The organism is Sphingobacterium sp. UBA1498, assembly GCF_002325125.1.
GTDB lineage: Bacteria > Bacteroidota > Bacteroidia > Sphingobacteriales > Sphingobacteriaceae > Sphingobacterium.
Window position 1 is genome coordinate 1 of record NZ_DCRG01000003.1, and the last position, 115,343, is coordinate 115,343.

Annotated in this window: 91 protein-coding genes and 4 tRNA genes (1 of these 95 running past the window's edge); 40 read left to right on the forward strand and 55 right to left on the reverse strand. The window is 40.8% G+C overall.

Annotated elements, in window-relative coordinates; all coding sequences use genetic code 11:
• Nucleotides 1-613: 613 nt before the first annotated feature.
• Entirely contained in the window at nucleotides 614-2,020 is a 1,407-nt protein-coding gene (locus B3139_RS01570; RefSeq protein ID WP_293879474.1) for a Gfo/Idh/MocA family protein, read from the forward strand.
• A 67-nt stretch (nucleotides 2,021-2,087) separates the two neighbouring features.
• The gene (locus B3139_RS01575; RefSeq protein ID WP_293879475.1) at nucleotides 2,088-3,125 is read left to right on the forward strand and encodes a formylglycine-generating enzyme family protein; all 1,038 of its coding nucleotides are present in this window, start codon (nucleotides 2,088-2,090) and stop codon (nucleotides 3,123-3,125) included.
• Nucleotides 3,126-3,169: 44 nt separating this feature from the next.
• Here the strand turns inward: B3139_RS01575 and carB are convergent, their stop codons facing one another.
• Both carB and B3139_RS01585 read right to left on the reverse strand, forming a co-directional pair.
• On the reverse strand, nucleotides 3,170-5,989 hold the full coding sequence (gene carB / locus B3139_RS01580; RefSeq protein WP_209578755.1) for a carbamoyl-phosphate synthase large subunit: 2,820 nt from the start codon (nucleotides 5,987-5,989) through the stop codon (nucleotides 3,170-3,172).
• A gap of 262 nt (nucleotides 5,990-6,251) precedes the next feature.
• Nucleotides 6,252-8,510: a beta-N-acetylhexosaminidase gene (locus B3139_RS01585; RefSeq protein ID WP_293879476.1), complete on the reverse strand. Its 2,259-nt coding sequence runs from the start codon at nucleotides 8,508-8,510 to the stop codon at nucleotides 6,252-6,254.
• Nucleotides 8,511-8,659: 149 nt separating this feature from the next.
• Here B3139_RS01585 and lipA point away from each other — a divergent pair, with 149 nt between their 5' ends.
• Nucleotides 8,660-9,541: a lipoyl synthase gene (gene lipA / locus B3139_RS01590; protein ID WP_293879477.1), complete on the forward strand. Its 882-nt coding sequence runs from the start codon at nucleotides 8,660-8,662 to the stop codon at nucleotides 9,539-9,541.
• A gap of 284 nt (nucleotides 9,542-9,825) precedes the next feature.
• Here the strand turns inward: lipA and B3139_RS01595 are convergent, their stop codons facing one another.
• From B3139_RS01595 to upp, 8 genes are all read right to left on the reverse strand, one after another.
• Nucleotides 9,826-12,486 carry an outer membrane beta-barrel protein gene (locus tag B3139_RS01595; RefSeq protein WP_293879478.1) on the reverse strand — a complete coding sequence of 887 codons (2,661 nt, stop codon included), beginning with the start codon at nucleotides 12,484-12,486 and terminating at the stop codon, nucleotides 9,826-9,828.
• Nucleotides 12,486-13,391 (reverse strand): GLPGLI family protein, encoded by a 906-nt coding sequence (locus tag B3139_RS01600; RefSeq protein WP_293879479.1) that lies wholly within the window; start codon nucleotides 13,389-13,391, stop codon nucleotides 12,486-12,488. Before B3139_RS01600 ends, B3139_RS01595 begins: the two co-directional genes overlap by 1 nt.
• Before the next feature lie 123 nt (nucleotides 13,392-13,514).
• Nucleotides 13,515-15,170 (reverse strand): amidohydrolase, encoded by a 1,656-nt coding sequence (locus B3139_RS01605; protein WP_293879480.1) that lies wholly within the window; start codon nucleotides 15,168-15,170, stop codon nucleotides 13,515-13,517.
• 292 nt (nucleotides 15,171-15,462) lie between these two features.
• Nucleotides 15,463-15,873 (reverse strand): BrxA/BrxB family bacilliredoxin, encoded by a 411-nt coding sequence (locus tag B3139_RS01610; RefSeq protein WP_209578750.1) that lies wholly within the window; start codon nucleotides 15,871-15,873, stop codon nucleotides 15,463-15,465.
• A gap of 146 nt (nucleotides 15,874-16,019) precedes the next feature.
• Nucleotides 16,020-16,553, reverse strand: coding sequence for an AAA family ATPase (locus B3139_RS01615; RefSeq protein WP_209578749.1), 534 nt, complete (start codon nucleotides 16,551-16,553; stop codon nucleotides 16,020-16,022).
• A 23-nt stretch (nucleotides 16,554-16,576) separates the two neighbouring features.
• The gene (pnuC, locus tag B3139_RS01620; RefSeq protein ID WP_209578748.1) at nucleotides 16,577-17,179 is read right to left on the reverse strand and encodes a nicotinamide riboside transporter PnuC; all 603 of its coding nucleotides are present in this window, start codon (nucleotides 17,177-17,179) and stop codon (nucleotides 16,577-16,579) included.
• Nucleotides 17,180-17,253: 74 nt separating this feature from the next.
• Complete coding sequence (locus tag B3139_RS01625; protein ID WP_209578747.1) at nucleotides 17,254-17,727, reverse strand: ribonuclease H-like YkuK family protein; 474 nt, start codon at nucleotides 17,725-17,727, stop codon at nucleotides 17,254-17,256.
• Nucleotides 17,728-17,831: 104 nt separating this feature from the next.
• Nucleotides 17,832-18,479: a uracil phosphoribosyltransferase gene (gene upp / locus B3139_RS01630; protein WP_209578746.1), complete on the reverse strand. Its 648-nt coding sequence runs from the start codon at nucleotides 18,477-18,479 to the stop codon at nucleotides 17,832-17,834.
• 284 nt (nucleotides 18,480-18,763) lie between these two features.
• Between upp and uvrB the strand changes: the two genes are divergently transcribed.
• The 4 genes from uvrB (at nucleotide 18,764) to B3139_RS01650 (ending at nucleotide 23,644) form a co-directional block, all read left to right on the forward strand.
• Complete coding sequence (gene uvrB / locus B3139_RS01635; protein ID WP_293879481.1) at nucleotides 18,764-20,797, forward strand: excinuclease ABC subunit UvrB; 2,034 nt, start codon at nucleotides 18,764-18,766, stop codon at nucleotides 20,795-20,797.
• Nucleotides 20,798-20,945: 148 nt separating this feature from the next.
• Nucleotides 20,946-21,977: a glutamate 5-kinase gene (gene proB / locus B3139_RS01640; RefSeq protein ID WP_209578744.1), complete on the forward strand. Its 1,032-nt coding sequence runs from the start codon at nucleotides 20,946-20,948 to the stop codon at nucleotides 21,975-21,977.
• Nucleotides 21,974-23,224, forward strand: coding sequence for a glutamate-5-semialdehyde dehydrogenase (locus tag B3139_RS01645; protein ID WP_209578743.1), 1,251 nt, complete (start codon nucleotides 21,974-21,976; stop codon nucleotides 23,222-23,224). The genes proB and B3139_RS01645 overlap by 4 nt, the downstream gene beginning before the upstream one ends.
• 12 nt (nucleotides 23,225-23,236) lie before the next feature.
• The gene (locus tag B3139_RS01650; protein WP_209578742.1) at nucleotides 23,237-23,644 is read left to right on the forward strand and encodes a hypothetical protein; all 408 of its coding nucleotides are present in this window, start codon (nucleotides 23,237-23,239) and stop codon (nucleotides 23,642-23,644) included.
• 156 nt (nucleotides 23,645-23,800) lie between these two features.
• Here B3139_RS01650 and B3139_RS01655 read toward each other — a convergent pair whose 3' ends face one another.
• A complete protein-coding gene (locus tag B3139_RS01655; RefSeq protein WP_293879482.1) occupies nucleotides 23,801-24,937 on the reverse strand; it encodes an acyl-CoA dehydrogenase in 1,137 nt (378 codons plus the stop codon).
• 316 nt (nucleotides 24,938-25,253) lie between these two features.
• Between B3139_RS01655 and B3139_RS01660 the strand changes: the two genes are divergently transcribed.
• Nucleotides 25,254-25,889 (forward strand): peroxiredoxin, encoded by a 636-nt coding sequence (locus B3139_RS01660; RefSeq protein ID WP_209578740.1) that lies wholly within the window; start codon nucleotides 25,254-25,256, stop codon nucleotides 25,887-25,889.
• A 163-nt stretch (nucleotides 25,890-26,052) separates the two neighbouring features.
• Here B3139_RS01660 and B3139_RS01665 read toward each other — a convergent pair whose 3' ends face one another.
• Both B3139_RS01665 and B3139_RS01670 read right to left on the reverse strand, forming a co-directional pair.
• Nucleotides 26,053-27,159, reverse strand: a complete 1,107-nt coding sequence (locus B3139_RS01665; RefSeq protein WP_293879483.1) for a S1 family peptidase — start codon at nucleotides 27,157-27,159, stop codon at nucleotides 26,053-26,055.
• Nucleotides 27,160-27,183: 24 nt separating this feature from the next.
• Complete coding sequence (locus tag B3139_RS01670; protein ID WP_293879484.1) at nucleotides 27,184-27,756, reverse strand: RNA polymerase sigma factor; 573 nt, start codon at nucleotides 27,754-27,756, stop codon at nucleotides 27,184-27,186.
• A gap of 392 nt (nucleotides 27,757-28,148) precedes the next feature.
• On the opposite strand from B3139_RS01670, the gene B3139_RS01675 reads away from it, so the two are divergent.
• On the forward strand, nucleotides 28,149-32,195 hold the full coding sequence (locus B3139_RS01675) for a glycoside hydrolase family 2 TIM barrel-domain containing protein (RefSeq protein WP_293879485.1): 4,047 nt from the start codon (nucleotides 28,149-28,151) through the stop codon (nucleotides 32,193-32,195).
• A 103-nt stretch (nucleotides 32,196-32,298) separates the two neighbouring features.
• Here the strand turns inward: B3139_RS01675 and B3139_RS01680 are convergent.
• The 9 genes from B3139_RS01680 to B3139_RS01720 form a co-directional block, all read right to left on the reverse strand.
• A tRNA-Asp gene (locus tag B3139_RS01680) sits at nucleotides 32,299-32,375 on the reverse strand.
• 24 nt (nucleotides 32,376-32,399) lie between these two features.
• Nucleotides 32,400-32,473, reverse strand: a tRNA-Asp gene (locus B3139_RS01685).
• Nucleotides 32,474-32,504: 31 nt separating this feature from the next.
• A tRNA-Asp gene (locus B3139_RS01690) sits at nucleotides 32,505-32,581 on the reverse strand.
• Between the two features lie 59 nt (nucleotides 32,582-32,640).
• Nucleotides 32,641-32,714 (reverse strand) — tRNA-Asp (locus tag B3139_RS01695).
• Between the two features lie 73 nt (nucleotides 32,715-32,787).
• A complete protein-coding gene (gene prfA / locus B3139_RS01700; RefSeq protein ID WP_209578736.1) occupies nucleotides 32,788-33,861 on the reverse strand; it encodes a peptide chain release factor 1 in 1,074 nt (357 codons plus the stop codon).
• Nucleotides 33,862-33,959: 98 nt separating this feature from the next.
• On the reverse strand, nucleotides 33,960-34,289 hold the full coding sequence (locus tag B3139_RS01705) for a DMT family transporter (protein WP_209578735.1): 330 nt from the start codon (nucleotides 34,287-34,289) through the stop codon (nucleotides 33,960-33,962).
• A gap of 61 nt (nucleotides 34,290-34,350) precedes the next feature.
• Nucleotides 34,351-34,941, reverse strand: coding sequence for a Crp/Fnr family transcriptional regulator (locus B3139_RS01710; RefSeq protein ID WP_293879486.1), 591 nt, complete (start codon nucleotides 34,939-34,941; stop codon nucleotides 34,351-34,353).
• The gene (locus B3139_RS01715; protein WP_293879487.1) at nucleotides 34,923-35,678 is read right to left on the reverse strand and encodes a UDP-2,3-diacylglucosamine diphosphatase; all 756 of its coding nucleotides are present in this window, start codon (nucleotides 35,676-35,678) and stop codon (nucleotides 34,923-34,925) included. Before B3139_RS01715 ends, B3139_RS01710 begins: the two co-directional genes overlap by 19 nt.
• Before the next feature lie 59 nt (nucleotides 35,679-35,737).
• Entirely contained in the window at nucleotides 35,738-37,906 is a 2,169-nt protein-coding gene (locus B3139_RS01720; RefSeq protein WP_293879488.1) for a M1 family aminopeptidase, read from the reverse strand.
• Nucleotides 37,907-38,226: 320 nt separating this feature from the next.
• On the opposite strand from B3139_RS01720, the gene B3139_RS01725 reads away from it, so the two are divergent.
• Entirely contained in the window at nucleotides 38,227-40,350 is a 2,124-nt protein-coding gene (locus tag B3139_RS01725) for a prolyl oligopeptidase family serine peptidase (protein ID WP_293879489.1), read from the forward strand.
• Between the two features lie 116 nt (nucleotides 40,351-40,466).
• Here B3139_RS01725 and B3139_RS01730 read toward each other — a convergent pair whose 3' ends face one another.
• The 18 genes from B3139_RS01730 to B3139_RS01815 all read right to left on the reverse strand — a co-directional run bounded on the left by B3139_RS01730 (nucleotide 40,467) and on the right by B3139_RS01815 (nucleotide 58,843).
• Nucleotides 40,467-41,705, reverse strand: coding sequence for a thioredoxin family protein (locus tag B3139_RS01730; protein ID WP_293879490.1), 1,239 nt, complete (start codon nucleotides 41,703-41,705; stop codon nucleotides 40,467-40,469).
• Between the two features lie 111 nt (nucleotides 41,706-41,816).
• Nucleotides 41,817-43,004, reverse strand: coding sequence for an aminopeptidase C (locus B3139_RS01735; protein ID WP_293879491.1), 1,188 nt, complete (start codon nucleotides 43,002-43,004; stop codon nucleotides 41,817-41,819).
• A gap of 266 nt (nucleotides 43,005-43,270) precedes the next feature.
• A complete protein-coding gene (locus tag B3139_RS01740; protein ID WP_293879492.1) occupies nucleotides 43,271-44,323 on the reverse strand; it encodes a TerC family protein in 1,053 nt (350 codons plus the stop codon).
• Between the two features lies 1 nt (nucleotide 44,324).
• Complete coding sequence (locus B3139_RS01745) at nucleotides 44,325-45,296, reverse strand: polyprenyl synthetase family protein (protein ID WP_293879493.1); 972 nt, start codon at nucleotides 45,294-45,296, stop codon at nucleotides 44,325-44,327.
• 47 nt (nucleotides 45,297-45,343) lie between these two features.
• Nucleotides 45,344-45,910, reverse strand: a complete 567-nt coding sequence (locus tag B3139_RS01750) for a DUF3109 family protein (RefSeq protein ID WP_293879494.1) — start codon at nucleotides 45,908-45,910, stop codon at nucleotides 45,344-45,346.
• 5 nt (nucleotides 45,911-45,915) lie between these two features.
• On the reverse strand, nucleotides 45,916-46,701 hold the full coding sequence (locus tag B3139_RS01755; protein WP_209578725.1) for a DUF3108 domain-containing protein: 786 nt from the start codon (nucleotides 46,699-46,701) through the stop codon (nucleotides 45,916-45,918).
• Between the two features lie 118 nt (nucleotides 46,702-46,819).
• Nucleotides 46,820-47,341: a DUF2480 family protein gene (locus B3139_RS01760; RefSeq protein ID WP_293879495.1), complete on the reverse strand. Its 522-nt coding sequence runs from the start codon at nucleotides 47,339-47,341 to the stop codon at nucleotides 46,820-46,822.
• A 61-nt stretch (nucleotides 47,342-47,402) separates the two neighbouring features.
• Nucleotides 47,403-49,502, reverse strand: coding sequence for a peptidylprolyl isomerase (locus tag B3139_RS01765; protein ID WP_293879496.1), 2,100 nt, complete (start codon nucleotides 49,500-49,502; stop codon nucleotides 47,403-47,405).
• A 293-nt stretch (nucleotides 49,503-49,795) separates the two neighbouring features.
• Nucleotides 49,796-50,464, reverse strand: coding sequence for an LPS export ABC transporter periplasmic protein LptC (gene lptC / locus B3139_RS01770; protein WP_293879497.1), 669 nt, complete (start codon nucleotides 50,462-50,464; stop codon nucleotides 49,796-49,798).
• Nucleotides 50,430-51,755 (reverse strand): hypothetical protein, encoded by a 1,326-nt coding sequence (locus B3139_RS01775; RefSeq protein ID WP_293879498.1) that lies wholly within the window; start codon nucleotides 51,753-51,755, stop codon nucleotides 50,430-50,432. Before B3139_RS01775 ends, lptC begins: the two co-directional genes overlap by 35 nt.
• Before the next feature lie 175 nt (nucleotides 51,756-51,930).
• Entirely contained in the window at nucleotides 51,931-52,914 is a 984-nt protein-coding gene (locus B3139_RS01780) for a DUF6427 family protein (RefSeq protein ID WP_293879499.1), read from the reverse strand.
• An 18-nt stretch (nucleotides 52,915-52,932) separates the two neighbouring features.
• Entirely contained in the window at nucleotides 52,933-53,142 is a 210-nt protein-coding gene (locus B3139_RS01785; protein WP_293879500.1) for a CcmD family protein, read from the reverse strand.
• 86 nt (nucleotides 53,143-53,228) lie between these two features.
• The gene (gene ccsA, locus B3139_RS01790) at nucleotides 53,229-53,894 is read right to left on the reverse strand and encodes a cytochrome c biogenesis protein CcsA (RefSeq protein WP_209578719.1); all 666 of its coding nucleotides are present in this window, start codon (nucleotides 53,892-53,894) and stop codon (nucleotides 53,229-53,231) included.
• A gap of 37 nt (nucleotides 53,895-53,931) precedes the next feature.
• Nucleotides 53,932-54,591, reverse strand: a complete 660-nt coding sequence (locus B3139_RS01795) for a heme exporter protein CcmB (protein ID WP_293879501.1) — start codon at nucleotides 54,589-54,591, stop codon at nucleotides 53,932-53,934.
• Nucleotides 54,592-54,669: 78 nt separating this feature from the next.
• Complete coding sequence (locus B3139_RS01800) at nucleotides 54,670-55,068, reverse strand: hypothetical protein (RefSeq protein WP_293879502.1); 399 nt, start codon at nucleotides 55,066-55,068, stop codon at nucleotides 54,670-54,672.
• A 103-nt stretch (nucleotides 55,069-55,171) separates the two neighbouring features.
• Nucleotides 55,172-57,007: an ABC transporter ATP-binding protein gene (locus tag B3139_RS01805; protein ID WP_293879503.1), complete on the reverse strand. Its 1,836-nt coding sequence runs from the start codon at nucleotides 57,005-57,007 to the stop codon at nucleotides 55,172-55,174.
• 158 nt (nucleotides 57,008-57,165) lie between these two features.
• Nucleotides 57,166-57,717: a hypothetical protein gene (locus B3139_RS01810; RefSeq protein ID WP_293879504.1), complete on the reverse strand. Its 552-nt coding sequence runs from the start codon at nucleotides 57,715-57,717 to the stop codon at nucleotides 57,166-57,168.
• Nucleotides 57,718-58,045: 328 nt separating this feature from the next.
• Nucleotides 58,046-58,843: an SAM hydrolase/SAM-dependent halogenase family protein gene (locus B3139_RS01815; protein ID WP_209578714.1), complete on the reverse strand. Its 798-nt coding sequence runs from the start codon at nucleotides 58,841-58,843 to the stop codon at nucleotides 58,046-58,048.
• Nucleotides 58,844-59,194: 351 nt separating this feature from the next.
• Here B3139_RS01815 and B3139_RS01820 point away from each other — a divergent pair, with 351 nt between their 5' ends.
• From B3139_RS01820 to B3139_RS01885, 14 genes are all read left to right on the forward strand, one after another.
• The gene (locus B3139_RS01820) at nucleotides 59,195-60,160 is read left to right on the forward strand and encodes a PhoH family protein (RefSeq protein ID WP_293879505.1); all 966 of its coding nucleotides are present in this window, start codon (nucleotides 59,195-59,197) and stop codon (nucleotides 60,158-60,160) included.
• Nucleotides 60,161-60,307: 147 nt separating this feature from the next.
• On the forward strand, nucleotides 60,308-61,258 hold the full coding sequence (locus tag B3139_RS01825) for a phosphoribosylaminoimidazolesuccinocarboxamide synthase (RefSeq protein WP_293879658.1): 951 nt from the start codon (nucleotides 60,308-60,310) through the stop codon (nucleotides 61,256-61,258).
• A 33-nt stretch (nucleotides 61,259-61,291) separates the two neighbouring features.
• Nucleotides 61,292-61,672, forward strand: a complete 381-nt coding sequence (locus B3139_RS01830) for an STAS domain-containing protein (RefSeq protein WP_209578711.1) — start codon at nucleotides 61,292-61,294, stop codon at nucleotides 61,670-61,672.
• A 1-nt stretch (nucleotide 61,673) separates the two neighbouring features.
• Nucleotides 61,674-62,585, forward strand: coding sequence for a ribonuclease Z (locus tag B3139_RS01835; RefSeq protein ID WP_293879659.1), 912 nt, complete (start codon nucleotides 61,674-61,676; stop codon nucleotides 62,583-62,585).
• A gap of 82 nt (nucleotides 62,586-62,667) precedes the next feature.
• Complete coding sequence (hisC, locus tag B3139_RS01840) at nucleotides 62,668-63,726, forward strand: histidinol-phosphate transaminase (protein WP_293879506.1); 1,059 nt, start codon at nucleotides 62,668-62,670, stop codon at nucleotides 63,724-63,726.
• Between the two features lie 4 nt (nucleotides 63,727-63,730).
• Entirely contained in the window at nucleotides 63,731-64,870 is a 1,140-nt protein-coding gene (gene hisB, locus B3139_RS01845; RefSeq protein WP_293879507.1) for a bifunctional histidinol-phosphatase/imidazoleglycerol-phosphate dehydratase HisB, read from the forward strand.
• Between the two features lies 1 nt (nucleotide 64,871).
• On the forward strand, nucleotides 64,872-65,462 hold the full coding sequence (hisH, locus tag B3139_RS01850; protein ID WP_293879508.1) for an imidazole glycerol phosphate synthase subunit HisH: 591 nt from the start codon (nucleotides 64,872-64,874) through the stop codon (nucleotides 65,460-65,462).
• A gap of 21 nt (nucleotides 65,463-65,483) precedes the next feature.
• On the forward strand, nucleotides 65,484-66,236 hold the full coding sequence (locus tag B3139_RS01855; RefSeq protein WP_293879509.1) for a HisA/HisF-related TIM barrel protein: 753 nt from the start codon (nucleotides 65,484-65,486) through the stop codon (nucleotides 66,234-66,236).
• Nucleotide 66,237: 1 nt separating this feature from the next.
• Nucleotides 66,238-66,990 (forward strand): imidazole glycerol phosphate synthase subunit HisF, encoded by a 753-nt coding sequence (gene hisF / locus B3139_RS01860; protein WP_293879510.1) that lies wholly within the window; start codon nucleotides 66,238-66,240, stop codon nucleotides 66,988-66,990.
• A gap of 124 nt (nucleotides 66,991-67,114) precedes the next feature.
• Nucleotides 67,115-67,699: a bifunctional phosphoribosyl-AMP cyclohydrolase/phosphoribosyl-ATP diphosphatase HisIE gene (gene hisIE, locus B3139_RS01865; protein WP_293879511.1), complete on the forward strand. Its 585-nt coding sequence runs from the start codon at nucleotides 67,115-67,117 to the stop codon at nucleotides 67,697-67,699.
• A gap of 63 nt (nucleotides 67,700-67,762) precedes the next feature.
• Nucleotides 67,763-67,948, forward strand: a complete 186-nt coding sequence (locus tag B3139_RS01870) for a hypothetical protein (protein WP_293879512.1) — start codon at nucleotides 67,763-67,765, stop codon at nucleotides 67,946-67,948.
• A 10-nt stretch (nucleotides 67,949-67,958) separates the two neighbouring features.
• Nucleotides 67,959-68,861 carry a WD40 repeat domain-containing protein gene (locus tag B3139_RS01875; protein WP_293879513.1) on the forward strand — a complete coding sequence of 301 codons (903 nt, stop codon included), beginning with the start codon at nucleotides 67,959-67,961 and terminating at the stop codon, nucleotides 68,859-68,861.
• Between the two features lie 123 nt (nucleotides 68,862-68,984).
• The gene (locus B3139_RS01880; RefSeq protein ID WP_293879514.1) at nucleotides 68,985-70,205 is read left to right on the forward strand and encodes an LVIVD repeat-containing protein; all 1,221 of its coding nucleotides are present in this window, start codon (nucleotides 68,985-68,987) and stop codon (nucleotides 70,203-70,205) included.
• A 31-nt stretch (nucleotides 70,206-70,236) separates the two neighbouring features.
• Complete coding sequence (locus B3139_RS01885; protein WP_293879515.1) at nucleotides 70,237-70,839, forward strand: hypothetical protein; 603 nt, start codon at nucleotides 70,237-70,239, stop codon at nucleotides 70,837-70,839.
• Between the two features lie 134 nt (nucleotides 70,840-70,973).
• On the opposite strand, the gene B3139_RS01890 is transcribed toward B3139_RS01885, so the two are convergent.
• The 7 genes from B3139_RS01890 to dacB form a co-directional block, all read right to left on the reverse strand.
• Complete coding sequence (locus tag B3139_RS01890; protein ID WP_293879516.1) at nucleotides 70,974-71,450, reverse strand: GAF domain-containing protein; 477 nt, start codon at nucleotides 71,448-71,450, stop codon at nucleotides 70,974-70,976.
• A gap of 256 nt (nucleotides 71,451-71,706) precedes the next feature.
• A complete protein-coding gene (locus B3139_RS01895) occupies nucleotides 71,707-71,829 on the reverse strand; it encodes a hypothetical protein (protein WP_293879517.1) in 123 nt (40 codons plus the stop codon).
• A gap of 177 nt (nucleotides 71,830-72,006) precedes the next feature.
• Nucleotides 72,007-72,990, reverse strand: coding sequence for a hypothetical protein (locus B3139_RS01900; protein WP_293879518.1), 984 nt, complete (start codon nucleotides 72,988-72,990; stop codon nucleotides 72,007-72,009).
• Between the two features lie 45 nt (nucleotides 72,991-73,035).
• A complete protein-coding gene (locus tag B3139_RS01905; protein WP_293879519.1) occupies nucleotides 73,036-73,332 on the reverse strand; it encodes a hypothetical protein in 297 nt (98 codons plus the stop codon).
• A 544-nt stretch (nucleotides 73,333-73,876) separates the two neighbouring features.
• Complete coding sequence (ruvA, locus tag B3139_RS01910) at nucleotides 73,877-74,458, reverse strand: Holliday junction branch migration protein RuvA (RefSeq protein ID WP_209578702.1); 582 nt, start codon at nucleotides 74,456-74,458, stop codon at nucleotides 73,877-73,879.
• A gap of 32 nt (nucleotides 74,459-74,490) precedes the next feature.
• Nucleotides 74,491-76,773 carry an NADP-dependent malic enzyme gene (locus B3139_RS01915; protein WP_293879520.1) on the reverse strand — a complete coding sequence of 761 codons (2,283 nt, stop codon included), beginning with the start codon at nucleotides 76,771-76,773 and terminating at the stop codon, nucleotides 74,491-74,493.
• A gap of 93 nt (nucleotides 76,774-76,866) precedes the next feature.
• The gene (gene dacB / locus B3139_RS01920) at nucleotides 76,867-78,291 is read right to left on the reverse strand and encodes a D-alanyl-D-alanine carboxypeptidase/D-alanyl-D-alanine endopeptidase (protein WP_293879521.1); all 1,425 of its coding nucleotides are present in this window, start codon (nucleotides 78,289-78,291) and stop codon (nucleotides 76,867-76,869) included.
• Between the two features lie 237 nt (nucleotides 78,292-78,528).
• Between dacB and B3139_RS01925 the strand changes: the two genes are divergently transcribed.
• Nucleotides 78,529-80,304: an aminopeptidase P family protein gene (locus tag B3139_RS01925; RefSeq protein WP_293879522.1), complete on the forward strand. Its 1,776-nt coding sequence runs from the start codon at nucleotides 78,529-78,531 to the stop codon at nucleotides 80,302-80,304.
• Between the two features lie 159 nt (nucleotides 80,305-80,463).
• Here the strand turns inward: B3139_RS01925 and B3139_RS01930 are convergent, their stop codons facing one another.
• From B3139_RS01930 to B3139_RS01950, 5 genes are all read right to left on the reverse strand, one after another.
• A complete protein-coding gene (locus B3139_RS01930) occupies nucleotides 80,464-82,317 on the reverse strand; it encodes an alkaline phosphatase (RefSeq protein ID WP_293879523.1) in 1,854 nt (617 codons plus the stop codon).
• On the reverse strand, nucleotides 82,311-83,831 hold the full coding sequence (locus tag B3139_RS01935) for a RagB/SusD family nutrient uptake outer membrane protein (RefSeq protein WP_209578698.1): 1,521 nt from the start codon (nucleotides 83,829-83,831) through the stop codon (nucleotides 82,311-82,313). Before B3139_RS01935 ends, B3139_RS01930 begins: the two co-directional genes overlap by 7 nt.
• Before the next feature lie 53 nt (nucleotides 83,832-83,884).
• On the reverse strand, nucleotides 83,885-87,229 hold the full coding sequence (locus tag B3139_RS01940) for a SusC/RagA family TonB-linked outer membrane protein (RefSeq protein WP_293879524.1): 3,345 nt from the start codon (nucleotides 87,227-87,229) through the stop codon (nucleotides 83,885-83,887).
• A gap of 67 nt (nucleotides 87,230-87,296) precedes the next feature.
• Nucleotides 87,297-88,244, reverse strand: a complete 948-nt coding sequence (locus B3139_RS01945) for a FecR family protein (RefSeq protein ID WP_209578697.1) — start codon at nucleotides 88,242-88,244, stop codon at nucleotides 87,297-87,299.
• 98 nt (nucleotides 88,245-88,342) lie between these two features.
• Complete coding sequence (locus B3139_RS01950) at nucleotides 88,343-88,870, reverse strand: RNA polymerase sigma factor (RefSeq protein ID WP_293879525.1); 528 nt, start codon at nucleotides 88,868-88,870, stop codon at nucleotides 88,343-88,345.
• A gap of 624 nt (nucleotides 88,871-89,494) precedes the next feature.
• On the opposite strand from B3139_RS01950, the gene B3139_RS01955 reads away from it, so the two are divergent.
• The 11 genes from B3139_RS01955 to B3139_RS02005 all read left to right on the forward strand — a co-directional run bounded on the left by B3139_RS01955 (nucleotide 89,495) and on the right by B3139_RS02005 (nucleotide 104,060).
• Nucleotides 89,495-90,595, forward strand: coding sequence for a Fic family protein (locus tag B3139_RS01955; RefSeq protein WP_293879526.1), 1,101 nt, complete (start codon nucleotides 89,495-89,497; stop codon nucleotides 90,593-90,595).
• 663 nt (nucleotides 90,596-91,258) lie between these two features.
• Nucleotides 91,259-92,974 (forward strand): hypothetical protein, encoded by a 1,716-nt coding sequence (locus B3139_RS01960; RefSeq protein ID WP_293879527.1) that lies wholly within the window; start codon nucleotides 91,259-91,261, stop codon nucleotides 92,972-92,974.
• A gap of 10 nt (nucleotides 92,975-92,984) precedes the next feature.
• Nucleotides 92,985-96,482, forward strand: a complete 3,498-nt coding sequence (locus tag B3139_RS01965) for a DEAD/DEAH box helicase (RefSeq protein WP_293879528.1) — start codon at nucleotides 92,985-92,987, stop codon at nucleotides 96,480-96,482.
• Nucleotides 96,483-96,495: 13 nt separating this feature from the next.
• Nucleotides 96,496-96,681 carry a hypothetical protein gene (locus B3139_RS01970; RefSeq protein WP_293879529.1) on the forward strand — a complete coding sequence of 62 codons (186 nt, stop codon included), beginning with the start codon at nucleotides 96,496-96,498 and terminating at the stop codon, nucleotides 96,679-96,681.
• On the forward strand, nucleotides 96,669-96,965 hold the full coding sequence (locus tag B3139_RS01975) for a hypothetical protein (RefSeq protein ID WP_293879530.1): 297 nt from the start codon (nucleotides 96,669-96,671) through the stop codon (nucleotides 96,963-96,965). Before B3139_RS01970 ends, B3139_RS01975 begins: the two co-directional genes overlap by 13 nt.
• A gap of 27 nt (nucleotides 96,966-96,992) precedes the next feature.
• Nucleotides 96,993-97,322 (forward strand): hypothetical protein, encoded by a 330-nt coding sequence (locus tag B3139_RS01980; RefSeq protein WP_293879531.1) that lies wholly within the window; start codon nucleotides 96,993-96,995, stop codon nucleotides 97,320-97,322.
• A 7-nt stretch (nucleotides 97,323-97,329) separates the two neighbouring features.
• Entirely contained in the window at nucleotides 97,330-98,091 is a 762-nt protein-coding gene (locus tag B3139_RS01985) for a hypothetical protein (protein WP_293879532.1), read from the forward strand.
• 108 nt (nucleotides 98,092-98,199) lie between these two features.
• Nucleotides 98,200-98,574 carry a hypothetical protein gene (locus B3139_RS01990; protein WP_293879533.1) on the forward strand — a complete coding sequence of 125 codons (375 nt, stop codon included), beginning with the start codon at nucleotides 98,200-98,202 and terminating at the stop codon, nucleotides 98,572-98,574.
• Between the two features lie 124 nt (nucleotides 98,575-98,698).
• Entirely contained in the window at nucleotides 98,699-99,022 is a 324-nt protein-coding gene (locus tag B3139_RS01995) for a hypothetical protein (protein WP_293879534.1), read from the forward strand.
• A gap of 131 nt (nucleotides 99,023-99,153) precedes the next feature.
• Nucleotides 99,154-102,405: a SusC/RagA family TonB-linked outer membrane protein gene (locus B3139_RS02000; protein WP_293879535.1), complete on the forward strand. Its 3,252-nt coding sequence runs from the start codon at nucleotides 99,154-99,156 to the stop codon at nucleotides 102,403-102,405.
• Nucleotides 102,406-102,539: 134 nt separating this feature from the next.
• Nucleotides 102,540-104,060, forward strand: a complete 1,521-nt coding sequence (locus B3139_RS02005; protein WP_293879536.1) for a RagB/SusD family nutrient uptake outer membrane protein — start codon at nucleotides 102,540-102,542, stop codon at nucleotides 104,058-104,060.
• Nucleotides 104,061-104,108: 48 nt separating this feature from the next.
• Here B3139_RS02005 and B3139_RS02010 read toward each other — a convergent pair whose 3' ends face one another.
• The 3 genes from B3139_RS02010 to B3139_RS02020 all read right to left on the reverse strand — a co-directional run bounded on the left by B3139_RS02010 (nucleotide 104,109) and on the right by B3139_RS02020 (nucleotide 107,935).
• Entirely contained in the window at nucleotides 104,109-105,197 is a 1,089-nt protein-coding gene (locus B3139_RS02010; protein ID WP_293879537.1) for a Gfo/Idh/MocA family protein, read from the reverse strand.
• Between the two features lie 14 nt (nucleotides 105,198-105,211).
• Nucleotides 105,212-105,859: a hypothetical protein gene (locus B3139_RS02015; RefSeq protein WP_293879538.1), complete on the reverse strand. Its 648-nt coding sequence runs from the start codon at nucleotides 105,857-105,859 to the stop codon at nucleotides 105,212-105,214.
• A gap of 150 nt (nucleotides 105,860-106,009) precedes the next feature.
• The gene (locus B3139_RS02020) at nucleotides 106,010-107,935 is read right to left on the reverse strand and encodes a heparinase II/III domain-containing protein (RefSeq protein WP_293879539.1); all 1,926 of its coding nucleotides are present in this window, start codon (nucleotides 107,933-107,935) and stop codon (nucleotides 106,010-106,012) included.
• 574 nt (nucleotides 107,936-108,509) lie between these two features.
• Between B3139_RS02020 and B3139_RS02025 the strand changes: the two genes are divergently transcribed.
• From B3139_RS02025 to B3139_RS02040, 4 genes are all read left to right on the forward strand, one after another.
• A complete protein-coding gene (locus B3139_RS02025; RefSeq protein ID WP_293879540.1) occupies nucleotides 108,510-109,130 on the forward strand; it encodes an RNA polymerase sigma factor in 621 nt (206 codons plus the stop codon).
• Between the two features lie 62 nt (nucleotides 109,131-109,192).
• Complete coding sequence (locus tag B3139_RS02030) at nucleotides 109,193-110,173, forward strand: FecR family protein (RefSeq protein WP_293879541.1); 981 nt, start codon at nucleotides 109,193-109,195, stop codon at nucleotides 110,171-110,173.
• 116 nt (nucleotides 110,174-110,289) lie between these two features.
• Nucleotides 110,290-113,943 (forward strand): SusC/RagA family TonB-linked outer membrane protein, encoded by a 3,654-nt coding sequence (locus tag B3139_RS02035; protein WP_293879542.1) that lies wholly within the window; start codon nucleotides 110,290-110,292, stop codon nucleotides 113,941-113,943.
• Between the two features lie 12 nt (nucleotides 113,944-113,955).
• Nucleotides 113,956-115,343 carry the 5' portion of a SusD/RagB family nutrient-binding outer membrane lipoprotein gene (locus tag B3139_RS02040; RefSeq protein WP_293879543.1) on the forward strand. It continues 265 nt past the right edge of the window, so only the first 1,388 of its 1,653 coding nucleotides appear in the window; its start codon is at nucleotides 113,956-113,958; its stop codon lies beyond the right edge, outside the window.

The following is a 115,343-nucleotide window of genomic DNA, read 5'->3' on the forward strand; positions in this document are numbered from 1 at the left end:
CTTCTTTCGTTTAACTACCTCAGTGGCCATAGATGCGGCTGGTCCATCGGTCATGTTCCGCAACCGGCACTGTCCTCAGTGACGGTCCACTTTCTATGTGCTATCATTCGTATTTCCAGTAGTTGCTACACGAATCTTCTATAACTGTATCCGGTTAAAAGATGTAAATAGTTTATTCGTTCCGGAATATAGTTTCATGATCGCCATAACGGTAAGCAACATTTTTCATCGACAGGAACTCGCTCTTCTGTGAGGTATATCAGCATAGTATCCATCTAGACAATCTAGCTTCAAGGGACAACATGGCTATAATCGTAATTTGGGAATACAGATTTTATGGCGAAATAATTCGTCATGGCCAATAGCAGAAAGCAATAAATATAACAAATTAAGCAATCGTTTGTGTAAATTGAGCAAACGATTGCTTTCATATTTCATTTTTTATTTCGAAAAAAGTGCCCTATTATTGTCACAGAGATTAAGTTCTTTAAATAGAACCGAATAAAATCCACCCCAAAATGGATTTTTCTATTGACTGTTTAGTTTGTTTTAAAATAGGTGATTTTTTTAAAGGGACCAATTGGTCCCTTTAATTTTATATGAACTTTAAATTATGGATTCTAGAAGAGATTTTCTAAAAAAGGCCGGAATTTTGTCAACACTGGCTGTTTCACTTCCTACCTTGGTGAATGCCAATGGATCAGGAGAGTCGTTTAATATGTGCGGTTATGCAGCTCCTAAAATTGATAAGGTCAGGGTAGCAGTAATTGGACTTGGTATGCGTGGACCTGGAGCTGTTGAACGACTGTCTTATATTGAAGGTTGCGAAATTGTCGCACTTTGCGACAAGCATCTAGACCGGGTCGAACGTGCAACAAAGATCGTCACATCAAAAGGTTTGAAGGCTCCCAGAGCTTATTCTGGCGAAGATGGATGGAAATCGTTGTTAAAAGAGGAAAAGCTTGACCTCGTCTACATTTGTACTCCTTGGGACTATCATACTCCTATGAGCATTGCTGCAATGAAAGCGGGTAATCACGTGGCTTGTGAAGTGCCAATCGCATTGACGATAAAAGATTGTTGGGAGGTAGTAAAGACTTCGGAAGCGACTAAGAAACATTGTATGATGTTGGAAAACTGCTGTTATGATTTCTTCGAAATGCTCACGTTGAACATGGTACGTCAAGACTTGCTTGGTGAACTTATCCATGCCGAGGGTGCTTATATCCATGATTTGCTGGATCTGAATTTTGCAAAGAATGGTTATGATAACATGTGGCGCTTGAGAGAGAATATAAAACTGAATGGGAACTTATATCCTACGCATGGACTCGGACCTGTAGCGCAATGCCTGAATATCAATAGAGGGGATAAAATGAATCATCTTGTCGCCATGTCTTCGAATGATTTCATGATGGGTGAAAAGGCAAAAGAATTAGCCACCAAGGATTCTTTTTTTCAGGAATTTGTCGGAAAGAACTACCGCGGAAATATGAATACAACACTTATCCGTACCGCAAAAGGAAAAACGATTATGCTGCAGCATGATGTTACTTCTCCTAGACCTTACTCCAGATTACATACACTGAGCGGTACGAAAGGTTTTGCTCAAAAATACCCGACAGAAAATATAGCATTTGGCCATGAATTCATTTCAGAGCAAAAGTTAAAAGAGCTGTATGATAAATATACGCCCGAATTGGTGAAGTATATTGGAGAGCAGGCAAAACAGGTGGGTGGACATGGTGGAATGGATTTTATGATGGATTGGCGTCTGATTGACTGTTTGCGTAATGGATTACCGCTGGATCAAGATGTCTATGATGCTGCTTCGTGGAGCTGTGTCGTACCATTGAGCTTTGAATCTGTAGCGAAGAACTGCAAGACCGTTGATATACCGGATTTTACGAAAGGAGCGTGGAAAGATAACAATCCTGTCGACATTACGCTGAAAGGTGGTGGTAATACACCTATTCGTTCAAGAACTGCAAAAAAAGAAAATATACAATTGGGTGTATAGCTCGGTATGTTAGTAATTAATAAAAGGGGAACTTTTTAATGTTCCCCTTTTATGTTTATCTTTAATTATGTTATTCAATCTAACCCTAATGACCTGTTTATCGTTGTTTTCCGCAAATGATACACTTTCTTGTTGTGTTGGGGAAAATATACCAACGCGGGCGGGCATAATTAAATCCCAAATCAATAAGTTAAATAGAAATACCGCTGACAAGATGATATTGGTCGAGGGCGGAACATTTCTAATGGGGAGTTCGAATTTTGAAGATAGTAAGCCATTACATCGGGTTGAATTACATTCATTTTATATGGATGAGCACGAGGTGACAAATGCGCAGTTTGCAGCGTTCGTAAAGGAAACAGGTTATGTGACAGTGGCGGAAAGGGAACTGGATCCTCAGGATTTTCCGGAAGTTGATCCCAAAATGTTGGTCGCGGGGTCAGCCGTATTCTCCAAGCCCAAAGAACTGAATTCATTAAATAATTATCTGATGTGGTGGGAATACGTTCCTGGTGCAAATTGGCAGCATCCAGAAGGACCCAATAGCTCGATAAAAAACAAAATGAATCATCCGGTTGTCCAGGTTGCCTATGAGGATGCTGCAGCTTACGCGAAATGGGCAGGCAAACGATTACCTACGGAAGCAGAATGGGAGTATGCAGCAAGAGCACGGAACGATGCAAACGACGATCTATATTACTGGGGCAAAGATTTGAAACCTCATGGACAATGGATAGCAAATATCTACCAGGGACAATTTCCTATTCAGGATTCTAAAGAAGATGGATTCGAAGGAACAGCACCCGTTAAATCATTTCAGGCAAATGCGCTAGGGCTATATGACATGGAAGGAAATGTGTGGGAATGGTGCGCTGATTTATATAGACCCGATTATTATCAGCATAGTACAATTGCTAACCCCAAAGGACCACAAGATTCTTATGATCCGCAGGAACCAAATCTGGAGAAACGCGTTCAGCGCGGTGGATCATTTCTTTGCAATGATCAATATTGTGAAAGGTATAAAGCCGGAAGTAGGGGAAAGGGCGAAGTCAACAGCCCCACCAATAATGTTGGGTTTCGTTGTGTAAAAGATATCAACTAAAAAAGGCTTGCAATCGCAAGCCTTTTTTAGTTGATTAATATGCCTTATTGGGCATTCAAAAACATTGATTTTTTATTGTACAATTCTCTGAAATATGGATCTTGAAGATCTTTAATAAAGCGAATTGCTTCACCAGTTGATTTCATTTCAGGACCTAATTGTTTGTCCACCTCCGGGAATTTGTTGAAAGAGAATACCGGTTCTTTAATTGCAAATCCTTTCAGCTTACGTTCGATTGTGAAGTCTTTTAATTTATTAGCGCCCAACATGACTTTAGTAGCAATATTGATGTATGGAACATCATAAGCTTTTGCGATGAAAGGAACTGTGCGGGATGCACGTGGGTTAGCCTCGATAACATATACATTTTCACCTTTGACAGCAAACTGGATGTTTAGGAGACCACGGACATTTAACGCTTTTGCTAATTTGATCGAGTATTCTTCCATTTTGTCCTGAACAGCTTGTGACAAGCCAAATGGAGGCAATACCGCCGATGAGTCACCAGAGTGGATACCTGCAGGTTCGATGTGTTCCATCATACCAATGATGTGTACCTCTTCACCATCACAGATTGAATCTGATTCAGCTTCTTCGGCACGATCCAGGAAGTGATCGATCAGAATATGGTTTCCAGGAAGGTTTTTCAACAAGTTGACAACCGCTTTTTCTAAGTCTTCGTCGTTGATAACGATGCTCATTCCTTGTCCACCCAACACGTAAGAAGGACGGACCAATACTGGGTATCCCACTTCGTTTGCTACTTGTAATGCTTCTTCTGCCGATGTCGCGACACCGTATCTTGGATATGGAATTTCCAATTCTTTTAAAAGATCGGAGAAACGGCCACGATCTTCTGCCAAGTCCATGTTTTCGAACGAAGTACCGATAATTTTTACACCTAACTGCTCTAGACGTTCAGCCATTTTAAGCGCTGTTTGTCCACCCAGCTGTACGATAACACCTTCTGGTTTTTCTAATTCAATGATCTCACGTACGTGTTCCCAGAATACGGGCTCGAAGTATAATTTGTCAGCCATATTGAAGTCTGTCGAAACAGTCTCTGGGTTACAGTTAACCATAATCGCTTCGTAACCACATTCTTTAGCCGCCAATAAGCCGTGTACACACGAGTAATCGAACTCGATACCTTGACCGATACGGTTTGGACCGGAACCTAAAACGATGATTTTCTTTCTATCTGAAGAGATGGATTCGTTCTCTTCTTCGAAAGTCGAATAGTAGTATGGTGTTTGTGCAGGGAATTCTGCGGCACAAGTATCTACCATTTTGTAAACGCGGTTGATGCCTAGTTCCTTACGACGGTCATATACTTGATCTTCTGTTACATTGCCCAATAACCAAGCTATTTGTACATCTGAATAACCTTTTTGTTTTAAGGTCATGAAGAAATCGCGTGGAATATTATTCAATTGGTAACGACGCAATTCTTGTTCAAGGTGTACCAGCTCTTGGATCTGTACAAGGAACCATTTGTCTATACGGGTTGCTTTACGGATAGATTCCAAAGGAACACCTAATTCGAAAGCATCTTTAATATGGAACAAGCGGTCACCACTTGGATGCTCCAGACTATCCATGATCTCGTCTAAGTTTCTCCATTGACGACCGTCGGCACCTAAACCAGCGCGGCCAGTCTCCAAGGATTGACAGGCTTTTTGTAAAGCTTCGATAAATGTACGGCCGATTGCCATAACTTCACCTACCGCTTTCATCTGTAGACCTAATTCCTTGTTTGCTCCTTTGAATTTATCGAAATTGAAACGCGGGATCTTTACGATCACATAGTCTAACGTTGGTTCAAAATATGCAGATGTTGTTTTTGTGATCTGATTTTGCAATTCATCCAAGTTGTAACCGATTGCTAATTTAGCTGCAATCTTTGCAATTGGATAACCTGTTGCTTTGGATGCCAAAGCGGAAGAGCGTGATACACGTGGATTGATTTCGATGGCAATGATTTCTTCGTTTTCTGGATTTACAGAGAACTGAACATTACAACCACCGGCAAATGTGCCAATGGAACGCATCATCAGAATAGCCTGATTACGCATATCTTGGTAACATTTGTCTGATAATGTCATGCCCGGAGCAACCGTGATCGAGTCTCCAGTGTGAATACCCATTGGATCGAAGTTTTCAATGGTACAGATGATGATGACATTGTCGTTGGTATCACGAAGCAGTTCGAGCTCAAATTCTTTCCAACCCAATACAGCTTGTTCAACCAAAACTTCATGTGTTGGTGAAGCATGTAAACCTCTATTTAAGGCTGCATCAAAATCTTCTTTTCTGTGAACAAATCCGCCACCAGTACCAGCAAGGGTATACGAAGGGCGAATAACAAGCGGATAGCCAATTTCTTGTGCAGCTTCTTTACCTTCTAGGAATGAGTTTGCAATTTTGGATGTTGCAACGCCCACGCCAATATCAACCATTAATTGACGGAATTCTTCACGGTTTTCAGTTTTTTCAATGGCAGCAACATCAACACCGATAACTTTTACGTTGTATTTTTCCCAAAGACCTAGGTTGGAAGCTTCGATACATAAGTTCAAAGCGGTCTGTCCACCCATGGTAGGAAGTACAGCGTCAATGTTGTGTTTTTGCAAAATCTCTTCAATACTTTCGCAGGTTAATGGAAGTAAGTAGACATTGTCCGCAACAACTTTATCCGTCATGATTGTTGCAGGGTTTGAGTTGATGATGGATACTTCAATACCTTCTTCTTTCAATGAAAGGGATGCTTGAGATCCAGAATAATCAAATTCACAAGCTTGACCGATAACGATGGGACCTGATCCGATGATTAAAACCGACTTAATGGAAGTGTTTCTTGGCATTATATCTAGTTCAAAAAATTAAATTTCCTATTGTAAATCTGAGCAAAGACAATCAAAAATAGCTCATGGGGAAGGGTCATTCCGACTGCTTTGTCGGAGTGCAAAGTTACATTTTAAAATTTGAAAATTAAGTATTTATTTTAAGAATATTTAAAAAAAACATTTGGTTTGTTGGAAAGGTGCGCCTTAAAATGCAAAAACGAGTTGAAAAACATAAGTAAAATGTTCTCCAACTCGTATTGGATAAGGGTGTTCGATTTTATTAATAGACGATTATTTCGTCCGTAAATAGGAAGCCCTTTTTAGGGTTGCTCGCTTTGATTTTGATATAACGCGCTTGCTGTGCTTTGTCCAGCTTAAGTTCAAACCTTTTAAAAGTCAATTTTGATTCTTTATCGGAGATGTCATTTTTAATCGTTCCGACGGATCTAAAAGTACGGCCATTATCCGAAAGCAGCACTTCCATTTCTCCGGGCATATACACACCAGGTCCAATAAGCTGCATGAAATTCATGGCTACCAAATGTATTTCTTCTCTTCTCTCCATATCGACAACAACATCAATAGGGCTCGTGAATCCTTGCCATTGCCCATCATGATAGGAGAGCCCGCCCATGATTCCGTTTGTTAAGGTCGAATCTTTTTGTGCCGGATACCCCGACCATGGTGAATTGTAGGTTACCTTTTTTCCAATGGCGCGGTGGATATCAATAGCAAAGGATAGCGTAGGGCCTATTTTGATCGAATCTTGAAAATAAGCGGCATTGATATGTCCTGTTGAGCTCAATTCAAATGGCCCCGTATACGGTGTTGACTGGATGGTAGGCTCACTGCCATCTATCGTATATCGAATCTGATCTGTTTTAAGTTGTTCTGTTGTTAACGTGATTTTATTGTTGTTTTTTGCTGGATTGTATGTTGCCGTATAAGCGACATTATAGGAAGGACGATAATAGTTAACGTTCAGATCCTGTAATAGCTTGTAATGAGATTGTAGTCGTCGCTGAAAGTCTGTCCAGTTCTTCGCATCTTTGTTGGTCCAGTTGACCTCAGCCAATGCTAGCGCCCGTGGAAATACCATATATTCGAGATGTTCGGTGGTAGGGACATATTCTGTCCATATATTGGCCTGCGCACCGAGAATATGCTTGGCTTTATCTCCTTGTATGGCTGATGGAATTGGATCATAGGAATAGACCTTATCCAGAGTCAGATAGCCGCCGATGGCTTCAGGCTGTGTACGAGGGTCTGTCTGATAAGAATCAAAATAGAGGTGTGACACTGGAGTCATGATGACATCGTGACCGGCATTAGCAGCCTTTATGCCGCCATCTTCACCGCGCCAGCTCATGACCGTCGCCCCTTCAGTGAGGCCGCCTTCCAGAATTTCGTCCCAACCGATCAGTTTCCTCCCTTTGGATTGCAAGTATACGTCCATTTGCTTGATCGCATAACTTTGCAGTTCATCGACAGATTTTAATTCTTCTTTTTGCATGAGTGCCTGATCTTTTGGGCAGGTTTCCCAATGCTTTTTCTCGGCTTCATCACCGCCGATATGGATGTACGGAGAAGGGAATATCGTAAGGACTTCATCCAAGACATTTTTTAAGAACTCAAAGGTTTTTTCATTTCCGATACAGAATTCGCCTTGACTATAAGGTTTTCCTGAACAAGAGAGTTCCGGATAGACGGCCAATACTTCTTCAGAATGTCCTGGCATTTCAATCTCAGGGATGACATTGATTCCTTTTCTGGCGGCATAATCGACCAATTCGCGAGCCTCTTCCTGCGTATAGAAACCACCGCTGGCATTAGGTGTACCTTTGTCTACATACTGGCGACCATTATTCCACCAATCTTTCCAGCTTGTATGGGTACGCCAGGCGGCTTTTTGCGTCAATTCAGGATATTTTTTGATTTCAAGCCGCCATCCAGCGCCGTCGGTTAAATGCCAATGAAAGTTATTGAACTTATAGATGGCCATGATGTCGATATACTTTTTTACAAAGGATAAGGGCATAAAATGGCGCGATACATCGAGGTGTAGACCACGGTAGGTAAATCGAGGTTCATCAATAATTGTCGCAAAGGCTATTTTACCTGGGTCAGCTTGTAGGTAGCCTAATTGAATGAGGGTATAAATCCCATTGATAATTTGAGGCACATTCCAAGCCCTGAGCAGCAGGCCTTTTTCATCAATCTGGATGGAATAGGCATTTTTGCTGAGATTGTCTGCATCGACTGCTTTGATAATTCGGAAACCTTCTTTTGGTGCTTTTTTATTTTTCTTGAGTACTTCGACAGTTAAACTTTTAATGGCAGGATGTTCCGTAAGTAGCTGGGCCGCTTCCTGAAACTCATCTGAAACAATGACCGGGACATGCGCAGGAATGGTGTATGTCCCTGTAGCCAATATGATTTTCGAAGGTTTGGGTATAATGTCAAAGTTGGTTTGGGCCTGTGCAGCAAAGATGGAGGCACCCCCAAGTAACAATATGGATAAAGATTGGCTCAGTCGCATAGTTTTGTTGTTAGATTAATGATAACCAACACAAATATCTTAATTTTTGTTTCATTATTGCATTACCGCATACAATCGGTCATTTTTTATGATATAAAACCAACAAATTGACGGTTAGAAATTACATTTTTAATCCTTAACTTTGTTGTATGATTGAACTTCCAGTTATTCCGGCAACTCCTGCACAGCGCAAGCCTGATTGGTTGCGTGTCAAATTGCCTGTTGGTAAAGAATATAGACATGTCAGAAGTCTTGTAGACGAGCATAAATTACATACAATTTGTGAGAGTGGAAATTGTCCGAATATGGGCGAATGTTGGGGGGCTGGAACGGCAACCTTCATGATTTTGGGGAATATCTGTACACGTTCTTGTTCGTTTTGTGCGGTAGCAACTGGCCGTCCGCTAGCGGTAGATTTGGATGAACCAAATCGGGTGGCGAATTCGGTTAAGTTGATGCAGGTTAAACATTGTGTGATTACTTCGGTAGATCGCGACGATCTAAAGGATGGTGGTTCAATTATTTGGGCCGAGACCATCAACGCTATCCGCAGAGAAAGCCCTGAAACGACATTGGAAACACTTCTGCCGGATTTTAAAGGACAATGGGATAATTTAGACCGCGTGATCGCAGTTCGCCCCGAGGTTGTTTCACACAACTTGGAAACGGTTCGCCGTCTGACAAGAGAGGTTCGTGTTCAAGCGAAATATGATCGTTCATTGGAATGTCTGCGCAGAATTTCTGAAGCGGGTCTCCGTACAAAATCAGGCATTATGCTTGGTTTAGGTGAAACAGAAGAAGATGTGATCGAAGCCATGCAAGATCTATATGATGTGGGTGTACATATCTTGACTTTGGGTCAATATTTACAGCCTACAAAAGCTCACCATCCAGTTATTGAGTGGATCACACCGGCGCAGTTTGAGAAATATCAGAAAATAGGTTTGGAAATGGGATTCAAGTATGTGGAGTCTGGACCATTGGTACGTTCATCCTACCATGCTGAAAAACATCTATTCGATATGCAATAGAAAACGGTTTTAAAGTTTTTTGAAGGTATATTTCGCCTTATAGTGGAATTATCTTTGCACAATATAAAAAAAAGAAGCCTGAGTGATTTTTTTGCTCAGGCTTCTTTTTCTGCTTTTTTTATTAACCGGTCTGCCTCTTGGGTTTGAAGAAACCACTACTTATGTTCATCATTGATGAATTAACTAAAATAGTGGATTTCGATTGGAAGAGATTGGTCTATAGTTACATTAATAGGCCAACAATAGCCCATCGCAATTGTTTCTTTCCGATATGGTCTGAAGCCTTATAGGTTAAAAACTGTACGGAGTAAAACTGTTCTCCCGCGAAGTTCAAATTCATGTTGAGAAATCATATTGGCGGTCATCATATAGGTGCGATAGTTTTTGATATTGGCCAAATTATTCATTTCCAATTCGAAGTCCATTTTCCATTTGTTGACCTTATAGCGCGCAAAAAAGTCTATGAAGGTGTAACTTGCATTCTTCATGTCTGTTTGGAAAGTAGCGAGATTGCGGATGTTCACACGCATGAAGCCGTTTTGGAAGGGGTTAACCGGGAAGCCTATATTATGCATCATTGTGGTGGTTTTATTTTGGATCACATTGCCCAGCCCTTGTTGTTTACTCCAGCTCCAATTGAATAGTCCTGAATAGGAAATGTGATAAGATTGAAAGACTTTAGCTTCTATACTAGGCTGAAATTGATAGCTTATACTTCGAATAGGGACTAGGGCATTGTTTAACAATTGATTGTATTTGAAGTAAGAAATGCTTCCTTTTAGTTTGAGGGTACTTGCCAGGGGGAAAATGTATTTATCAAACCCGATCTGTGAAGACCATCGCTCCTGCAGGTTATCCATATTGACCAGGATATTTTCGGTGATGTTATTTTTTATAACGGAAGATAATATCGTGTTGGAAAGTGATCTTGAATAGCTGATACCAGCATGTGCAAATAATACTTTTAGGGTACGTGCGAGATTGTAATTCAGATTAAATGAATGCTTTTGAGATTCATTTAGCGCCGCATTATTTTGGCTCAGCATTCTATAATTACGTAATACTGCTCCGCGGTATATGTCTTCAATGTTGCCAATGTCTTGGCTATATTGATAGCTAAATTGAAGATAATCCTCCTGAGAAATTTGCCATCGCGCTTTTAGATTGGGATTGATTAGCAATGAATTTTTGGAATTCGTCAGCTGCTGGCTTTCATCTTCATAATGCGTAAATAGGTAGGTGACCGGAATATCCAGCTGGGTTTCAAACCTATTGTTTTTCCAGGAATATTGTGGTGTAATGAATGTCTGGGTTCTGTTCCAATGCAGATCATTATGCATCCTTTCGCCGAGTGGCCGACTACCTTGGTCATTGTCCGCTATGGTTAGTAAAGAGTTGAAATGTTGACGATCTGTATTGAATCCAATTTGATAGTACTGCTTTATTCTACCTTTATTGAAGCGATAACCTGTACTGATCTCTGTAAAAAATGAGGGTACATCAATTTGCTGAAGACTACTTTTATAGGGAATGCTATCGTTGAGTATTTCAGGAAAAACACCGGGATAGATCTGTAAAGACTGTGGCTTGCTGCCATAATTTAGAGACCAGTTAATAGCAATGATGTCGTTATTTTTAAGTTGCGGGATATAACTGAACAAGTTACTGAATCCCTTAATGTGGTGTTTTTGGAATTGGTCGATTTGGCCCGAAGAGTTTGTTAGCAATGCTGTTATATCTTTTTTTTCATACTCAAGTGATAAGCTATTGCTCGCATATTTCTGTTCCGTATTGGTGGATGCCGAAAGCCTGGCCGCGCCAAGCCACCGCGCTGTTTTTAGGTGATTTTGTTCATTAAAATAAACATCACCCTCATCGAGCAGGTATTGTGTACTGGAAGCATTATTTTGCTTGTCGGTATCGTATAATACCTGAATATTGGATTTTAATTGCCAGCCATTTTTGAGATTATATAAGTTATTGGTATTGAGTAAGCCTGTATTGTTGAAATAATAATTATTTTTAGGTATGTTGGGACTGCCTGTTGTACTGGTCGCCAGAAGATTATTGATTGCCGAGCTGCCAAATTTGGCCAATAAAGATGACTGATTGCCGCCGATGATATCCCCAGAAAGATCTTTACCGGTATTATTCCCGCTGAGGACATTGAGCATCTTTACTTTTTTGTTGAATAAGATGGAATTCAGTTCGGGATCGTACAGACTAGGGGGACCGGCAGCGATTTTAGCCTGTCCCGTGAGTTTTAACTTCGCTTCGTCTTTAATAACCAGGTTAATAGCAACGTCGTCTGTAAATCTTTTATTTTTGAGAACCTTATAATGTTCATGGTTGTCGAGCACCTGAATGTCCTTCACCATTTTGTGTGGGATAGTCCGTGTACCGATTCCATAGCGATTTTCCAATAGGTCGTCCCCGTCGATGTAAAGTTTAGAAACGGTTTTGTCCTGGTATTTAATAAGACCCGATTCAGTCACTTCCATGCCAGGAAGGCGCTTGATGACATCACCGATATTTCGGTCTTCTTCTTTGGCAAAAGAGCCAACATCGTAGGAGATGGTATCATTGGAACGGGTGACCTTTGGCTTGCTTTTTACAACGACATCTTGCAATAGATTGTTTTTTGGAAGGAGTATAATCCGGAGATTTGAGGTCTGAGAACCAAGTTTACGTTCAAATTTCTCATAGGTTAGGTGGTTGATCTGCAGGTAGATGTTTGTGTAGTCCTTCGTTAAGGTAACGGCAAAGCGACCCTCTTTATCCGTCGGTTTAAAGGCAATAATTTTATTTCCTGAGAGGATATTAACACTGGCGTAGGGTACAGTACGAAATGTTTTATCCACTTGGACTGTTCCACTAATCGTTTGCTGGGCAAAGATGCTCTGCCCAAGCAATACGACTATTAATAAACATAGAAATACTTTCATTAAGGCGTCAGCTCTATCGGATTATTGGTAACTTTTGAAGGTTTGTATTTATCGTCTTTTGAAATATTGAAACTCTTTATTTTTGACGGATCCAAAGCACCAACCGGGGAGCCCCCTCCAGAGCCGGAACTGGATTTAACCACGGCCATGTTTCCTGATGAACCTACACTGATGGTTCTGTTTTTTCCCGACTGCGCTTGCAGGTAGGCTTGCGGATTGGCTTTAAAGGCTTCCTGAATTTTTTTTACTTCTTCTGCAGTGGTTGTGATGACATTCTGCGGCAGAGCGACCGAGGTTTTGCCATCCTCAATTTTGTCGAATCCAGCGTAAGCAAAAATTACTTCATTTTTTGTGTCTCGGGCATCCAGGATTAGACCGGGAAGACCATGGAGTTTCCAGGGACCATAGGGAAACGGCAGTTCGGTTGTAAACCAGGCGATATAGGTTCGGCCTTTAAATGTTGTTTTTGCGTTCTGACAATGGTATCCACCAATCTCTTTCTGATCGCTCAGCATTTCCCAATCTTGTGTGGGGTAGGACTGTGGAATGGCAAAATTGTCGCTGGCAACACTAATCACTTCGGTCATTTTGTTTTGATTGGCGTCTAATAAATAGGAAGAACTTGATGGCGTAGAGCGCTTAGTAATGGTTAGTGTACCGTCGAAGCCAGGGCCCTCCATTTGTCTCTTGACCTCTTCCTGCATACGCTTGGTCGAGTAGGAAGTATAATAGCTTCCTTGTTGATTGAGGTAGGTAACAGTTTCGTCTCGTATAAATTGATCCAGTTGGGTGCTATCGTTTACATGTTTGAATTCGTAGTGAACCTTGGCAATAGCTGGGGCACTTTCTTGTGCAAATGATAACTGTGTCATGACAGCTAGTAGAAATGATAATGTATATTTCATAAAATTATGTTTATATCGTAAATGTACGAAATATTCGTAATAATCAAGATTTATTTCATTTTCGCGCTTGATTTTTGGAAGGCAAAGGAAATAGAGATCAGTACAAGGCTCGTTACTAACGGGTTATTGAGTGGTTCTATTCGTGTTGCTATTAAAAACCGTCTCGCCAGCAATGACTGTCCGTTCTGTTTTTACATTTCGCAGTTGCTCATTCGGGATGTTCAAGATATCCTTTTCGAGGATAACAAAATCCGCATCTTTTCCAACTTCGATGCTGCCCCGTTTCTTGTCTTGAAAGCACGAGAATGCCGCCCATATGGTCATTCCTCGCAGGGCATCTTCACGGCTTATCGCGTCTTGCATCTGAAATCCCTGGTCTGGATACCCTTTTTTGTCGACACGAGCCACTGCTGCATGGAAACCATATAAAGGATTGAAGTGTTCTACCGGGAAATCACTTCCCAAAGCGAGTTTCCCGTATTCTTCCAACAGATGCTTATAAGCATAAGCGCCTTTCATACGTTCTGCCCCTAGCCGGTCTTTGGCCCAGTACATATCTGAGGTGGCATGTGTGGGCTGTACTGAAGGGATGATTTGGTACTCTCTAAATTTGTCAAAATCTGTAGGCGATATAATCTGAGCGTGCTCAATACGCCATCTCCGGTCATTGTTATTGTGCGGGTATTTGCCGTAGATATCCAAGATAATACGATTGGCCGAATCGCCTATGGCATGGGTATTTGCCTGAAATTTGCTTGCAGCGATCTGTTTGATCATTTCTTCATACTCCTGCGGACTATGAAGTAAAAAACCATGTGTGGGTGCATCATGGTAATGGGCGAGGAGGCAGGCTCCACGGGAACCCAGCGCACCATCGGCAAGTAGTTTAAACCCTTTGATTTCGAACCGGTCGGTCTCATAGAAACCTTGGTCGATAAATGATTTTATATTTTGAGGACTACCGAGGATCATGGCATAATCTCTGATTTTTAGCTGGCCTTCGCGGTAGTATTTTTTTAAAAGTTCGAGTCTCTCTTTTGATAAACCTGCATCAACAATTGAGGTAAGACCTACAGAAAGTAAAGAGTCCTGTGTGCGTTTGATCATTCTTAAGTATTCCTTTTCGTTGGGAACAGGGATTGTCTTATTGACAAGCTCCATTGCATTGTCGATCAACAGACCATTTGGTATGTTATTGATCCCCCCGACCACCCCACCGCGGATGCTGGGAGTACTGGTTAATTTGGCCCATTCCAGCGCTTTGGAATTGGCGACGGCCGCATGATAATCTACCCGCATAAGATAAACGGGAATATCAGGGAATGCTTTATCCAACAAATCTTTGGTGGGAAAAGCTTTATCTTTCCAGCGATTTTGGTCCCAACCTGCACCGATCAGCCAGGTTTTGTCTGGATTCTTCTGCCTGTAGTTTTTGACACGTTGAATGATCTCTTCAAAGGAGTCAGCCCCGTTTAGATCGACTTGATCCATTAATTCGGCTTCGTCAAACAGATGCGCATGGGCGTCATAAAATCCGGGGTAAATGGGTTTTCCTTCTGCATCAATCTTTTCCTTTGCTTTATATTTCCGCTGTATTTCATCATCCGAACCGATGGCTATAAATTTACCATCTTTGACCGCAAATGCCTGTGCTGTACTAAATGTGGAATCTACGGTATATACTTGCGCATGATATACAATAAAGTCCACTTTGGTTTGTGGAGAGCATGCGATGATCGTCAAGCAGAAAAAAAGAATGGTTATTGGAAGGGTTTTCATAGCCTAAAAATAGAAAAAAGCTTTTAATAAACTGCATCTGAGTTAGTGGCAAGGTATACTGGAGCTCAGGTTTGAGGTTTTGACAGGTTGGTGGAATGCCCTTTGGCAAAGAACCTAGGCTATTTTATGGTGTATGGCTAAGAAAAAGATAACCTGTTAAGTAATGAAATATGAAACGTTCCTTGAAGGAAGGATATGGGGATACACTGTATGCTGCTGCATTTTAAAAAGCAAAAAAGGCTATCCAATTAAATTTGGATAGCCTTTTCAATTCAAAAATCAAAATACGTGATTAACAGTACTCGTCAAATGCTGCGACTAAGTTGTCAGCGATCATTTGAGCTGGGCGACCTTCAATCATATGTCTTTCAATCATGTGTACCAGTTTTCCGTCTTTGAACAAAGCCATTGCTGGAGAAGATGGCGGATAAGGCAACATGTAATTACGAGCAGTGTTAACAGCATCCGTTTCCATACCTGCAAAAACAGTTACTAATTTAGCAGGGTGTTTTTCATTTTTGACAGCAGCTTTTGCAGCAGGACGAGCATTTGCTGCCGCACAACCGCAAACAGAGTTTACAACCACAAAAACGGTTCCTTCTGATGCAATCGCCTGATCAACTGCTTCAGGTGTTTTTAATTCTTCGAATCCTGCATCAACTAATTCTTGACGCATTGGAGCTACTAAATATTCTGGATACATTATTTCTTAAGTAAAATGTTAATATTCTATTTCAATTGTGTGTGATAAAACTTCCTATCCTTGACCTAGATCGGGTCAGGCACCGCAAGTTCTATTTCACTTGTACAAATATAGCTGTAAAAGGCAGCTTCGTCAAGATGCTTGTCTCAAATCAATGTCAGAAAATCGTTTACTGCGCGAAGTCCATTTTCAAGACGCTGCTCACCGAGCCCAGACACAATGCGATATTGTGCATGAAGGGCTGTCAATTCACCTTTCCAGATTTCCATAAAATGATCCCGTTGTTCGGGGAAATCTCGTAACGGATCATCCTGCCAGGGCAGATCGATATCCATCAGGAGATAAAGGTCGTAGGGATGTTGCTGGATTTTATCGGTAACTTCTTCTGGAGTATGGCCAAATAGATAATCAGACCAGATTTTTACGGTAAGGAAGGTCGTGTCGCAAATAAGAATTTGTCCTTGAGCTAATGGAACCAGTGCTTCTTCAAGTGCGACCTGTCCATAAAACATATTGACTTCGTCCTGTAAGGTGTATTTATTGTTGAGGCCTTGACAATAATAGCGTGAATATTCGGGTACACATACCGTTTTAAACTCTTTGGCAAGAAACTGTGCCATCGTTGATTTTCCAGTAGACTCGGGGCCAACAACAGCAATTTTTATAAATTCTTTTCCCACATCGATCGTTTTGATAGGCAATATTACGCAAAATTTTTATAGGTTTTCTGCCAATCGCGGTAGCCATTCCAGGCGATGACCGCGAAGACAAAATAAAGCACGGCTGTCAACATAAGATCTTTATGGATGTAGAGTGGGATATAACAAATGTCTACAAACACCCAAAGTAGCCAGTTCTGGAGGACTTTTCTGGTCATCAGGAATTGGGCGACAAAACTTACCGATGTACAGAATGCATCAATGTAGGGCACATCCGAATTAGTTTTGCGGTCGAGAAGGTACCCGATGGAGATGGTGAGGATAAATATGGCTAAACAGCAGAGAAGCAATTGATTGCTGTTAGCATTGACGATGGGTTTCTTTTTTTCCTCTTTTCGTTTTATCCAATAGTACCAGCCGTAAACAGCAGTAGATAAAAAGTAGAATTGCAGGACAGTGTCTCCGTATAGTTTGGCATCATAAAACAGAATAGCATAGGACGCCACGCTGATGATACTAATCGGCCAATTCCATATGTTTTGCTTAGCGGCCAAATAGACACAAAGGAAGCCTGTCAGTGTACCTAACCATTCGAGCCAAGAGGTATGGGCAAATTGGCGGGCAATCTGCTGAAAAAAATCCTGCATGTGGTGTGTTAAAAATTACACCCTAAATATACAAAGTCCAACCAATAGTCAGTAATTGTTTATCCAATAGTCGATTATTGAACCTGTTTATTGGCACAGTTGGTACTGGCAAAAGACTCCGGCTTAGCCTTAAAGACAAATCCCATACCCATAATATAGCCCATGGCTTCTTTTAGAGCAACATTCGACTGGAAACTTGGATTGGTGTTGATGTCGGCGTGGACTTCAAGGTCCACTTTGTGTTTTTCGAGGAGGGGGCAGAGTTGATAGGCTATATCGATGGATTTTTGCACTTCGAGCAGCATCCTCTCTTTAATGCTCATTCGGTGATGCCTTTTGTCACGTTGGATAAACATAAATCCACCTTTATGTTCCCTGAGAAAGACGATGACTGTTGCGAAGTCGATGATGCCCCGCTTGACTTGGGAATCGGTGCCGATGTAAACCTTGAGCTTATTCCCGAGGGCGTCTTCGCGTTTTATGACTTCTTCAACAGCATCGAAAATTGTGGAGCGAATGGATTCGCCATTGTATTTTTGCCATCTCATAGCGATATAAATTAGATATAACAAAATTCAACTTCATCATTGACATAAATTTACTGAATTTCAATGAGCTAAGTGTTAATTTAATTTTAAATAATTTATCCACATTAGTGGTGTTTTGCACCATAGGCCAGATCTCCTGCATCGCCGAGTCCCGGCACAATATAGGCTTTGGAGGTCAGTTCGCGATCGACGTCACCTACCCAGATGTGCGCTGTTGGAATAAACGCCTGCACATGATTTATTCCTTCTTCGGAAGCGATGGCCGCAACAATGTGCAATTCCTTGATATCGTATTCGGCCAAAAGATCCCGGCAGCATAACACGAGACTTTTTCCTGTCGCCAGCATTGGGTCCACTACAATCACGGTGCGGTTGTCTAAATTGGGGGTATTCACATATTCTTTGTGAATCTCAAACTCGCCGCTTTTTTTGGTATGTCGGTAGGCGGCAATAAACGTATTGTCGGCGCGGTCAAACACATTTAATAGCCCTTGATGAAACGGAAGACCCGCTCTCAGAATCGTAGCGAGCACGGGTTGTTCCATCAGGAGTTGAGTTTTGGCCACACCCAGCGGAGTTTCAACTTCAATGGGCGTGTAGGTCATCGTCTTGCTGATCTCATAAGCGAAGATTTCACCCAATCGTTCCAAATTCCGGCGGAAACGCATGCGATCCTGCTGAATATGAATATCTCTCAACTCGGCGATAAAATGATTTGCAATGCTATTTTGGGTAGATAGAATAGTAACCATGACGTGTGTGCTAGTTCAGTGAAGCTAAAGATAATAAATAATCAATTGAAAGTAATAACATCTACGGTATTATTATAGTTTGCACTCAAATGGTAAAATTTTTAGTAAATTTGTTTTACAACACTACTGGATGTGGCCTGGATCGCATCTCGAAAAAACGTCCTGTTTGCAGATTAAAATCATCAGTTTAAAAAGAACAGTTTTGTGCTTGCCGCTCAAACTATTACTGGTGCAATGTTTGCTGGAAAAGGCCGAGATAGTTTTGTTTAAGAAATAGGAAGTATATGAAATTTGAATTGACATCAGAGTATAAGCCGACCGGCGATCAGCCCGAAGCGATTAGGCAATTGGTTGCTGGAGTAGAGCAGGCAGAGCAATACCAAACGCTTTTGGGAGTGACAGGATCGGGTAAGACCTTTACTGTGGCCAATGTGATTCAGGAAACGCAAAAGCCAACATTGATTTTAAGCCATAATAAAACGTTGGCGGCTCAATTGTACGGTGAATTCAAGCAGTTCTTCCCCAATAATTCGGTCAACTATTTTGTGTCCTATTACGATTATTATCAACCCGAAGCTTTTATTGCTTCTACAAACACTTACATCGAGAAGGATTTAGCGATTAACGAAGAAATTGAAAAGTTGCGCTTGGCCACCACTTCCGCTTTGATGTCGGGGCGTCGTGATGTCGTTGTGGTTTCTTCTGTGTCTTGTATCTACGGTATGGGAAATCCAGAGGATTTCTCCCGTTCTATCTTTCGATTCGGCGTAGGGATGATGGTTACGAGAAATGCTTTTCTGCATAAATTAGTTGAAATTTTATATTCACGCACGACCACAGAGTTTAAACGTGGTACATTTCGCGTTAAGGGAGATACTGTGGATATTTATCCAGCGTATCTGGATTTTGCAATTCGTGTGTCCTTCTTTGGGGATGAAATTGATGAATTGAGTGAGATAGATCCTGTATCTGGTAAAACGCTCCATAAAATGGAAGATTTAGCCCTTTTTCCGGCCAATCTTTTCGTTACGCCGAAGGAAAAATTTAAAGAATCGATTTGGGCTATTCAAGATGAATTGATGCAGCGGAAAACCCAATTGGAAGCCGAGGGCTTGATGCTCGAAGCAAAGCGTTTAGAGGAACGTGTCAATTATGATTTGGAGATGATGCGCGAGCTGGGTTATTGCTCAGGAATAGAAAATTATTCCCGCTTTTTCGACGGTAGGCAGCCAGGAATGCGTCCTTTCTGTTTGCTGGATTATTTTCCGGAGGATTATCTGTTGGTCATTGATGAAAGCCACGTGACCTTACCCCAATTGCGTGCAATGTACGGTGGCGACCGATCACGAAAAGTCTCTTTAGTGGAACATGGATTCAGATTGCCTGCGGCTTTGGATAACAGACCCTTAAACTTTCCGGAGTTTGAATCTTTGACGAACCAGACAATTTATGTGTCAGCTACTCCTGGTGATTATGAACTGCAACAGACAGAGGGTGTGGTGGTTGAACAGGTGATTCGTCCTACGGGGCTCCTAGACCCGATTATTGAAGTGAGACCAGCGATCAATCAAGTCGATGATTTCTTGGAAGAGGTGGATAAGACCATCAAAGAAGGTGGGCGTGTGCTGGCAACTACACTGACGAAACGTATGGCGGAAGAACTTTCCAAATATATGACCAAGCTGAACTTAAAAGTTCGTTATATACACTCGGAAATTAAAACCTTGGAGCGGGTAGAAATCTTACGCGGCCTTCGATTAGGTGAATTTGATATTTTGGTCGGCGTGAACTTATTGCGTGAGGGACTTGATTTACCGGAGGTTACGCTGGTTGCTATTCTCGATGCAGATAAAGAAGGTTTTTTGCGTTCTGAACGTTCGCTTATTCAGACGATTGGTCGGGCTGCCCGGAATGATAAAGGTCGGGTTATTATGTATGCAGACAAAATGACCGACAGTATGCGTGTGACGATCGATGAAACTAATCGACGTCGGGACAAACAGATGAAATATAACCAGGAACATGGCATTACTCCGCGTACAGTCGGCAAAACTAGAGAGGAAATATTGGAGCAGACCTCTGTCGCCGATTTCTCAGGTATTGAACCTAAAATTTATGTCGAACCGGATCCATCGCAGGCTGTTGCAGCTGATCCAGTGATGCAGTATCTGAGCGAGAAGGATCTGAAGAAAGCAATCGATAACGTCCGTAAGAAAATGGATAAAGCTGCGAAGGATATGGACTTTCTGGAAGCAGCGAAATATCGTGATGAAATGTTTTCCCTCGAGAAGCTTTATGAAGAACGGTTCTCCTTCTAAAGGGGCTTTTGTTTTCAGGTGCCTATTTTTTGTGGGTGAAGTGGTTTTTTTCTGTAAAATTATATTGTTCAATTGTTAACATATTTTGCAAAAATCAAATTCTTCTCAGTAAATTAGTGCTCAAATCTAAACTAAAGCATACTTGAAAATGAAAAAGCCAATTCTTGTTGTCAAATTCGGATCGGCTTCTATTACCACGAAAGAGGGAGAAGTTGATGAACGTATTGTTTTGGAGATCGCTAGGCAAATTGCTTCTTTACAAAAGAAATACAATATTGTCTTGGTGTCTTCTGGGGCTGTCGCTGCCGGTAAACGTTTTTTGCCCAATTATACGGGGACATTATCAGAACGTAAGGCTGCCGCTGCAATTGGAAACCCCATACTGATCAATACATATTCAACTTATTTCCGACCCTTCAAAATTTCTTTGGCACAAAGCTTATGTGAACGACATCATTTTTCCAATCGGGATCAATTTCTGCAATTGAAAAATACATACGAGGAATTGTGGAAGAATAATGTTATTCCAATCGCAAATGAAAATGATGTGGTGAGCAATAAAGAACTAAAGTTTTCAGACAATGATGAGCTGGCAACCTTGATTGCTGTTGGCTTTGGTGCCGAAAAACTATTATTCAGTACTTCTGTCCCAGGAGTATTAGATACAAACAACAAGATTATACCGCAAATTGAAACAATCGACAGGGACATCCTGGGATTGGCAAGGAAGGACAAATCGTCGGTGGGACTGGGTGGAATGACGTCAAAATTGAATTTTGCCCGATTAGCCAATCAGATGGGGATTGCTGTTGTGATTTTTAGCATGCAAACTGAGGATGCCATTCAGAAAGCAGTGAAACATGAGACTGGTACCTTGTGCCTACCTGAAAGCAAGAAAATATCATCCCGTAAGAAGTGGCTTGCGAGCGGGAGTTTAATTAAAGGAGAATTGATGGTTGACCGCGGAGCAGAGGAAGCGTTATTAAAGCACAAGAGTCTTCTGGCTGTCGGTGTTACACGAATCGTCGAGCATTTTGAAAAGGGAGAAGTGTTAAATATTGTCAATCTAGAAGGCTTAACCGTGGCCGTTGCCCGGGCGAAAATGGATTCATCCGCTTTGTCCCAATCCAGTAAAAAAAATATAGAAATTGCACACGCAAATGATATCGTATTGTTATGAGTGAATCCATTGTAGAACAACTTCAGGCAGCGGCCAACGCTAAAAATGTATTGCAGAAGCTAGCACCTGAAACCAAAATAACGCTTTTAAATGCTATTGCAGATGCTCTTGTCGAACAGGAGTCGGTTATATTACAGGCCAATAAAAGTGATCTGGACCGCATGTCTGATGAAGATCCCAAAAAAGACCGTCTCTTGCTCAACGGTGATCGTCTAAGAAGTTTGTCTGATAGTGTGAAGCAGATTGCACAGTTAGCGGATCCAACAAACCAGCTCTTATTAAAAAAGGTGCTACCCAATGGATTGGAAATAGAAAAGATCACTGTTCCGCTTGGAGTTGTTGGGGTAATCTATGAATCGCGGCCCAACGTTACTATTGACGTTGCTGCTTTATGTATTCAATCGGGTAATGTTTGTTTGCTGCGTGGCGGTTCCGATGCCCAATATACCAATCAAGCTTTATTAACCGTAATCCATGGAATTTTGAACGAACAAGGTATTACGAAGGATATTGTACAACTGTTGCCTGTGGACAGAAAGCACGTTTCAGAATTGCTGGAGGCGACGTCTTATGTGGATATTATCATCCCACGTGGGTCGCAGTCATTGATCAATTTTGTGCGGGAAAACGCCAAGGTACCTGTGATTGAGACAGGGGCAGGAGTATGCCATACGTACGTCGACTGTACCGCAGATTTGGATATGGCAGCGAAGATTGTCGCGAATGCTAAAATTTCTAGACCTTCTGTCTGTAACTCCTTGGATACAGTTTTGGTCGATAAGGATGTTGTAACGGAATTTTTAGTTAAACTGGCTCCGTATCTCGAAGAGGCTCAAGTTGAAGTCTTTGCTGATGCTATTGCCTATCAGGTACTAAAACATGAAAATTTTTCAAATTTAAAGCGAGCAGAAGAGGCGGATTTTGGAAAGGAATTTTTAGATTTGAAATGTTCGGTAAAAACCGTTGACGGTTTGGATGAAGCGCTGGAACATATTGGAAAATATTCTTCCAAACATTCGGAATGCATCGTCTCTTCCAATGAACTTCATATTGAGCAATTTTTAAATACAGTGGATGCCGCTGCGGTGTATGCCAATGCGTCGACACGTTTTACAGATGGCGGAGAATTTGGACTTGGGGCTGAAATAGGGATTTCTACTCAGAAATTACATGCACGGGGGCCATTTGCATTAGAAAAGTTGGTTACAGAGAAATGGATTGTCCGCGGAAACGGTCAGATTCGATAATAGATCTATACGATGGGAATAAGTTTTAAAAGAGATTTGATGGTACGCTGGGTGGAGGACATCGGGAAATTTCTGCGGATATGGATTGACGGTTACGATGCGTTTGCTGAGCCTGAAGATCCGGCCCAGTTTGCCGAAGCCTATCAGAAGTTTTTTGAAAGGGATCGGAGTTTTTATTTGAGTATTTCCGAAGCTGAGCTTACAGCTTATGCAAAAAATGACCTGGATGCGCAACAATTACATCCACTGGCACTGACGCTATTATTTGATGGGTTGAATGCTACGGATGGTAGCCAGGAAAACTTACTTCGTAAAGCAAAGCTCATTCTTAATCTAGCTATGGCCCAAACAGCCAGCTTTGCTTTTCAAGATTACCAGTATCTAGCGATGATCGATAATAAATTGAAAACTATAGACTAGAGCAGCGAACTGTCTGCTAAGTTCATGTAGTATTGAAGTGCTATAGGAACTTCGAGTTGTGATATGAACGATACTGCGCTTAGCAGAGAAAATAAACGGGAGCTGTCAGTTATTAAACTGGCGGCTCCCGTTTATTAAGGGATTTTTAACGGAATGCTACCGCAAGATTTCTCGGGCAATAACCAGGCGTTGAATTTCGGAGGTACCTTCATAGATTTGGGTGATCTTTGCATCACGCATTAACCTTTCGACATGATATTCTTTTACGTAACCATAGCCACCGTGGATCTGTACAGCTTCTACTGTGTGTTTCATGGCAACTTCAGACGCATGTAATTTGGCCGTTGCTGCTTCTTTACCGTAGGGAAGTCCTTGATCTTTAGTCCAGGCAGCTTTATATGTCAAAAGCCGAGCGGCCTCAATCTCGACCTCCATATCGGCCAATTTAAATTGAATAGCTTGATGTTCCGATATTGGCTTTCCAAAGGTCTTACGCTCTTTTGCGTAGGCCAAAGCAAGATCATAAGCGCCAGCAGCTATTCCCAAGGCCTGCGCAGCGATACCTATACGCCCGCCATCCAGCGTTTTCATGGCAAATTTAAAACCGAAACCATCTTCTCCAATACGATTTTCTTTGGGAATCTTAACATCGGAAAATAGGAGCGAGTGAGTATCTGAACTGCGGATGCCCAATTTGTTTTCTTTAGGGCCAATGGTAAATCCAGGCAGTCCTTTTTCAACGATTAAAACATTGATTCCTTTATGGCCTTTTTCAGGATGTGTCTGTGCAATGACAAGATAGATATCGGCATGCCCCCCATTAGTGATCCAGTTTTTTGTGCCATTTAGTAAATAATGATCCCCTTTATCTTCTGCAGTTGTATGTTGTGACGAGGCGTCAGAACCGGCTTCGGGTTCGGATAGCGCAAATGCACCAAGTTTTTCCCCCTTTGCTAAAGGAATCAGGTATTTCTGTTTCTGTTCTTCCGTCCCAAAAGCATTAAGTCCATATAATACCAGGGAATTGTGAGCGGAGACAATAACGGCCGCGGAGGCGTCAATTTTGGCAATTTCTTCCAGTACGAGAACGTAGGCTAACGTATCCATACCCGCACCGCCATAAATTTCCGGTGTCATGATGCCCATAAATCCAAGTTCGCCCATCTGTTTGACAAAATCGGTAGGAAATTTAGCGGATTCATCGCGTTCTATTACTCCAGCCTTTAATTCCTGGGCAAATTCCCGCGCTGCATCGCGGATCATTTTATGTTCTTCGCTTAATTCAAAATTCATGGTATTCCTATTTTTGGTTTATCAGTTACCAAGCCGATAACTAGCTATCTAATAAGGTTTGATCTCAAAAAGTTTTTCCTAACACATGATTAGTTTAGAAGCTCAATGTAAAGCCATACCCAAATATACAAAATATATATTATGCAAGCATAGTAATTACGCGATTAACTTTTGTGCTTTTGCATATTTAAACGGTGGATGAGATGACCTTAGTTTTTTCATATTAATTTAAAAAAATGAAGAATTACTTGTTTGCTAAATTTAATCTACTATATTTGTAGACTATATAATGTAAACACATTTAAAAAATAAGATTATGAGTTTAAGATTAGGAGATGAAGCGCCAAATTTTAAAGCGCAAACAACCATTGGTGAAATAGACTTTCACGATTATATTAAAGATAGCTGGGTCGTTTTCTTTTCGCATCCGTCAGATTATACACCGGTATGTACCACAGAGTTGGGGCGCACAGCAAAGTTAAAATCTGAATTTGACAAAAGGGGTGTAAAAGCCATTGCGCTGAGTGTAGATAATGTAAACGATCACTTAAACTGGATCAAGGATATTAATGAGACGCAAAATACAGAAGTGAATTTCCCGGTTATAGCCGATGAAGATCATCATGTATCCGAATTATACGATATGATCCATCCGAATGCTTCTGCAACAACTACGGTGCGTTCGGTATTCATTATAGGGCCTGACAAAAAAATCAAATTGACGTTGACTTATCCAGCCTCAACAGGTCGTAATTTTGATGAGATTTTACGGGTTATTGATTCGTTGCAGCTAACGGCAGATTACCAAGTGGCTACGCCTGCTGACTGGAAGCATGGGGAGGATGTTATTGTTGTCCCTGCGATTAAAACGGAAGATATTCCAGCTAAATTCCCAAAAGGATTTAAAGAAATTAAACCGTATTTGCGGACTACGCCGCAGCCAAACTTATAGTAATTTTGTTCTGTTGTCCAAAAGCCTCCATTGCATTATAACAGTCCGGTAAGTCGGAAGTGGTATGTGAGGTCAAAGGAAGAGAAATTAGCTAAAGATCAGAATACAAAAAAAGCAACGTCGGGAAAACGTTGCTTTTTTATGTTACTAAAAGATGCCGGTCTTAATAAACTTTGACCATATAAATATAGTCTTGCATTTTCTTGATTTGTTCTGTTCTTGGTAAACCTGCCAAACTGTTCTTTTTGTTGATCTTAAGACCCGTAACCAAAGAATCCGTTGGAATGTCCGCTAAAGCATTCAAGATCGATTTTGTTTTGATTGCAAAGGCGGCACCATCTATGCCGCGTTGCTTTCCAGAAATAATACCAATCACATTACCTCTGCTATCCAATACGGGACCGCCACTGTTACCTGGATTAACTGGTACGGATATCTGATACGCAATCGTATCACCGGCATAGCCTGTTGATGAACTTAGATATCCCTGACCATATACGGCTTCATCTCGGGGAAATCCTATGGTATAAATATCTTCACCAAGATCTGAAGTTGATGTTTTGAATGTGTAAGGTAAGCTTTTAACTTTCTTAAAGTTCTTATCAGCGATGTACAAAATAGCCAAGTCTTTGCTTGGATCAGTATGTACGATTTGTGCTTTATAGGATTCGCCTTTATTATTTTGCAAATAAATCGAATCGGCACCACTAACAACGTGGTAATTAGTGACAACATAACCATCTGTTGTCAACATAAAGCCTGTTGCGCCAAATTGGCTCTCGGTACCTTTCACTGATTTTTTGTCGTTGATATCTTTGATTGCAGCATTATGAGCATTGACGTTCTTTTTGACATTGTTCATGTCTCTACGCAATGCACTGTAATCGGAAGATGCCTTTTCGAGGTTGCTGTAATAACCGCTCAACCATAATGTGCCAAACACTGCAAATACCGCGACTACTGCAGCTACCAAAGAACTGGCTTTGATACGTTCCCAAAGTGAAATCACCGTTGATTGCTTCATTGGAACGACCTTGGTCGTTTTACTTTGGGATTTATGGTATTCCTTTGCTGATTGTGCCAATGCATTTTTGAAATCTAGACGATGACTAGTTTCTTTCATATGGGCAACAAATTCGCGGTGTTGTTGTAATTGGGCAGCATAGGACGGGTGTTCAGCACAGAAAGATTCAAATGCAGCTTGTTCCTCGGCCGATAATTCGCCGCGAAGATATTGATCTGCTAATTCGAAAAATTCTTTTTGATTCATTGTTCCCATGGTGTTACTCAAATTTTAATCTGTTGAAAAAAATATTTTTTTCAGCCGTTGCAGGCATTTATACTTCTGAGTCTTGGCATTATCTGTATTGGTATAACCAAATTTTTCACAGATATCCTGCATCGAATGGTTTAAGATATAGAAGTCGTGTAAGATTGTCTTACAGGGTTCTCCCATTTTCTCTAAGGCAAGCTCCATTTGGTCGAACTTTTTTTCAAGTTCTTCATGCTGTTGTAGATCTTCTTCCTCAAATAAGGAATCTTCATAACCGCGAATGTCACTATTGCCAAAACCAGCACGATTGAGTTGCTTAAGCCAAAGCCTTCTGCAAATCGAGTAAAGATATGTTTTAAGTTTGCTGCTGAGCTCAAAGTTCCCTTTGGAAACTTTATCGTAGAGCACAATGACAGCTTCTTGAAAGATATCTTTCGCTTCATCCTCCCTTCCATTATTTTGCAAGATCATATGGCTTATAGACGGATAGTAACGCTTATAGATAGCATCTATCGCCAAGCTGTTGCCGTCTTTGATGCCTTCAATGATTTGCTCATCATTTTCTAGCAGGACTGATTTACTGAATTTACTCACCTATTAATACCTTAATGCTTAAATTGTAACCCTTTGAAAAATAAAATTATTCGAAATAATTTCAAACGCAAACTTTTATTTGTTTAAAGTGAAATCTACCCAAAAATACTGCTTATTCCTGATAACCGAAAGCATTTGTTTTTTATTGGAATAGTGCGATCTATTTCTCAGCACTGCAAGTTTTCCTTGGGATCTTTTTTTAATGTTGTTATTTCCTTTGCATCTTATCTGCCAGAAGAACTTTCCTCGAATGATGAAGCACACGAAAGTGAGCGAAACGAGCTTTGATTGTATCGAAAAAGTTTCGCAATCGAGTGCTTTCATAATCTGCTTGTTATTACTACAAAATGAAGTTACATTTGGTTTCCTAGTCTAAATTGTTCAACGACATTATGTTAAGAAAATCTGTTATTTTTTCAACGATTCTAGCCTCCTTGCTATCTCTGAACCCAAGTTTCACGATAGGGCAGACAACCTCATCCGCTATCGACGGTTTTCAGTATGGCGCTTCACCGTCTCCAAAAGGGAATGAATGGGAATCGCCTCAATTATTATCACTGAATAAAGAACTGCCACATGCTTCGTTCTATTCTTTTAAAAACGTGCAAAGCGCAAGAAAAGTACTTCCCGAGCACAGTAACTATTGGATTTCGCTCAATGGATCCTGGAAATTCAACTGGGTGAAGACTCCGGAGGAGCGGCCAAAGGATTTTTATCATCCTACCTATAATGTTGGTAGCTGGGAATCGGTGCCTGTGCCCATGAGCTGGAATATTTATGGTATACAAAAGGATGGAAGCTTAAAGTATGGCGTTCCTATTTATACCAACCAGCGTGTTATCTTTCATCATCAGGTAGAGGTCGGTGATTGGAAAGGTGGAGTCATGCGGACTCCGGCGCAGGATTGGACAACCTATGTTTATCGTAATGAAGTTGGATCGTATCGACGTAATTTTACAGTTCCTGCCGACTGGGACGGCCGGGAGGTATTTATCAATTTTGATGGGGTAGATTCTTTTTTCTACCTATGGATCAATGGTAAATATGTCGGTTTTTCGAAAAATTCAAGAAACGTTGCGTCTTTCAATATCTCACCTTACTTAAAAAAGGGTGCTGAAAATGTGTTGGCTGTTGAAGTTTATCGTAGTTCTGATGGATCTTTTCTTGAGTCGCAGGATATGTTTAGACTGCCCGGTATATTTCGGGACGTTTCCCTGACTTCTGCGCCGAAAGTGCAGATCCGTGATCTGGCGGCTATTCCAGATTTGGATAGCAACTATGAAAATGGTTCCTTGAAAATTACCAGTACGATACGCAATCTCAGCAGTAAGCAGGCTGAGGGCTATAAAGTTGTGTATTCACTCTATAAAAATAAATTGTATAGTGACGAAAATACGCTTGTAGACCAAACTGAAGCATCGGCACTTGTTCCTACGCTGGGTAGTCAAACTTCTAATAGCGTAGCCGCGACATTGAATGTGAAGAATCCGAATAAATGGTCGGCAGAGTTACCGTATCGGTATACTTTGGTGGCTGAATTGAAGGATAAGAAAAACAACACGGTTGAGACTATTTCCACCTATGTCGGATTTAGAAAAGTGGAGATCAAAGATACCGAAGCGGCAGATGATGAATTTGGGCTAGCGGGCCGTTATTATTATATCAACGGCAAAACCGTCAAACTAAAAGGTGTCAACAGGCACGAGACCAATCCTGAGCATGGTAAAGTGGTGACAAGAGAACAAATGGAAGCTGAGGTGAAATTGATGAAAAGGGCCAATATCAACCACGTTCGTAATTCGCACTATCCGGAACCTGCGTATTGGTATTACCTATGCGACAAATATGGGATTTATCTGGAGGATGAAGCCAATATCGAAAGTCATGAGTATTATTATGGCAAAGAATCGCTTTCGCATGTTCCTGAATGGAAGAATGCACATGTGGCCCGTAATATCGAAATGGTGCATTCGACCATCAATCATCCGGCTGTTGTTATCTGGTCTTTAGGAAACGAAGCTGGTCCGGGTGATAATTTCGTGGCTGCCTATCAGGCTATCAAGAAAATCGATACATCAAGACCTGTTCAATACGAGCGTAACAATGCAATTGTTGATCTGGGGTCCAACCAATATCCGTCAATTGACTGGGTCAGAGGTGCTGTAAAAGGTACCTATAAATTGAAGTATCCGTTTCATATTTCAGAATATGCACATTCCATGGGGAATGCTGTCGGTAACTTAACTGATTATTGGGAAGCCATCGAATCGACAAACTTCTTTATGGGCGGCGCCATTTGGGATTGGATCGATCAGGCCATGTATTATTACGATAAAAAGACCGGAGAACGCTTTCTGGCCTATGGTGGTGATTTTGGGGATAAACCCAATGATGGAACGTTCGTGATGAATGGGTTGATCTTTGCTGATATGATACCGAAGCCACAATACTATGAGGTGAAGAAAGTTTATCAAAATGTGAGCGTAAAAGCTGTTGATATTCAACAGGGAAAAATTGAGCTTTTTAATAAAAATTATTTCAAGGATCTATCCGATTATCAGGTACAATGGTCGTTATTCAAAGACGGTGTAGAAGTAACAAATAGCAAAGGCACGATCAGTACGGGTGATTTACCGAAAGCTCGTCAGCGGAAGCAGTTTGTATTGCCGATAAATTACGCGCAGTTAGATGCTGGATCGGAATATTTTATGAAAGTGCAATTTATACTCCATGAAGATAGGCCATGGGCGACAAAAGGTTTTGTCCAGATGGAGGAACAGCTTTTTGTCAAAGCTGCTGAAAATAAACCGCTGATTTCATCTGTTGCAAAAGGAGGAGCTCCGGTGCTTTCCAAAGAAGGCGATTTACAAGTGGTGAAGGGAGATCTGTTTACGGCTAAGTTTGACAATAAGACAGGCTCGATTTACAATCTAGTTTATGCAGGCAAACAAATTATCCGTGATGGCCAAGGCCCTCAATTGGATGCGCTACGTGCTCCGGTTGACAATGATAACTGGGCTTACCAGCAATGGTTTGAAAAAGGATTGCATAATCTGCAACATAAGGTTTTGTCTTCAAACAGCTATACCAAGAAAGATGGAACGATTGTATTGGCGTTTACGGTTGAGTCGCAAGCCCCTTACGGTGCGTCTTTGCTGGGCGGAACTTCGGGAACCTACACCCTTAGAGAACATAAAGACAAACCTTTTGGTAAGGACGACTTTAAATTTACAAGCAATCAGATCTGGACAATCTATAAGGATGGCTCCATTGAATTGTCTTCGAGTATTACATCCAATAATGCGAGTGTGGTCTTAGCGCGACTGGGCTATTCTTTGCAACTGCCTGCTGAATACAGCAACTATAGTTATTATGGCCGGGGACCGATCAATAATTATGCTGACCGGAAGACTGCTCAATTTATTGAAATGCACAAAAGCACCGTAAAAGATCAGTTCGTGCCCTGGCCCAATCCGCAAAATATGAGCAACAATGAAGATGTGCGCTGGACAGCATTGACAAATGATAATGGACAGGGAGTTGTTTTTGTTGCGAAAGAGCATTTAGCGACCTCGGCTTTGGACTATAGTGAGCTTGAATTGACGCTTGCACCACATCCTTACCAATTGCCAAAGAGTTCGGGCGTCCACGTGCATCTTGATGCCGCGGTAACCGGATTGGGTGGCAATAGCTGCGGACAAGGGCCCCCGTTGGACAAAGATCGTGTGAAAGCAGTACCAACTGCAATAGGCTTTATTATCCGTCCGGTTCAGAACAATGATATGAAGGAGAAGGTTCAGGTAGCGACTGCAGGAGATGCGCCAATATCAATCGTGAGAAGTTCCAATGGTGAAGTTTCGATGCTAGCAGGAAATAAAAGTGAGCCTGTATTGTACAGTTTGAACAACGCAAAACCACGTGTCTATAAAGCTCCTTTTGATTTACGGACCGGTGGTACCGTAACCGCTTGGTATCAGCATAATGAGAAATTAAAGGTAACACAACAATACACAAAAATCGAGACCATTCCAATGGAAGTTGTCTTTGCTTCAAGTCAGGAAACTGGTGAAGGTGATGCTAAAAACCTATTGGATGGAGACCCATCTTCGATCTGGCACACGATGTATTCGGTGACGGTAGCTCAATACCCGCATTGGGTTGATTTTGACGCAGCGCGTATCAAAATAATTAAAGGGTTCACTTTCCTGCCAAGACAGGATGGACCGAATGGTGATATTAAGGATTACAAGATTCAAGTAAGCAAGGATGGCAAGAATTGGGAAGAGGTGATGTCGGGATCTTTTGAAAGAAATAAAAAACTAAAAACGGTTCGATTTGAGAAGCCTGTTAAGGGACGGTATATCCGTTTTACAGGACTTAACTCACAACGGGGCGATGATTATGCTTCGGGTGCTGAATTTATGGTTATAGCGGAGTAAAACGACCCTGTGGACGCCCATCAATATGAATTAAAAAAAGTGGAATTTGGCTTATCAAAGCAAAAAAAAAGCATCATTTAATGATAAATGATGCTTTTTTTGTTGGCGGTCTGGACGGGACTCGAACCCGCGACCCCATGCGTGACAGGCATGTATTCTAACCAGCTGAACTACCAGACCAACAATGTGTTTTTAAAATTTTAGCGGTCTGGACGGGACTCGAACCCGCGACCCCATGCGTGACAGGCATGTATTCTAACCAGCTGAACTACCAGACCTAAAATCTTAAAGATTGTTTTTAATAATTTTTGGCGGTCTGGACGGGACTCGAACCCGCGACCCCATGCGTGACAGGCATGTATTCTAACCAGCTGAACTACCAGACCTAAAAATCTTAAAAACTTATTTTGTTAAAGAACATAAGAGATTTCTCTCTCTTTTGAAGCGGTCTGGACGGGACTCGAACCCGCGACCCCATGCGTGACAGGCATGTATTCTAACCAGCTGAACTACCAGACCTCAACCCTTCTCCTCAGAAGGTGTGCAAATATAGCGTTTGTTTACGTATCTGCAAAGATTTTTTGAAAAAAAACTAATCTACTTGGCCGTCTTTCATCTTCTCTGCATTCTCTGCAAATTGCAGTGCATCGATAATTCCTTGAATATCACCGTCCATAATTGCCGGTAAGTTGTACATTGTCATTCCGATACGGTGCTCTGTTACGCGACCTTGTGGGTAATTATAGGTACGAATCTTTGCCGAACGGTCTCCTGTTGATACCAATGTTTTTCTTTTTGCGGCGATGTCGCCGTTCTTTTTGTTCAACTCGAGCTCGTAAAGTTTGTTACGCAACATCTCCATAGCTAACTCACGGTTGGCTAATTGGGAACGTTCGACCTGACAAACAACGACGATACCCGTCGGTTTATGCGTTAATTGTACTTTTGTTTCTACCTTATTGACGTTCTGTCCACCGGCACCTCCCGAGCGGGATGTCTGTAATTCAATATCACCAGGATTGATTTCAACATCCACTTCTTCCGCCTCGGGAAGAACTGCTACTGAAGCTGCGGATGTATGTACCCGGCCTTGCGTTTCAGTATCTGGAACGCGTTGCACACGGTGTACACCTGATTCGTATTTCAATTGTCCATAAACGTCTTCACCGATTACCTTTAATATCACCTCCTTGTAACCGCCAGAAGTTCCTTCGGTAACATCCATGACTTCATTACGCCAGCCTTTGGTCTCGAAATAACGTGTGTACATGCGATAGAGGTCACCAGCAAATAAAGCTGCTTCATCACCGCCCGATCCACCACGAATTTCGATAATGGCGTTTTTCGCGTCTTCAGGATCCTTCGGAATCAGCATCAGACGAATCTCTTCTTCTTTCTCTTCTTTGGCGACATATAAAAGATCCAACTCCTCCTTGGCCATCTCACGAAGCTCTTGATCCTTTTCGTTCATGATGATGTCCTTATTGGTGTCGATATTACTGACCATATTTCTATAAATATGGTACTGATCCACAATCTTGCCCAAATCTTTGTATTCTTTATTTAATCTGGCAAAACGTTTCATATCTTGCATGGTATCAGGGTTGCTTAATTCAGCTTCCACTTCTTCCCATCTTTCTTTTATCGCTTGTAATTTGTCTAACATATTTCAAAAATGCTTCTTCTAGGAATGTATGCCCTAGGTTACTATTGAGTGTACAAAAGTAAGGAAATTTTGTTGCTTTTAAACTACCTAGCCGGCTATTAATGAGAGGAAACTGCTTTTAGTCCCACAATAGAGGCAATGAGTGTGAAAATAAAGAATATGCGCCAGAAATCTGCTGGCTCCTTGAAGAAAATGATTCCCATTAAAACCGTACCTACTGCTCCGATCCCCGTCCAAACAGCGTAAGCTGTACCCAGAGGAAGTGTCTGTGTAGCTTTGATCAATAAGCCCATACTCGCAAAAAGAAAGATCACAAAAGCCCCATACCAGAGCCATTGCCCAGTCCCGGTCGCATCTTTCGCTTTACCCAAACAGGTGGTGAAACCAATTTCACATAATCCACCCAATATTAAAAATATCCAGTTCATACCCTTTTCTTTGTTTAAATACAAAGTTCCTTCTTTTGGGCGGTAATAGTTTTTACAAATGTTAAAAATTTGTATGAATATTCGCGCGAATCCGACTTAAAGTAACTTGACTAACACCGAGATAGGAGGCGATGTACCCCAGTTTGATGCGCTGGATATATTGGGGGTATTTTTGAAGGAGTTCTGCATAACGCTCCTGCGCAGTATTAAAAAGCTTCGCCATTGTGCGGTGCTCGGCTTTTATAAATTCGAGTTCAGCCATCTTTCTCCCCCAGTTGGCAATCGCGATATCACTTTCGTAGAGCTCAAAAAGCTGTTGCTGGTTGATGCGATAGACCACACTGTCCTCCAGCAGATCGATGTTTTCGTAACCTGGGGTATCATGCACATAACTATTCATGGAAATAAGTGTTCCTCCGGGGGAAACAAAATCAAGGGTAATTTGACGTTTGGGCGTCTCGTAATAAACCCGTGCTAAACCCGAGGCCAAAAAATAGATGTCTTTTTGCGTTTTGTCCTGTTCGATTAATAGGCTATTTCTTTTCACGGTGATCTTTTGACTAAGCTGCTCCAATTTTGAAGTGCTTTCCCCCGAAAGAGAGTGATAGCCATGGAGGCAATCCGATAATGAAATTAAGATCTGCCCACCCATTTCTCCAAACGTAAATTTTCACCATCCCATACGGCGTAGGTATGGTAGTTTATCCATTCGCCCAAATTTATGATGCGGCTATTGGGATTCAGCTTAATATCATAGGGCAGATGTCGATGTCCAAAAATATAATAGTCGTGATGCTGTATGGACTCAACTTCCTTCGCATAGCCAATTAGCCATTCTTTGTCTTCGCCCAAAAACTTTTCGTCCTCATTATTCGAAAGCCTGCTATGTTTTGACCAGCGTGTCGCGATTCCAATGCCAAGATTTGGATGTAAACGTGCAAATAACCATTGGCAGAAACGGCTCCGAAATACTTTCTTGAGTATCTTGTATTTGTAATCTCCCGAACCTAATCCATCACCGTGGTGAATATAAACGTGTTTTCCGTTGAGCTCTAACTCCAGCTCATTGTCGATGATCCGAACATTTAATTCCTTTTTGAGGTAATCAAACATCCACATATCGTGGTTTCCTTTAAATAAAGTAATGGGAATGCCAAGATCCGAAATTTCGGCTAATTTACCCAAAAAGCGGATATAGCCTTTCGGGACAACCGTGGTATATTCAAACCAGAAATCAAAAATATCACCAACAAGATAGAGCTGTGCAGCATCTGTTTTGATCTGGTCTAGCCACTGTATAATTTGCAGCTCCCTTTCCCGTGAGCGTTCCAAGGGATACGATCCTAGATGGAAGTCGGACGCAAAATAAATTTTTGTTCTTGTTGACATGTGGCCAAAACTAAAAAAAATGGAGGCGAATACAAAATTCGCCTCCACAATATATTTTCCTAGGATTTAGATAATTCGGTGATGAGCGCCTTTAGATAATCCATGGCATCGGGATCAATGCGCTTTAAAGACTGCTGAAGTTGATCGGGATAAGCACTTTTTATCGCCATGATCGAACTTGCGATAACCATATAGGATTTGTCGTTTACAGCATTCAATATTAGACTTTTGTATTTTTTATCTTTTGTCTGCGCGAGCTTTTGGATCGCAGAGGCACGGATAACAGAGGCTTCGGATTTCTCTGCAAGTGTCGAGATTGTTTTTTCTGTTGATTTGCGGACTGCGGGATTGCTTAGATCGAGACCCTGAATCGCTGTAGCAGCAAGGTCGGGATCGGTATCCTTTAACGCTTCAGTTAAGATTTGTTGACTAATGGTATTCGCCGGATTTTTTGCAGCGTAAGTAATGGCCTCTGCACGGTTTGCAAAGGAAGGAGCATGTTGATATTGATACAGATAGTCGGCAGCTGACTTAGCGATTTGAATTTGGCCAACGAGCACTTTTTCGGGATCAATATCGATAAATTCAACGGCAGCAGGTACGGGAACCATAAATTGGGCATTCCGCTTGTTGAGTTGAAAGTGCTGTCTGATCTTACCATTTTTGGTATAGATATCGACGGTCAAAGGGACCTGGAATGTCTGCACGGTAGAATCTTGAATTTGGGCTACGTTCAGTATAACACTGTTCTCTCCAGTTCTTGTCGTAATTTTCAAAATTGGATGCCCACCTTGGTAATACCATTGATTGAAATACGGAGCCCAGTCTTTGCCGGTCACTTCCTCCATAGCGAGACGCAGCTGTTGCGGTTCGCCGGTTTTAAAAGAATTGTCTGTCAAATATTTTTTTAGCGATTGATAGAATGCGTCATCCCCCATCTGCGCTTTCAGGGCATAGAGAATCAATGATCCTTTCGCATAGCTGATGTTATCGAACATATCTTCTTTATCGTGATAATAATAGCGCGCTAAAGCCGGACTCTTTCCGTTTTTAGTCGTGTTAAGGTAAGACTGTAGTTTTTCAAACCTCGATTTATCCCCACGATCTTTACCTCCGTCGTGTTCACGCCAGATAACCTCGCCGAAAGTGGCGAAAGACTCATTCATGGTCAGATTGGACCAAGATTCTGCTGTGACCAAATCGCCAAACCACTGGTGAAACAGTTCATGGGCAATCGTTCCCTCCTGATTATCGTCCAACAATTCGCGTTTGGTCTTTTGTACATGTTCCCCATGCAATGTTGCACTGGTGTTTTCCATTGCACCTGAAACATAATCACGACAGACGATCTGTGCATATTTATTCCATGGGTAAGGGACACCCAGTGTTTTGCTATAAAAGTCCATCATGGCCGGCGTCTTCCCAAAAATATCTTTGGCATAGGGCGAATATTTCGGCTCCAGGTAATAGTCAACAGGGATATTATTGTACTTATCGGCATAGATTTTGAAATCGCCGACGGCCATCATAAACAAGTAGGGAGCATGTGGTAGATCCATTTTCCAGGTATCCGTGCGTGTACCATCCTGATTCTTCTCTTGGTTTATCAACGCTCCATTCGATAAACTGACATATTTATCAAGGACAGTCATGGAGATTTCGGCCGTGGTTTTTTGATTTGGACGGTCGATGGTGGGAAACCATGCTGAAGACGCTTCGGTTTCGCCTTGTGTCCATATCTGGCGCGGCTTATTTGGCGTACGCTCATCAGGATTGATAAAATAAAGTCCTTTTGCATCATTGATTGCTGCACTGCCCTGTGCTTTTAATAAGTTGGGTTTTGCAGTATAATCGAGGTAAATGGTGTACTTTTCTTTTGCGAGATACTTGCGGTCGAGCTTGATCAAAAGCGAGTTGTTATCATAGTTGTATTTTAATGGAACCAGCTGCTGGTCATTAACCAAAGACACCTGTTTGATATCCATTCCTTTTGCATCGAGGCGAAGGGAGTCCGTCGGATAAAAATGGGGTTGCAATGTAACCCATTCTTTTCCGTAGAGGAATTGATTTGTATAGTCAAAACGTACATCCAGCTTGGTGTGAACAAGATTATTGATCTTGGTAGGGGTGGCTCTATACTGTTGATCCACCGGTAGTTGCTGACCATTGCTGACACCCGTTTGCAGCATGGAAATTCCTACTAAAAGATATATGATTTTTTTAAACATGGTTTAGTAATTCAAGATTTAAATAAATCTAAAGAAATTTCGGCTGTCCAAGAAATATGCTGCTAAGAAATATGCAACTGCTGATGGATGTTTTCTCGATTGCTCTATCGCTGATAAACAGACAGCGATTTTGTTGTAGCGCTTTTCGCACCATATTGTGGTTGTCGGGTAACGATGAATCCGGGCTTTTTAAGGTATGCTTTGCAAGATAAATACAGCCTGAGAAACATCGGAGGTCGATAAATTTGTTTATATTCAACTCAAATTTTCAGATACTAGGTGAATTGAACTTAGATTGGTTGAAACAAGTATACGATTTTATGATAAAGAAAAATTTTGGTCTTATCCTCATGATGATGGGTATGGCAGGTACGGCGACAACTGGTTATGGACAACGGTTAACATATCCCACGACAACGAAAGGAACCGTCGTGGATGAATTTTGGGGGGAAAAGATTGCAGACCCCTATCGCTGGCTGGAAGATGATCGTTCAGCTGAAACAAAAAACTGGGTAGAGGCTGAGAATAAGGTCACATTTGACTATTTGAATGCAATCCCGTTCCGCACAAAACTGAAAGATCAATTAACCGAAATATGGAATTATGAAAAAATAGGAACACCTTTTAAGGAAGGTGGATATACATATTTTTTTAAAAATAATGGCTTACAGCAGCATGCGGTGCTTTATCGCAAACTAGGGGAGAAAGGGACAGAGGAAGTTTTCTTGGACCCAAATACTTTCTCGAAAGATGGATCGACTTCATTAGCGGACATTTCATTTTCTAAAGATGGTAGCCTAGTCGCCTATTCTATTTCTGAAGGCGGATCAGACTGGCGGAAAGTCATTGTGCTGAATGCCAAAGATAAGTCACCTGTGGGGGCCACCCTCATAGATGTCAAATTCTCCGGTATCGCATGGAAAGGAAATGATGGGTTTTATTATTCAAGCTACGATAAGCCAAAGGGGTCTGAACTTTCTGAAAAAACAGATCAACATAAATTATTTTACCATAAACTCAACACAGCACAGTCTGAAGATAAATTGATTTTTGGAGGTTCTGCAACACCAAGGCGTTATGTGGGTGCTTCATTGACAGATGATCAACGGTACCTAATTATCTCCGCCGCAAATACGACAACGGGAAATGAACTGTATTATCAGGATCTCAAGCAGCCGAATAGCAAGATTATTTGCTTGCAGGACCATTTTGATGCCAATACCGGTGTCGTTGACAATATTGGGGACAGTTTCTTACTGGAGACAAATTATAAGGCTGCCAACAACCGTTTGGTTAAAGTAGATTTGAAGAATCCTGCAAAAGAGAACTGGAAAGATGTTATTCCAGAGACTGAAAATGTCCTTTCGATCAGTACTGGAGGGGGCTATCTTTTTGCAAATTATTTGAAGGATGCCGTTTCTGTTGTGATTCAATACGATTATACCGGTAAGAAGATTCGACAAATAGAATTGCCTGGCATTGGTACAGCGAGTGGCTTTTCGGGTAAAAAGACAGAAAAAGAAATCTATTTTGGTTTTTCAAATTACATTACACCGTCTTCGAGCTATAAGTTCAACGTGAGTTCTGGGCACGCTACACTTTATATCAAGCCTAAAGTAAAGTTTGACTCGGATCAGTATGAATCCAAACAGGTGTTCTACACATCGAAAGACGGTACGAAAGTTCCGATGATTATTACCTACAAAAAGGGGATTGCTTTGAACGGTAAAAACCCGACGATTGTGTATGGTTATGGGGGCTTTAATATCAGCTTAACCCCTGGGTTCAGTACTTCCGTTGCTGTGTGGTTAGCAAATGGCGGTGTTTATGCTGTTCCGAATCTCCGTGGCGGCGGCGAATATGGTCAGAAATGGCATGATGGCGGCAGGCAGTTCAATAAATTAAATGTCTTTCATGATTTTATTGCAGCTGCCCGTTACCTGCAGGAGAATGGGTATACATCACCGGAGTATACCGCTTTAAACGGGGGATCCAACGGTGGCTTGCTTGTTGGGGCGACAATGACAATCGATCCTAAAATTGCCAAAGTGGCTCTTCCAGAGGTTGGTGTTTTGGATATGTTACGTTACCATACTTTCACGGCTGGTGCAGGTTGGTCCTATGATTATGGTACGGTCAGTGATAGCAAAGAAATGTTTGATTATCTGAAAGCGTATTCTCCGGTGCATAATGTGAAATCTGGCGTTTGCTACCCAGCAACAATGGTGTTTACCGGAGATCATGATGATCGGGTAGTACCAGCACACTCCTATAAATTTGCTTCAGAGCTGCAGGCAAAGCAAGGTTGTGATAATCCTGTATTGATTCGTATTGAGACGAAAGCTGGTCATGGTGCTGGAAGGTCTACAGAAGTTCTGATCAATAGTAATGTGGATAAGTATGCTTTTGCGCTTTGGAACATGGGAATAAAGGCATTAAAGTAACCAGGCAGCTTGAAGCTTCAGGCTGAGGTCTCTATCTATATAAAAGTCCCGATCCATAATTGGATCGGGACTTTTGTCTTTAGGGATGATCAGCGTAGGCTCTTATCGGGTTCCTTTTAGTTTTCCCAAGTTTTTATTCCTTTCATCATCTTTTCAAGCGTTTCTTGATAGATAGGGCGATCGTCCTCACTGGCCATTTCGACGGCTTTGTTTTGCCACTTTATCGCTTTTTCTTTTTCACCTTTTTTATAGAGTAGATTGGAGTAGGTGTCCAAGAATGCGCTGCTCGGATCTTCAATAATCGACTTTTTGCTCCAGCTTAGTGCGGATTCGATACAGGCCGGATCGCTGCTGTTATTAAAGATAGTCCAGGCAAAAGTGTTTAATTGATGTGGAGTAAAATCTTCTGATGAAAGATAATCATTGATGGTATTCTTCATCGCCACATAATTTTTCACCTGAAGGTAATAGTGTGCTCTAATCTTCTTGAACATCGGAACGAAATCGATGTCCGGATATTTTGCCGTCAGTTCATTTTGATAACTATCCCAGTTAGGTTCGTGCTTGGCATCTATTTTAATCTGGAATAATTCGTTAACGACAACATTTGCCAGCGTACGGTTGGCAATACCAGGTGACTCTAATAGGATATCAATTTTTTCTTTATTGTTCCGGATAAGATTGAAAGCTTTCGAATTGGTAAATTTTGCTGCAGCCAATAGAATATGCACGTTCTCCTTTTTGAACAATTCATCTGTTCCTAGTGAATTTGCTAACGTATTTTCCGCCTTGCGCGCAGTGTTTTCATCGTAAGCGATATTCGCTGCTTTTAGCATCTGCTTGGCCGTGTAAATATCCTGCGGTCTTTTATCGAATTTTTTTAACAGGGTGTAATACTGTGTTTCGGGATTTAGCCCATCCATTACATGGCCGACAAATTCAGGCGCATCACTTGCGCCAACAATGCGGTGTACAGCTTGTCCATTGGGATTAAAAATAAGAAATGTAGGAAACGATTGAATATTATATTCATTGGAAATAGCACGCGCATCGGCATACCATTTTTTGACGTTGGCATTGTCAGATTCTGTGGAATCCATTTGTACCCTAACACTAATAAAGTTTTCATTAATTGGCTGCCCCACCTGTTCTAAAGGAAAGATCTCATTACTCATATATTGGCATGGACCACACCAGGTTGCAAATAGCTCTACAAAGATATATTTGTTTTCAGCTTCTGCGCGCTCCTTTATTTGTTTCCAACTCAATCCATTTATAAATTTCACACCCTTAGTCTGGGCGTGAGCCAAATTCCCGAATAAAATCGTAAGGCACAATGCGATTATACTTCTCATACTCACTCAACAAAAGATTCATAATTATGCTTAAGTTATCAAATTAATCTGAAAACAAAAACACCTCGGATGTTTTAATTTCAGAGGTGTTTTTGTGGATTGATAAATCGTCTATTTGATATTTATCTTAGCCTTTAAATCTTTTGTTAGGCCGTCTTTGTGTAACATCAAAGAAGTTGTTTTATAACGTACGAATTCTTTTGAGGCATAAAGGTAACCATGATAGTCATTTGTTGTTCCCCAAGAGTTTTTAACAATGTAGTACTCTTTTCCATTTTGATCTTTCACAAGCCCAACAATATGCATACCGTGGTCATCAGTTGTTTGCCAGTTATCAAAAGCTTTTTGTCTTTCTTCGGCTGTAACTTTTAATTCCGGTTTAGGACCAACGAACATGGTTGATTTTTCTTGCTCTGTCATTTCCTCGAATGGTTTTTCAGGTACATAAGCAACCCCGTTTTTCCAGGAGAAACCTTTTTCAGATACGTCAGTTGCCCAAGCCACAGTATAACCCTTTTGTAAAGCGTTGTCAATGATATCCGTTAAATCGTTCATTTTAACATTGTAAAAACGGTCGAATGACCAGTTGTCTGGAATCAGCAATACGAACTGGCTGTAATACGGATGATCGGTTACGGAAGCAATACCGACATAGTCGTCTGGATTGATACCGATTACCTGATCTGCAAAGGTACGTGGTGTGTAGGATTTACCGTTATAGTCAAATTTCTCAGGGACCTCTCCAAGGTAAGAATCCATGGCAGCGGTATAGGCTTTCTCCCAGTTTGGCGTCAATGTTTTGCCCTTCACTACTGCACCCAACATAGCGTCCAACATAGAAGTCATTTCGCCAAAGTTGTTACGGGTAGTACCGTAGTGGAGACCGGTATACGCCGATTGTGGCATTGTTCCGTATTTACGAAAGGAGTTCAATACATCATGGAATTGACCGCCCTCGCCCAATGACAATCCACCATGAAGGCGTACATAGGTACGTGCTTTGTCTAAGTATGTGTTCCGCGCAGTATAAATTTGGGATATCTCAACCGGTTTCTTACCCATACGAATCATCTCAGACTCTAGGAAAGAATTACCTGAATAAGACCAACAAGTACCTGATGAACCTTGATTTTTGATGGATGTATTCCCTAGATTGATGACTTCAGTAAAGGTAAATCCAGATTTGCTATTGTCATTTTGATTTGCTTTAAGCGCATTGATCAAATTGTCTTGTGCTTGTACTTGGAAAGACGCTGCAAAAAGTGAAGCGGCTAGTACAATCGTTTTATTCCAATTCATTGTTAGTATGTTGTTAATTTAATGTGGTGCTAAAATAAATAAATAAAATTGAGTAAGATCAATTCCTCTGTAAAATAATTGTGCTGAAAAATCTACTATTTGTATCTTAATGTCCTGCTAGGCAAAGAAATGATAGAAGTTTTCTAAGGTTAAATAGAAATGGCCAGAATTCTCATTCTGACCATTATAGGATGTTTATTCTATTATGTGCTGCCCCTTGCGACAACATTTTACAGCGATAAGCATAGTTGTTCAATCGGCTTCGTCTAATCAGCAATGGAAGACTTTTTTGGAAAAAGCAGCGAGGCAATGATACTTAAAGCGAGGATGCCGATAATAACAATCAGTGAATGTGTTGTCGTAAAACCAACTTCGGCCAACCAATGGTGTAGCAGCATCTTTAATCCAATGAAGACCAGTAAAAAGGCTAAACCTACTTTGAGGTATTGAAATTTGTGTATGATATTGACCAATAGGAAAAACATTGATCGTAAGCCTAGAATCGCAAAAATGTTAGAAAAAAATACGACGTAGGGATCTTTGGTAACGGAGAAAATCGCAGGAATAGAATCCACAGCGAAAATGAGATCTGTAAATTCAATCACCAGCAATACAAGAAAGAGCGGAGTCATGTATTTAACACCGTTCTCTACATGGAAAAAGTGTCCACCGTCTAATTTTGGAGTTACTTTAAAATAGCGCGAAGCGAATTTAACGACTGGGTGATTCTGTGGATCAACGTCCTCTTCCTGGTTGCGGTTAATAAACATTTTTACACCTGTAAAGACTAGGAAAGCGCCGAAAACATATAGAATCCAGCCAAACTTAGCAATAAGGGTGGCGCCAAGGAATATAAATAAGAAACGCATAATGATTGCGCCCAAAATACCCCAAACCAAAACCTTATGGTAATAACGCTCTGGAATACCGAAAGAGGTGAACAGTAAGACCATCACAAAGATATTATCTACTGACAAGGCGTATTCCACAACATAACCGGTAAGATATTCCAGACCAAGATTCTTATTATAAACATCGAGACTGGCCGCTAGATCTCCGGGAATAATTTTAATATCGTGGTGGTGTTTGGCGATGACCTCTTGGAGGTGATTAAAATCATGGATATTGTGCAGTTCAAATCCATAGTGACGTAGCAGCCAATAGAAGCCTAAAGAGAATAAGACCCAAATGGCACTCATAATACTAGCCATCTTCAGGCTGACAGGTTTGTCGCCCTTAGAAAATAACCCAAGATCTATTGCAAGCATAAGCGCAATAAATATTAGGAACCCACCAAAAAACATTAATTCGTGACTCATTTTATTTTTTTCTTTCTGTTGTGTATTTTACCAATTGCTCCAGTCCGGCTTTGTATTCGCTGTCTGGAAAGTCCTCCAATATTCGAAATGCATCTTGTTGGTATTCTAGCATCTTACTTGTCGCGTATGCTAACCCACCACTCTTACGGACAAAATCAATGACTTCAGCAACTTTTTGAGCATCCTCATTGTGGTTTTTAACTAAATTAATGATTCTTCGTTTTTCGCTTGCAGTAACTTGATGTAATGCATAAATGAGCGGTAAAGTTATTTTTTTCTCTTTGATATCATTGCCGAGCGGTTTGCCGACGTCATCTAAGCCAAAGTCAAACAAATCGTCTTTGATCTGGAATGCAATTCCAATTTTTTCACCAAATTGATGAAGTTTATCTACTGTTCCTTGATCTGCATTTGACGAGGCCGAGCCGCAAGCACAGCAAGAAGCGATTAGCGAGGCTGTTTTTTTTCGGATCACTTCAAAATAAATAGACTCTTCAATATCCAGTTTACGAGCCTTTTCGATCTGAAGCAATTCACCTTCGCTCATCTGTTCAACAGCTTCGGATACAATTTTTAGTAAGTGATAATCCTGATGTTTTACCGAAAGGAGTAAACCTCTTGACAATAGAAAATCACCCACCAAAACAGCAATTTTATTTTTCCATAGCGCATTGATCGAAAAAAATCCTCGACGTTCGTAGGAATTGTCCACCACATCGTCATGTACCAAAGAGGCAGTGTGCAACAACTCTACAAGAGCAGCACCACGGTAAGTGGATTCATTAATTCCGTTACATATGCCCGCTGAAAAGAACACAAACATAGGCCGCATTTGTTTGCCTTTACGTTTGATCAAGTATTGTGTAATGCGATCCAACAAGGGGACGGAGCTTTTCATCGAAGCTTTGAATTTTTTCTCAAAAGCTTCCAGTTCATGGACAATAGGACGTTGAATCTCTCTTAATTTTGACATGAATTAGGGTGAAATACCAAAATAGTTAAAGCTTAAAGATAGTGATTTTAGGACAACTCTTCGGCTGCTCGCTCAAGATTTTTGTACCATTCCTCACCGTACGTGCGGATTAACGGATCTTTTAAAAACTTAAAGACAGGGACCTGCAATTCTTTCCCGAATGAACAGGCATCTTTACAGATATGCCAACGGTCATAGTGAAGTACGTCAAATTCGGGATAATGTGTTGTCCGTATAGGGTATAGGTGACATGATACAGGTTTTCGCCAATGGATCTCGCCGAGTTCGTAAGCTTTTTCAATAGCACATTTTGTGATGCCATTTTCCCAGGTCACATAGGCGCACTCTTTATTTCCATCGACACAGGTAGTTGTCAGATCACCATCTACATCAATTACATATTTGCCTTGCTCCTCAATCGCTTCAATACCTTTCTCTGTCATATAAGGCTTCACTTTAGGATAGATCTCCTCCAGGATGCCCTTTTCACTTTCCAATAACGGGGCGCCCGAATCGCCTTCAATACAACAGATTCCTTTGCACTTTGATAAATTGCACACAAAGTCATTATTGATTAGATCTTCGTGTACCAATACATTTCCTACTTCAATCATTCTAATTATTTTGAGTAGCTTGCTCGTTGTCCCAATTTGTACTTTAATCCGCTTGCTTCCAGTAATTCTAACGTTACGGAGCCGATTAAAATATCTACATTGGCTTTGACCGGAATACGGTTGCCATCATTGGTTACCCACAAATAAAGCTTGCTATTTTTTTTAAATATCCGTCCCGGTTTGATTTCGGGACTGAATTTGAGGCATTCTAATGTGCCTAATTCTGTTTTTATCTTTTCTATTCCAATATATTGTATGCCTAAGGTAGCAATCTCATCATTCAGAAAATAAGTCAGCTTGAAAGATTCTCCCGGTTTAACCGTTGACAGATCCAAGTTGCGCGCAAAATAGTAGGAGGAAAGCAAGTCAAAAGTTTGATCTACTTTCGAATTAAATGTTCCTTTATTACCGACAACGGTATTTGTCGCTTGGTTAAAGCGTACCTTATCATTCCTTCTGTATCCTCCTTCGCGAATGTTTTCCGTATAATAATAGGGTAAAAATGTTTTACTGTTAATATACGAATTGTATTCATTGCGTACCGTATATATCGCAAAGGCACCTGCTGTCTTACCTGCTGCATATAAATGAAAGGAAGGGTTTCCAGTTCCATCCTTTGTGTCTTCAACAGTTAATGTTCCAGTTGCGGCGGAAATAAAGCCATAACGGAGTTTATACTTTAATTTCTCACCACCTTTAAATGCAGATTCCTTTAAATGCGGTAATTCTTGAGCAAAAGCAGTACTTACTACCACGGATAAGTAAAAGAGCAAAGTCGATATAAGTTTCATGTAGGTAAGTTTACGAAATTTGTTTGAAAAAGAAATGTTAATTTCATTCAAATAAATTTAACTTTTGACATTAAATGAGACGTTCATAGACAATGACTTATACATTTGTGCAATTGGATTACTTAGGCTGTACTCGTTTAAATACAGGTACGGTAGAACAAGGTTCACCATACATAATACTTTTTGCCACCTTGCTTAGTTTTACCGTAAACTGTACAAATATGGACTCTGGAATAAAAGTGTCACCACATCCCTTTACAACTACACGCTGATCCCGAAATTGTTCCATGTCAATCTGTTCAATAGCTGCAGCATACTGCATGCGTAACAGTTCATCCGCGTCTCCGAAGATGATTGTTGCTGCATGAGGTTCCAATTTGTTAGCCAATAACATGTAAGCCCAAGTGGGCACAATAGCATCTGCACTACAGGTAATTGCTACATGTTTACCGGCATATTGCGACCAATCGTTTGTCTTAATGAACTCGCGGAAATCCTTTTCTTTAAGAATCAAGCCATGGAAGAGATTATCCTTAATATCATATACCACATTGTCTGCTTGAGGATGGTAGTTGGCCAAGTCAACTGTGACTAACCCACTTTGCGCAACTTTGTTGACAATATTTGTTTGAATATCCATATTTACATCAAAAAAAAACCGGACGATAATTCGTCCGGCTACAAATTTACTTAAAAATCTTTTAAAAGAATTTCACTCTATTGTCAATGATTTCAGCTTTGTCTTGTAATGCGCGGAAAATAGATCCCCAAGCGCGTTGTGCTTTAGCTGCAAGCATTTGTTTCTTTTGTCCATTGATATCGGAGATAGCGGCAGGATTGGTAAAACCGTTGACCTGTACTACATATACACCTGTATTTCCTTCAATCGCTTTGGAAGGTTTATTTGGTTGAAGTCCAAAAACTGTTCCTACAACCTTGTTTTCCAATGCAACACCAGGGATAACTGGGTTCGCGAAGACAACATTTTCAACGTGAATAGCTGATTTACCTACTTTTTGAGCAACCTGATCTATAGAAGATGCACCTGCTAAAGCTTTGTCAAATTTCTCTTTCAACATCTTCGCTTTAACCATATTTCTTACTGCAGGCTCAATATCTTTTTTAACGGCATCCAGAGAAAGCGTTCCTTTAGGTTGTATGTCAACCAAACTTGCTAAGATGTAAGAAGTTTCAGTCTCAAATACTTTGTCTGAGATATCGCCTTTTTTCGCTTCGAAAGCCCATTTAATTAAATCACGTGGCGCTTCATTACCATCTAATACATTGTCCATCGCTGTTACGCGTGAAGCTGTTTTTGCTTCTAGACCAAGTTTTTTCGCTTCTTGAGCAAAGTTCTGTGCTGTGGCTGCAGATAAGAATGCTGTTGCTTTGCTATGCGCATTGTTTAATGTTTCTTTTCCACTGCTGATCACTTTATCAATGATGGCAACTTTCGCATATTTTGAGCTACCTGATTGTTTCTCAATTTTAATGACATGCACACCAAATTGAGATTTTACAACTTTGATATCACCTGTTTTTCCTTCGAATACGGCATTCTCAAACTCAGGAACCATACGACCTCTTGTGAATGTCCCTAGTTCGCCACCATTTGTTTTGCTTTCTGGATCTTTACTGAACTGAACGGCCAATGCTGCAAAATTGTCTCCTTTTTGAATCAATCCTTTGATCGAATCTGCTTTCGCCAAGGCTTTATCTACGCCACCCTCAGCTGTAGGGTCCAGTAAGATATGAGATGCTTTCACCGAGTCAGGACTTACGATCGTCGAAACAACTTTTGCGATTTCATACGCGTTGTTGTTTAAAAAAGGTCCAACTGTCGTGCCAGCAGCCACATTGAATACAACTGAATCCAAAGAAGGGCTCAACTGTCCTTTTTTCACATAAGTGAACGGGTATTTGTTGTCTGAATTGATCGAAGCAAACAAGGAGTCGTCTTTGGCAACGATTAAATCCTGTTTCAATTTGTTGATGGTTTCTTTTACGGCCAAAGAATCTTTAGCAAGAGGTTTTGCATCTACAGTTACATATTGAATTGCACGAGTTTCCTCTTGGGTTTTGAACATGTTTTTATGTTCATCATAATATTCTTGGTAATCAGCATCCGTCAATTTAGCATCTGCATCTTTGACAGAAGCATAATCTAAAAGAATGTATTTGAAGTTTGCCAATTTATTGCGCTCTTGGTATTCTTCGTTTGCTTCCAATGAAGTAACGTATACGCTATTGGAAAGCAACTCGCCGTATTTGCTGCTTAAACGTTCATCTCTAACGCCTTCAAGTAACGTATTCCATTGGTCGTAGACAGCAGGATTATTGTTCACCTGCCCTAAGAAGGTCATCAATTGACTATGGTCAAACTGTCCCGTTTGTGGGTTAGTAAAAGCCTGAACGATTTGAGGTGAAGGATTTGGTCCTTTTACTAAATCATTTAATTCTTCTTTACCGACAGTCAAACCGATTTTTTCAATCTCTTTTTTCAAGATCTCTCTTGACAAAAATTGATTCCAAACTTGTTGGACAGCGTATGTTCTCATTTGAGGAGTCACTGCACCTCCCATTTGTTGTTTGAACATTTCTTCTGTTTGTTCAACTTGTTGATTGAACGCAGGATATTCAATTTCAGTTCCGTTGACTTCCCCTACACGATTTTGATGTCTCGCCCAAAAAGGAGCTCCTCCCCGAACGACATCGCCTAGTAAAAATGCTAAAATTGCGATAGCCATAGCTGCGGTCAAGATGACACCCGCTTTGTTACGCAAAAAGCCCATTAATCCCATAGTCTGCTTATTGTGTTTATATTGTGTAAATACTTGTATTTCGTTAATTTATGCATAGCATAGCAAAATGCGGTGCAAGATACAATTTTTATAAAAAAAAATGGAATATTTTCCTGAATGTAGCAAAACAAATTTGAAAAATAATTGTATAAACTGAAGTTTTCTGTTCTCTTTTAGTTCAAATGATTCGTTTTGAATAACTTAATCGTATAAATAAACAGTCTGGGGCGATTGTATCAGATCCATAGCTGCTTTTAAACCAAACCGGAATCTGGTTTATGACCCACGATGAGCTATTTTCCTAAAGAAGGGAACAGATTGTTGTTGGTAATAATGGTGTAACCAGTGGCATTGGCTATATTGACATGTTTGAAATCTTTGTCTGATGTAAATGATGACCCCTGTAAATTACCCCGATTATCGCGAAAGAAAGCCGTTATCGGCACGTGATTATAAAAGATCCTGTTGCTGTTGCTATCAACTTGACTTTCGTCATAGATGATCTCTTCAGTTTTGATGATCGATCCGTCAGCCATAGTTACTACAACGTTTTTTGTGAAAGTGGTCGTCTTTTCTTTTTCCCTACGAATGGCGTGGTCGGAGGTGATGCGTTGAGTTTCCTTTAAATTGTCATCGTAAAAGATGATTTTTATGCTTTTGGGAAATTCATATACTTCAGTACTATCGTGTTTGATACGCATTTCAGGCGCGGTAAGATTGGCTTTTACCCGGGTCGAATCGCTGTAGATGATGTCTACATGACGTGAGATGTCGACCGCCTCTTCCTTTTTCATGTTGGCAATCCGGTCGACCTCTTTTAAATCAGGTTCGCACGAAGTCAATGAGAGCGCCCCTAGTAAAGATACGATTACTAGGGGCGATATATTTTGGATTATGGTCGAAGCAAATGTCTTGCGTACCATCGGATTAATCAAATTGTGTTCTTCTAAACCAGCGGTCATTTAAGGTAAAGCCTATATTAAAGTTAATATAACGTTCACGTAAGAGACTATTGCTGATTTTGCCCATTTGTCCAAATTCTGCCGAAAAGTTTATTTTAGAGAAAGCTCCCGAAAATTGATTTCTGGCAAATGGGAAACCAACACCAACAGTAACAGCCATATCGTTGATATTTTGGTTACTTAAGAAATATTGTGTTTTATTATATCTAAAGCCAAGTCGATAATCTACTCGGTTCAAATACTTAAGCGAGGTGACATCGGGCGTAATTTGCCCCCCAATCGCTACGCCGTAATTCTTGCGGAGCTCATTTTCTCCTTTTCTAGTCTGAAATCTCGACCAATCTGCGTATTTAAAATCAGCACCAACCAACCAGCGGTTGCTACGCGCAAGCGTGATACCAACATTATGCTTCAGTGGAAGGGTCAAATGTCTGCTACTGCGGTCAGAAATAAAGGTGCTATCCAACGGGATATTTTGGTTGTCCGGATCAGAAGAAGGTGTAGTTCTCGTATTAAATATTGTTGTTCTCTCTTTAATATCATTATTTAATGAACCAGAATAACCAAAGGTCAGTGAGTATTCCTTATTTAACGGTTGCTCGTATTGTAAACCATAATCAAAGATAATACCTTGTATTTCGCGTTTATTCTGTTGCTGGGTATTCAATGCCCCCGATGAAGGGAGAAATTCTACACGGCTATAATCATTTAAGGTTCCAAATAGATAGGACATGTTGGCACCGATACTCAGGCCTTTCACGATGCGTACCCCCCAGCCAGCATAGGCTTTTGTTAAACCACCTTCGCCGGTAAAAACTTTCGTGTAAGGATCAGCATTTACAGTTCCTGTTGAAGATGTCCGATAACCAATATCAGAGTAGGGAAGAATACCCAAACTGATTCCTCCAAAGCGTTTCATGGGGAAAGTCATGGTGATATGGCTAAAGGCAAAGTCAGCCGTGTTATCTGATCGGGTTGTCGAATTTAATTGCGTGTAATTGCCATATAAACCAGCATCAAAGGTGGTAAACTGTGTGGCAGAGTAAGATGCAGGATTGCTCGGGTTGGTGTTGTATACGCCATTGATTCTTCGGATAGCGGTATTCACGCCCCCCATACCTCTATATTGTGGCAATAAATCCTCTCGCATCTGACCAAGTCCAAATTGAGAGTAGGGTGATGCGGATGTCGTTTTTTGGGCAAATGCGGTAGTAGAACTAGCTAAAATTCCCCCTGCTAACAACAGTTGGAGTGATTTATTTTTTAGAGAGCTTGTAAAGCGTTTCTGCATGGTCAATCTATAAAATTGAGAAACTAATGTTTATTTAGTTTTAGTGAAATTTTCGAGTTATTTGACTCTGATATTAAATGTTTTTTGCTTTTAATCGCATACAAAACTATTCAATTTTTGCGAGCTTGTTAAGCCGATTTTGTTAAAAAAGGTTAAACGCTTATTGTACAGTAGCTTAGAAAAACTGAAAGTAGATTATAGTGAGGGTTATAATGGCGTATACGACCTCAAAAAACCATTTCTTTTTGGCATAAGTGAAATAGTACGCCATATAGATGGCGATAGAAGGTGCACAAAGTAAAAAATGGGCCTCTGTTAGTTTTTTATTCCAGTAGAACGAGACTACCGCCAGGCATAACATAAAGAACAACAATTGAAATGACTTGCGAATATGCACGACACTTTTAAAAAAGTTGTCTTTTAAGACCATTAAGAAGAGTATTAAAGTAAAGATGACCGGCACGAGTACCAGATAGTCAACTAATTGAATACGGATAGCCGTAGGAAATTTGTACGTAAACGGCAGCCAAATCGTATAAAACTGCTCCATTTTGCCCATCCAAAGATAGATTACCGCCAAGATAAAATACACCGTGGCCAAGCCAAGGAGTGGGGTAATCCATTCGCGCCAGTTGAACGGCCTAAAAATGAGTAAACCTATCCACAATAAGCCAAACATACTCAAGAATGGAAAGTAGACCAAGCTTCCGATGCCTACGATCATGCCAAGATCGAACATTTCCGCTTTAACATCCGTCTGCCGATAGAGGGAGAGCAACTTGCTTAACATCCATATCGAAATAAAATTACAGATCAGCGTTGGAGACAGCACCAAAAATGGTAAAAACAAGCTGGCCAGTGTCATGTACATCAAAGCGACCAAAAAGCTAGGTTTCCCTAGTAAGTTAAAATGGCTTGTGATGCGATTGAGTATTGTCGCCTGGAAGATCGTCAAGATCAGCGTGAAAAAAACATTGGTGGCAGGAGAAAGGTTGATTAAGTTGTTTTCTCCCAATAGATTGCCCAATGCAGGTTCAAAAATTACAGAGTCAAGTTTATCCGGAAGGTGCAAAAATATCCCTAAACATAGCACAAAGCCTACGAGCGATAGAAATAAAATATTAATGGGTGAATAATTCCTAAACTGATTGATAATCATGGTGTTGATAAATATGTGCTATTTATTCTTTTTTTCCAATTTGCTAATGCGGCGGTCAAGCAAAAAAAGGAAGAAAGCCAAGCCCAGAAAAATGACCAACATGACCAATACTACGACGTAGATCTTTCCTTCGCTACGCAATCCGGTCGCCATATCGACATCTTCTTGCGCAAATGTACTCAGGGTAGAAAACATGAGTAAGACGATTGACAATACTATTTTTTTCATTTCTATTTCTATATATTATTATTCGTCATGTTGTCCATTTTTATGCGCAACATGACAGGTGTTTGATGAATACAAATTTTTGATACTTATGCGCCTAATTCTTGCTTTCTCTCTAATAAACGCATCCTATAGCGCATTGTACAGATCCAGGTCGCTATCAAAATCCATCCAATAACAGAACTGTAGAACGTCGGGCGTAATTCATTACTCATCTGAAGATCAGCAAATGTTCCATTCCCCCCACTACCTGGATGTAGGGAATCTGTCAGTTTAGGTAAGATATAGATGAGTACAATGATAATCGGAAAGGCAAAAATATTATATACTGCAGAAATCTTCGCTCTTTTTTGTTCTTCTTCCAAGGCATTTCGGAGAACAAGGTAAGCGAGATACATCAATGTTGCGATCGCAGAGCCATTTAGTTTCGGGTCGTTTGGCCACGGTTCACCCCAGGTGATATTTGCCCATAGCATACCCGTCGCAAGTCCCAAGAAGCAGAACGTAATACCCGTGTTTACAGCCTCTATAGCCATTAAATCGTATGCTTGTTTTCCAGTATTAAGGTATTTAATGCTGTATACTACAGAAACGAAATACATCGAAATCATAGCAAACCACATCGGAACATGAAAATAGACATTACGGATGCTTTCGTGTAGGATAAATAGACGGGGAACAGGGCCTAAAAGACCATTGATAATAACACCACAGATAATCAATACTGCTAATACTTTCCACCATTTTTTTCTCATGGTTATATTGAATTTAGTTTGTCGTCAATGCTCATATTTAATCTCGCCAAAGGTACGGAAATAACAACAAAGAAATAGTGATCGTGATTACATTAATTGCAAGTAATACGATTATTTCTTTACTGCTTGAAGCTCTTTCCAAACCTTCTATTGCATTGCGTGATAGCTTTATTAATACGATTAATAGCGGGATAATTGCCGGGAAACTAAGTATTGCCATTAGCGTACTGTTATTTCCTGCTTTAGCGCTAATTCCAGAAATCATGGTAAATACAGTTGAAAAGCTAATGCTGCCGAGCATGACCGATAAGAAGTAGAGTATCGGGTCACCGATGGGATTTTTAAATATGGTTGAATATACAAAATAAGCGATGGTGGCTAATAGCGTCATCACGATGGTATTGTAGATGATTTTTGCTAAAATGATCGCTCGAGGATCAACAAGTGAATAATAGTAGAGTTGCCGATTGGGGTTTTCTTGGACGAAGCTTTTGTTGATTGCATTGATCGAAGCGAAGAGCATAATGATCCAAAATAATGCGTTCCAAGTAGTCGTATCAACTGATTTAAATGCTTGATAGCAGACGAAAACAGTTGATACGACATATAGTAGAATTCCGTTAATAGCATATTTCGAACGCCATTCCAGAATGATGTCTTTAAGAATTAAAGTTTTTACTTGTTGCATCAACGTCATAGGCAGCAAAGATACAAATGTATTTTAACCGCGAGAGTGATCAACAACATCAATTCCTAAAAAAGACGTTATTTTTACTTATACGTTAGAAATTTTGGACTTCGCAGCGTCAGTTGTATCATCGATTTTGCCTGCCAAGTTTTGAGCTGCGCTGTTGGCGTGTTCCAAAGCTTCTCTGCCTGCTTCTTTCGCTTTGTTTTTCAGTGCATCTGCATCTTCTGTAGCTTTGCTAAAGGCAGCCTGAGCTTTCGATTTTAAATTATCTAATTCGGACGAAGCTTTATTAGCTAGTTTTTGCGCTTTTTTAGCTTCTTTCTTAGAAAGATCTTTCAATGATTTAGTTAAGCTCTTGATGCCATCATTTGCACGATCTAATTGTTTTTTTCCATCGTCAGTTCCTAAAAGATACCATGCAGCAGCTCCCGCAGCTAATCCTACCAAAGCAAATGCCACTAATCCATTTTTGCTATTTTTCATAATTCTTCTATTTTGTTATATATTCAAATGATAATCAAGTATGATACCAAATGAACAATCACAAGGTGATTTTGTTTAAAAAGAATCAATAATTAACAAAATTTTACATATCAATCTTTTGCTGTTTCGATTGGAGGTTGTAGAGGTGTTGATAGAGGCCGCTTTCTTTTTGGAGCAGTTCAAAGTGAGTGCCGCTTTCCGATACGATGCCGTTTTCGATAACGATAATTTTATCAGCATCGATAATGGTAGATAATCTATGAGCAATGATAATCGAAGTACGTCCGCGCATTAATTCTTCCAATGCCTCTTGTACCTGGCGCTCGGACTCAGAATCTAATGATGAAGTCGCCTCGTCTAAGATAAGAATGGCCGGATCTTTTAACAGCGCGCGGGCAATGGCAATACGCTGGCGCTGCCCGCCAGAGAGTTTTACGCCACGTTCGCCAACGAGCGTGTTATAGCCTTCAGGGAAATTTAAGATAAATTGATGTGCATTGGCACGTTTAGCAGCGGCTATAATTTCATCTTCTGAGGCATCGAGCTTGCCATACGCAATATTTTCGCGTATAGTACCTCCAAACAGCAATACATCCTGCGGTACAATAGCGACTTGATTACGGATATCGCATAATTCAAAATCGGATGCTGGTCTGTCGTCGTAGCAGACTTCACCTGTATTAACCGTGTAGAATTGTAAGATCAATGAAGCGATTGTTGATTTTCCTGTTCCACTGGGGCCGACTATGGCAATCTTATCCCCTGCATTGGCCGTAAAATTGATGTCTTTTAGAATTTCAATATCGGGACGACTTGGGTAGGCAAAGGAAACATGATTGAAGCTTAGTTTGCCGGTCATTACTTCGTGAACTTCTTTACAAGTCGGTTTCACATTGAGGTTTTCTTGAGGCTCATCCAGAATTTCCAAAATGCGTTCACTTGCCCCTAAGGAGCGTTGGATATTGGCATAGAGTTCAGGAAAACTGCCCATGGATCCTGCAACAAACATCGAATATAAAATGTAGGTCGTCAGATCGCCGACAGTCATTTCGTGGATAGCAACTAGTGCCGCTCCATACCATATAACGGCGATTACTGCACCAAAAATACAGAAGATAATAAATGAAGCAAACGCACCACGAAAGGTTGCACCTTTAACCGCAAGTTTGACCACAGAATCCATCTGTCTGCTATAACGGTTAAACTCGAAGTATTCATTGACAAAAGCCTTCACATTGCTGATCCCTAATAAAGTCTCCTGAACGATACTATTTGATTCAGCCATTTTGTCTTGGGCCTGTCTTGATAGTTCGCGGATAAACTTTCCAAAGATGATAGCCGCCACCACAATGATCGGTAAAATACAAAGGTTCATAAGAGCAAGTTTGGGAGATACCCAAACCAATAGAAAAACACCAAAACAAAGACTGATCAACTGCCTTAGAATTTCAGCTAGTGTGGTGGTCAGGGTATCCTGGATCTGCGAAAGATCTGCAGACAGACGGCTGTTTAATTCCCCAACACGACGGTTGGCAAAAAATTCGATCGGTAATGAAATCAGTTTTAGATAAGTATCCTTGCGAAGGGCAGCCAATGTACGTTCTGCAATTTCAACAAAAATACGGATGCGAAAAAAAGAAACGACTGACAGAAAAGATAATATAATAAATGCAATGCCACCAATGTAATATACTTCTGGAGGAAGCCAGAGATATTTTTGCTTACCTTGAGCAGCATCGATCATAGCCCCAAGCAGCGCCGGGAACGCTAACATGGCTAAACTGGATAATACCAAGAAAAACATCCCTATTCCAAATTTAAACCGATAAGGTTTTAAATAGGTCATTAGTTTTGCAGCTCTCAACAGGAGCTCCTTATTCAATTTTGGTTTTGGTAGATCCTCTTCTTGTTTATTACCGCTGTTGAATCCTCTTGCCATATCCGCTACTTCAAATTTTGTTGCGAGGACAAATGTAACGAGATTAAAAACAATTTGATATCATACTATAGTCAATTTTTAGCATCAAGGTGACTTTTTAATACCTTAAGGGCTGTTTGACTTGTTGGCTATTATGTTGAGACTGGTATTCGCCTATTTTATCCTATATTTTGTTGTTTTGCAGCGGCGTGTTTTGCTTTGGCCGTGTAGAGTAGATAGCCTAAAACCCCGATCACAACTAAAGCAATATAAAGGAGAATATTGCTTAGGCCTCCGTTACCCGATGTTTTGTCAACTTGGCTACGCAATTTTTCGTTTTCTTTCTGAAGCTTGCTTATGGTGCCGATATAAGCAGAAACCTGTTTATCATAATCTGTTGCCAGCTGCTGAAATTTATCTTTCTCAAAATCTTTTATTTTAAGAAGTTTTTGTGTTTCGAGAAAGATGTTATTATCGGTAATCACAATATCTTTAAGAATATCGATACTCTTTTGCATATCTCCTTTTGATTTAAATAGACCAAAAAGACCCGTTTTTTGGGTAAGACTGGTGTCATAAGCACCAAATTTTTGTTGCCGGGCATTGAGTAGCTCATTGACATGGTTCCGCTGTACTTCGTAAGCGCTGGAATCTGGATTGGTTTGAGCGTTGACTTGTTTAAGGAAGCCGGATAGAATGGTGAACAGAAAAAGTAATTTTAGCGATCTCATGTATGTTTAACAATTTGTATAATCAAATATCTAATTTAAAACTAACGTTTGCCGTAAGATTTTGTTTTATTATTGTGTTGTCATCAGATAGTAGCTCACTTCGCCCTTCGCTCGCCATCTATTCGCCCTTTGTTCGGAAATTGTCTACCTCCTGTCCACCTCTCGTCCACCTTGCGCCCACTGATTGTCCACCTAATTAGTGGGCGTAAGGTGGACAATCAGTGGGCGCAGAGTGGAGCGGCCCCGAATAAGAAGCGAAGCAGGTGCGAACAATTAGCGAAGCAATTGCCAGTAAATGATGACTGTGGGTTGAAGTTTGATAATTGTTTTACAGTACGGAATCTTTGAATTCTATGCGAATTACGTTGGAGTCATCGTCATGAAGTCCAAGGAGCTGGCTTGCATTGCCTTTATTGATGGCGATTTCAAGATAGTTGGAAATGCCAAATAAGCAAAGTTTTTCTCCTTCACCTACTTCGTTGTAGTGCCAGGAAAGGTTGGTGATGGTCTCATTGCGTTTGAAGTAAAGTACAAAATGCCGACCTTTCTGTACCTTATTGAATAAATCTTTGGAGATGTTGGTGATGGCATTGCCAAAGGCATCCACATAAATGACATTGCCTCGGATCATATCTTTGTCAAAGATGGGCTGCAAAGTCACTTTTTCAATCAGCTGTTGCATTGGCGTTCCGACATCTTTCAGTTTTCCGCCTTTGGCGATGTGACAGGCAGATTTAGATAGAATGTCTGCTAGTGGAAAATGTAGATACCGCAAATCCTGCATTAAGTTGAGTTCGTAGAGTTCTTGTGGTTCATTGCCATTCAACAATAGGCTGAAGATGCCGTTGTCGGCTCCAACGAAATAGTGATCATTATATTTCATGCCGATATACCTGGATTCTTCATGAAATAAGGTGTTGATCCCGATGATGTGGACAGTTCCTTTGGGGAAATAATGATAAGCATTGCCCAATACAAATGCGGCTCGAGGGATATTAAATGCTGGGATCTCATGAGTAATATCAACAATATTGGCATCAGATAACTGCGTTAAAAGACTCCCTTTTAGCGCTGCTTGATAAAAATCTTTATGTCCTAAGTCTGTTGTTAATGTAATTACTGCCATTATAATCTAAATCCTAGATTGAATTGCTGTCGAATTCCCGTAAAATATACCCCGTAATTTATTTAAATAGAGAACAAAATTACTATTTATCAGGTGATTTGTAAAGCTAATTGGAGAACTTATTTTGATTATCTTTTTTTTCGGTTGATATACACCTACATAGCGGATATTTCACGTATATTGAAATGTTTGCAACATAGACATTGCCCTCCAAATACGCATTCTTATTCTCGTTGTTTGTACGCGCTATATTCTTGGTGGTTTCGTTAGAATACGTTAATTTTGAATAGTGTTATACAGGAATGATATTGTGTAATGGCTACAATCTAATTAATTCTAAATAGATAAAATTTGAACGAATTACTAATTGCATTAGATGGTCTGAATTTACCCGTATTGTGGGGAGCAGACAATGAGCACTTCGATTATTTGAAGAAGCAATTCCCAAAACTGCGGATTGTAGCTCGCGGAAGTGAAATGAAGGTGCTAGGAGATGCGAAGGAATTGGACCTGTTTGAACACTCTTTTCAGGAAGTCGTGGCTCATTTGGAGAAATTTAACAACATTACCTTGTTGGATTTTGAAAATCTGCTGGGTGCAAGCGCAGGTTCTGCCGCTCAACAGGAAAAAGAACTCGCTTCCAAAAATGCTGCTTTTGGTTCCGAACCAATCGTATACGGCCCTAATGGCCTGATTGTACGTGCACGCACCGCCAACCAGCGGAAGATGGTGGATAGTATTTCCAAAAATGACATCTTATTTGCTATCGGACCTGCAGGAACGGGAAAAACCTATACTGCAGTTGCTTTGGCTGTTAGGGCACTCCGAAATAAAGAAATCAAAAGGATCATCTTGACGCGGCCAGCCGTTGAGGCGGGAGAGAATTTGGGATTTCTACCGGGCGATCTAAAGGAAAAAGTAGATCCTTATTTGAGGCCCCTTTATGATGCCTTGGATGATATGATTCCTGCCGAAAAGCTCAAAGGTTATTTAGAAAACCGCACCATCGAGGTTGCGCCATTGGCGTTTATGCGGGGACGTACGCTCGACAATTGTTTTGTCATTTTGGATGAAGCTCAGAATGCAACAGATATGCAGTTGAAGATGTTTTTAACGCGGATGGGACCTACGGCTAAATTTATTGTTACTGGTGATATGACACAAGTGGATTTGCCGAAGAAAAATCAGTCTGGATTGTCAACAGCGATTCGCTTATTAGACAATATCGAAGGGATAGATATTGTTCACCTCAGCGGCGGAGATGTGGTACGGCATAAATTGGTGCGTCGCATATTAGAAGCATATGGCGATATTTAATAGGCCAATGCGGAAAGTAAGGTATTGTTCCCTCTAGAAACAAATGAGTACAGCGGCTCATAAAATAAATGCTGTATGATCCTGCCTGGCATGAAGGTGCCATTTGCGGATTATAATAATTATTTACAGGTGTATTTTACTTTGAACATGAATGCTATAAAAGAAACAAATTTCAATTTTGAAAACCAGACTGCTTTTTACAGAGGAAAGGTACGTGATGTGTATACAATTGCCAATACGTATTTGGCGATGGTAGCTTCCGACCGTATTTCAGCATTCGATGTGGTGCTTCCACGTCCTATTCCGTATAAAGGGCAAGTTCTGAATCAAATTGCAGCCAAATTTTTAAAGGCTACTGCTGATATTATTCCAAATTGGGTGGTATCTGTTCCGGATCCAAGTGTGACAATCGGCCAAATGTGTGAACCGTTTAAAGTGGAAATGGTTATCCGTGGTTATTTATCAGGCCATGCCTGGCGTGAATATGCGGCAGGTAAACGTGAAGTTTGTGGTGAATCATTGCCAGAAGGGTTAAAGGAAAACGACAAGTTGCCGGAACCTATTATTACGCCGACAACTAAGGCAGCGGTCGGCCACGATGAGGACATCTCACGTGCTGATATTTTGAATAAGGGTATCGTAAGTGAAGAAGATTATGTTCAGCTAGAAAAATATACGAAAGCTTTATTCCAAAGAGGAACCGAAATTGCCGCACAACGGGGGTTAATATTGGTGGATACAAAATATGAGTTTGGTAAAAAAGATGGTCAAATCGTGTTGATTGACGAAATTCATACACCCGATTCTTCGCGTTATTTTTATGCCGAAGGTTATCAAGAACGCCAAGATCAAAATGAGCCACAAAAGCAATTATCGAAGGAGTTTGTTCGGAAATGGTTAATCGAAAACGGTTTTCAAGGAAAAGACGGTCAGGCTGTTCCGGAAATGACGGATGAAATTGTAGCTTCGATTTCTGAGCGTTATATTGAACTATACGAACATATTGTTGGAGAAAAGTTTGTTTACCCAGATCAAGAAAATGTACTTGAACGAGTAGAAAGAAATGTGTCAAACGCCTTAAAAACGCTAAATTATTAGTACATTGTATCCTCAAATAAAGGAGATCACCTCATGAAGTATACCATTGATAAACACGATCGCTATATTGTCATAGAACCACATGTCGATGTGATAGATGCGGATAATGCAGCCAAACTCAAAGGAGAGTTCTTGTTGCGGAATACGATTGGACAACGAAATATTGTGCTGGATATGATTCATGTTAAGAAAACAGACGAAGTTGGCATCCGGTTAGGAGTACTAGCACATCGGTTGTGTCAATCGGTTGGTGGCATATTTATTCTTGTGAATCTTTGTCCTACATTAATGGATATGGTTCGTGTATCACATTTAGATAAATCGCTAAAGATTGCACCATCATTAAAGGTTGCTGAAGATTTAATCTTTGCGCATGAACTGGAATCTGAATATCGGGGGACAATTGAGGATTAAAATGAAGTTTGAAGTTCTGATATTAGGAAATAGCTCGGCAACGCCCATGTTTGATCGTCATCCGACTAGCCAGGTGTTGAACTTTAATGAGCAATTGTTTTTGATCGATTGCGGAGAAGGCACACAGATGCAGCTCAGTAGGTATGGTATCAAGAGCAATCGTATCGGACATATATTTATTAGCCATTTACATGGAGATCATTATTTGGGCTTGGTGGGTTTGCTATCATCCATGCATCTTGTCGGCAGAAAAAGTGATCTCCATCTGTATGGTCCTGCCGCGTTAAAAGAAATTTTAGATTTACAATTTCTACATTCTGAGACAATTTTACGCTACAATATTGTTTTTCATCCAATTTCACCCGAGGCGCCGGGTGTTATTTTTGAAAATAGGACACTAAAGGTGAGTACATTCCCGCTGAAACATCGAATTGCCTGTACGGGATTTCGCTTTGATGAGGGGCCGCGGGCAAGAACTTTGCTCGCCGATGTGGTACAAGCCTTGAATATTCCTACAGTATATTATCCTATGATAAAAAAGGGTATGGATTATGTCGACGAAAGCGGTAAAGTATATGCTGCAGATGATCTAAGTCTTCCTGCACCACTGTCGCGAAGCTATGTCTATTGTTCGGACACGGTACGTACAGCAGATTATCTCCCTTTTGTTCAGAAGGCAAATCTCATGTATCATGAGTCTACATTCTTACATGATATGGTTGATCGTGCTAAAGAGACATTTCATACAACAGCCTTTGAAGCTGGCGAGATAGCGAAAGAAACTCATGCCAAAAAATTACTTTTGGGGCATTACTCAGCACGATATAGAGATTTAAATCCACTATTGGAAGAAGCGAGGTCGGTATTTCCCAATACTGAGCTTTCGATAGAGGGGAAATGGTTTTCAGTATAAATAAGCGCTCCGATGAATAATTGCTTATTATATTGCATATGATGAACAATTTATCTAAGTTTACGGCTCTAATTTTTTTATAATGGATAATCCATTCAACTTAAACAACCTATTACGGGAAAATATTAAGAAGCTCGTACCTTATTCATCCGCAAGAGATGAATTTAAAGGGGAGGCATCCATATTGATCGATGCCAATGAAAATCCTTTTGGATCCCCACTAAGCCATGATTACAACCGATACCCAGACCCTCTCCAACATCAAGTTAAAACAAAGCTTTCTAAAATAAAAGGCGTACCCGCAGAAAATATCTTTTTGGGAAATGGAAGCGATGAAGCAATTGATATTTTATATCGTGCTTTTTGTACTCCAGGTGTGGATAATGTGATTTTAGTTCCACCAACCTATGGTATGTATGAAGTTTCTGCCAACATCAATGATGTAGCCTGCAGGAAAGTCAACCTCACCGCAGATTATCAATTGGATTTGGAGGGTATTGCCAATGCATTAGACGCCCATACGAAACTGATTTTTATCTGTTCTCCGAATAACCCAACCGGAAACTCAATCCGTCGTCAGGACATTGAAACGATCCTGAATAATTTTCAGGGGCTGGTGATTGTGGACGAAGCTTATATCAATTTTTCCGCTGTAAAATCATTTACACAAGAATTGGCAGAATATCCCAATTTAGTTGTGTTGCAGACATTGTCCAAAGCCTGGGGCTTAGCCGCCTTACGCTTGGGTATGGCGTTTGCGAGTAAAGAGGTAATCGCTGTTTTTAATAAAATAAAACCTCCATATAACATTAACCAGGCCACGCAAGATATCGTTTTACAAGCATTGGATCAAGTGGATCAAGTGAACGACTGGATCAAAGAAACCGTAGCGGAGCGCGAAAAACTCGTGCGCGCATTGCTTGAACTGGACTTTGTGCAGCATATCACACCTTCCGATGCTAACTTTATTTTGGTCAAAATGGATCAACCTCGGGACGTTTACGATTACTTGGTTCAATATGGAATCATCGTGAGGGATCGATCTAAAGTCGAATTATGTGAGGGATGTTTGCGGATCACTGTCGGCACACCGGCTGAAAATCAAACATTGTTAGAAAAACTTAATCAAATCAATAAATAATACTATGCCTGATAACTTAAAACGTGTACTGTTTATAGACCGAGACGGAACATTAATTTTGGAACCAGAAGATGAACAAATCGATTCTTTTGCCAAATTAAAATTCTATCCCGGTGCCTTGCAGTATCTGCCACGTATCGCAAAGGAACTGGATTTCGAATTGATCTTGGTTTCCAACCAAGATGGTTTAGGAACTTCTTCCCATCCGGAAGAGAATTTCTGGCCAGTCCATCATTTTGTGCTGGATACGTTTGCAGGGGAAGGGGTGGTATTTGCCAAAGAGCATATCGATAAAACTTTTCCACATGAAAATGCGGACACGCGTAAACCGGGGATCGGCATGCTGGGGGAGTATTTTGATGCATCAAGATATGATTTGAGCCAATCTTTTGTTATTGGTGATCGTGTAAACGATGTTAAACTAGCTCAAAATCTTGGGGCTAAGGCGATCTGGCTCCGTGCCAATGATCAATTAGGTGCATTGGAAAACTTAGCGATCGATTCAACTGTTATAGCTTTAGAAACAACAGATTGGAAGACCGTATATGAATTTCTTAAATTGGGCATGCGTACCGCCGAACATCATCGTAAGACTAATGAAACAGATATTTTCATTCATTTGAACTTGGATGGTTCAGGTAAGTCTGACATGGATACAGGATTGCCATTTTTTGACCATATGTTGGATCAATTGGCTCGGCATGGGGCATTAGACTTGACGATAAAAGCAAAAGGGGATCTGCATATAGACGAACATCATACGATAGAAGATACAGGTATCGCTTTGGGAGAGGTATTTTTAAAAGCCCTTGGTGATAAGCGGGGTATTGAACGTTATTCGTATACATTGCCGATGGATGATTGTTTGGCTCAGGTTGCATTGGATTTCGGTGGTCGCAACTGGATTGTATGGGATGCCGCATTTAAACGGGAAAAAATTGGAGATATGCCTACAGAGATGTTTTTTCATTTCTTTAAATCGTTTTCGGACGCTTCGCGATCGAATTTAAATATAAAAGCAGAAGGCGAAAATGAGCATCACAAGATCGAAGCAATCTTTAAAGCATTTGCTAAATCCATCAAGAAAGCAGTGAGACGCGATGCTGATCACATGCAGTTGCCAAGTACGAAGGGAGTATTGTAAAATGATAGGAATTATTAATTATGGTGCAGGGAATATTTTTTCCTTAACAGCGGCGTTAGATCGGGTAGGACTCTCCTATGGGATGATCAATACGGCGGAGGAGATCGATCAGTACGATCGGATTATCATCCCAGGAGTCGGGCATGCGGGGGCAGCGATGGATAAATTGCAGGAGTCGGGACTCGTACCAGCTATCAAAGCGCTTCGTAAGCCGGTGTTGGGTATTTGTGTAGGAATGCAACTGCTAACTGACTTTTCAGAAGAGGGAAATGCAGAAATGTTAAAGTTAATTCCTTTGAAAACTCTTCATTTTGATAGCAAAATGGCTGGCAAAGTCCCACATATGGGGTGGAATAGCGTTGCTGTACAAGCAAATAATCCTTTATTTGCGCACATTCAAAATCAGACTTATTTTTATTTTGTCCACTCGTATTTCATTGAATTCGATGACAAGTATACCGCTGCAAAATGTGTCTATGGGCAGCCCTTTTCAGCGGCAATTTCCAAAGACAATTTCTTTGGTGTACAATTTCACCCCGAGAAATCCGGGAAAGCAGGTGAGCAATTATTGCTCAATTTTTCAACTATTTAAATTGACTAAAAACATTCAACTATGTATATCATTCCAGCAATAGACGTTTTGGACAAAAAGGTTGTCCGCCTGAGAGAAGGCAACTATGACGACGTCACAACGTATGCAATCAGCTTAGAAGAGCAGATCGAAAACTATCATGCAAATGGTACTGAGTTGGTTCATATCATTGATTTAAACGGAGCAAAAGGAGACTTCAGCAATCAGGCCTACTTATTTGATATCATCCAGAAAACAGAAATGAAAATTCAATATGGAGGTGGTGTTAGAAGTATAGAAAAGGTAAAGGAACTGGTCGATGCGGGTGTTTACCGTGTCATTGTGGGAACACAGGCGATTACAAATCCTTCTTTCCTGGAGGAACTGGCTACCTTGAACGAAGGGAAAGTGAAGTATGCGGATCACATTGTAATAGCAATTGACGTATTGGATGAGGTTATTAAATATTCGGGCTGGTTGGAAAGCTCGCCAATTAAACTGATCGAGTATATCGATAAATGTTTGGTATTGGGATTCTTTAGGTTCTTATGTACCGATATTAGTAAAGATGGTAAATTGGGCGGTGCTGGTGTTGAATTGTACCAAAAGTTGTTGAGCCATTCTCCAATTATCAAGCTCATTGCTTCTGGTGGAATCAGTTCAATGGATGATATTCAGAAACTTCAGGAATTGGGTGGAGTAGAATCTGTAGTTGTTGGAAAGGCAATCTATGAAAATAGAATCTCGATCGATGAAATCAAAGATTGGAATTTAAAATCGTTAATCAGATTTTAGCATGCTTGCAAAACGTATTATTCCGTGTTTGGATGTTAAAGATGGGCGAACTGTAAAAGGCGTCAATTTCGTAGACTTGCGTGATGCGGGTGATCCTGTTGAGCTAGCCTATGCGTATTCTCAACAGGGAGCTGATGAACTCGTTTTCCTGGATATTACAGCGACCCATGAAAGACGTAAAACAACGATTGAATTGGTTAAGGCCGTAGCTCGTCAAGTGAATATTCCATTTACAATCGGGGGGGGGATCAATGAAATTAAAGATGCGGAAATTTTATTAAATGCGGGTGCTGATAAGATTTCCATCAATTCAGCCGCGGTACGTAATCCGGCTTTGATTAATGAAATGGCAGCTGCTTTTGGCGCACAATTCGTCGTAGTAGCAGTAGATACCCGATCTATTGAAGGACAAAATTTTGTGTACTTGAGCGGTGGACGTATAAAGACCGAGTTGAATACATCGGAATGGATCATGGAGGCACAGGAGCGAGGGGCAGGAGAGATTTTGCTCACATCGATGGATCATGATGGTACAAAAAATGGCTTTGATAATGGCTTCTTAAAAACCATAAATGATCAGATTCATATTCCGCTTATAGCTTCTGGCGGTGCGGGTAATCAACAGCATTTTGTAGATGTTTTTCAACACGCTAACGTAGATGCTGCATTGGCGGCCTCTGTCTTCCACTATGGCGAAATATTGATTCCGGATCTTAAAGCTACGTTGCAGCAAAATGGAATTGTCGTACGATAGAAAACAGGATTGAAGACTAATAATCAAAGAGCAGTACGTCATAGACTTGCTGAATGAAGTCCTGAGAAATTAAACGAGAGCTCATGGCTCTTCGAAAATAATTAAAAATTGAAATACTAAAATCATGTTAGATTTTGCAAAAAGTGACGGCCTTGTTCCAGTGATTGTGCAGGACTTCCAAACGTTGGAAGTCTTGATGTTGGGCTATATGAATGAGGAAGCTTGGCAGAAGACTCAAGCAGAGAAACGTGTCACGTTTTTCTCCCGAAGCAAAAATCGCCTTTGGACAAAGGGTGAAGAGAGTGGTAACTTTTTGGATGTAAAAAGCATTCATATTGATTGCGATAAAGATACCGTTTTAATTAAAGCAGACCCAATGGGGCCTACTTGTCACACTGGGAGCAGAAGTTGTTTCAGTACAGATTTTAATCAAAATTTTCTGTTGGAGCTAGAGCGCATTGTTAACAATCGGTATGCGCATCCGTCAGACGAATCTTATGTTAACCGTCTGCGTTCTCGTGGGATCAATAAGATTGCCCAAAAGGTGGGTGAGGAAGCGGTTGAAACAGTCATTGCAGCTTTGACCGAAACTGATACTGATTTTATCAATGAGACTTCAGACTTATTGTTTCATTTGATTGTATTGTTGCGGGAAAAAGGATTTTCTTTAGAAACAATTGCGAAAAACCTAGAAAGCAGACATCAATAGGTGTTTGGGCAATGGGATTGCCGTTGAACAAAATCAAAAGTGGTCAGCAGGCTTTAAGCTAAGATGACAAAAGAATCTCAGAAGTGCAGTATATTTGTGGATATACTGCACTTCTTGTTTCTACGGGCTAACAATACGTATTGCTGTATTGATCTTTACTGGATCCACAGTTCGGTCGGCGGAAAATTTCATCCTATTGCATATAAAATGGATATGAACTATGCGATCTGGATAGAGAAGGAGTTTTAGCGAAATTACTATGGATATTACATTAAAATCGACATTACCAGGACATCAAAACCCTATTTTTTGTGTAGAAAAGGGCTATCACCCGCATACTTTTTTTACCGCTGGTAACGACAAGGGCGTTGTAGAATGGGATATTGAAAACAATGCGTTTAAGCGTATTCTTTGCGCGGTAAGTTCATCGGTTTACGCTTTACGGATGATAGCGGGAACACCGATTCTGGCCATCGCGTTGCGCGAAGGTAAGCTGCTTTTTGTACATGTAGAAGAGCAAAAGCTTGTCGCAAGCATACAACTAAGCGCCAAAGCGATCTTTTCATTGGTCCATATGCCTTGGAAAAATGAACTGCTGGCAGCGGGTGAAGAAGGGACATTGTATGTCGTTAATTTGGAGACCTATAAAAATATTTACGAAAAACGTATATCCCCGACAACAATTCGGGCGATTGCAATCGATGAAGGACTTGGAAGAATAGCTTTGGCCGATAAAGATGGACAAGTTTATCTATTGGACAGTGCCGACTTTCATATGATTACTAATTCAAAATTGCATAGTATGCCCGCCACGTCTTTGGCTTTTATCGATAATAAATTGCTAAGTGGTGGACGGGATGCACAATTGGTGATTTCAGACCCAAATCAATTGACAAGTAATTTTTCCTTTGTACCTCATCTTTTTACCGTATACGGTATATATCCCCATCCTAAAGCGCCGATTTTTACAACCGTCAGTCGGGATAAATCGTTAAAATTCTGGTCAGCAGATGACTTTGCCTTATTGAAAAATATGAGTCGAGAGAAAATGCAGGATGGCCATCATTTATCTGTAAATGCGGGAGTATGGTCTGAAGATGGGAAATATTTCTTTAGTGTGAGCGATGACAAACTCGTTAAAGTCTGGGAATGTCATTTATAGAAGATTGATCCGGAAAAGCAAACTATCCAGGTAGAAAAAAAACATAGATTGTTTGTAGCGAATTCATAAGTATATCGTTAACTATAGAGATTGTAAACTTAATTGACCTCATAGTTATATTTTATGAAAAGAATTTGGATTATCTTATTGAGTTGTATAGCGCTTGCGAGCTGTGATAAGATCGAAAGTAAGGGAATGTATCTGGCTCGCGTGCCAATATTTGAAACAATGGAAAGTATACGGGCTAAAGCGAATCCCGTAAGCGGCCCTACCGCTATTGTTCAAGCTGGAAAGATCTATATTTATCAAGATTATTTGTTAATCAATGAACCAGGGAAAGGTATTCATATCTTTAATAATGTAGATCCGTCAAAACCTCTGGCGATGGCGTTCTTAAGTATTCCTGGAAATGTGGATCTTGCGGTTCTGGATGGAAAGCTGTATGCTGATAGTTTTACAGATCTGTTGACCTTCGATCTGGAAAATCCAGCGTCACCAAAGTTATTGACACGAAATAAGGATGTGTTTAAGGTCTTGCTTGAAATGGATTACATCAATAATACTACAGATCGCATCATTACAGGATACCGAGATAGTCTTGTAAGCTATAGCCAAAAAGATAAATATTCACCCTATGACCGAAAAGATAATGTTTATTACGAGACCAATTCGGGATCAGGGCAGGGTGGATCTATGGCGCGATTTACCATTGCTAATAAACATTTATATGCTGTAGATCAAACGACATTACACCTTTTTAATGTACAGAATGCAAGTCAACCTGCCTATGTAAAGGACATCAAGATAGGCCCTGGTATCGAAACAATTTTTCCTTTTAAAAACAGCCTATTTATAGGCTCCAATACAGGCATGGTGATTTATGATATCACCACAGCATCGGCTCCCGTAGAGCTGTCGCGTTATTCGCATATTCGTGCTTGTGATCCTGTGGTAGTTAACGAGAAATATGCCTTTGTAACTTTGCGGGCTGGCGTAGTATGTGGTGGACAGCAGAATCTATTGGAAGTTATCGACATCCAAGACCTGACAAAACCGATGTTAAAAAATACCTTCACGTTGGAGAATCCCCATGGCTTGGCGCTCTCAGACCAAACCTTATATGTTTGTGAAGGAAAATTCGGATTGAAGTCATTCGATGCCAGTGATGTCAGCCAAATAGCCAATAAGCTTCTCGAAACTAAAAAAGAACTGACGAGCATAGATGTGATCGCTGGATCAAAATCACTAATCGTTGTTGCAGAAAAAGGTGTACATCAATATGATTATAGCAATAAAGCCAAACTGAAGGAATTGAGCATTATTCCTATTATTGGTTCCAATTAAAAAACGATTTCAAGAGCTTCATTATTCTGATATGAAAAGACTTTCGATTGCCATTTTGGCTCTTCTCGGGTATTTAACTGTTGATGCCCAAACAAAAAAATATACAAATCATAATGAATTTTCGGTTATTACTTATGGCCCTGCTTTTCTCGAATCTGGATTTGGCCTACATACATTCCATGGGGTGCAGCTCCATGAAAATATCGCTCTGGGCTTAAATACAGGGGTGGATAGGTATCCTGTAAACAATGAAGGATCAAAATGGTTTTTACCACTCTCAGCCAAAGTAAATTATGTAGAATTTCCTGACAGAAAGCGTAGTTTTTTCGCAGGATTGGATTTAGGCTATAGTTTTACTTCCTTGAATAAAAATGCAGTCGAGAACAATTTAAAATATGAATATCAGGGCGGCTTGCTGATAAACCCACAGCTGGGTTGGCGCTTTAAATTTAATAATTCGGCGAAATATTGGTCATTGGCAACAGGATATCGGTATCAACACTATAGCCGAAAGGACACGTATACACAACCCTCAGCAAGCTTACCAGAAATTGATATCTGGTATGGAAGAACACAAATAGATAAAAAATATGACCTGCACCGTTTTACTTTACAGGTCGGATTTGGTTTTTAGGTATCGATCAGATGTTTTTTTTTATTAACAGGTGTCGATTGCTTGAATTGTAAAAAAATAGCGTAAGTATACGGTTTGTTTTTCAAATCTAGTCCGATACTTATGCTATTTCATTCGTTGGTTGTGGCGTTTATCTATTTACTGTATAAAAGTTCGAGAATCTGCGTGAGATATTTCTCATCGACTTCATCAAAACTATTTAATTCACTGCTGTCAACGTCCAGCACACCGATAATCTGTCCCTGTTTAAAAACGGGTAGCACGATTTCGGATCGCGATAGTGAGCTACAGGCAATGTGTCCCGGAAATTGCTCCACATCAGGAACAATCAATGTTTTTTCTTGTGCCCAAGCTCCCCCGCACACACCACGACCTTTCTTGATACGCGTGCATGCGACGGGTCCCTGAAATGGACCTAATACCAGCTCATCTGCATCTATAAGATAGAATCCAACCCAGAAAAAATTGAACTGTTCCTTCAGCGCGGCGGCTATGTTGGCCAGATTGGCGATTTGATTGGATTCGCCAGTCAATAATCCTTCAATCTGAGGAAGTAAATTTTGATATTGTTCTTCTTTGCTACCTTTAGCTATTTGTAAATCCTCTGCCATAAAAATCTGTGTAAAAAAATAATCATGCATTTGCTATGAGGACTATACTTCCAAACATGCTTTGCTTGCCCAGAAAGCTACAGTACATGTCATGTCTCAACCTGCATGAAATGAAAAAGCACTAATACGCTGTTCAAAGTTAAGAGAATATTAGCGCTTTCGCATCAGGCAAATGTTAATATTTCTTTGTGTTGATAATGTTTACCCGAATGTAGTCGCATCTTTTACCGAAAGGGGTTACACCAATAATCGTCAGCTAAAGACTTACCTCTTTACCATTGAAGATAACAGGCGGATGATATTCATCATACAATTTGTAATTTTCTAATATTTTTGAAGTTCCATCCTGCATTTGCCTATTATAATGTTCAGTATACATAATCTTTGCGTCTGTATGATTTGGAGCAACCAGATTCGCAATAAAATCAGCTTTAACCTGATATCCCCCTTGGTTATGCTCTATCCCTTTAATATTGCGCCGGGATAAATATTGAGTCCCATTGATTAATCTGTAATGGTAAACATTTGGGATTTTAAAATTCTATTTATTTGAAGACTAACTACCAAGTGGCATTCCATTACTTATTGCCCATTTTCGGCTTCTCTTCTCTTTTAACTGCCCCTTTTCATCATAGATATTATAACTAGCACTTACCACATTATTCTGAATATTATAATCGATAATTTTCACAGAATAATCAGCCGGAATATTATTTGTCTCCTTTAGGTTATCTCGCCAGATCACAACCTGCTTTCCTGCCCATTTGTCCTCGACACTGGTGACTATTTGCATCCGACCCACGTAGCCATCATTTAGGAACAGCATATATTCATAGTTGTTAATCGGTATATTCCATAAATCACCAGAAGGATAGTAAGCATCAGTAGCATCAATATCCTTCGTATAACGAATGGAAAAGTCACGTTCATAACAGATCAGCTGCGTGCCTCGCTGTCCCAAACCCATATATCCCCCGCCTCTATTGAGGTCTTTATCCGTGCCCTCCCGGACCAACAACGAATTACCATACCACTGAACCAATTGATTGTCCAGAACTTTATAAGTCCAATCTAAGGGTTCTTCAACCTTATACTTTTTGGTATAAAATTTCTTACTATCAAGATCTATATTAGCCAGAAGCTGAAGATGTTTTTCTTGTATATCTATGTTATCTAGCACAATCCTTAATGAAAGTGTAGCTTGATTGGCATTTATATATTTATTAGGTGCAACTAAATAAGTAAAAATCTTACTTGAGTTTTCGGGAATCTCACTTGCTTCTATCGTCGGGCAGACCTCTGAAAAGATTGTCTTACCATCCTTATTATCGACTCTGATCTCTAATGTATTGTCCAGTGTATTTACCACATAGTATTGATTGCCCACACTATCGGTTTTAGCTTGGGTTCTCCATTTTTCATTTCTCTCTACCGGAGCATCTGGAGTATCTTTCTTACATGAGAATAAGAAGCATGCCATTAGTAAACATACACTTAAAATCCCTAAACTCTTTTCTCTATATGTTGTATTCGTCATCATAAAATATATTTAATGGTCAATTCTAAACGTCGAGTTATCTTTTAGCTATTTTGCAGTATAGTAAATCGGCACATCTGGATCACTGGCAGTAAATGTGCCTACATTTTGTGCGATAAAATCAGATACGCCATTAGGACTTGGATTGATCAATAACTGGATCACATTATTGCCGATTGTACGTCCCAAAACTTGAAATCTCGTAGGTTTGAATGTGTATGTCTTTAGGCCTTTAAGTCCACAGTTAGACTCAACAGTTCCACTTGGAACGAGATCTTTTGAACAGGAGGTAATTAAAACCAAAAATGATGCTATCAAAGCAATACAATTTAGTTTCTTTTTCATAATTTAATTGTCTTAGTTTATAATTAGCTCTAAAATAGGGGTAAGCTATATGTTAAAATTATAAAATTAAACTTTAATAATAACTAAGGAATAAAAAAACTACCCATTTGTGTACTGATTAACTCTAGCTATTTAAGAAAAAATTGACCTTCCTATGCAGGTATTTGAATAGTAATATACCGATCAGTGAAGTCCAGATCTAGATCATTATTGGATTTTCAGAAGTCTCGACGAATGTCGATACTTTTAAGCGTTGCTTTAGATGCTTGAAGAAGACTTCGATATGTAAGCGCTATCTATATATGTTCGCTACCAGAGAAGCCCTCCATGCAATATTATTGGTGGAAAAGTGGTACTCATTAACGTGGTGCTGTCCCAAAAGTGAACCGTTAATAGGGCGCGAAGTATTGCAAAACCGAGGTTAGGAAAAAGACATAAAGGAACGCTAAGGTTCCTTTATGTCTTTTTCGCTACAGCATAAGCAGTACGTATCTCTGTGATCTGATGTTTGTTGTTGGATTCGTTCAGCAAAAACGTACATGTATTAAAGTCGTTTCAATGCTAATTTGATCATATCCTCTACAGAAAGATTGCTTTCTGTTTTTAGAATGGTATTTAATACTTTCTCTGCTGCGGCTTTGTTGAACCCGAGCATAACGAGTGCGGATAGCGCTTCGTCTGGTATCGATTGGGACTGAATAGATGTTGCCAAAGCTTCGAATCCCTGTTTCTTTAATTTATCCTGAAGTTCCAAGATAAGACGTTGTGCTGTTTTAGGACCAATTCCCTTAATCTTTTGAATCAGTGCAACCTGCCCATTAACAATGGCAGACTGGATCTCATCTGGTGTGTTTGACGAGAGGATCATACGACCTGTATTGGGGCCAATCCCAGAAACAGAGATCAAATTTTCAAATAGTTTTTTCTCACCTTCAGTTGCAAAGCCATACAGTGTATGAGAATCTTCCCGTACTTGAAGTGAAATGAATAATTTGCAGTTTTCCTGATCTTTGATTTGAGAAAAGGTATAAAGAGAGATGTGGACATAGTAGCCAATCCCACTCACATCGATAACAACGTGAGTGGGGGCTTTATATGTTAATTTTCCGTTGAAATATTCGTACATAGTATACGAATATAGGAAGATTTTAAGCTATTCTATAAATTTTTAAGATGTGTCTGTACGTCTACGACGGCAATGGTAACCATATTGACGATTTCGCGCACCGAGCTATCCAGTTGCAATACGTGAATAGGTTTGTTCATACCCAAAAGAATCGGCCCTACAGCTTCCGCTTCACCAACTTCTTGCAATAATTTATAGGCAATATTGCCCGATTCTAGATTAGGGAACACAAGTGTATTTGCTGATTTTCCATTTAAATAGCTGAAAGGGAAGTTTGCTGTCAGCATTTCACTATTTAACGCGAAGTTTGCTTGTAAATCACCTTCAGCAATGATATCAGGATACTGATCGTGTAGAATCTGTGCTGCAGCTCTCACTTTTGTAGGCGTTTTTCCTTCACTCGAGCCAAAGTTAGAATACGACAATAAAGCGATACGTGGCTGGATATTCATGCGCTTAACGGCTTTATCCAGAAGCAAGGTGATGTCGGCCAATTCTTGTGCAGTTGGATCTTCGTTCACCGTTGTATCCCCCATAAAAATTGGCCCTTTTTTGGTTAACATCATATACATACCTGCGACGCGACTTCCTGGTTTAGCACCAATCACATGCAATGCCGGACGAATCGTATTCGCGTAATTTTTGGTCATCCCAGAAATTAATGTATCAGCTTCGCCAAATTCCACTAAAGAGGCTCCAAAATAGTTGCGGTCATACATCAACTTACGGGCATCGTATTTGGATATACCACGACGTTGTCTTTTGATGTACAGATGCTCAATGAATTTCTGAGAACGCTCTGTTTCACCATCTACTTCAGCAACGGGATCGATGATTTCAAGACCGTCCAATTCAAAAGCGTATTCTTTAATTAGGAGTTCGATTTTATCTTTTCGGCCCAAAAGAATAGGGACCGCAATGCCCTCTTCTTTGACAATCTGTGCCGCGCGCAGTGTTTTGTAATTGTCTGCTTCCGCAAAAACAACACGCTTCGGATCCCTTTTCGCTGCCATGGTCAGGTTACGCATGATGGCGTCGTCCTTACCCAGGCGTTTACGTAGCGCATCGCTGTATTGATCCCAATCTTCTATTACGGTCTTTGCTACACCTGATGCGATAGCGGCTTTTGCAACAGCCATAGAAACTTCTGTGATCAGACGTGGATCTGTAGGCTTTGGAATAATATATTCTTCCGAGAATTTTAAGTTATTGGTGTTATAAGCCTGGTTAACTTCTTCTGGAACAGGTTGTTTCGCCAAGTCAGCAATGGCACGTACTGCCGCAATTTTCATTTCTTCATTGATGGAAGTTGCACGAACGTCTAACGCGCCACGGAAGATATATGGGAAACCCAATACGTTATTCACTTGATTTGGATAATCAGAACGACCAGTACCCATGATGATATCGTTACGTGTCGCCATGGCCAAATCGTAAGCAATTTCAGGATTTGGATTTGCCATTGCCAATACAATCGGATTGGGAGCCATTGATAACAACATGTCCGCCGACATAACATCCGCTGCAGATAAGCCGATAAATACATCCGAATCTTTTACCGCGTCTGCTAAGGTGCGTATATCACGATCGGTCGCATACTGTGCCTTCATACCATCCAGATTTTCCCTGTCCTTACGGATAACACCTTTGCTATCCAGCATGACGATATTTTCCTTGCTTGCACCAACCGAGATATACATTGCTGTACATGACATCGCTGCAGCCCCGGCACCATTGACGACAATTTTAACTTTAGAAATATCTTTACCGATAATTTCACAAGCGTTGATCAATGCTGCACCTGAGATGATTGCCGTACCATGTTGGTCATCGTGCATCACAGGGATATTCATTTCCTCTTTTAGGCGACGTTCGATTTCAAAACATTCCGGTGCTTTAATATCTTCCAGGTTAATACCTCCGAAGGTCGGTTCTAAAGCTTTAACGATATTGACGAATTCATCCACATTTTTGGTGTCCACTTCGATGTCGAATACATCAATGTCAGCAAAAATTTTGAATAATAAACCTTTACCTTCCATGACTGGTTTACCAGCTTGGGCACCGATATCGCCTAAACCCAATACTGCTGTACCATTACTGATAACGGCAACAAGGTTTCCTTTTGCGGTATATTTATAAGCATCTTCTTTGTTCTCAGCAATAGCCAAACATGGCTCCGCTACACCAGGAGAATATGCTAACGATAAGTCTCTTTGCGAATTTGTTGGTTTGGTCGGAACAACAGCTATTTTACCAGGTCTACCCATAGAGTGGTAATTTAATGCTGCCTGTTTACGATTAGTGTTACTCATTACGATTTTATTAATTTAAGGCTACAAATCTATCATTCTTTTTGATAATTGGAAATTTTTACCAATATCTTATTATTATTAGACAATAATATGTTACTTCAGGACATCCAGTAATTTAAACATCTGCTGCCGCATACCAGAAGCAGGTCCCGAATAGTTGTTGACCAGCAACGTATAAGTAAACGACTGTCCTGACTTATTGGTATGCACACCTGTATAACCAAGAACGCCGCCAATTGTTCCGCTTTTCATCTTCATATTGTTATAGGTGGGAAGACTTTCATAAAAAGCAGGATACCAACTTTGCTTTTGGGCATACTGCATGATCTTATTCATGGCTGATGTGGTCACTCGATTTTGAGGCGATAGGCCCGAACCATCCATGTTATTGAGTTCGCCCGATTTGATGCCTAATTTTGCATTCCAATATTTCTGTATATAATACGCCCCATCATCAGTCCCGGTTTTACCCGCTGTCGTATACGCGATTGCCTTTAATAAGGCTTCTCCGTAGAGGTTGATGCTTTTTTGATTAAACCAGTAGACAATTTTGTCTAAGGTCGGGGAGAGGTGAATATCTAACGTCTGCTTCTTAGAGACATCTACTGAATCCATCTTTCTACCTGTAGCGGGAGGCTCAAGAGCCACAATGCCACTATTGGTTAGGATGTCGTTCAATTGATAAGCGAGATCATAAGCAGGATCGGGCGATGATAGCTCAATTGTTTTTTTGAGATCTTGTCCATAAGAGCCACGTACAAAAATTTTGGTTGAATAGGGCGCCGAATAAGCATAAACATTGTCGCCACTGCCTGTTTTACCCGTAGTTGTTTCATTGATAATTTCCAGGTAGGGAACATGAGTGGTATAGCTCAGGATCTCCGCTTTGGCGCCAACCTTATTGCTTGGACTGAAATTTACGCCAAAGGCGTTCTCACACCAATTGAGTGACGAAATTCCCGCACCGTAATAGTTCCCCATATCGGTCCAGATCCACCCGCCCGGAAGCTGGTTACCATTATAAAGCCTGTCATCGGCGATGATGGCACCATGAATACTTTTGATACCGGCATTTTGGATTGCTGCAAGCCACTTGTTCAGTATCGTTTTTGCTTGAGTCTCTGGATAGCGGGCGCTGCCGAGGGTGGGGTCACCCGTGCCTGTTACAATAATATTTCCGTTTAACACACCGTTTTCGTCAATCTCACCGGTATAATACAAGGTGGTTTTGAACTGATAATTTTTGCCCAGGAAATCTAGCGCTGTTGCCGAAGTGATTACTTTCATGGTGGAGGCGGTCGCCAGTCCGATATTTTCATTTGCTGCGAAAACCGTTTGTCCTGTTTTTCCATCGAAAACGATCAGTGAGCTCAAACCATTCCTGAGGCTTTCCTGATTTTGAAACTGTGTAAAAGCATCCTGGATTTTACTGCGAAGATCCTGTGCAAATAGTGGAGTGGTAACGGTCGTTAACGCGTAAGTGGAAAAAGCTATAGTACTTAGCACAAATTGGTTCATATATCCTATTTTTTTATTGTCCTATGGTATATCCTCATATCCTGAATTAGATTCGACCAAACACGGTTATCTACGTTCGTGCTGGCAATCATGGATATTTCGTTGGATTTATCATGATGACTTGAACGCTGCCTATTTTTAGGGGAAAGCGTTCGCTGTATTCGTTTGTTTTATTTGGCTTAAAGTTAGGCATTCGCCCCTAAAAAATCCTAACTTGCATAAAATTGTATAAACGACATGAAGCATATCGAAAAATTAGCTGCTATTCGTGAGGCGATGAAGGTTCAAGGAATCGACGGCTATATTATCCCGTCATCAGACCCTCATATTAGTGAATATTTACCAGAACGTTACAAATGTATAGCGTGGGCATCGGGGTTTACAGGATCCGCAGGCACTTTGGCTATCACGCAAGATTTTGCTGGTCTATGGACAGATTCGCGCTACTTTGTTCAGGCGGCAGAGCAGTTGGCAGGAACAGGTTTTGAACTGGTGAAATTGAAAGCACAGGGAGCCGCGGAGTACGCTGGTTGGTTGGGAGAGCAGCTGGGTGCTGGCGCTAAAGTTGCTTTTGACGGCAATCTCGCTTCTTTATTGGTGGCCCAATCTGTTCAGCATACTTTGGAGCCTTTGGAGATTACAGTAGATGGTCATGTTGATCTGCTGTCCTCCTTATGGGAAGGACGTCCAGCGCTGCCCCAAGCGAGGGCTTATCTATTGAATGAAGATACGACAGGACAATCTACCGTTTCTAAAATTGAAGCTGTGCGTGCCGAAATGAAAAAGAATAGAACGGCGGCGCATCTGATTTCATCTTTGGATGACCTGGCCTGGTTGTTAAACATCCGTGGTCAGGATGTGCCCTGTAACCCTGTTGTTTTGGGCTTTGTACTGATCACAACCGAAGATACTACACTTTATATCGAACCATCGAAGCTAAGCGCTCAGGCGACGGAGCAACTGAAAGGTTATGGTGTGCGTGTGGCGCCCTATGAAGATGTCTTTAAAGCGATTTCAACATTGGATGTGGCATCAATTCTTATTGATCCCAAACGTACCTGTTTTGCCGTTTTCGACAGCGTACCTAAACAGGTTAAAATTGTTGAGAAAACGAACCCTTCGACGAGTTTAAAAGCTATTAAGAATACAGTTGAAATTGAAAATAATCGCCATACGTTTGTAAAAGACGGGGTAGCGTTGACACGTTTCTTTAAATGGCTGGAAGAAAATGTTTCTTCCGGTGAACTTTCCGAATTATCTATCGCAGATAAATTGCGCGAGTTGCGCGAAAGTCAAGAGGGCTTTGTTGACGTCTCTTTTACCACAATTGCAGGATATTTGGACCATGGTGCGCTACCGCACTATTCGGCGAATGAAAAATCAAACTATATCTTACAGCCTAAGGGTTTGCTATTGGTGGATTCTGGAGGTCAATATCAAACGGGCACAACAGATATTACACGGGTAGTAACCCTGGGTGCTGCGACCCAAGAGGAGAAAGAAGATTATACATTGGTGCTCAAAGGAACGATAGAAGGCTCTCAGGCCATTTTTCCGACTGGAACGCGCGGCTATCAGATCGATGCAATTACCCGTCGTCCATTGTGGGAAACGTTACGCAACTATGGGCATGGTACCGGACATGGGGTAGGCTTTTTTCTGAATGTGCATGAAGGGCCTCAGGTGTTTAACCCGGCGGCAATCGATGTTGCGGTTGAACCTGGCATGATTACTTCAATAGAGCCTGGATTGTACCGTGTAGGCAAACATGGGATCCGTATTGAAAACTTAGTATTGACCCGTAAAGCAGGTTCTTCTGAATTTGGCGACTTTCTGGACTTTGAGACATTAACGATATGTTATATCGCAACTGATTTGATCGAGAAGTCCCTATTGGATAAGAAACATATTGCCTGGTTGAATAATTATAATCAATGGGTTTTTGATCAGTTATCGACGCATCTTAATGCGGAGGAAAAGAACTGGTTGGCAGATAAGTGCCAAGCAATTTAATCTCCATAAACTGAAGATTAAAGCGCAATAGCTTTCAAAGTCGCTGTGCTAAGCAGGCGATCTGGAGCAAGTCGACCATTCACATTGATCCAATATAAAAATGAAACCCCTCGGTATAAACACCGAGGGGTTTTGCGTTGTCTGAAGGCTTACAATCGATTATTTCAACCGATACGCTTGAATAATCTTTTTAAAAACTGCTGTATTGTTGTAGATGCCAATAAAGTTTTGTGCACCTGGGCCATAAGCAAAGACAGGTACCATAATATTGGTATGGTCATCGCTGCTGAAATTGCCTCTGACAGTTCCTTTTTTATAATTGGCATCCAATAATGATAGCCCACCCGTCTCGTGATCTGCAGTGACAATGACAAGCGTCTCACCATCTTGGTCTGCAAATTTAAGAGCTTCTCCCACAAGCCTATCAAAGTCATGCTGCTCGGTAACAACATAGGGAAGATCATTAGCATGAGCGCCATAATCAATTTGTGCGCCTTCTGCCATGATAAAAAAGCCATTGTTATTTTTAGACAAAAGCTCAATCGTTTTTGAGAGCGAAGTTTTTAACATTTCTCCCCGTCCGTCGAGCACTCTTCTTGTCGCAGATTCAGCTAGCAGTACCAGCTGTTTGCCCGATGTCGCTTTTTCAAAGTCATCTAAATTTTGCTGAAGCTGATAACCTTTTTCAGTCAGTTGCTGCATTAATGTATTATCCTTGTTTTTTACAAAGCTTTCGCGACGCGAACCCACTAAAATATCCACATGACTATTTTTGAAATCTGCTGCAATTTCCTCCGACATAGTCCGGTCGATCTGGTGCGCATAAAATGCCGCAGGAGTGGCATCTGTAATATCTCCGGCACTGATGATGCCGCTTTTGATCCCATGCTGAGCGAGTGTATCTGGAATCGAACTGATCGGTTTGCCATTGGCGTCCACACCGATGTACCTATTATTTGTTTTGTGTCCGGTAGCCAAGGCTGTCCCTCCTGCAGCAGAGTCGGTAAAATCCGAATTAGAAGCTTCTGTGCGCGAAAGACCGATATACTTCATATTGATGATATTAGATTGGCCAAAATTGGCACTTAAACCTGCCTGTATTTGGGCCAAACCCATCCCATCACCGATGAGTAAAATAACATTCTTGACCTTGCTCGTTGCACCATCATTTTTATAGGTTGGCTGATAGGGAGCGTAGGCCTTTGGATTTGCGTATTCGACTTTGGCATTGTTCAGATAGAAATTCTTGAGTGCCGTAGGGTGGTCTGTATTGATCCAGTCAACCCCCATGTGGCCAAGCTCCTTCCAGCTGTTGGGACTGTCTTTTGTCGCCCAGAAGCGAAAAGGTTTTCCCAATTTATGCGCTTTGTCTATCACAGATCTCATTTTTTCAAGGTCGGGTGGCGTAGGTGTTCCTTTACCATTCCAGACAGAATACTGCTTAATATCCTGACTGATCATCCCGATATGTTTGAGCTGTGCCGGCGTATAGTCTTTTTCTGGCCGACCATCAAAATAGATCATCGATGGATAATTTTCAAACTTTTCGGGCGGTGGGATTTCACCGCTGACGACAATTTTAATGGCGGAAGGATTTTTCTGCTGATCGAATATAGATTCGTTGCCTTTCAAATCGGCCAATAATTTAGCCAATACCTGTTCGTAGTTTTCCTTAATATCGATTACCAGCTGTAATGTTTGTTCAGGCTTAGCATAGGGCCTATTGCCATTTTCCTTGAAGAAAGTAACCAAGGGATCGATGTAAAGTTTTTTTAACGTCTTCCCTGCTTTGATTTCGCTGCTTTCATGGGCAACGTAAAGCTCTCCGTCGCGATAGAAGACGTCTGCTTCTATTGATCCCATTCCTGCATAGTAAGCCTCTAATAGTGGGATTTGCTGTTTGTAATCATTATGACTATGTCCTGCATTGGCAGTCAGTTTCTGCTGAGCAGAAACCGACTGAATGCTTAGGCCGGCAAATAGCAGCCACATGAATTTAGTGTTTTTTACCATCCTGCATTTTGTTTAATGACACCAGCACTGTTGTCGATCTCGCGTTGTGGAACAGCCCAAACATCATGTACTTGCGGATTGAAATTTCTAGCTGGCCAAATGACAGCACCGTCGAAATCGTGTAAAGGTTTGGCATAGGTCGCTTGCGCATCACCCCATCTGACCAAATCACGGTGGCGGTCTGCCCATTCACCCGCAAGCTCATTGCGGCGTTCGCGTTTTAGATCCATAAGACCCATTCCGCTTTTTGCCAACAAGCCCGCTCTTTTACGGATTTTATTTAATTCAGTATCACCGGCCCCAGCACCATTTAAATTAATAGCAGCCTCAGCTTTAATCAATAATACTTCGGCATAACGCATCAAGGGTACATTGAGATCTGTTGTTCCGTTGTCGCCATTTGGATTGACGTGTGTAGGAATCGGGTTGGCGTATGAAAATGGTTCCATATACTTTTTAAACTGATAGTTTGAAGTCGCTCCACCATCTTTTGTAAATGTACGTTCTGCGCCAAAAAACTGGAATTTGTCGCCCGGTTTTAAGATGGTTGCTTCACGACGCAAGTCACCTGTTTCAAAAGAATCGTAAAGTTCTTTTGTCGGTAGATAGTAGCCCCAGCCATTGTAGATTCCCCAGGCCTTGTTGGTCAACATCACACCGGGAAGTTTGCTGCCCCAGCCAGTACCACCACCATTTGGCGTACAGACCACCGACCAGATATATTCTTTGGACCAGTTGTTGGCGGCTTTAAACACATCCACAAAATTGGTCAATAATTCATGTTTGCCCGAACTGATCACCATATCCGCGTACTTCGCCGCATTGGTATAATCCTTTTTGTACAGATATACTTTTGATAAATAGGCCCATGCTGCAGTTTTGTGCGCTTTACCGTAATCGGTATCCTTCATTTCCGAAAAATAAGGAAGGTTGTCGGCCGCTTTTAATAACAGTGAAATGATGTAATCGTAGTTTTCGTTAACGTTGTTGGCTCTGGCTACCGGAACGGAAGCATCTGTTTCAGGAGTAACAATAGGCACACCTGCCTTGTCGTTACCATAGTTTGCCGCTAATTGAAAATAAACCAGACCTGCATTGAAATAGGCATCGCCAATGATCTGTTTTTTTCGCGCTTCATCCATGCTGATATTGGGAACATGGGTAATAATATCATTGGCCCTTTTTATAATCGCATAACGCATGCTCCATTGCGATTCGGTATAACCACCGCCGATGTAATTGCGGTTGAAGTTTTTGATATTGTCGGCTTCGGGCTTGTTACGTCCCGTCACCATGTCGTCACTGGCATTAATAAACCAAAACATCCCACGACCGTAATAATCCTCTTCATTATACTTTTCGTACATCCCGGCTTCTGCTTTGATCGCGTCTTGTTCCGTTTTCCAGAAATTCTGTGCGGAGGGAGAGCCCTCTGGTGTTATATCTAACTGTTTATTGCACGATACAAAAAGCGCTACTGCTGCTATTGCAAGGTATTTTACATTTGTTTTCATCGTTTTATTTTTTTAATGGCTGATGAGTATACATCATCGGCATTTTTTTAAGATTAAAAATTGACATTTAAACCAACAATAAAGCTTCTGGCTTGTGGGTAACGTCCCACGTCAAGACCATTGTTATCCATTCCAATCTCGGGGTCGAAACCTGTATATTTCGTAATGGTGAATAAGTTATTGGCCGTTGCGTATATCCGCACTGTGCCCATCTTAAATTTATTCGCAATTGATTTTGGGAGGGTATAGCCTAATGTGACGTTACGAATGCGGAGGTAAGAACCATTTTCGATGTAAAAATCGGACGCATTAAAATTGCCATTTGCATCTGAAGTGGAAATGATGGGCACTTTACCATTTGGATTTTCTGGAGACCAGGCGTCCAAAATGCCCGTTAACTTATTGTAAGAAGGTCCGCTTGCACTATATGTTGTTCTTTTGATAGCGTTGAAAAGCTTATTGCCTTGAACACCCTGAGCAAAAATATTGAAATCAAAATCCTTATAATTTGCATTAAAGCTCAATCCATAGGAGAAATCAGGGTATGCACTGCCCGCAAAATAACGATCTTCAGAGCCGATTGAACCATTGCCATCGATGTCTACAAATTTGAAATCTCCTGCTTTTGCATTCGGCTGAATTTTTTGTCCATTGGCATTTTTGTAATTATCAGCTTCGGCCTGGCTCTGGAAGATACCATCTGTTTTGAGCACATAGTAGCTGTAGAGCGGTTGACCAACAGTAATAGAGAGCGGAGCCAATTCATTCCTGAAATTTGTAGGCACCGCTATTGTTGATAAACCCGCATCCAATTCTTTAACTTTATTGTTCAATTTGGTCAAGGTCGCATTGATGGAATAGCTAAAGTCAGCGTTTTTTGAGCTATTGTACGTCAATCCCAGCTCAATTCCTCTGTCATTGACTAAACCCGCGTTGATCGTTTGACTATTTAAACCCGCTGTGCCTGGAAGCGATCTCGTCAAGATCATTTTATTTGTTTCTTTAATAAAGTAATCGGCGACTAAGTTAAAATGGTTGAAAATTCCTAAATCTAAACCTATATTGGTCTGTTTACTTTCAGCCCAAGTCAGGTTCTTGTTCGCTAGAATAGTTTGAACATATCCTTTTTGCAAAGCCGGTGTTTGACCAAAATAGCTTTGGGTAATGGCGAGTAGCGGGTTTACAGCCGCCGGCGACAAGCTGGCAAGATTACCTAAAATACCATAACTACCGCGTAATTTTAATTGATCTAACCAAGTTGCTGATTTTAAAAACTCTTCTTTACTGATCACCCAACCTACTGATGCAGAAGCGTAGTTTTTAAATCTATTTTCTTTTGTCAACATGGATGAACCATCTCGTCTACCAATCAACGATAGTAAATACTTGTCGTTATAACTGTAGTTTGCTCGTAAGAATAGTGATGATATTGCTGTGGCATTCAATCCGCTTTCGGAAGGTTGGGAGGTGTTGGCATTTCCTAAATAGCGATATTGTTTAGATTCATCGTCAAATCCAGATCCTGAAGCGTATAGGCTGGTACTTTTTGTTTTTTGAAAGGTATAACCACCGGTTAGGTCAAGTTGATGTTTGTCAAATGACGTTTTGTAATTTAAAACTTGCTCTGCAAGAATATCATTTGCATCATCTGCTCGTTCCACTAGACTATTGCTCAAAACCGGTTTACCTATTTCAGGACGTCGTGGTGTAAAACTTTTATATCTAGCGTTTGATTTAGTAATACTTAAGTTGGATCTGAATGTTAAGCCTTTTGCCAATTGGATGCTAGCATAAGGGTTGACAACAAGGACATTGACTGGATTGTTGATGTCGATGCGCATCAGTTCGGCAACAGGATTAATGATGTCACCGTAATCGCCCGGAAATGGACCCGGTAGACCAGCAAAGCTTCCATCTGCATTGTAAGGAGTTCCATTAGTTGGATAATAGATGGCAGACAATAGTGCTCCTGTATAATCGCTGCTCGTGTTCGCACCATTTCCATTGGTACTGCTGTAGGATAAATTTTCACCTACTTTTAACCATGGTGTGATTTGATGTTCTGAGTTTATCCGGAAATTATAGCGCTTGGTTTTGGTATTCAATACGATACCTTCGGCGTTGCGGTAATTAAAACTCAGGTAAAAGTTAGACTTTTCGCTACCGCCATTAATTGCAGCATTGTAATCCTGTAGTGTAGCATTTCTAAAAACTTCATCCATCCAGTTTGTTTTGGTCACTAGACCCTCTGGGTATTTCGTTGGATCAAAAGCAGGAAGGATGGTCGTTCCACCATTTTTAGCAGCTGTTGCAGCTACTTGTGCCCGTTGTTCGGCATTTAGCGGTTGTAATTTTCGCCAAGCACTTTGTTGCCCTAACTTGGCATCAACGCTAATTTGCATCTGTCCTTTATTTCCTTTTTTAGTGGTGATCAATACCACACCACCAGAAGCTCTGGCACCGTAGATTGCTGCCGATGCATCTTTAAGGACCGAAATAGATTCGATATCGTTCGGATTGAGCTGTGGGGTGCCTAGGAAAATTGAACCGTCAATAACGTAGAGTACACTCTCGCCATTGATACCACCGGCACCTCTGATATTGATACGTGGCGTTGAAGTTGGGTCACCACCTTCATTCGTAACAATAACACCTGGTGATTTACCGGCCAATACTTCGCCAACACTGTTGACAGATCTAGACGATAATTTGTCAAGTGATACCAAGCTGACAGCACCTGTTAATGTTTCTTTTTTCTGCGTTCCATACCCTACGACAACAACTTCGGATAAGGTGGAACGTTCTTCGCTCAGCGTTACATTTATAACTTCATTTTCAGCAACAGAAACATCTTTAGAATGGAATCCGACCATCGAAAAGGAAAGTACGGCTTGCGGTCCTGCTTCGATTCGAAATGCTCCTTTTGCATCTGTTGTGGTTCCAGTCTGCGTACCTACTACTTTTACTGATACACCTGCTATGGCAGCTCCCAGTGTATCTCTTACAAAACCTGTGACGATCCGATCTGCTTTGATGTTTCCTTTCGTGTTCAGGATCACATAGTCCTCTTTTTCTACCGCACTGATTCCAAGTTTATTCAGGAGAGAACGAACGGGTTCAGTTTTAAAACTGCCGCTTAAGACTGTATTCCGTTCTTGCAATAGATCAGGGTTGTAAACAAAATGAAGACCCGAAAGACTTTCGATTTTGTGAAGGATCACATCGAGTTTCTCGCCCTTGCTTATGTTGATGTTTACGCTGCTTTTGTCCAAACGTTGGGCCAGGCTTGGGGAGGCCATCAATGAACTGCAGAATACTGAAGTAATCGAAAATGCGATGCAGGGATACTTCATAATCCGATAAAAAGAGAATGCTCTCTTGAATGCAGGTGTTTTCATTTTTTTGTGATAATTAGGTAATGAATTACGCATGGTGACTAAGATGTTTTAGGTAAATTTTTAAACATTATTTGTAGACTTTAAATATTTTATCTTGCTCTATCGTACTGTATTTAAGGTGGTGTAGACTACAGATGATATCCAGTATTTCTGCCGGATCTTGTGTGCTATTAAATGTGGCTGTTGTTTTTAGCGCTGAAAGCGATGTGTCTTTTAAGATAATTTCAATGTTGTAGATATATTCCAGTCTTTTTGCCACCTCTTTGAGACTTGTTCCATCAAACGCAATGGCGACGGCTGTATTTTTTTCTACTACGCTACGGGAAGATTGTGCAGTTTGTTTGCTATATCGTAAACTTTGGTTTTTGGTTAATATACCCAAGGTCTTATCTTGTTGCTGTACAGCAACCTTACCTGTAGCAACAGTGACTTCGACTTGGTCGGAAGCCTGATAGGCTTTTATCCGAAAAGAGGTTCCCAATACTTTAACCGCTAGCTTGGATGCAAGCTGTACCTGAAATGGGCGCTGCTCGTCGTGGGCAATATCAAAGAAGGCTTCCCCTTCAGTCAGTGCTATTTCACGGATATTTCCCTCGAATTTACTTGGATAGCTGATTTTTGAAGAGGGTTCCAGGTTAATTATCGAACCATCTGCCAATACAATCTTTTTATGTTCATCTGCAAGGGTCGTCGTGACGAGCTGTGTAGAGGCTGCGATAGGTTGATTGTTCACTGTCCAATAAACGAGTCCTGCCGAAACAATCATTAAAATAGTAGCTGCAATTTTGAAAAGGGAAGAATAGCGCAGCGAAAGCCGTTTACTTTTATTTTCTGAAGTGGCTGATTGGATGTTGCTCAGCAATTGCTGACGCAGTGCGGTTTTGCGTTCCTGCGGGATTTTTTTGTCAGTATTATCCAGTTGAGCATACCAATCTTCAACTTGTCTGATTTCAGCGGCGGTAGCCTCTCCATTTAAATACCTTTGCAGTAATTGCTTTGCTTTTTCTTCTGTCATTTGAATACATGTCACTTCAAATGGGAGATGGTACTAGCTGAAAATGTTAGGAGTATATGAATTTATTGTTAACTAATGAAAAAAGATCGAAAGGCTAGTTAAGAAAGACTTTTTTTGAGCAGTTTCATAGCTGAGGTAAGCTGGTTTTTAACAGTTTGTACGGAGACATTCAGCTCGCTGGCAATTTCTTTGATCGATTTTTCTTGCTTTCGGCGCATGGTGACGACCAATCGCATACGTTCGGGAAGTTGCGTTAAAGCTTCTTCAACTTTTTGCTGTGCATCTTTAAGGATCAGCAGGTCATCGGCTGAATCTGCATATTGCTGGTTCATTAAAGATGCTAGTTCGGCTTTATGACCACCTTTAACCGTCGTACTCCGAAAATGGTTGATGACTTTAAATTTTACTGCACCATGCAGATAGGCTGCCAAACCGCCAGATATGATGACTTGTTCACGATTTTCCCACAAGGAGATAAAAATTTCCTGAGTGATGTCTTGAGCGACATTTTCGTCACCTATTTTCTTAAAAGCGGCATCAAATATGGCTTCCCAGTACAAATTAAAAATCTGTTCCATGGCAAAGTGATCACCCTGCTTCAATGATGCTATCAGTAATTCGCTCACAAGATCAGTTTTAGTTGGACAAAGCTACTAACTCAGTATTCCTTTAAGGTTAATAAATCTTAAAGCATATATGTTGTCTGGTATAAATTGATCTTGGTAATTTTTGCTGAGATTGAGCGGTATATTTTTATTCTTTATATTCCTTGCCCGTAGCAATGTCAATAAAATAGCCTTCGTCCCGATTGCGCTCATTTTTATGTTGTACCCACCCGTTGGGATTGATGGTCATGTAGCTTTTGTTGCCGATTCGTTGTTTTGTCTTGTTGTTGTATAAAGTACAGCGACCATCTTTATGGTCCTGTAATGCAAAGATTTGTCGTTTACCATCTAAGGTTTCGATATGTTCGAAATCGGGGTTTATATCCCAAGTCTTTGTACTTGAATTCCATAGGCCTTTTGGGTTTGGAAGCTAAAGTAATGGAAGACAATCGTTGGAAAAATAGCCGATTTCAGTTATTATCTTGAAGATTTAAAAGGAAAGTAATTTTGCTGTATTGAATTTGTAAATATATTGTTAAGAGCGCTAGATAATCAATATGATTTTTCCTTTGAGCCGATTAATTTGGTTAATCGGCTCAAATTTTGCTTATATTTGAGCCGATTATATTTTTAAATCGGCTCAATATGTATAACTGGCAATATAAAGACTGGCCTAATTTCTTCTATAGGATTGAAGAGGTTCAATCCATAGCGATTGCATTTGCGCAAGAAATAGGAGCAGTAAACGGTTTGTTAACAGGACTGAATTCAGAGCTAAAACAGCAAGCATTTGTAGAGGTGCTTATATCTGAAGCTATGAAGACCTCGGAAATTGAGGGGGAGTATATGAGCCGTGAAGATGTAATGTCTTCAATTAAGAAAAATCTCGGTATCCAAGGTGATGTCGTTGTTCGTGATCGGAGAGTTGAAGGGGTCGCCGAATTAATGACAACCATAAGAGATAGTGCCGGTATTGAACTGACAGTCGAAGTTATAATGAGGTGGCATGCTATATTAATGGCGGGATTTCCTCGAATTAACGCTGGAAAATGGCGTACGGGCGAGGAGCCTATGCAGATAATTTCAGGTTCATATGGTAAAGAAACTGTTCATTATGAAGCTCCCCCGTCTGCTGTCGTTCCAAAAGAAATGGAGCAAATGATAGACTGGTTTAAATCATACGAAGTTAAGGAGTCAGAGTATATCATTGCAGCATTGGTCAAGGCGGCCATTATTCATCTTTACTTTGAGTCAATTCATCCTTTTGAGGATGGCAATGGTCGAATTGGAAGAGCATTGGCCGAATATACGCTGTCGCATACATTAAAGTCTCCAGTCCTGTTGTCGATATCAAAAACTATTGAGAAAAACAAACAAGCTTATTACGATAATTTAAAAATTGCACAAGCTAGTTTAGATATTACAGGGTGGATTAGCTACTTTACCAAAGTAATTTTTGAGGCACAAAAGGAAACTAGAGAGCTTATTGAGTTTACTGTAAAAAAAGCGAAATTTTTTGATAGAAATCGTGATCTATTGAACGATCGGCAAATGAAGGTTATCAATCGGATGCTCGATCAAGGACTTGAAGGTTTTATTGGCGGGATGACTGCAAAAAAATATATGTCTATTACGAGGACCTCAAAAGCTACTGCGACTAGGGATCTGCAAAGGTTGCAAGAACTCGGGATAGTTGAACAATTAGGACATGGTAGATCTGTACGGTACGAACTCATACTTTCTTAAGCCCATGCATTAAGCTTTCGGTGCTTTTGTTAATTCTTTGTAACTGGCACCAATACAACTTGTCCTTTGTTGGTCTGGTGCCAATACTTGGTGCCAAGGTCATCTTCAGATAAAGGACTGTTCCTTGCAGAAAAAGAGGACACTTACTAAAGATCTATTCTGCTAAAGATAACAGAGTATATAAGTAACCTATCGATTGTTTACAATTCGCCTCTTGCTCGTTATAATTCGTGAATTCTGGGGTTTTATTAGCATTTGTATTTACAGGGTTGGTGTAAAGTTTTCCAAGTTATTTCAAAAAAATATTTTGTTATAAAACTGTTAATTTATATATTTGTATATATTAACTATATATTTGTGTTGTTATTGTTTTCCATACGATAGGATTACAAGGTGTTTAGCTATCAAATTACCAGCGGTAGCTCATCACTCTTTCAAGAAATGAAAGTTTCGATACATTTTTAATTGTGGTGCTGGTATTTCCTAAAAAGCCAAGGGGCGAACGTCTATATATTAAAACGTGTTGAACCCTATGTAGTCTCCTTGGATGTTATACTATCTTTTTTACAAATTAAGTATTGATTATTTGCAATAATGATCTGTAACAGTTTGATCTGTTGGGCGGTTTTATTGCGTTAATTTTTTAACCTTAAATCATTTAGTATGGAAATTAATAGCCGATTAATTATTGATAGGCTTTCCCAGCGTATGGATCTCGATCGTGCCTTTTTCGTTAAATATCAATTTCTCGATAAGGAATGCCATCATTTAGTTTTAACGCTTAAACCCGTGAGTGGGCTTTCACACAAAGTGCTAAAACCGATTGTGGAGTTGTGCTTGATAGATCAGGAGGACATTTCATTTGAATTGATTTTTGCGCCAGAATTGAAGAATAAAATAAAGCTCGGAAGCTTATTTTATTGTTATGCGATCTTGCCTCAGCATGAGATTTTTAGTTGTGCGCGAAGTAGTTCACTCATGAGTAAAGGAAAGGAAATACGTGGCATATTGGATCTCTCTGAAAAGTATTATGAAAAGGCGATTGCTGTATCCGCGGAGTTTTTACACGGAGCACAAACATTTGCAGAAATAGCCAATTATCCGCGCGCTTTATTTATGGTTCATCAAAGTTTGGAAAGTCATTTAAAGCTGCTTCAGGTGATGGTAGAGGGCAAATGCAATAACGTACATAGTCTTGACAGTCGGATTCGGAATCTGCATACGCATTTCCCGATGTTCAAATCTGCCTTTATGGGAGAGACAGACGAAGATAAGATGCGTTTTGCATTACTGGATAATTCTTTTAATGCTGTTAATCAAAACAGAGATCTGGATATTTCTGCCGTCGATGCTTCGCAACTATATGATCATTGTATCGTATTACAGGCTGCAATAGAAAAGTTGTTCCGCTACTTTATGGAAGCCTTACAGGCCGAATACGATGCACTTGTGAAAGTACAGTCCACTGCTCAAGCAGCACTGGAAAAGAGCAATTTGGCCAAAAGGAAGGAACAGGAGCAAGTCAATGTTGGTGCAGATTTTCATAGTTTCCCCTGGCCATCTCGTTATCAGGGCGATGTACAGGAGGTGTTGCATCAGATCCGCCAGGAAAATAATCCCGAGCAAATCATGTTGCTCAATTATTATGTCAGCGATGCCCATGGAAAAGGGCTTTTTGATTTTCCACAGCAGGACAATGGAAACGCCGAGATCTACCTTGTTGTGATAAAAAAGAAATTGGGTCATTGTCATTTTCGAAAGATCGCTTACGGTCAAGTTACTGCAGTTGTAGCTTTTTTGAATACGGACTTCTTGAAGACAAAATTAAGCCAAGGCAGCCGGTTTTCCCATACCATATGGAATGAATCTGTTGTTCTCTACCGGCATCCGCGTTATAAACCAACTTATTCGGTTGTGCCTGTCGATTGGCAGAGTATGATATCTAAGACTTCGATTTCATGGACTCGAAATTCAAAACTCATGCAAGATCTTACTGATGTTTTTGCTTTTGATAATCTTTCGAGTCCGCAATTGGCGGTGTTATTTTTAAATCAGCTGACTTCTACCGGCCTTTACAGTTATCTCTATCTACGCATCGGTTATGCACCGATGTACGTAACTATGGCGGATCTGGTGGATTGGACTTGCATCTGTGATAAAAAAGTCAAGGAATTTTTTAGGCCAAAAGACGATCTGGATAAACGCTTGAACGAGGAGTTATTAAAACAGATGAAAGGAAGGGTCTATGAGCTTCCTCCGGAACTGGCCCAACTTGATATCGAATACCTTAGATCGAAAGCGAAAGAAATTAAGGATTTCTTTGTCGATTTGTGCGATCAAAGCATGAAGTATATGGAATTAAAATCGCAGATAAAATAAACGAAAGGATATGATGGGAATTGACCAAAATTTGATTGCTGCGGATCCCAAGATTCGTGCAATAGATAAGATACTTCCAAAAAGGAATTCCAGTGTACCACTAACAATTTTTTGGGAAGATGGATGTATAGGGAGAATGACTCCGGACTACCTGAAAAAATATTATGCTGCTGATGAAATTTCATTTATAAACCGAAAAGATATCGTTATTCAGGTACGTCCTTATCCACCGAAATATGAACTTCAGGCAAAAGCGTTCTCGGGTATTACTGTTGCTATTGAGCTGAGAGCGGATCAGCTCAGTATTAACTGTTCTTGTAGCGAAGATGTCACGGGACTTTGTAGACACGAAGCAACGTTATTATTTAATAAATTACACCCTGATTATCCCAATTATTTAAAAGGTTTATATCAGGATGAAATTAATAAGTTGCCCGAATGGAAGAAAAAGATAGTTCCATTTACGGTGTGTGAGTACTATTCTTACACGAATGTAACTGCGGCAACGAATGACGAATATGGGCGATTTTATCGATTATATGCTGATGATTATGATCGTGGATTTCGATTGCCGGAAAGAAACTTGGAGGGATATCTTGATCTACAACTTAAAGATGAAGTATACTTCTTCGTTACGACGAATTTTTCTGCTTTTGATCTGCCTGTCTTTTTTCCTTTTCATTACAAATTTAAACACGCTCGTTCCTTTTCGCATTCTTATCTATTGGATGAAAGTAACTTAAAGATGTCTTTAAATTCTTATGATCAATACCTGGAATTATTCAGCCGGCGATTTGCAGCTATCTTACGAGAAGATAAAATGCTTCGAGAAGAAAGAAAGGATCTGATCCACGAAGATGTTAATTACTTCCAGCGGAAACAATGGGAAATCATGCAGGTCTGGCGTGACTTATTGGAGAATCCTCCGTTCCCTATTAAATTACACTTCGTAGAAACATTTAAACGCTATCGTTATGCCCATCAGCTTAATTTAAAAAATTCACGCAGGCTGGAGAACGCAGCAGTAATAAAAGCGCAAAGAAACTTGGAACTCAAAGTGGAAATTAATGATCTGGATCGTTATTTGACAATGCGAATTTGCCTTTATTACAACCATCAGCTCATCGATTGTCCTGAGTTTTTAGGGGAGGAAAATTGTTTTTTTTTGAAAGTATCCAATGAGGGAATTGTATTTATTGATAATCTGACGCAGGCTGATGTATTGCAGAAATTCCGACGGTGTAACTATAAATTGACTGTTTTTAAAGAACATTTTCAGGCCTTCTTGAACGATTATCTCATACCCCTATCAAAAATTGCAGAACTCGTCATATTGAATAGGCTAGACGAAAATAGGGCCATTCCTCAAGTCTTCAAACCGTTTAAAAAGATCGCTACTATTTCTGTAATTGATCAATTTCTTCGTGTTGCGGCTTTTGTCGAATACGAGAAAGAGGGGCGGTATTTGCTCAACTCCAATAGCAATCTGATCGTACAGGAGAAGCCGCATCAATTGGCATATTTTGAACGGGATAAGGTTACAGAACGGAGTCTTCAGGAATTTTTTAAAGGACAACATTCGCTATTGAAAGATACCAAATTACAAAACAATTGGTTGATACCTTTAAAAGAAATTGACTATACAACTTGGTTGTATGATTTCATGGATAGCTGTGCTACCAATGATATTATTGTTGAAATTGAAAATCTTCAGCGCGGTACTGCATATTATCCGTTTCCTCTAAATTGTCATGTGCGTAACATTCGTCTTGACAATAATCATTGTTCGATTCTACTCGGGCCAAAATTTGGACGATATCCAGTTTCAATGGATGAATTTGAGGATTTGATCATGGGAACAGATCGCGTTTTTAGCGTTGGTGAAGGAGATTTTGGTATTATTCGCCGCGCAGATCGAGAAATCTTTAAACCACTTTTTTTAGGAGCAAGGAGGGAAGAGGATTGTTTGGTCTTAAATACAATTCAACTTGTGTCTATGCAGAGAACCTTGGATAGAATAGATAAAAAGATTATCCAAGATAGTGTTCGAGAACGTCGTGAGAAACTCGCTGCATTGGAAGAGATTCCTCTTTTGGAGCCGCCCAAAGGCTTAAAAGCACAGTTACGTCCTTATCAACAGGTAGGCTTCAGCTGGCTCGCCTTTTTAAATGAATTTCATTGGGGAGGTCTTCTGGCCGATGATATGGGTTTGGGGAAAACGCTGCAAATTATAACATTGCTGGAATATTATTATCAACAGCACGCTCTGGCGAAATCTGCATTAGTAGTAGTCCCGAATTCCCTGTTGTTTAATTGGGCAAATGAATACAACAAATTCGCTCCTCATCGACAAATGAAAGTCTATCATGGGAAGCTGCGGGAAGGCTTTATTTTTGATTCGGAAGGCACAGTGATGCTTACGACGTATGGAACGATGTTAACGGATGCGGAATATTTGACAAGTTTGGAATTTAGCTATCTTATTATGGACGAATCCCAAGCTGTTAAAAACCGTAATTCGAAGCGTTTTGAGGTGCTGTCAATGGTTCAGGCTGATTATCGCATTGCAATGACCGGAACGCCAATTGAAAACGGAATACAAGATATTTATGCTCAAATGTCATTGGTCAATCCTGGTTTCTTTGGAGATTATCGGAATTTTAATCGGGCATATAAAGGTGCTAAAGGAACGGATATGGTTCAAGAGACCACCTGTAGCCTCCAAAAGATGATTCAGCCCTTTATTCTCCGACGGACAAAAAAACAGGTTGCTTTAGATCTTCCTGAAAAGACCGAAACAATTCTTTATATGGATATGCTTCCGGAGCAAAGAAAGATATACGATAAGGTCAGGAAAATATTTAAGGGGGAGATTGAGAGCAATCTGAATAGCGCAAATGCCACAAAAACCAAATTTTTGGCCATCGAGGCTTTGCAAAAGTTACGACAGCTTTGCAATTCGCCCGTTTTGATGAAAGATGGTGGCTTCGGGCAAGAATCTATAAAACTGGATTTTATTGACGAGATCATGGATGAAGTGGCTCCAAATCATAAGATTCTAATCTTTTCGTCGTATACTTCCATGCTTAAACTTGTAGCTCAGCGCATTGAAGCGAAAGGAATAGCATATACCTACCTTGATGGCAAAATGAATCAGGAGCAGCGACAAAATGCGGTTGAACGATTTCAGGACGAGGACGAATGCCGTGTGTTTTTAATCAGTCTCAAAGCCGGCGGAACGGGCCTGAATCTGACCGCGGCTGATTATGTTTATATTTTGGACCCTTGGTGGAATCCCGCTGCCGAAGCACAGGCAATCGATCGGTGCTACCGCATTGGTCAGGACAAGCATGTCATGGCTTACAAGATTGTGTGTCGGGATTCCGTTGAGGAATACATCTTAGCACTTCAGGAAAGTAAAAAACGAATATCCGAAGGACTCATTTTAGATGAAACGAATCTGATGAAATCGATCAGTAAGGAAGAGCTACTCAAATTATTTGAATAACCAATTGTACACTATGATGATCAAAAAAGTAGTTGCACCAAAAATATCTTATGGGGGAGTGATGTATTCGCACGATTTTCAACTATGGTGCACCTATCTAAAACGGAGGATAGAAAAGGGCTGGAATGTGCGATATGGACTCATCCAGCAAAATGGATTGGTCGTGAGAAAATCGAAAGGAGGAGCATGCAACATTTAATTAATGATACTGGAAGAGAAAGATTTCGTGCAGAATTTTCTATGTACTATGCGGGGATTATTTATCTCCTGATATTAAATCGGATCAGCTTCGGATTTACTCGTGAAGAAATGGCTTTCTTAATGGGACAAAAGGAAACCTACGTTAAGGAAATGGAAGAACTCAAAATACCGGCCGGAAATCTTGAAGTTATGGTCCACCTGAATTGGGTTTTCAACCGTAGGAAAGTAGATATCAGTAAATTTGATAATAAAATCAGCTATCAGTTTGAGTTCTCGATTTGAGAAGAAAAAGGTATTCGCCACTACCAAATGGAATATTTTATCAATGCCGTAGAAACCATAACTTTTTTCCAGTTAATGGAAGAAATTAGGCCCGAAGATCCAGCGCAAGTTGAACAGTATACAAGTGATTGCATGGCCGTGGAACTCCTTTTGGATAAGCTTATCCAAAAAGATTATTTTAAGAAATACAGAACGCCGCTTGAACTTTGGCGCTATACGGAAAAATACCTCGAAGAAAATATCCGCGTGAAAAGCTTGATGCGGGAACTAGGGGTGTTGGTAGGAAAGAAGGGAAGCGCACCGCTGCGGAAAACTAAAGCCAAAAGTTTTGGCTTCCGCTATATTGAACATAAATAAAAAAAATATGGAAGATATTACTGGAGTACCTTTAGAGGTACCGCGAAATTTTCGGTTAATATGCGAGCTTTTTGGCATCGCTGCACCAGCTTTTATTCAATTGTTTCTAGATCATTACTCTTTTATAGATCAAAATTTTACAGATAAGTCAAGCTACAATATTGCCACTAGAGCCGTACGTTATGTCAACGATAAAATTCCTAAAGTCGATAATCCTTTAAAAATTGAATTCGAAAAGAACGAAAAGGAAATGGTGGTGAAATTATTGCGACGTCAGGTAAAATTGGCTATCAATAGAAATTATAGCACGGGCGAGCGCAGAAATAAAGGCCGTAACATCACTGCACAGATCTATGACCTTTTTGCTACAAAAGTGCGGCTTAAAGACCGCATCTATTTAAACGAAAACATATCCTTTAAATTGAGTAAGGATTTTCTGCTGACTTGCCTGATAAATGGTGTTCATCCAGCGCATTATATCAACACCATGATGCAACAGGTATCTACACCCGACTTTTTAGCAACAATGCACCTGGATAAAGCTACCTATAATCCAGTTTTGGGACTTATTCATCGTGTCCATGATGGTTATGGAGATCTTATTGATTGGGAATATCGCCATACGCCTTTTTTTAAACGATTTATTATGGATTTACAGGAACTCAATAAACGCTATTTTTTTTATCGCGACCTCGATAAAAGAATAGCGCTGTATGAGGCCTGGCTCGATCGTATTTTGGAATCTAAGGATGAAGAGTTTGAGTTATAAATGAATTGTGGAAAGCTACTTGTCCTTTTATAAAGGTGGACTTGCATCAAAGTGGTTAGACAGGTACGATATGCATGAAGCCATTGATGACTTTTTAAATGAATAAATATGAAAACATTAGAAAAAATTAAATTAACGCCAGCATTTAAGCAATTTTGCGACCTGTTCAATTTCACACCGGAAGAAGTTGTACAGGAATTTATTGATAAGATTGACATTGCTGAGTATATGTGTGATCCAATACACCCCGACCGTTGGGCTAATGTATTTGCGATGGAATATTTGATCCAATATACGCAGTCCGAAAATAGTATCGTTGAATATGGGGAATTTGCAGAAGAGTGGGTGAAAATGATGGAGACGAATGAGGGGGGAGACCTTGTCGGAAAAACAAGATCGCTATTGGATGCTTGGCATAAAAGAGTTTTAGAGGACCGCATCCATCTTATCATGAAAGGAGATGAAGGGAAGGATATAGTATAACGCTATGTTAAGTTTGATCAACCTTGTAAAATACGACGATCAAAATGTGTAGAACGAGCTAGTCAATGCCAAGGTACCTATAGTGATTATCAGATGCAATCAAAATGAATTGCTATATTTAATCATGCACGCAAAACCTGAACAACATAAAACATCAATAGTACCAGCATTATTCAAAGTGCTTGTTGGTGCTATTGGTGTTTTTGCTATTTTGACAGTTTGTTTCTATCACAATGAACTGGATGTCGATGGCAATTTAACGGTAGGATTTCCATGGATATTCTATAGGGAGGGAAGCGGCTATAGCCTCGATCTAAAGGAGCAAATCGGCTATCAAGAATTTGAATCTCTAAAACTGATCGGCAATATTCTTTTTGCGGCTGCTTTATATCTTCTGATTTTATGGATTTATAGTTTTGTTAGCAGGAAGCTTAGGAATAAATCTTAGGTGTATTGTTATCCTTTTGTTAAGCTTTCGTAGTTTGCTAACCCGGTTTAGTTAAAAACTGTTAATGTTTTATTGACCCTGCCTTCATATAGCATTTGTAATCTTGTACCCATAAATCAAATGCGCTACTTATGAAATTTAAAGCCGACAATGTCTTTTGGTTGTTATGTGCTATCGCAGCAAGCTCACCAGCTGTTCAAGCCAAACCACTCACACTAACCTCATCGCAATTTACGCATGTACAGGGAATCGTCAAAGGTCGTGTCGTCGACGCCCAAGGACGTGCTGTCGCTGGAGCAACCGTCCAAAATTTGAAAAGTAAAAAATCTGTTCAGTCTGACGAAAAAGGAAATTTTCAGATCGAAGCCGAAATGGGCGATAACCTGAGTATTTCCTTTATTGGGTATAGCAAGCTCGTACAGGCTGTCTCCCAGTTCAATGGACAGATCTTTTCCTTACAGACCGATGAAAACACACTGGAAGAGGTGACCATCTCAATCGGATATCAGCGAATCAGAAAGTCGGATGTTACTGGCGCGATCGCTAGCGTTAAGGCCGAGGAACTCAATTTGAGCGCACCAAAGTTATCCCAGTCGTTGGTTGGTAAGGTAGCAGGTGTACAAGTCATGCAGACAAGTGGTGCCCCATACGATGGTACCAAAATGCGTGTCCGCGGTATGGGATCGATCAACGCTGGTTCGGATCCACTGTACGTTATTGATGGCTATCCTGCAGGAAACAATTTGAATATCAACCCCAATGATATTGAATCTATCGATGTGCTAAAGGATGCTGCTTCTGCAGCCATCTATGGCTCGCGTGGCGCCGGCGGTGTTGTATTGATCACAACCAAGCGTGGCAAGGAAGGTAAAAGTAATGTAGACTACGAAGTATTGGGTGGCTTTGGTCAGCTTTCCAAGAAAATTGATGTTCTAAATTCAGAACAGTTTATTGATCTGCTGATTGATGGTCGTAACAATTCCTATAGAGACCTGTTGGCCACGAAAGGGATCGCCTGGAGCGACAGTAGGCGCTTTGATGATAATAAAACACGTATCGCCAATGTTGGAAATGCCGGCTCAGTAAGTATTCCTGAAGATTACTATGACTTTGCATCTGGTACAGCAAAAAAAGCGAAATACGATACGGATTGGCAGGATGCGCTATACCGTAATGCCCCTTTCCAACGTCATAATCTCTCTACATATGGCGGTAACGAAAAAAATCGCTATTTCCTAAGTGGATCTTATCAGAATCAGCAGGGTATCATGCTTGGTACGGATCAGAAAGTCTTTAATTTCCGGGCCAATATCGATAGCAAAGTGAGTAAAAGACTGACCGTTGGCGCTAATGTGTCCTTTACGTATAACGACAATAATGAGGTAACTACCGGACGTTACGATAGAAGTCCATCCATGGCGGCTTTGATCTATCTGCCGACGTTGCCTGTTTATAATGAAGATGGGACTTATGCTAAATATCTGATGGCCGATCTTTCTGCCAATAATTATGGTATACAGAATCCAGAAAATCCATTGGCTTATGTCACTGAGATTAAAAATAACCGTCGTGGAAAGCGGGGTTTATACAATGCTTTTGCTGATTTTTCCATTATCGATGGCCTAAATCTCAAAGTAAACGGTGGACTGTCTACTTATGACGAGAAGTATGATTATTTCCGTCCGACAAGTATATCCGATGGAAACAACAAACCGTTTTCACCGCAGGCAATTTCTGCGGCCTATGCAGATGCCAAGACAAAAAGTGAATTGGACAAATTGGTGGAAACAACGTTAAACTACAACAAAACCTTTGGTGGTAAACACCAGGTATCCGCATTATTAGGTTATTCGGCTCAACGAACAGATTACGATTATCAAGGTGTGAGAGCCAACGGTTTTAATAATAATGCCATAGGTGAAATTACCGACAAGGGTGCTGATCCTTCTAATTTCCAATTGCTAAAAGACGATACGTTCAAACGCATCACCACGCTCCAGTCTTATTTTAGCCGCGTAAACTACAGTTTCGATTCGAAATATTTCCTTTCGGCATCCATTCGTACAGACGGTTCATCGCGCTTTGGACCGAACAGTAAATGGGGAACTTTTCCATCGGTTTCAGCCGGGTGGACTCTCTCCAAGGAGGAATTTTATACGGATTGGTTAGGGCAACAATCGACAGTCAAACTAAGAGCGAGCTGGGGACGTAGTGGAAATAATAATATTGGTGATTACAATGCGATATCCGTGATCAACTCACCAGCGGGTGTAATCCTTGGGGATAAAGTAGAGACCTCTTATACGGCAGGCAATCTACTCGATCCAAAATTGAGCTGGGAAACAACCTCGCAATACAACGCCGGTCTTGATCTCGGTTTGTTGAAAGGCCGCCTCAACATTATGACCAACTTCTACCTGAGCCGTTCCTTCAATTTATTATTCAACCAGCCACTCTCTGCTGTATCTGGATCAACGACGATCTTGACCAATCTCCCTAATTCGAAGGTGCAGAATAAAGGCTTTGATTTACAGGTTGATGCTACGCTGATTCGTAAAAATGAATTTGAACTAGGCTTGAGCGGGAATATCAATGTAAACAGAAATAAAGTGCTCGATCTTGGTGGGGCTTCTACAATATTGACGAATGGTGCTGAACGCTCTTACTTAACGCATATTACGCAAGAGGGAAGTCCAATTGGTATGTTCTACGGTTTTAAAGTTCTGGGTGTCGCAACTGAAGAGAATTATAAAACTGTCGCACCTTCAGCGGCTTCAACCACTCCGCTACAACCTGGAGATCTCTATTTTGAAGATGTAGATGGCAATGGTATCGTCAATGATGCCGATAAACGGGTGATCGGCAATCCACATCCTAATTTCACCTATGGCTTTGCTCTTAATGCGCGCTATAAGGCATTTGATCTAAGGGCATCATTTAATGGTTCCCAAGGAAATAAAGTATTGGATGGCTATGATTATTACCTCTATAATATGGAAGGCTCCGGCAATCAATATGCAGATGTGGCACAACGTTACCGTTCAGCTCAAAATCCCGGAAATGGTAAAGTATACCGTGCATCGCGTGGTGGTACGCAAAGTAACAGTACACGCCTTTCCGATTTTTATTTGCAGGACGGTTCATTCTTGCGGATGACAAATATTGCTTTGGGCTACAATCTTCCCAAAGGTTTGGTAGAAAAATTAACGCTTTCTGGGCTAAGAGTCTACGCTACTGTAGACAATCCATTTACGATTTCTAAATACAAAGGCTACAATCCAGAACCGGATTACAATCAGCGTGGTAATTTGACTCCGGGTGTGGATTATGGGCTTTATCCATTGGTGAGATCATATAACCTTGGCGTGAAAGTCACTTTTTAATAGCAGTATGTAGGAGCTATTTGTGCAGCGGAAATATTAAGCAAAAACCTATGTTAATAGCTTCAGTATAGTAAAATGCAGTCCTACGAGACCCTTGGGTTGCATGGACTGGTGAAAAATAAAAAAATAACAGGATGAAAAAAAGATATATATTACCCTTTGTTTTGTTGGCGTTGTCTTCATGTACCAAAGATTTCTTAAATCAGAAAAACCCCAATGCTGTCACAATCGATGATTACTTCAAATCAGAAAATGATGTGCTTTTGGCCGTCAATGGGCTCTACCAGTCACTTCGTTCGGGGAGTACACTTGGGGAATCGAGTACATTATATAACGAGGAACGTTCTGATAATAGTGGACGTAATGATAATCAATCCAATGCCGGGGAGCCTTTCCAATTCAATGACTTTTCGTTGCTACCAAGCAATACCTACCTCAAGACACATTGGTCGGCTATGTACGCCGCAATCAGTCGCTGTAATGTTGTTCTCTCGCATGTGGACGATGTGACCTTTACTAGTGCAGAATTAAAAGGACGTTATATTGCGGAAGCAAAATTTGTACGTGCATTATTATATTTCCACATGGTACGTAAATTCGGAGATATTCCATTAGCTACAACACAGGTGATAAGTAAAGAGCAAGCAAATGAATTGGCTTTTCGGCAGAAAGAATCAATTGTTTACGAGCAGATCATTAAAGATTTGACCGAGGCTTTGTCCAGCAATCTTCCCAATACACAAAAAGATTATGTCATTGGCAGAGCGTCTAAAGCGGCCGTCAATGCGATTTTGGGACAAGTATATCTGACTTTGGGCGCTACGCAGACATCGGGGAGTGCGGAAAATTTTGCGAAAGCAGAGCAGTACCTCAATGCGGCTTACCAAATGCGTACTTTCGGCAAACTAAACGAAATTCCTTATGCCGATGTTTTCGATGTGACCAAGAAAAATAGTTGTAAAGAACTTGTTTTTCAGATTCAGTACAAACAAGGAGACCAAAACTATAGTTCAAGTATTGCCCGTAACTACCAGGCGCGGGGGGAGACCATCAATTCACGCTACAATTCGACGGGTGCTGGTGAAGTGGCAAAACTCGATTTGGTTAAAGATTACGAACAAAGCGATATCCGAAAAGATTTCTCCGTAAAGTTTGCCGCGAATACGCAAGTTAACGATTGGTTTGTAACCAAATTTAGGGATAATAGTGACGGGGCAGGTACCAATGGTTGGGGAGGAAACGATTGGATCTTGATCCGTTACGCCGATGTGATGCTGTTATTGGCAGAAGCAAAATATCGCTTAGGCAAAGATGCTGAAGCTCTTGTGCTGTTAGATGAAGTACGTGAGCGTGCAGGGTTGCCATCTTATGCAACAGCTATGCTGAATACGAGCTATCGTAGTAAATATCCAACCTTGAAAGAGGCCATATTGCATGAACGCCGTGTGGAACTGGCATTTGAAAACCAACGCTGGTTTGATTTGATCCGTAATTATAATGCGCAGGAACTGGTGACTTATTTTAAGACCAAAAACCAGGCTGACTATGGCAATGCTAAAATCTCCAATATATCCACAAAAGATCGATACTATCCAATTCCTTTTGATGAATATAAGCTGGATCCGGCGCGCATGTATCAAAACCCAGGATATTAATTGAATAGTACACACAAGGTCGGTAGATGAGCTGTCTACTGACCTTGCTTAATTTAGAACGATGGTCTTTCCTGCTGTAGCCGATCGTTTTGCAGCTTCCAGAATCTCGACTACGATGACATTATTATGAATTGATCCGAGATCACTTTCTGGGATTATTTTATGTTTCAAGACCTGTTCAAGGTAAGCAATGTGATGCTCAAAGTAAGGAATTGTCGTCGGTATATCCGTAGGCGGACCATTTTGTTGCGTGTATTTTAGGAGCTCCTTATCGTTTTTGGCATAGAGCTGGGCTTTTGTACCAAAAATCTGCAGATCTTTAACACTATATGGCCAAGCCCAGGAAGCTTGGATAATGCCTGTACTGCCATCTCGATAGTTAAGAATAATAGTGGCGTTGTCGTCGACTTTAGGATAGACTTTCGGTTTTAACTGTTGGGTGAATGCTGTGACGGAAATTGGTTTTTCGCCATTTTTGAGCCAGGTCATGAGATTGGCACCATAGCAGCCAAAATCCATGATTGCACCTCCACCATTTTTTTTCGGATCAGTGAGCCAATCCAAAAAGTAATCGCTGCATCCTATTTCTTTGGGACCTTCGTGTCCGTCTTTTACAAGCATACGTGTGATTTGTCCAACTTCACCTTTGTCCACCAATTCCTTCAGTTTCTGATTGCTTTTATACCACGTCGTTTCATAATTTACCAAAAAGGGAGTCTCAAACTGTTTGGATAAATGTGCGATCCGTTTTGCATCGTATAAAGTGGTTGCGAGAGGTTTCTCCACCATCACAGGGATTTTCAGCGGGAGGCAGGCCTCTGCCACATGGATATGCTCATCGGTGGGATTGTAAGCCAACACCGCATCCGGTGTAACATGCGCCAATAAACTGTGTAAATCTTGATGGAAGAGGGCGGCGGGTAGATTATATTGCGTTTGTATCTTTTTCGATAACGTTTTATTTGACTCAGCAATACCAATAATATCCACTTTTTTATCCTTATATAAATTGAGCAGCAAGAATACATGGTCATGGTTAAGTCCCGCTACAGCCACTTTGAGTCGTTCACTCGCTAGCGCAGCTTGATGGAATAATATAATAAGCAGGAAAGTTATTCTGATCAGATGCTTCATCATGTTAAGTTTAGTTCTTATAAATAGAATGATTTGTTATGAGGATGTCCTTTGTAGATCCAGGTGATCTTGCGATGAGATCGGATGATTTCGGCAACGATGTCAAAATACGTTTCTCCTTGGCCGGCTTTTAGCTCTTCCAGTTTCCTTTGAAAATGTGTTTGATTAAAAGGTGAACCTGCCCCGAGTTTTTGCTGATAATACGCCAAAGTTGTTTCGGTACCCAAAGATGCGCTGCTATGGGCAATATCTTTCCAAACAATAGCATGTGAGGCGGCGTCTTTAAACCTGCCAAATCCACCGTACAGTAAATCGTCAAAGCCGTCTAGACTTCCTATCTTCCAGTTTTCAAAAGACATGTAAACTGTATTGATTTCATCGAAAAAACCGGCAATGTTGTTGATCCTAAGGCCGTCAATCATAGCGATACCAAGATCAGGATTACCGCCCACAAGCTGCTTGAAATCCGTCCAAAGATCCTTTCTAAGAATAGCTGAGCCATCTTCTTTATCTTGCCATCTTTTCACAAATTGCACAAGCGCAGTTCGATTTTTACTTAGGGTACCGATTAATGAATACAGAAATGTGTTCACCTCAACGCTATCGGAATCGTTTACCAAAAGATGAGCTAGCGTACCTACAATTTTTCTTTCATCTGTTTTCATCTCTATCCGTATTGTTCCGAAAATTGATTTCCCGTGTCAGCAGCATTAAAAATGCTGTCTAGAAAGCCCGGTTTCGGCCCGCAAATGCAGGACTTTTTTTCACTTCCGGCTTATAATTCCATGAAGTTACATAATATCACGATTCTTTTATTATAAACTCTCTTGACGAATTGTAAAGCTATATTTATCAGTCGGATTGATGTTTTTAGCGGTGAGCTTAATGCGATAAAGTTCCTTCCCCCATACCTGATTCAGCCTGGAGTCCTCCTGTGGAATGACATCGAAGCTGGCAGTGAACTGTGCAGGATCGAAATACAAAGTTGCGCCTACATTTTTTAGAATGATGACTCCGTTCCCTATTTTTGGTTCCCGTGCAACCAGAAAATGAATGATATTAGCCTGCTTAGGATCAATAATTTTAAACTCATCCTGAATATCCAATCCTTTTTGCGAAAGTGTGTAACTTCTCTTCCAGTATGTGATGTTGGCTGATTTTGGATACGCTTTTCCAATATCAAGCTGGAATCTATTTTGTTCAGGCATAAATACGACATTTTCGGCTTTATATTCCTTTCCAAAGGATTGATCCGTTCCGTTGATCGCCGGAACGTTGTGGTACGCACTCTGCATAGTCCAGATGCTGTATCTGTCGGCACTAAATGTTTTTTTTGTATAGGTGCCAACACCCGCATCAATGAATAATGGCTGTTGATCCTGATACAAAATGAAATTTCCAACATCATTATGATTGTGGCTTTCGTTGTTGAAACCACCTTTCGCAGCAAAGAAAAATGGCGCCTTTTTCAGGTAAATGAATTGTGTTTCGGGATACCATTTAAAATTGTTGTGTGGGAGGGCAGCTGTAATATCTTCCAGCTGCGGATAGCATCGGAGGTCTTCGAAGACACGGAAAATATCTCTTGTGGGTTTGAAATTTAAGCTTCTGTCACCAAGTCTTTCCATATATCGGGCAAATTGCATCATCTCGCTGCTGTTGACGTCCCTTCCATAGCGGTAAATCAATAATGGATCGCTGGCACTTTTGGCAGAGGCATCTGCAAAATTAACGACCCATTTATCACCACCAATATAGGATTGCGCAATGTATTCGCCCATATCACGAATAATAGGTTGATCAAAAATAGTGATTTTACCCTTGGTAGCTAATGCAAGTATTTTTAGGTAATCGTAAAGCTTGCCTGCTGCATGCCCCCAATAGGAAGGGCCCTCTTCACAAGCCCCATCTGTCTTGACATAATTGATGAAGCGATCCACAGAAGACATCGTTTTATAGATTCCTGCAAGTTGTATGTCGGGATTATCCTCAACCAAAAGTAGGGCTGTCAGGACATTAAAATTGCACCATGGGTTCCAATTATTGACCAATTGTCCTTCTTTAAGTTCAAATGCCTGCCACCACATATCGTTACGGTCTAGGTAGGGTTGTATGATGCGTAGTTGAATCTGTTGTTTTAAACGGATGCTGATTGCTGGATTTATTTGATTGAATGTATCGCGAAAGAAATAATGAATCCAGCTCAAAAGAGACCCAATATCACCGGCCATCAGATCGACCACTGCTGTGCGCTCTTGCGGCAACGACCGTTTGCTGGACTGAAAGGCACCAAGGTGGGCCGAGAGAGACCATGTTGCCATTTCTGTCAGTTGCCAACTGCCGTTCAGGATTTGATCCACATACCGTCCTTGTCCCTCAGTAAGTTCTGCTAGCAGCAGATTGGTCAACGCGGTGCAATTTTCATTCAGTGGTTTTTCCATTATACTGCGGTTGCCTGAGCGCTCGTACTCAAGATAGTCGGTTGCTTTGACTACCTGCCATTGATAGGCCAGAGCTTCGTTCCCCTTTTTTATGATGCGGTCTCTAAAAGGAGCCGTCAGCTTATTCCAGGCTACCCGATCGGAATAAGACGGATAGGGCACCCATGATTTGTCATTCCCTATATTTGCTTTCAGGTGCTCTAGCTTAAAAGCTCCTGTCAATAGGTTCAGATCTTTTCCTTGTAGCGTTTGGAAAAACACGCTGAAAAGAGAGCATAATAGAATGAAATGAATTTTCATGATTACAAGTCTTAATTTGGTGGTATTAACGGCCAGTAGATTTTAGTTTTAATTGGATTTGAAAAAATGAATTTCTATAGCGTGAATTTACAGTATTGCCAAACATCCTCAATAACATTTTCCCGAAATCGTTTTCGTGTGCGCTGTCCTGAACATGCAGTGCTTAGGATGTCTTTCCGTTGTGGCCGATGAAAGCAATGGAAAGACCAAATGGAAAATGAACGGGATCTTTTGCTGACAATGAGCTGGATAATAGCTTCGGATGTTGGCCACTTGACCGAATTTCATGTATTTTTCACTATAACGTAGTTATTAACAAAAAGTCTGTTCAGTATAAGTAAATTAACAAGCTTATTAACATTTTTTTTGTATTGCCTTCCATAACGTTGACTACCTTGGTAAAATAAGATGGAACAAATGTTTTTAACAAAAAGGCCTTTATATATGAGTGTATTAACATGTTTATTAACAATTATTAGGATGTTTTTTTACAACGTTCATTGCAGATTAGATCCAAGTAAAAGTTTCCCGATAAATTAACATTTTGATAATCTACGGGGGCTATCTTTGTCAAGTGAACACTACCGAAGCCAAATTTGATAACCACCATGTGCTGCGCTTTAAAGAAGGTGACCCCATGGCCTTTGCCTATTTCTTTGAGCAGTATTGGGAGGGGTTATACATCGTCGCTTATCGGCATCTTCAAGAGGAGGCTCAGGCTAAGGATCTTGTACAGGAAGTTTTTATTCATATTTGGGAAAAACGATTGCTCATCAACAGTGAATACGATTCCATAAAATTCTATCTCCATAAAGCACTCAAAAACAAAATTCTAAATTACTACGCTACTGAACGTGTTCGAAAGCAAGCATTGGAAAAATCCATGGAGAAAATGGATGTATTTTCCAATTTAGACAGTCACGCTTTTGCTAGGTATCAAGCCTTGGAAGCTATTGTGGATGATTCGATTGAAAAACTACCTAAATTGATGAAGGCCGTTTACTTGATGCGGGCTGACAATTATTCAATCACTCAAATTGCCGCTGAGCTCAATCTCGCAGAACAGACTGTTAAAAACTATCTGTCGGAAGCCAAAAAGATCATGCGCCGTGAATTAACGCGAAGATTTGCAGACCACGATCCTATATTTTTATTGCTTATCGGTAGTTGCTTTCTTCATCATTATTTAATATAAACAACATATTTAATTAAAGTACTTTCGATGTTCTGACCTGTATTAGTATAAAATTATTGCAGGTGGATTTAGAACGCTTTAAACTTATCATAACGGATTACCTTGGCGGAAAGTTGACCGACCAGGAGAAGCAACATGTGGACGACTGGTATGAGTCCATCTCAAATGAAGGCAGTAAGCCCTTTGCTGACGACAGTCACAGGGATAGGATCAAACGTGAATTATTGCTGCGTATGGAGGGAGTTGCTCCATCGCTCAAGGCCAAAAAGAAGACGGTCAGAAAATTCACCTGGCTATCTTCGGCAGCGGCAGCTTTGATACTGCTTAGCTGCAGCCTGCTATTGCTACAGCATAACCCAGGGATCTTATTTCGAAAAGAGGTAGAAACAGCTGCATTGCTTACTGAAAAGGGGACAAGGGCAGGAGAATTGAGAGAAATTCAGCTACCAGATGGAACATCTATCTTTTTAAACGGAAATACACGTATCCGCTACGACCGTAAAAGCTTTGCGTCAAATAGAACATTGTTCTTAGATCAGGGGGAAGCATTCTTTCGGGTCAGAAGGGATACTTTGCATCCATTTAAGATCGAAACCGGCGGTGTTTCTGTTGCCGTTCTTGGAACATCGTTCAATGTCAATAAATCAATGTATACCAAACATGTCACTATAGAGGTTAAAACCGGGCGTGTGCGTGTTTCAAGTGAAAAAAATGGGGAAAACCATATTCTTACGCGCGGTAAGGCCATCAGGTATAGCCTTACTAAAAATCATTTTGAAACTTTCGATAAAGATCCGGCATTGATCAATCTTTGGACACAGGGCAGCATAGTCGTGAATAACGTTGGCTTTGAGGAGCTTAAAGAGTTGATATATCGTCGATTTGGAGCTGTTCTACTTGCCGACAATCTGAATACCGATTCATTCAACTATTCGCTGATGATACCTCAAGTACAATCATTGGATCAGGTGCTGACTATCGTTTGCAATATTCATCAAATCAAATTTAGGAGGGAGAAAAATGAAATAATCTTGTACAAATAAGCTGTAAGGAGCAGATCAGCATACGTTATCTGCTCAAGAAAAGTGCTCATCTGGCAAACCGCTAAATCAACCAGTGAGCACCTGAATATTCTTGTTTAAAACAATCATACAAATATATGTATAAAATAATTAAGCTTACCGGCCTTGCCACCAAGCTTGCGCTTTGCTCCTTGGTGTCTTGTGCTGTAGTCGACAGCCAGGCCAGGGTACTGGATAGGGGCAGCGCCGCACATTGGGATACGATCAATATCCATCTCTTGAATGGTAATGCCGCTCAGGCGATAGCACAGCTTTCAAAAGAAACAGGTCAAGCCATTGGCTATGATAGAAAAATACTACAGCTAGAGCGAATTTCAATTGCACAAAAGACATTTCAGCATGCGAGTTTCGAGGAAGTTCTTGCGTATATCCTGAAAGGAACAAACATTCAATCAAAAAGAGTGTTAGGAGGTGTCGTACTTGTTAAAAATGGGAATAAACAAGAGCTGTATGACTTGAAGTTACAGTTGGTCGATCGCACCAAACAGCCAATTCGCGGAGCCTCTGTGCGTATCCCGCTCACGGGAGAAAGTGCTTTGTCTAATGCAGATGGTGAAGTAACCATCAAGTTGGCTGCGGGCGTGTACAATGTACTGATATCCCACATTGGCTATGAACTGAAAGAATTGACTGGTCTGAAGCTCGATGCCGGTGCAGCAGCTGTACGTCAAGTGATCTTAAATGAAGATGACAACGAGCTGGATGAGGTCGTTGTGACGGCGTTGGGCATCAAACGTCAGGACCGCTCATTGGGTTATGCCGTTGGTAAAATCAAAGGTGAGGACATCAATCGCGTCAATAACGATAATTTTTTGGTTGGTATGGCAGGTAAAGTGCCCGGCGTATCGATTAGCGCGACAGGGCCCACTGGCTCAAGCGTGAATATGGTGATTCGTGGAGCGTCATCGCTGAGTACAGACAACCAGCCGCTGTTTGTAGTGGATGGTGTACCCTTGATGAACAGTTTAAATAATATCGGTCAGATCGGTGATGATAATAAAGTCGATTATGGTAATGCAATTGCCAATATCAATCCCGAAGATATCGACAATATTTCTATCTTGAAAGGACCTAGCGCAGCCGCGCTTTACGGCTCACGCGCAGGGAATGGCGTGGTGCTGATCACGACCAAAAGTGGCAAAAATGCAGAGAAGATGACCATTGCCGTTACAAGTAATACGGTATTTGATATTCCCTATAAATTTATTGAATTGCACAACAAATTTGCCAGTGGTACTTTACCGTGGAGACCCGGTGATCTGCCTGGTAATTTGGTGATCGAGGAAGAGTCGAGTGTGATGGTCGGACCAGCGCTGGATAAGGGTTATAAAGCTGTGCAATGGAATAGCCCCCTTGATGAAAATGGAAAGCCGATCCCGACCGAATTAAAAGCATATCCCGATAATATCAAAAACTTTGTTCAAACAGGGATTACGAGTACCAACGGGATTTCCTTGAGCAACAGGAGTGAAAAACTGGACTATCGTTTCTCTTACTCCAATATGACCAATAAAGGAATTATCCCCAATTCGGACCTGTTCAGAAATACCTTGAATGTTAATTCAACCATGCGCCTTCGCAACAGCCTGACTTTGGGACTCGCATTGGATGCCAGTAGAAATAACTCCAACAATAGGCCCGCAGGAAACCGAGGAACCAATCCGATGCAAGCGGCCTATGAAGTTGCTCCACATATCAACATACTAGATTTGCAGGATTATTGGCTGCCGGGACAGGAACAGATTCAACAGCGCTCGCAGTCTATCGGTAACCACAACAATCCCTATTTTCTTGCTTATGGGGTGAACAATGCGTTTACGAGAGACCGGATCTTTGGTAATCTGAGGTTGGATTGGACTATCAAAAAAGACTGGACTGCAATGCTCAGGTATGCAACGGATATTTACTGGGAAAATAGGGAAACGAAAATCCCTTACAGCTACACCAACGAACCGAGAGGGGCCTATGGTATTGTCAATTTAATGAATATGGAGCAGAATATCGACTTTCTGACAACTTACACCAAAAAATTGGATGCTTTTCGGGTTGCAGGCTCATTGGGTGGAAATCTGCGCTATAACCGGGGAAAATCGGTGCAAAACACCTCAAAAAATGGCGCTGGACTCATCACACCGGGGCTCTATACATTGGCGAATATCAGTCCACTCAATCTGGATTTTTACAGCACAATTTCTGAAAGGTCCATAAACAGTGTTTATGGACTAATCAATCTAAGTTATCGGGATATGGTTTACCTTGATGTAACCGGGCGCAACGACTGGTCCAGTACCTTACCTGTAAACAATCGGTCCTATTTCTATCCTTCGGCCTCCTTGAGTGTACTGGCCAACCAAGTGTTTTCTTTACCGAAAACAATCAATTTAGCAAAATTGAGAGCAGGTATTGCACGTGTTGGAAGTGATACGTATCCCTACAATCTTTCCAACGTCTTGAGCAACCCTGGTAGCTGGGGTGACGTATTACGGCTAACGCGTTCGGGGTCACTTCTGGTTCCTAATCTGAAGCCGGAAATTGCAACATCTTACGAGTTTGGCCTGGATCTAGCCATGTGGAATAATCGACTGAAGTTTGAAGGAACCTATTATAAACTGGAAAACAAAAATCAAATTATTTCAACAACCCTTCCCGGTTCAAGCGGCTTTAACTCCAAAAATATCAATGCCGGTCTGTTGAGCAGCCGAGGTCTTGAACTGGCCGTATCTGGCCGGCCTATTGCCAAGGAAAATTGGACATGGGATATTGGTGTCAATTGGCACCGCAATCGTACTCGTATCGACAAACTCTCTGAAGGAGTAGAATTTTATACGTTTTGGACCGACGGCCGGGGGGGCGCGCGTACCTACGTGGGGGAAGAGATCGGGGATCTATACGATTCTAAGTTAGTGACCGTGGAGGATCAGTCATCACCTTATTACGGGTTTCCTATTCTTAATAAAAATGGTTCGTGGCAGGCGGTAAGGATAAACAATAGCCGCAATAAAATCGGGAATTTCAATCCAGATTTCACCATGGGCCTGCAGTCAAGTCTTCGCTATAAAAAATGGACGATGAATATCGCCGCAGATATGCGTTTTGGAGGAAAGTTCATGTCCCAGACCTATCGCTATTTCGAATCTAACTTGACGACGCAACGCTTTCTTGACCAGATGATCAATCCTAATGGTATGACGGGCGAAACGTTGCGGAACTACTTGGTTGATAATGATCTTGTCCGTGTCCAAGGCAACCGCTATCCGATTGTTGGTGGACCTGGTGAAGAGTATGGTGGTTATCCAATCAGCGTAGGAGGCTTAGTCGGAAATTTTGGGGTGTTTAATCCCGGTGTTATCGCGCAATATGATACGAAAGGCAATGTAATAGGGTATACAGAAAATCTGGGCGGCGAGGGAACAAAATATATCGCTTATTCGGACAATTATCCTTGGGATTTTATGAACGCTGCAACATTTGATGCCTCTTTTATTAAGCTTCGGGAACTGTCCTTTAGCTATGATTTATCGGGAAAATGGCTGAAACGTGTTGGGATCGAAAATGGCAGTGTTGGTGTTTATACCCGTAACCTGATTTTATGGACCAAAGCGAAAGTGGGTATAGATCCGGAAATGGCCTTTCAGCCGGAAACTGGTATTGGATTCAAGCAGGGGATTGAACGCTATAACGTTACCCCTTGGTCCATGCCTGTTGGATTTAAAGTAAATGTGACATTTTAATACACGACATAAATGAAAAATCAGTTGAAGCGCTTCACCATGGCGATAGTGGGCCTTGGGATCGTATGGAATATGTCAGCTTGTAAAGATCTGACCGAACTTAATATTAATCCGAACGGGGTAAGTGAAGAGGATGCAAATCCCAATCTTTTGCTGCCAACGATATTAACCGGGGCGGCAAAGAAATACAATGAACTGAGTTTCTCAGATCTTGGCGGAGTGATGCAGCATACGCAATTAGATGCCTGGTTCAATTCACATAATGATTATGAATGGACTGGGGGAATTTTGAGCTGGGATGCTTATTACGGATTTTTACGGGACAATGAGCTTATGCGCAGACGGGCGGAGAAATTAGGGCTGGATTTCCATAAAGGAGTTTCGTTGGTGATGCGCGCCTATTTATTTGGATTGGTGAGTGATCTGTGGGGGGATGCGCCTTATACCGATGCGTTAAAGGCGGAACTGGGAGATGCAATATATAATTTTCCGAAATATGATGGTCAGGAGGTTATTTACAGCGGTATAATCGACGAATTGCTACAAGCTAATGAAATCCTATTGCGGCCAGATGCCTCGTATGAGGTACTAGCCAATGCGGATGTGTATTTTGGAGGTAAGGCTTCAAAATGGCGACGATTTGCCAACTCATTAGCTTTGCGGTATTATATGCGTCTTTCGGAAAAGTCTCCTGCTTTTGCCAAACAGGGTATTGAAAGTATGCTTGCCAATACCGAGAAATTTCCATTAATTAACAGTTCGACAGATGACGTGCTCATGGATTTTGTTGGAAATAATGCGAATGATTCCTGGCCTTCCAATACGTTGTATGATGCCAGCGGCAGTAATTTTAGGCGGATGAAAATGTGTGCAACATTGGTCGACCGACTACAGGAGCTTGGCGATCCTCGTTTATCGGTTTGGGCAAGAAAAATTGATATCCCCATTGAGATCCGCAGTAGCGAGCCCGCAGGTACTGATAAGATCGTCAACGGTGTTCGTATTGTGTCGCCTGACATCGTCAAAGGGGTACCTGTAGATACAGACAAAGAATATGTCGGATTGCCTCCAAGTGTTTCTAAAAATCCCTCGGCTTACAACCTTAATCCGACTCCAGGGCAGACTTCAATCAATCCACATGTTTCTTACCTAAATGATAGCTACCGCTCGGCAAAAGGAGGTTTATTAAAGGCAAGACTACTTTCGGCTTCAGAAGTAAATTTCATTTTAGCTGAGGCCGCTTGGAAAGGATGGAAGATGCCTGAGGCCGCTAAAACCTATTATGAGCGCGGCATTCAAGAATCTTTGACCAGTTGGGGTAAGGCTGCCGAATATTCCAATTATATCCGTCAGAAAGGGGTGGTTTTTGAAAACAGCCAAGCCCAAATTATTGAGCAAAA

Coding starts and splice junctions, on each gene's coding strand:
- B3139_RS01915 (WP_293879520.1), bottom strand. CDS start 76,773: ATGAGTAACACTAATCGTAAACAGGCAGCATTAAATTACCACTCTATG.
- B3139_RS01705 (WP_209578735.1), bottom strand. CDS start 34,289: ATGAACTGGATATTTTTAATATTGGGTGGATTATGTGAAATTGGTTTC.
- B3139_RS01935 (WP_209578698.1), bottom strand. CDS start 83,831: ATGAAAACAAATGTAAAATACCTTGCAATAGCAGCAGTAGCGCTTTTT.
- B3139_RS01585 (WP_293879476.1), bottom strand. CDS start 8,510: ATGCGACTGAGCCAATCTTTATCCATATTGTTACTTGGGGGTGCCTCC.
- lptC (WP_293879497.1), bottom strand. CDS start 50,464: ATGACCGCTGGTTTAGAAGAACACAATTTGATTAATCCGATGGTACGC.
- hisB (WP_293879507.1), top strand. CDS start 63,731: ATGCCTGATAACTTAAAACGTGTACTGTTTATAGACCGAGACGGAACA.
- hisH (WP_293879508.1), top strand. CDS start 64,872: ATGATAGGAATTATTAATTATGGTGCAGGGAATATTTTTTCCTTAACA.
- B3139_RS01880 (WP_293879514.1), top strand. CDS start 68,985: ATGAAAAGAATTTGGATTATCTTATTGAGTTGTATAGCGCTTGCGAGC.
- B3139_RS01895 (WP_293879517.1), bottom strand. CDS start 71,829: ATGTATACTGAACATTATAATAGGCAAATGCAGGATGGAACTTCAAAA.
- B3139_RS01765 (WP_293879496.1), bottom strand. CDS start 49,502: ATGGGATTAATGGGCTTTTTGCGTAACAAAGCGGGTGTCATCTTGACC.
- carB (WP_209578755.1), bottom strand. CDS start 5,989: ATGCCAAGAAACACTTCCATTAAGTCGGTTTTAATCATCGGATCAGGT.
- B3139_RS01595 (WP_293879478.1), bottom strand. CDS start 12,486: ATGAAAGTATTTCTATGTTTATTAATAGTCGTATTGCTTGGGCAGAGC.
- B3139_RS01805 (WP_293879503.1), bottom strand. CDS start 57,007: ATGGCAAGAGGATTCAACAGCGGTAATAAACAAGAAGAGGATCTACCA.
- B3139_RS01650 (WP_209578742.1), top strand. CDS start 23,237: ATGGGAATAAGTTTTAAAAGAGATTTGATGGTACGCTGGGTGGAGGAC.
- B3139_RS01715 (WP_293879487.1), bottom strand. CDS start 35,678: ATGTCAACAAGAACAAAAATTTATTTTGCGTCCGACTTCCATCTAGGA.
- B3139_RS01750 (WP_293879494.1), bottom strand. CDS start 45,910: ATGATTGAAGTAGGAAATGTATTGGTACACGAAGATCTAATCAATAAT.
- prfA (WP_209578736.1), bottom strand. CDS start 33,861: ATGTTAGACAAATTACAAGCGATAAAAGAAAGATGGGAAGAAGTGGAA.
- lipA (WP_293879477.1), top strand. CDS start 8,660: ATGATTGAACTTCCAGTTATTCCGGCAACTCCTGCACAGCGCAAGCCT.
- B3139_RS01960 (WP_293879527.1), top strand. CDS start 91,259: ATGGAAATTAATAGCCGATTAATTATTGATAGGCTTTCCCAGCGTATG.
- B3139_RS01710 (WP_293879486.1), bottom strand. CDS start 34,941: ATGGGTGGGCAGATCTTAATTTCATTATCGGATTGCCTCCATGGCTAT.
- proB (WP_209578744.1), top strand. CDS start 20,946: ATGAAAAAGCCAATTCTTGTTGTCAAATTCGGATCGGCTTCTATTACC.
- B3139_RS01925 (WP_293879522.1), top strand. CDS start 78,529: ATGAAGCATATCGAAAAATTAGCTGCTATTCGTGAGGCGATGAAGGTT.
- B3139_RS01780 (WP_293879499.1), bottom strand. CDS start 52,914: ATGATTATCAATCAGTTTAGGAATTATTCACCCATTAATATTTTATTT.
- B3139_RS01675 (WP_293879485.1), top strand. CDS start 28,149: ATGTTAAGAAAATCTGTTATTTTTTCAACGATTCTAGCCTCCTTGCTA.
- ruvA (WP_209578702.1), bottom strand. CDS start 74,458: ATGTACGAATATTTCAACGGAAAATTAACATATAAAGCCCCCACTCAC.
- B3139_RS01625 (WP_209578747.1), bottom strand. CDS start 17,727: ATGAGATGGCAAAAATACAATGGCGAATCCATTCGCTCCACAATTTTC.
- B3139_RS02015 (WP_293879538.1), bottom strand. CDS start 105,859: ATGAAAACAGATGAAAGAAAAATTGTAGGTACGCTAGCTCATCTTTTG.
- B3139_RS01970 (WP_293879529.1), top strand. CDS start 96,496: ATGATGATCAAAAAAGTAGTTGCACCAAAAATATCTTATGGGGGAGTG.
- B3139_RS01735 (WP_293879491.1), bottom strand. CDS start 43,004: ATGAATTGGAATAAAACGATTGTACTAGCCGCTTCACTTTTTGCAGCG.
- B3139_RS01830 (WP_209578711.1), top strand. CDS start 61,292: ATGAAGTATACCATTGATAAACACGATCGCTATATTGTCATAGAACCA.
- B3139_RS01655 (WP_293879482.1), bottom strand. CDS start 24,937: ATGAATTTTGAATTAAGCGAAGAACATAAAATGATCCGCGATGCAGCG.
- B3139_RS01725 (WP_293879489.1), top strand. CDS start 38,227: ATGATAAAGAAAAATTTTGGTCTTATCCTCATGATGATGGGTATGGCA.
- dacB (WP_293879521.1), bottom strand. CDS start 78,291: ATGAACCAATTTGTGCTAAGTACTATAGCTTTTTCCACTTACGCGTTA.
- B3139_RS01945 (WP_209578697.1), bottom strand. CDS start 88,244: ATGACAGAAGAAAAAGCAAAGCAATTACTGCAAAGGTATTTAAATGGA.
- B3139_RS01610 (WP_209578750.1), bottom strand. CDS start 15,873: ATGTATCCAGAATATTTAGTAGCTCCAATGCGTCAAGAATTAGTTGAT.
- B3139_RS01600 (WP_293879479.1), bottom strand. CDS start 13,391: ATGAAATATACATTATCATTTCTACTAGCTGTCATGACACAGTTATCA.
- B3139_RS01575 (WP_293879475.1), top strand. CDS start 2,088: ATGTTATTCAATCTAACCCTAATGACCTGTTTATCGTTGTTTTCCGCA.
- B3139_RS01645 (WP_209578743.1), top strand. CDS start 21,974: ATGAGTGAATCCATTGTAGAACAACTTCAGGCAGCGGCCAACGCTAAA.
- hisC (WP_293879506.1), top strand. CDS start 62,668: ATGGATAATCCATTCAACTTAAACAACCTATTACGGGAAAATATTAAG.
- B3139_RS01940 (WP_293879524.1), bottom strand. CDS start 87,229: ATGAAAACACCTGCATTCAAGAGAGCATTCTCTTTTTATCGGATTATG.
- B3139_RS01930 (WP_293879523.1), bottom strand. CDS start 82,317: ATGGTAAAAAACACTAAATTCATGTGGCTGCTATTTGCCGGCCTAAGC.
- B3139_RS01760 (WP_293879495.1), bottom strand. CDS start 47,341: ATGGATATTCAAACAAATATTGTCAACAAAGTTGCGCAAAGTGGGTTA.
- B3139_RS01835 (WP_293879659.1), top strand. CDS start 61,674: ATGAAGTTTGAAGTTCTGATATTAGGAAATAGCTCGGCAACGCCCATG.
- B3139_RS01570 (WP_293879474.1), top strand. CDS start 614: ATGGATTCTAGAAGAGATTTTCTAAAAAAGGCCGGAATTTTGTCAACA.
- B3139_RS01975 (WP_293879530.1), top strand. CDS start 96,669: ATGCAACATTTAATTAATGATACTGGAAGAGAAAGATTTCGTGCAGAA.
- B3139_RS01815 (WP_209578714.1), bottom strand. CDS start 58,843: ATGGCAGTAATTACATTAACAACAGACTTAGGACATAAAGATTTTTAT.
- uvrB (WP_293879481.1), top strand. CDS start 18,764: ATGAAATTTGAATTGACATCAGAGTATAAGCCGACCGGCGATCAGCCC.
- B3139_RS02020 (WP_293879539.1), bottom strand. CDS start 107,935: ATGAAAATTCATTTCATTCTATTATGCTCTCTTTTCAGCGTGTTTTTC.
- B3139_RS01825 (WP_293879658.1), top strand. CDS start 60,308: ATGAATGCTATAAAAGAAACAAATTTCAATTTTGAAAACCAGACTGCT.
- B3139_RS01775 (WP_293879498.1), bottom strand. CDS start 51,755: ATGCAGAAACGCTTTACAAGCTCTCTAAAAAATAAATCACTCCAACTG.
- B3139_RS01795 (WP_293879501.1), bottom strand. CDS start 54,591: ATGACGTTGATGCAACAAGTAAAAACTTTAATTCTTAAAGACATCATT.
- B3139_RS01730 (WP_293879490.1), bottom strand. CDS start 41,705: ATGAGAAGTATAATCGCATTGTGCCTTACGATTTTATTCGGGAATTTG.
- B3139_RS01740 (WP_293879492.1), bottom strand. CDS start 44,323: ATGAGTCACGAATTAATGTTTTTTGGTGGGTTCCTAATATTTATTGCG.
- upp (WP_209578746.1), bottom strand. CDS start 18,479: ATGGTTACTATTCTATCTACCCAAAATAGCATTGCAAATCATTTTATC.
- B3139_RS01665 (WP_293879483.1), bottom strand. CDS start 27,159: ATGAATCAAAAAGAATTTTTCGAATTAGCAGATCAATATCTTCGCGGC.
- B3139_RS01660 (WP_209578740.1), top strand. CDS start 25,254: ATGAGTTTAAGATTAGGAGATGAAGCGCCAAATTTTAAAGCGCAAACA.
- B3139_RS02005 (WP_293879536.1), top strand. CDS start 102,540: ATGAAAAAAAGATATATATTACCCTTTGTTTTGTTGGCGTTGTCTTCA.
- B3139_RS02035 (WP_293879542.1), top strand. CDS start 110,290: ATGTATAAAATAATTAAGCTTACCGGCCTTGCCACCAAGCTTGCGCTT.
- B3139_RS01890 (WP_293879516.1), bottom strand. CDS start 71,450: ATGGCAGAGGATTTACAAATAGCTAAAGGTAGCAAAGAAGAACAATAT.
- B3139_RS01905 (WP_293879519.1), bottom strand. CDS start 73,332: ATGAAAAAGAAACTAAATTGTATTGCTTTGATAGCATCATTTTTGGTT.
- B3139_RS01980 (WP_293879531.1), top strand. CDS start 96,993: ATGGAATATTTTATCAATGCCGTAGAAACCATAACTTTTTTCCAGTTA.
- B3139_RS01870 (WP_293879512.1), top strand. CDS start 67,763: ATGACAAAAGAATCTCAGAAGTGCAGTATATTTGTGGATATACTGCAC.
- B3139_RS01720 (WP_293879488.1), bottom strand. CDS start 37,906: ATGTTTAAAAAAATCATATATCTTTTAGTAGGAATTTCCATGCTGCAA.
- B3139_RS01995 (WP_293879534.1), top strand. CDS start 98,699: ATGCACGCAAAACCTGAACAACATAAAACATCAATAGTACCAGCATTA.
- B3139_RS01810 (WP_293879504.1), bottom strand. CDS start 57,717: ATGAGATCGCTAAAATTACTTTTTCTGTTCACCATTCTATCCGGCTTC.
- hisIE (WP_293879511.1), top strand. CDS start 67,115: ATGTTAGATTTTGCAAAAAGTGACGGCCTTGTTCCAGTGATTGTGCAG.
- B3139_RS01965 (WP_293879528.1), top strand. CDS start 92,985: ATGATGGGAATTGACCAAAATTTGATTGCTGCGGATCCCAAGATTCGT.
- B3139_RS01990 (WP_293879533.1), top strand. CDS start 98,200: ATGAAAACATTAGAAAAAATTAAATTAACGCCAGCATTTAAGCAATTT.
- ccsA (WP_209578719.1), bottom strand. CDS start 53,894: ATGAGAAAAAAATGGTGGAAAGTATTAGCAGTATTGATTATCTGTGGT.
- B3139_RS01955 (WP_293879526.1), top strand. CDS start 89,495: ATGTATAACTGGCAATATAAAGACTGGCCTAATTTCTTCTATAGGATT.
- B3139_RS01605 (WP_293879480.1), bottom strand. CDS start 15,170: ATGAAAACCCTTCCAATAACCATTCTTTTTTTCTGCTTGACGATCATC.
- B3139_RS02000 (WP_293879535.1), top strand. CDS start 99,154: ATGAAATTTAAAGCCGACAATGTCTTTTGGTTGTTATGTGCTATCGCA.
- pnuC (WP_209578748.1), bottom strand. CDS start 17,179: ATGCAGGATTTTTTTCAGCAGATTGCCCGCCAATTTGCCCATACCTCT.
- B3139_RS01755 (WP_209578725.1), bottom strand. CDS start 46,701: ATGAAACTTATATCGACTTTGCTCTTTTACTTATCCGTGGTAGTAAGT.
- B3139_RS01885 (WP_293879515.1), top strand. CDS start 70,237: ATGAAAAGACTTTCGATTGCCATTTTGGCTCTTCTCGGGTATTTAACT.
- B3139_RS01875 (WP_293879513.1), top strand. CDS start 67,959: ATGGATATTACATTAAAATCGACATTACCAGGACATCAAAACCCTATT.
- B3139_RS01855 (WP_293879509.1), top strand. CDS start 65,484: ATGTATATCATTCCAGCAATAGACGTTTTGGACAAAAAGGTTGTCCGC.
- B3139_RS01745 (WP_293879493.1), bottom strand. CDS start 45,296: ATGTCAAAATTAAGAGAGATTCAACGTCCTATTGTCCATGAACTGGAA.
- hisF (WP_293879510.1), top strand. CDS start 66,238: ATGCTTGCAAAACGTATTATTCCGTGTTTGGATGTTAAAGATGGGCGA.
- B3139_RS01985 (WP_293879532.1), top strand. CDS start 97,330: ATGGAAGATATTACTGGAGTACCTTTAGAGGTACCGCGAAATTTTCGG.
- B3139_RS01785 (WP_293879500.1), bottom strand. CDS start 53,142: ATGAAAAAAATAGTATTGTCAATCGTCTTACTCATGTTTTCTACCCTG.
- B3139_RS01800 (WP_293879502.1), bottom strand. CDS start 55,068: ATGAAAAATAGCAAAAATGGATTAGTGGCATTTGCTTTGGTAGGATTA.
- B3139_RS01900 (WP_293879518.1), bottom strand. CDS start 72,990: ATGATGACGAATACAACATATAGAGAAAAGAGTTTAGGGATTTTAAGT.
- B3139_RS02010 (WP_293879537.1), bottom strand. CDS start 105,197: ATGATGAAGCATCTGATCAGAATAACTTTCCTGCTTATTATATTATTC.